The organism is Balneolaceae bacterium (assembly GCA_034521495.1).
In the GTDB taxonomy this organism is placed as follows: Bacteria; Bacteroidota; Rhodothermia; order Balneolales; family Balneolaceae; genus Rhodohalobacter.
In genome coordinates this window covers 1-102,930 of sequence record JAXHMK010000017.1, presented here as the reverse complement: position 1 = coordinate 102,930, position 102,930 = coordinate 1, and the positions used below count along the sequence as shown (strand labels likewise).

General features: G+C 41.3%; 96 protein-coding genes, 1 tRNA gene and 1 pseudogene. 68 read left to right on the top strand and 30 right to left on the bottom strand.

Going from position 1 to position 102,930, the window contains the following annotated elements; translation table 11 throughout:
* Positions 1–275: 275 nt before the first annotated feature.
* Positions 276–728, bottom strand: a complete 453-nt coding sequence (tnpA, locus tag U5K72_16410; GenBank protein MDZ7720400.1) for an IS200/IS605 family transposase — start codon at positions 726–728, stop codon at positions 276–278.
* Between the two features lie 724 nt (positions 729–1,452).
* On the opposite strand from tnpA, the gene U5K72_16405 reads away from it, so the two are divergent.
* From U5K72_16405 to U5K72_16390, 4 genes are all read left to right on the top strand, one after another.
* Positions 1,453–1,845, top strand: a complete 393-nt coding sequence (locus U5K72_16405) for a hypothetical protein (GenBank protein ID MDZ7720399.1) — start codon at positions 1,453–1,455, stop codon at positions 1,843–1,845.
* A gap of 151 nt (positions 1,846–1,996) precedes the next feature.
* Positions 1,997–2,695 carry a pyridoxamine 5'-phosphate oxidase gene (pdxH, locus tag U5K72_16400; protein ID MDZ7720398.1) on the top strand — a complete coding sequence of 233 codons (699 nt, stop codon included), beginning with the start codon at positions 1,997–1,999 and terminating at the stop codon, positions 2,693–2,695.
* 345 nt (positions 2,696–3,040) lie between these two features.
* Positions 3,041–3,286: a DUF433 domain-containing protein gene (locus U5K72_16395; GenBank protein ID MDZ7720397.1), complete on the top strand. Its 246-nt coding sequence runs from the start codon at positions 3,041–3,043 to the stop codon at positions 3,284–3,286.
* Positions 3,286–3,654: a DUF5615 family PIN-like protein gene (locus U5K72_16390; protein ID MDZ7720396.1), complete on the top strand. Its 369-nt coding sequence runs from the start codon at positions 3,286–3,288 to the stop codon at positions 3,652–3,654. Before U5K72_16395 ends, U5K72_16390 begins: the two co-directional genes overlap by 1 nt.
* A gap of 73 nt (positions 3,655–3,727) precedes the next feature.
* Here U5K72_16390 and U5K72_16385 read toward each other — a convergent pair whose 3' ends face one another.
* Positions 3,728–3,982, bottom strand: coding sequence for a type II toxin-antitoxin system VapB family antitoxin (locus tag U5K72_16385; protein MDZ7720395.1), 255 nt, complete (start codon positions 3,980–3,982; stop codon positions 3,728–3,730).
* 154 nt (positions 3,983–4,136) lie between these two features.
* Here U5K72_16385 and mnmE point away from each other — a divergent pair, with 154 nt between their 5' ends.
* Entirely contained in the window at positions 4,137–5,588 is a 1,452-nt protein-coding gene (gene mnmE, locus U5K72_16380) for a tRNA uridine-5-carboxymethylaminomethyl(34) synthesis GTPase MnmE (GenBank protein MDZ7720394.1), read from the top strand.
* Between the two features lie 632 nt (positions 5,589–6,220).
* On the top strand, positions 6,221–8,704 hold the full coding sequence (locus U5K72_16375) for a T9SS type A sorting domain-containing protein (protein MDZ7720393.1): 2,484 nt from the start codon (positions 6,221–6,223) through the stop codon (positions 8,702–8,704).
* Positions 8,705–9,094: 390 nt separating this feature from the next.
* Here the strand turns inward: U5K72_16375 and U5K72_16370 are convergent, their stop codons facing one another.
* The 3 genes from U5K72_16370 to U5K72_16360 all read right to left on the bottom strand — a co-directional run bounded on the left by U5K72_16370 (position 9,095) and on the right by U5K72_16360 (position 13,028).
* The gene (locus U5K72_16370; protein ID MDZ7720392.1) at positions 9,095–10,339 is read right to left on the bottom strand and encodes an ABC transporter permease; all 1,245 of its coding nucleotides are present in this window, start codon (positions 10,337–10,339) and stop codon (positions 9,095–9,097) included.
* A gap of 173 nt (positions 10,340–10,512) precedes the next feature.
* A complete protein-coding gene (locus tag U5K72_16365; GenBank protein ID MDZ7720391.1) occupies positions 10,513–11,742 on the bottom strand; it encodes an ABC transporter permease in 1,230 nt (409 codons plus the stop codon).
* A 179-nt stretch (positions 11,743–11,921) separates the two neighbouring features.
* Positions 11,922–13,028, bottom strand: a complete 1,107-nt coding sequence (locus tag U5K72_16360) for an efflux RND transporter periplasmic adaptor subunit (GenBank protein ID MDZ7720390.1) — start codon at positions 13,026–13,028, stop codon at positions 11,922–11,924.
* Between the two features lie 150 nt (positions 13,029–13,178).
* On the opposite strand from U5K72_16360, the gene U5K72_16355 reads away from it, so the two are divergent.
* Complete coding sequence (locus U5K72_16355; protein ID MDZ7720389.1) at positions 13,179–14,060, top strand: phosphodiester glycosidase family protein; 882 nt, start codon at positions 13,179–13,181, stop codon at positions 14,058–14,060.
* 190 nt (positions 14,061–14,250) lie between these two features.
* Positions 14,251–14,685, top strand: coding sequence for an OsmC family protein (locus U5K72_16350; GenBank protein ID MDZ7720388.1), 435 nt, complete (start codon positions 14,251–14,253; stop codon positions 14,683–14,685).
* A gap of 18 nt (positions 14,686–14,703) precedes the next feature.
* Here the strand turns inward: U5K72_16350 and U5K72_16345 are convergent, their stop codons facing one another.
* Both U5K72_16345 and U5K72_16340 read right to left on the bottom strand, forming a co-directional pair.
* Entirely contained in the window at positions 14,704–15,084 is a 381-nt protein-coding gene (locus tag U5K72_16345) for a PIN domain-containing protein (GenBank protein ID MDZ7720387.1), read from the bottom strand.
* On the bottom strand, positions 15,081–15,278 hold the full coding sequence (locus U5K72_16340; GenBank protein ID MDZ7720386.1) for a type II toxin-antitoxin system VapB family antitoxin: 198 nt from the start codon (positions 15,276–15,278) through the stop codon (positions 15,081–15,083). Before U5K72_16340 ends, U5K72_16345 begins: the two co-directional genes overlap by 4 nt.
* 137 nt (positions 15,279–15,415) lie before the next feature.
* Between U5K72_16340 and U5K72_16335 the strand changes: the two genes are divergently transcribed.
* Together U5K72_16335 and U5K72_16330 are read left to right on the top strand one after the other, a co-directional pair.
* A complete protein-coding gene (locus U5K72_16335) occupies positions 15,416–17,944 on the top strand; it encodes a M14 family metallopeptidase (GenBank protein MDZ7720385.1) in 2,529 nt (842 codons plus the stop codon).
* Between the two features lie 393 nt (positions 17,945–18,337).
* Complete coding sequence (locus tag U5K72_16330; protein MDZ7720384.1) at positions 18,338–19,588, top strand: 4-hydroxy-3-methylbut-2-enyl diphosphate reductase; 1,251 nt, start codon at positions 18,338–18,340, stop codon at positions 19,586–19,588.
* Positions 19,589–19,862: 274 nt separating this feature from the next.
* Here the strand turns inward: U5K72_16330 and U5K72_16325 are convergent, their stop codons facing one another.
* The 5 genes from U5K72_16325 to U5K72_16305 form a co-directional block, all read right to left on the bottom strand.
* A complete protein-coding gene (locus U5K72_16325; protein ID MDZ7720383.1) occupies positions 19,863–20,870 on the bottom strand; it encodes a hypothetical protein in 1,008 nt (335 codons plus the stop codon).
* Between the two features lie 26 nt (positions 20,871–20,896).
* Positions 20,897–21,193 (bottom strand): DUF721 domain-containing protein, encoded by a 297-nt coding sequence (locus U5K72_16320; protein ID MDZ7720382.1) that lies wholly within the window; start codon positions 21,191–21,193, stop codon positions 20,897–20,899.
* A 1-nt stretch (position 21,194) separates the two neighbouring features.
* Positions 21,195–22,325 carry a DNA replication/repair protein RecF gene (locus U5K72_16315; protein ID MDZ7720381.1) on the bottom strand — a complete coding sequence of 377 codons (1,131 nt, stop codon included), beginning with the start codon at positions 22,323–22,325 and terminating at the stop codon, positions 21,195–21,197.
* Positions 22,326–22,504: 179 nt separating this feature from the next.
* Positions 22,505–23,791, bottom strand: a complete 1,287-nt coding sequence (gene eno / locus U5K72_16310; protein MDZ7720380.1) for a phosphopyruvate hydratase — start codon at positions 23,789–23,791, stop codon at positions 22,505–22,507.
* Positions 23,792–24,023: 232 nt separating this feature from the next.
* Complete coding sequence (locus U5K72_16305; protein MDZ7720379.1) at positions 24,024–24,881, bottom strand: hypothetical protein; 858 nt, start codon at positions 24,879–24,881, stop codon at positions 24,024–24,026.
* Positions 24,882–25,059: 178 nt separating this feature from the next.
* Between U5K72_16305 and U5K72_16300 the strand changes: the two genes are divergently transcribed.
* From U5K72_16300 to dnaA, 3 genes are all read left to right on the top strand, one after another.
* Positions 25,060–25,458, top strand: coding sequence for a hypothetical protein (locus U5K72_16300; GenBank protein ID MDZ7720378.1), 399 nt, complete (start codon positions 25,060–25,062; stop codon positions 25,456–25,458).
* An 11-nt stretch (positions 25,459–25,469) separates the two neighbouring features.
* Entirely contained in the window at positions 25,470–26,333 is an 864-nt protein-coding gene (gene prmC, locus U5K72_16295; protein MDZ7720377.1) for a peptide chain release factor N(5)-glutamine methyltransferase, read from the top strand.
* Positions 26,334–26,726: 393 nt separating this feature from the next.
* On the top strand, positions 26,727–28,172 hold the full coding sequence (gene dnaA / locus U5K72_16290) for a chromosomal replication initiator protein DnaA (protein MDZ7720376.1): 1,446 nt from the start codon (positions 26,727–26,729) through the stop codon (positions 28,170–28,172).
* Positions 28,173–28,382: 210 nt separating this feature from the next.
* Here the strand turns inward: dnaA and metH are convergent, their stop codons facing one another.
* Positions 28,383–32,081 carry a methionine synthase gene (gene metH / locus U5K72_16285; GenBank protein MDZ7720375.1) on the bottom strand — a complete coding sequence of 1,233 codons (3,699 nt, stop codon included), beginning with the start codon at positions 32,079–32,081 and terminating at the stop codon, positions 28,383–28,385.
* 213 nt (positions 32,082–32,294) lie between these two features.
* On the opposite strand from metH, the gene U5K72_16280 reads away from it, so the two are divergent.
* The 3 genes from U5K72_16280 to U5K72_16270 all read left to right on the top strand — a co-directional run bounded on the left by U5K72_16280 (position 32,295) and on the right by U5K72_16270 (position 35,713).
* Positions 32,295–33,248: a methylenetetrahydrofolate reductase gene (locus tag U5K72_16280; GenBank protein MDZ7720374.1), complete on the top strand. Its 954-nt coding sequence runs from the start codon at positions 32,295–32,297 to the stop codon at positions 33,246–33,248.
* A 333-nt stretch (positions 33,249–33,581) separates the two neighbouring features.
* A complete protein-coding gene (locus U5K72_16275; GenBank protein ID MDZ7720373.1) occupies positions 33,582–34,430 on the top strand; it encodes a hypothetical protein in 849 nt (282 codons plus the stop codon).
* Between the two features lie 515 nt (positions 34,431–34,945).
* Positions 34,946–35,713, top strand: coding sequence for a TatD family hydrolase (locus tag U5K72_16270; protein MDZ7720372.1), 768 nt, complete (start codon positions 34,946–34,948; stop codon positions 35,711–35,713).
* An 88-nt stretch (positions 35,714–35,801) separates the two neighbouring features.
* On the opposite strand, the gene U5K72_16265 is transcribed toward U5K72_16270, so the two are convergent.
* On the bottom strand, positions 35,802–36,905 hold the full coding sequence (locus U5K72_16265) for a 4-phosphoerythronate dehydrogenase (GenBank protein ID MDZ7720371.1): 1,104 nt from the start codon (positions 36,903–36,905) through the stop codon (positions 35,802–35,804).
* Positions 36,906–37,000: 95 nt separating this feature from the next.
* Here U5K72_16265 and U5K72_16260 point away from each other — a divergent pair, with 95 nt between their 5' ends.
* The 20 genes from U5K72_16260 (at position 37,001) to U5K72_16165 (ending at position 56,445) form a co-directional block, all read left to right on the top strand.
* Positions 37,001–37,432 (top strand): hypothetical protein, encoded by a 432-nt coding sequence (locus U5K72_16260; GenBank protein MDZ7720370.1) that lies wholly within the window; start codon positions 37,001–37,003, stop codon positions 37,430–37,432.
* Positions 37,335–38,345 carry a thymidine phosphorylase gene (locus tag U5K72_16255; GenBank protein MDZ7720369.1) on the top strand — a complete coding sequence of 337 codons (1,011 nt, stop codon included), beginning with the start codon at positions 37,335–37,337 and terminating at the stop codon, positions 38,343–38,345. The genes U5K72_16260 and U5K72_16255 overlap by 98 nt, the downstream gene beginning before the upstream one ends.
* Before the next feature lie 82 nt (positions 38,346–38,427).
* Complete coding sequence (locus U5K72_16250; protein ID MDZ7720368.1) at positions 38,428–39,195, top strand: PspA/IM30 family protein; 768 nt, start codon at positions 38,428–38,430, stop codon at positions 39,193–39,195.
* Positions 39,196–39,201: 6 nt separating this feature from the next.
* On the top strand, positions 39,202–39,654 hold the full coding sequence (locus U5K72_16245) for a hypothetical protein (GenBank protein ID MDZ7720367.1): 453 nt from the start codon (positions 39,202–39,204) through the stop codon (positions 39,652–39,654).
* A 4-nt stretch (positions 39,655–39,658) separates the two neighbouring features.
* Positions 39,659–40,543, top strand: a complete 885-nt coding sequence (locus U5K72_16240; GenBank protein MDZ7720366.1) for a hypothetical protein — start codon at positions 39,659–39,661, stop codon at positions 40,541–40,543.
* Positions 40,540–41,070, top strand: a complete 531-nt coding sequence (locus U5K72_16235) for an enoyl-CoA hydratase-related protein (protein ID MDZ7720365.1) — start codon at positions 40,540–40,542, stop codon at positions 41,068–41,070. Before U5K72_16240 ends, U5K72_16235 begins: the two co-directional genes overlap by 4 nt.
* Positions 41,033–41,335 (top strand): enoyl-CoA hydratase-related protein, encoded by a 303-nt coding sequence (locus U5K72_16230; GenBank protein MDZ7720364.1) that lies wholly within the window; start codon positions 41,033–41,035, stop codon positions 41,333–41,335. Before U5K72_16235 ends, U5K72_16230 begins: the two co-directional genes overlap by 38 nt.
* A 275-nt stretch (positions 41,336–41,610) precedes the next feature.
* Positions 41,611–42,894: a hemolysin family protein gene (locus tag U5K72_16225; protein MDZ7720363.1), complete on the top strand. Its 1,284-nt coding sequence runs from the start codon at positions 41,611–41,613 to the stop codon at positions 42,892–42,894.
* A 167-nt stretch (positions 42,895–43,061) separates the two neighbouring features.
* Positions 43,062–44,774 carry an AAA family ATPase gene (locus U5K72_16220; GenBank protein MDZ7720362.1) on the top strand — a complete coding sequence of 571 codons (1,713 nt, stop codon included), beginning with the start codon at positions 43,062–43,064 and terminating at the stop codon, positions 44,772–44,774.
* A gap of 3 nt (positions 44,775–44,777) precedes the next feature.
* On the top strand, positions 44,778–45,926 hold the full coding sequence (gene pheA, locus U5K72_16215) for a prephenate dehydratase (protein MDZ7720361.1): 1,149 nt from the start codon (positions 44,778–44,780) through the stop codon (positions 45,924–45,926).
* Between the two features lie 206 nt (positions 45,927–46,132).
* On the top strand, positions 46,133–48,859 hold the full coding sequence (locus tag U5K72_16210; GenBank protein MDZ7720360.1) for a PAS domain-containing protein: 2,727 nt from the start codon (positions 46,133–46,135) through the stop codon (positions 48,857–48,859).
* A 424-nt stretch (positions 48,860–49,283) separates the two neighbouring features.
* Positions 49,284–49,943 (top strand): response regulator transcription factor, encoded by a 660-nt coding sequence (locus U5K72_16205; GenBank protein MDZ7720359.1) that lies wholly within the window; start codon positions 49,284–49,286, stop codon positions 49,941–49,943.
* A gap of 142 nt (positions 49,944–50,085) precedes the next feature.
* Positions 50,086–50,496 carry a hypothetical protein gene (locus U5K72_16200; protein MDZ7720358.1) on the top strand — a complete coding sequence of 137 codons (411 nt, stop codon included), beginning with the start codon at positions 50,086–50,088 and terminating at the stop codon, positions 50,494–50,496.
* 161 nt (positions 50,497–50,657) lie between these two features.
* On the top strand, positions 50,658–51,458 hold the full coding sequence (locus tag U5K72_16195) for a PAS domain S-box protein (protein MDZ7720357.1): 801 nt from the start codon (positions 50,658–50,660) through the stop codon (positions 51,456–51,458).
* A 100-nt stretch (positions 51,459–51,558) separates the two neighbouring features.
* Entirely contained in the window at positions 51,559–51,924 is a 366-nt protein-coding gene (locus U5K72_16190; protein MDZ7720356.1) for a response regulator, read from the top strand.
* Between the two features lie 14 nt (positions 51,925–51,938).
* Positions 51,939–53,138 carry a GAF domain-containing sensor histidine kinase gene (locus tag U5K72_16185; GenBank protein MDZ7720355.1) on the top strand — a complete coding sequence of 400 codons (1,200 nt, stop codon included), beginning with the start codon at positions 51,939–51,941 and terminating at the stop codon, positions 53,136–53,138.
* A 112-nt stretch (positions 53,139–53,250) separates the two neighbouring features.
* A complete protein-coding gene (locus tag U5K72_16180; GenBank protein MDZ7720354.1) occupies positions 53,251–53,763 on the top strand; it encodes a phosphoheptose isomerase in 513 nt (170 codons plus the stop codon).
* Between the two features lie 18 nt (positions 53,764–53,781).
* Positions 53,782–54,882, top strand: a complete 1,101-nt coding sequence (locus tag U5K72_16175; GenBank protein ID MDZ7720353.1) for a glycoside hydrolase family 3 N-terminal domain-containing protein — start codon at positions 53,782–53,784, stop codon at positions 54,880–54,882.
* A 46-nt stretch (positions 54,883–54,928) separates the two neighbouring features.
* Positions 54,929–55,501: a DinB family protein gene (locus U5K72_16170; GenBank protein MDZ7720352.1), complete on the top strand. Its 573-nt coding sequence runs from the start codon at positions 54,929–54,931 to the stop codon at positions 55,499–55,501.
* Between the two features lie 26 nt (positions 55,502–55,527).
* Positions 55,528–56,445, top strand: a complete 918-nt coding sequence (locus tag U5K72_16165) for a glyoxylate/hydroxypyruvate reductase A (GenBank protein MDZ7720351.1) — start codon at positions 55,528–55,530, stop codon at positions 56,443–56,445.
* Positions 56,446–57,467: 1,022 nt separating this feature from the next.
* Here U5K72_16165 and U5K72_16160 read toward each other — a convergent pair.
* The 4 genes from U5K72_16160 to U5K72_16145 form a co-directional block, all read right to left on the bottom strand.
* Positions 57,468–57,980: an N-acetyltransferase gene (locus U5K72_16160; protein ID MDZ7720350.1), complete on the bottom strand. Its 513-nt coding sequence runs from the start codon at positions 57,978–57,980 to the stop codon at positions 57,468–57,470.
* A gap of 104 nt (positions 57,981–58,084) precedes the next feature.
* A complete protein-coding gene (gene rlmN / locus U5K72_16155) occupies positions 58,085–59,203 on the bottom strand; it encodes a 23S rRNA (adenine(2503)-C(2))-methyltransferase RlmN (protein MDZ7720349.1) in 1,119 nt (372 codons plus the stop codon).
* Between the two features lie 748 nt (positions 59,204–59,951).
* On the bottom strand, positions 59,952–60,575 hold the full coding sequence (locus tag U5K72_16150) for a peroxiredoxin-like family protein (GenBank protein ID MDZ7720348.1): 624 nt from the start codon (positions 60,573–60,575) through the stop codon (positions 59,952–59,954).
* A 60-nt stretch (positions 60,576–60,635) separates the two neighbouring features.
* The gene (locus tag U5K72_16145; GenBank protein ID MDZ7720347.1) at positions 60,636–61,886 is read right to left on the bottom strand and encodes a hypothetical protein; all 1,251 of its coding nucleotides are present in this window, start codon (positions 61,884–61,886) and stop codon (positions 60,636–60,638) included.
* A gap of 605 nt (positions 61,887–62,491) precedes the next feature.
* On the opposite strand from U5K72_16145, the gene U5K72_16140 reads away from it, so the two are divergent.
* Positions 62,492–64,117 (top strand): NAD-binding protein, encoded by a 1,626-nt coding sequence (locus U5K72_16140; protein ID MDZ7720346.1) that lies wholly within the window; start codon positions 62,492–62,494, stop codon positions 64,115–64,117.
* Between the two features lie 8 nt (positions 64,118–64,125).
* Here the strand turns inward: U5K72_16140 and U5K72_16135 are convergent, their stop codons facing one another.
* The 7 genes from U5K72_16135 to U5K72_16105 form a co-directional block, all read right to left on the bottom strand.
* Complete coding sequence (locus U5K72_16135; GenBank protein MDZ7720345.1) at positions 64,126–65,640, bottom strand: potassium transporter TrkG; 1,515 nt, start codon at positions 65,638–65,640, stop codon at positions 64,126–64,128.
* Positions 65,640–66,986 (bottom strand): Trk system potassium transporter TrkA, encoded by a 1,347-nt coding sequence (gene trkA, locus U5K72_16130; protein ID MDZ7720344.1) that lies wholly within the window; start codon positions 66,984–66,986, stop codon positions 65,640–65,642. The genes U5K72_16135 and trkA overlap by 1 nt, the downstream gene beginning before the upstream one ends.
* Before the next feature lie 506 nt (positions 66,987–67,492).
* Positions 67,493–67,933, bottom strand: a complete 441-nt coding sequence (locus tag U5K72_16125) for a nucleoside deaminase (protein MDZ7720343.1) — start codon at positions 67,931–67,933, stop codon at positions 67,493–67,495.
* A gap of 2 nt (positions 67,934–67,935) precedes the next feature.
* Positions 67,936–69,507, bottom strand: a complete 1,572-nt coding sequence (locus tag U5K72_16120; protein ID MDZ7720342.1) for a prolyl oligopeptidase family serine peptidase — start codon at positions 69,505–69,507, stop codon at positions 67,936–67,938.
* On the bottom strand, positions 69,407–70,213 hold the full coding sequence (locus U5K72_16115) for a DPP IV N-terminal domain-containing protein (GenBank protein MDZ7720341.1): 807 nt from the start codon (positions 70,211–70,213) through the stop codon (positions 69,407–69,409). The genes U5K72_16120 and U5K72_16115 overlap by 101 nt, the downstream gene beginning before the upstream one ends.
* Before the next feature lie 110 nt (positions 70,214–70,323).
* Positions 70,324–71,745 (bottom strand): phosphoglucomutase/phosphomannomutase family protein, encoded by a 1,422-nt coding sequence (locus U5K72_16110; GenBank protein MDZ7720340.1) that lies wholly within the window; start codon positions 71,743–71,745, stop codon positions 70,324–70,326.
* 229 nt (positions 71,746–71,974) lie between these two features.
* Complete coding sequence (locus U5K72_16105; protein MDZ7720339.1) at positions 71,975–73,072, bottom strand: IS110 family transposase; 1,098 nt, start codon at positions 73,070–73,072, stop codon at positions 71,975–71,977.
* A gap of 508 nt (positions 73,073–73,580) precedes the next feature.
* Here U5K72_16105 and U5K72_16100 point away from each other — a divergent pair.
* From U5K72_16100 to U5K72_16080, 5 genes are all read left to right on the top strand, one after another.
* Positions 73,581–74,582, top strand: coding sequence for a porin (locus U5K72_16100; GenBank protein MDZ7720338.1), 1,002 nt, complete (start codon positions 73,581–73,583; stop codon positions 74,580–74,582).
* Between the two features lie 207 nt (positions 74,583–74,789).
* Positions 74,790–74,863: transfer RNA gene (locus tag U5K72_16095), tRNA-Ile, on the top strand.
* A gap of 521 nt (positions 74,864–75,384) precedes the next feature.
* Entirely contained in the window at positions 75,385–76,560 is a 1,176-nt protein-coding gene (locus U5K72_16090) for a tyrosine-type recombinase/integrase (GenBank protein MDZ7720337.1), read from the top strand.
* Complete coding sequence (locus tag U5K72_16085) at positions 76,561–76,992, top strand: hypothetical protein (protein ID MDZ7720336.1); 432 nt, start codon at positions 76,561–76,563, stop codon at positions 76,990–76,992.
* Positions 76,993–77,036: 44 nt separating this feature from the next.
* Positions 77,037–77,315 (top strand): hypothetical protein, encoded by a 279-nt coding sequence (locus U5K72_16080; GenBank protein MDZ7720335.1) that lies wholly within the window; start codon positions 77,037–77,039, stop codon positions 77,313–77,315.
* Positions 77,316–77,484: 169 nt separating this feature from the next.
* On the opposite strand, the gene U5K72_16075 is transcribed toward U5K72_16080, so the two are convergent.
* Entirely contained in the window at positions 77,485–77,748 is a 264-nt protein-coding gene (locus U5K72_16075) for a hypothetical protein (protein ID MDZ7720334.1), read from the bottom strand.
* Between the two features lie 94 nt (positions 77,749–77,842).
* Here U5K72_16075 and U5K72_16070 point away from each other — a divergent pair, with 94 nt between their 5' ends.
* Together U5K72_16070 and U5K72_16065 are read left to right on the top strand one after the other, a co-directional pair.
* Complete coding sequence (locus U5K72_16070; protein ID MDZ7720333.1) at positions 77,843–78,580, top strand: replication protein; 738 nt, start codon at positions 77,843–77,845, stop codon at positions 78,578–78,580.
* Positions 78,562–78,933: a hypothetical protein gene (locus U5K72_16065; protein ID MDZ7720332.1), complete on the top strand. Its 372-nt coding sequence runs from the start codon at positions 78,562–78,564 to the stop codon at positions 78,931–78,933. The genes U5K72_16070 and U5K72_16065 overlap by 19 nt, the downstream gene beginning before the upstream one ends.
* A 687-nt stretch (positions 78,934–79,620) precedes the next feature.
* Here U5K72_16065 and U5K72_16060 read toward each other — a convergent pair.
* Positions 79,621–79,869, bottom strand: coding sequence for a hypothetical protein (locus U5K72_16060; GenBank protein ID MDZ7720331.1), 249 nt, complete (start codon positions 79,867–79,869; stop codon positions 79,621–79,623).
* A gap of 667 nt (positions 79,870–80,536) precedes the next feature.
* On the opposite strand from U5K72_16060, the gene U5K72_16055 reads away from it, so the two are divergent.
* From U5K72_16055 to U5K72_16005, 11 genes are all read left to right on the top strand, one after another.
* Positions 80,537–81,103 (top strand): reverse transcriptase domain-containing protein, encoded by a 567-nt coding sequence (locus U5K72_16055; GenBank protein MDZ7720330.1) that lies wholly within the window; start codon positions 80,537–80,539, stop codon positions 81,101–81,103.
* Between the two features lie 265 nt (positions 81,104–81,368).
* Positions 81,369–81,731: a hypothetical protein gene (locus U5K72_16050; protein ID MDZ7720329.1), complete on the top strand. Its 363-nt coding sequence runs from the start codon at positions 81,369–81,371 to the stop codon at positions 81,729–81,731.
* Positions 81,732–81,751: 20 nt separating this feature from the next.
* Complete coding sequence (locus tag U5K72_16045; protein ID MDZ7720328.1) at positions 81,752–82,330, top strand: hypothetical protein; 579 nt, start codon at positions 81,752–81,754, stop codon at positions 82,328–82,330.
* A 72-nt stretch (positions 82,331–82,402) separates the two neighbouring features.
* Positions 82,403–83,044, top strand: a complete 642-nt coding sequence (locus U5K72_16040) for a hypothetical protein (GenBank protein MDZ7720327.1) — start codon at positions 82,403–82,405, stop codon at positions 83,042–83,044.
* Positions 83,041–83,319, top strand: coding sequence for a hypothetical protein (locus U5K72_16035; GenBank protein MDZ7720326.1), 279 nt, complete (start codon positions 83,041–83,043; stop codon positions 83,317–83,319). The genes U5K72_16040 and U5K72_16035 overlap by 4 nt, the downstream gene beginning before the upstream one ends.
* Before the next feature lie 136 nt (positions 83,320–83,455).
* Complete coding sequence (locus U5K72_16030) at positions 83,456–83,710, top strand: hypothetical protein (GenBank protein ID MDZ7720325.1); 255 nt, start codon at positions 83,456–83,458, stop codon at positions 83,708–83,710.
* A 9-nt stretch (positions 83,711–83,719) separates the two neighbouring features.
* Positions 83,720–84,361, top strand: coding sequence for a hypothetical protein (locus tag U5K72_16025; protein ID MDZ7720324.1), 642 nt, complete (start codon positions 83,720–83,722; stop codon positions 84,359–84,361).
* Positions 84,362–84,425: 64 nt separating this feature from the next.
* Positions 84,426–84,788 carry a hypothetical protein gene (locus tag U5K72_16020; GenBank protein MDZ7720323.1) on the top strand — a complete coding sequence of 121 codons (363 nt, stop codon included), beginning with the start codon at positions 84,426–84,428 and terminating at the stop codon, positions 84,786–84,788.
* A gap of 279 nt (positions 84,789–85,067) precedes the next feature.
* Positions 85,068–85,394 (top strand): hypothetical protein, encoded by a 327-nt coding sequence (locus U5K72_16015; protein MDZ7720322.1) that lies wholly within the window; start codon positions 85,068–85,070, stop codon positions 85,392–85,394.
* 569 nt (positions 85,395–85,963) lie between these two features.
* Entirely contained in the window at positions 85,964–86,260 is a 297-nt protein-coding gene (locus U5K72_16010; protein MDZ7720321.1) for a hypothetical protein, read from the top strand.
* A 293-nt stretch (positions 86,261–86,553) separates the two neighbouring features.
* Positions 86,554–86,775 (top strand): hypothetical protein, encoded by a 222-nt coding sequence (locus U5K72_16005; GenBank protein MDZ7720320.1) that lies wholly within the window; start codon positions 86,554–86,556, stop codon positions 86,773–86,775.
* Between the two features lie 1,915 nt (positions 86,776–88,690).
* Here the strand turns inward: U5K72_16005 and U5K72_16000 are convergent.
* Entirely contained in the window at positions 88,691–89,179 is a 489-nt protein-coding gene (locus U5K72_16000) for a hypothetical protein (protein ID MDZ7720319.1), read from the bottom strand.
* Between the two features lie 1,391 nt (positions 89,180–90,570).
* On the opposite strand from U5K72_16000, the gene U5K72_15995 reads away from it, so the two are divergent.
* The 12 genes and pseudogenes from U5K72_15995 to U5K72_15940 all read left to right on the top strand — a co-directional run bounded on the left by U5K72_15995 (position 90,571) and on the right by U5K72_15940 (position 98,207).
* Complete coding sequence (locus U5K72_15995) at positions 90,571–90,831, top strand: hypothetical protein (GenBank protein MDZ7720318.1); 261 nt, start codon at positions 90,571–90,573, stop codon at positions 90,829–90,831.
* Between the two features lie 40 nt (positions 90,832–90,871).
* The gene (locus U5K72_15990) at positions 90,872–91,753 is read left to right on the top strand and encodes an AAA family ATPase (GenBank protein MDZ7720317.1); all 882 of its coding nucleotides are present in this window, start codon (positions 90,872–90,874) and stop codon (positions 91,751–91,753) included.
* Positions 91,754–92,015: 262 nt separating this feature from the next.
* A pseudogene (locus U5K72_15985) lies at positions 92,016–92,546 on the top strand (AAA family ATPase).
* A 226-nt stretch (positions 92,547–92,772) separates the two neighbouring features.
* On the top strand, positions 92,773–93,018 hold the full coding sequence (locus U5K72_15980) for an AAA family ATPase (protein MDZ7720316.1): 246 nt from the start codon (positions 92,773–92,775) through the stop codon (positions 93,016–93,018).
* Positions 93,019–93,179: 161 nt separating this feature from the next.
* Positions 93,180–94,697: a putative DNA binding domain-containing protein gene (locus tag U5K72_15975; protein MDZ7720315.1), complete on the top strand. Its 1,518-nt coding sequence runs from the start codon at positions 93,180–93,182 to the stop codon at positions 94,695–94,697.
* Complete coding sequence (locus tag U5K72_15970; protein ID MDZ7720314.1) at positions 94,694–94,924, top strand: metallophosphoesterase; 231 nt, start codon at positions 94,694–94,696, stop codon at positions 94,922–94,924. Before U5K72_15975 ends, U5K72_15970 begins: the two co-directional genes overlap by 4 nt.
* A 16-nt stretch (positions 94,925–94,940) precedes the next feature.
* On the top strand, positions 94,941–95,573 hold the full coding sequence (locus U5K72_15965; GenBank protein MDZ7720313.1) for a hypothetical protein: 633 nt from the start codon (positions 94,941–94,943) through the stop codon (positions 95,571–95,573).
* Positions 95,574–95,824: 251 nt separating this feature from the next.
* Positions 95,825–96,070 (top strand): hypothetical protein, encoded by a 246-nt coding sequence (locus tag U5K72_15960; GenBank protein MDZ7720312.1) that lies wholly within the window; start codon positions 95,825–95,827, stop codon positions 96,068–96,070.
* Positions 96,067–96,522 (top strand): hypothetical protein, encoded by a 456-nt coding sequence (locus U5K72_15955; GenBank protein ID MDZ7720311.1) that lies wholly within the window; start codon positions 96,067–96,069, stop codon positions 96,520–96,522. Before U5K72_15960 ends, U5K72_15955 begins: the two co-directional genes overlap by 4 nt.
* Positions 96,523–96,588: 66 nt before the next feature.
* Positions 96,589–96,906 (top strand): hypothetical protein, encoded by a 318-nt coding sequence (locus U5K72_15950; GenBank protein ID MDZ7720310.1) that lies wholly within the window; start codon positions 96,589–96,591, stop codon positions 96,904–96,906.
* Between the two features lie 336 nt (positions 96,907–97,242).
* Entirely contained in the window at positions 97,243–97,629 is a 387-nt protein-coding gene (locus U5K72_15945) for a hypothetical protein (protein MDZ7720309.1), read from the top strand.
* A gap of 77 nt (positions 97,630–97,706) precedes the next feature.
* A complete protein-coding gene (locus tag U5K72_15940; protein ID MDZ7720308.1) occupies positions 97,707–98,207 on the top strand; it encodes a hypothetical protein in 501 nt (166 codons plus the stop codon).
* A gap of 3,190 nt (positions 98,208–101,397) precedes the next feature.
* Here U5K72_15940 and U5K72_15935 read toward each other — a convergent pair.
* Positions 101,398–101,610 (bottom strand): hypothetical protein, encoded by a 213-nt coding sequence (locus U5K72_15935; protein MDZ7720307.1) that lies wholly within the window; start codon positions 101,608–101,610, stop codon positions 101,398–101,400.
* 136 nt (positions 101,611–101,746) lie between these two features.
* Positions 101,747–101,884 carry a hypothetical protein gene (locus U5K72_15930; protein ID MDZ7720306.1) on the bottom strand — a complete coding sequence of 46 codons (138 nt, stop codon included), beginning with the start codon at positions 101,882–101,884 and terminating at the stop codon, positions 101,747–101,749.
* Between the two features lie 700 nt (positions 101,885–102,584).
* Between U5K72_15930 and U5K72_15925 the strand changes: the two genes are divergently transcribed.
* A partial coding sequence (locus tag U5K72_15925; protein MDZ7720305.1) for an AlpA family phage regulatory protein occupies positions 102,585–102,930 on the top strand: 346 nt, incomplete at its 3' end.

Genomic DNA, 102,930 nt, shown 5'->3' with positions numbered 1-102,930 from the left:
CGTTCCTTCGGAACTTTCTTTTCTGCTTTGATTCCATCATTAATTGTGTTGAAATGTTCTTCATACATTAGTGACACTATTAACTGTTTTGTTTGCCTCTTATTTGTATGAACCGATATCTCTCTATTCCTTACAATTTTCAGAAATCCAGTCCCATTAATTTGCTCGAACATTGCTCCAACGGAGCAAGATCAACAGCATAGTGCGAAGCGCTATGGAATAATGGCAGACCAGATCCCATCAGCCCTGAAAGGGCGTAAGCCAGCCCTTTAATTTTAGTCCCACACATAACGTTCATCATAATCCATCCCATATTTGTCCAAAAACATCCTGAACTCATCTTTGAATGAAAGATGTTTGTGATGCGATTCCTGATCTCGAATATAATCACTCACCTTATCTACATTTTTCGGTGATACGGAGAAAATTCCATATCCTTCCTGCCAATAAAAATCCTTGTATTTCTCCCCTTTTGATTTGATCCACTTTGATGAATTTTGCTTCAATTCCTGAACCAATTTCATTTGGGATATCTTCCTTGATAACAGACATAAAAGATGAACGTGATTCTTATGTCCTCCAATTTGAACCGGATTGCATTCAAAATTCTTGCAAATTCCACCGAGATAGTTGTACAGATGGGGTTCGATCTGTTTATCGATCAATTTTACTCTGTGTTTGGTGCTGAAAATAATATGCGTATATACCTTGGATAATGATTGTGGCATTGCTTGTTGAATTATGGATTGCGCCCACTTCGGGGCTTTTGTTTTTAATTCGTTCTATTCTATTCATAGCGCTTCGCACTATGCTGTTGATGTCGTCCCTTTTGGGACTCTTCTTATATCTGTATGAACCAGGATTTTTCAATTCCTTACAGTTTTAATGAACTTCCTCGGTCAGAGTCCACGAAGTATCAACACGTCCAAAAAATTTAAGGTTACCTATACGTCTTTCTTGAAGTGGCCTCTTTTCTTTTTTAAACCGAATACCAATCCATAATATCCAACACTGATGAAGAATTACTCCAACTCCAAAAGAGCTCAAGTAAAAAAATCCCTGTCCCTGAGACTAGCCACCGAAGCATTTTACGGGATTAAATATATTCTAAGAGGGAAGTGAACAACCCGGACATTACCACAATCCCAAAAGAGCTGAATTAATTACTTATAAGCTGAAAATTCTAAAAACATTCATTCTTTAAAATTACAATATCGAAAATATGGGCATATAGCTTAATTTCAACGTTGCTCCAACGGAGCAAAATCAGCAGCATAGTGCGAAGCGCTATGGATTATGCAAGCACCAAATTCCATCAGCCCTGAAAGGGCGTAAGCCTTCTACAAAAAACCTTTATTGTTCCCTCAATTTTGTCAATATCCATTCTCTTAATTAACCAAAAATCATCCTATCTTTCGTAATGAAATTATATTGGCCATAAAATCTGTACCGATGAACAAAAAGGTTCGCAAAGAAGCGGAAAAACTCCACATTCCCACCATCAAACGGCACATTTTTTTGTGTGCGGATCAAACCAAACCGAAATGCTGCAAAAAAGAGATTGGTTTAAAATCGTGGAAATTCCTCAAGAAACGGTTGAAGAAGTTGAACCTTGACGGACAAGGCGGTGTTTATCGAACCAAAGCGAACTGTCTGCGTATTTGCAAACGCGGACCGATTGCCGTTGTCTACCCTGAGGGGGTGTGGTATCACTCCTGTTCGCCGGATGTTTTGGAGCGAATTATCCAGGAACATTTGATAGGCGGTACACCGGTTCAGGATTACCAGTTTGCAGAAAATCCATTACTTTTTGAAGATATTAACATTAAATCATCGGATGAGTGAACCCGTCAGACCGCACCCTCCATCGGCCAAGCCTGCTCTACGAAGTTTTAACGTAGTTGAGGCTATGGAGGGCAAGTCAAGCGGTCAGACGGGTAGTTCTTTTTCGGTCATCTCACTCATCAGGTAACCGGCCTAATTTAAAAATTATACCATGGTAAATATTTCGAGATTTATAAAACGATGGATGCCTGCGAAAGATGAAATTCAGGATCCCAAAAAGGCCATTGCCATGATTCGGCGTGAATATGAAGGTATCCCCCTGGATAAAGAGTCCGTCGATTTCAATCCATTTAATCAATTTACAAAATGGTTTAAGGATGCTGTTAAGCAAGTCTCTGCAGATGCCAATGCGATGACATTAACAACAGTCGGCGAAAAGGGTCAGCCATCCTCAAGAACTGTTCTACTGAAAGAGTTTGATAAGAGCGGATTCGTATTTTATACAAACTATCAGAGCCGAAAAGGCCGCCACATCCAAAACAATTCGCAAGTCTCGATTACGTTTTACTGGGCTGAATTGATGAGGCAGATTCATATTGAAGGAAATGCTCAAAAAGTACCGGATACGCAATCAGATGAATATTTCAAATCCCGGCCGGTAGCCAGTCAGTTGGGAGCCTGGGCCTCCAGCCAAAGTGAGGAGGTTGAATCACGATCTGTTCTCAAAGAAAAAATGAAAGAGTTTGAACAGAAGTTTGGTGATGAGATTCCGCGTCCGCCGCACTGGGGCGGATTTCTGGTAGTGCCGCACCGCATCGAGTTTTGGCAGGGACGATTAAACCGGCTTCACGACCGGATTTGTTATACGCTTGAGGAGGAAGACTGGGTGATTAAGAGGCTTTCGCCATGATCGTTGAGTAGCCACAGAAACACAGAGACGAATATTATCGTTGACACTCAGTTTTTCCCAATTCGAATACGTATTCTAATATAGTGTTATGCCAAGTATGAAATTTCGGTTTACTGAATGGAGTTATAATTTTGAGGCTGTCCAAAAAGAAAATGTGAGGGAAATCAATTTTTGATTTTTGTCATACTGGACCCCGATCCGGTATCTCCAAACATAGTTAAAGATTGGAGATTCTGAATCGAGTTCAGAATGACATCCTTTTGGACAGCCTCAATTTTTAACCGACATTTGATTCTTGACTCGACAATAGTTTCAATTTGATTGAAAATTAGCTTACTTATAAACATGGAAATCAGACACCCCGACTATAACCGAATCAGCATTAATCCTGAAATATGTTTTGGAAAACCCAGGATTGATGGTACCAGAATGCCTGTTTCAAGCATTTTAGAATATCTTTCTGCAGGTATGTCGGTTGAGGAACTTTTAAAAGAATTTCCATTTCTTTCTAAAGAGGATATCATGGAAGCATTGGCATTTTCAGCCAGGATGATGCAAGATAAATTCTTTCCTTTTGAACAAGCTTCTTAATGACATTTTTTCTGGACATCAATATTCCCTTGTCATTTGCCAATTTTTTAGAAGGTGAGGGTCATAAAACTATTATCGGGGCCAAATCAGGTTTTCATGGTTCCACTGACTGGGAAATATGTGAACATGCCATTAAAAATAAATCGGTAATTGTTACACACGATCTTGATTTTGGTGAATTGTTAGCTGTTAGCGGATCTTCAAAACCTTCTGTCATTATTTTTAGAATTCAGCCTCTTACGGTAGAGAATATCAAAGAATCATTCTCGCAAATCATCAAAGAAACAAAGAATGAATTGAATGAAGGCGCTATTGTTGTTATTGAAAAGAGTAGTTACAGGTTGAGAAAACTACCAATTCGCAAATAGATCGATATTTAAAATATTCTCATTTAAAGCTAAAATTTGAATTTAATCCAACAATTATCTTTAGATACTCTCCTTACCCAAACAAATCTTTTTCATTATAGTCCAGGATTTCTTCATCAGAACGTTCATCTAAACGAGTCAACCGAGCAACACGATTCTGAATTCGTTTGATCTCTTCCTGGATTTGCTTCCCTTTTGGCCTTCCGGTCTTCCTCTCCAATCGTTCTTTCAAAGCCTTCGAAATAGCTTCTGTAATAGTTTCCCCTGTCACTTCAGAAAGCTCCCTGGCTAACCGGTCCACTTCAGCATTTTTTATACTCAGTGCCATAATCATATTGTATTGATTATATATTTATATATAGAATATATAAAACGAAGTGATTTAAAACATATTCTGGCTTTTTTATCATTGATGGTATTTCAAACATTATTCATCCTCTCTATTTACAGTTATATTTAGGCAGATTAAAAAAAGACTACAAATGACTGACGAAATCTCACAAGAACATCCTATCGCCGCCATCGCCACTCCTGTTGGAGAGGGTGGAATTGCTGTGATTCGGGTATCCGGGAAGAATGCGATGGAGAAAGTGAGCCAGTGTTTTCAAGGAAAAAATCTTGCAGAGGTCGAATCCCACACCGTCCACTTCGGAAAAATTATCAATAAAGAAAACCATGTGGTTGATGAAGTTCTGGCCACGATTTTTCGAAGCCCGAGATCGTACACCGGGGAAGATACATTGGAGATCTCCTGCCACGGTGGGGTTTTGGTCACACAGGCTGTTTTGGAGACGGTGCTGGCGCAAGGTGTTCGATCCGCCAAACCAGGAGAGTTTACCCAGCGAGCTTTTTTGAACGGTAAACTGGAATTGAGTCAGGCTGAAGCGGTGGCCGATCTGATTCACGCCAAAAGCATCAAAGCGGTGGATGCGGCTCATCAACAATTGGAGGGACGGCTGGGCGAGCACATCAAAAAGTTTCGTCAGCAGATTATCGATGCCACGGCGATGGTGGAGCTGGAACTCGATTTCAGCGAAGAGGATGTGGAGTTTGCCAACAAAGAGCAGCTTCGGGAACTGTTGGTTGAGGTGGATGAGGAGATCGGCAGCCTGCTGGATACGTATGAAACCGGACGGCTTGTAAAAGACGGCGTGAAAACCGTATTCATCGGCCGGCCGAATGCGGGAAAATCCACGCTTCTGAACACGCTTATTGGAAGCGAACGGGCCATCGTCACAGAGATCGCCGGAACCACCCGCGATACCATTGATGCCGACTGGAGCTACGACGGACTCCTGTTCAAACTGATCGACACCGCCGGCCTTCGCGAAACCGAAGATATCATTGAAGCCGAAGGCGTAAAACGCTCCCAAAAAGCGTTCGAACAGGCCGACCTCGTCGTGTACCTGAAAGACCTCTCCCAACCGATCGATCCCGACGAACGGGAAGAGATCGCCTCCTTCCAAAAACGGGCCTCCAAAACACCCTTCCTGCTGGTAGGCAACAAACTCGACAAAAGTACGCCGGACAGCCCCGAGGGGTCGGGGCAGGCTCTGTCCGGCACCTCGGAAAGTATAAAAGGCGATGAACGCGGAACCCCAAAAGACGAACGCCTCCACTATGATCTGAAAATCTCCGCCCTCGAAGGCGAAAACATCGAACCGCTCAAAAAAAGAATGAAACAGCGCGCCCTCGAAAACAAAGACTACGATACCTCCAGCCTGCTCGTCACCTCCTCCCGCCACCGCGATGGGCTCCAAAAAGCCAGGGAAAACGTTCAGCGTGCCATCCAGGCACTCGACAGCGGCATGACCGGTGACCTGCTGGCCATCGACCTGCGTGCCGCGCTAAAAGAGCTGGGGACGATTACAGGTGAGATTACAACGGAGGATTTGCTGGACTCGATTTTCTCGCGATTTTGTATCGGTAAGTGAAGTAATACATTCAAAAAGCCACTCATTCATAGAATACTTTTCCCTTCCGTCAGGAAGGGTTGGTGGGTAACTAATCGAGAGGCACAACCACCCGCTTTCGTTCCATCGGAACGATTGGTAACCGTGCCGGTACCAGGCGTATCCCGAAAGCATTCAGGGACGCTTCTTCATCCACATTTTCGGCATGTTACCCACCAGTTGTTCTGTTCAAGTACCTGATCGGATGAATACAAATGATCTCGTTATCTTTAAAACCTCCAAGGTTTCCAAAACCTTGGAGGTTTCTTGTAACTAATCACTCTTTCGGCGGCTTCAGTATCTTCTCAATCATATCAGCGATCTCTTCGGGTGTTTTGTTTGCAATATCTTCAGCTGAAATCTATCAAGACAGCGGAGGCTATATCTGGTTCACCATGTACGATGGCAGCGTTCGTTACAACGGGCTCAATTTTAAAACATGCAGAAGCGCAAAGACACCCGTAATACCGCAATAAAAATCATCGACTTTAGCTCTTTGTATAAGATTGTTTTAGATTTACTTAATAGTTGTTTCGTATTTTTCTATAGCAGGAAGACAGTTTTAATAGCAGTATTTAGACAGAGGATCGTTATTTGAACGGAGAGTAAAGCATATGATTGAGTACTCTAAAATATTCGGGCATTTCTTAACATCTCTCTTTTTGGTGACATTTTTGATCATACCGGTATATGCTCAGCACGACTCCTCCGTTTTAAAATCCAATGGAGACCGACTTACCTACTACACAGACCATGAAGGAAACAGGATTCCCGATTTCAGTCATGCAGGATACCGAAACGGCGAAGCTGAACTCCCCTACTACCCGGTTAAAATTTCAGTGGAACCTCAACCCGGAGATGATACCAACAGGATTAAAGGAGCCATCTCTTCCGTTGAGGGATTACCCCCTGATAAAAATGGTGTTCGCGGTGCCGTTCTGTTAAAACCGGGAGTCTATCAAATTTCAGATCAACTGAGAATCGAAGCCTCCGGTGTGGTTTTACGCGGGTCTGGCAGTGGTCCCGATCCTGAAAACGCAACTATTTTGGAGGTTTCAAAATCATTTCGGGGAACGGTTATCCAAATCGGGTCGGGGAAATATGATTGGTTTAAACATTACAGAGATCCGGAAACATTTATAACTACCGAGTTTGTACCGGTTGGTTCGCGAAATTTTTCAGTTGCAGACATCAGTATTTTTGAAGTTGGCGATAATATCATACTGCGTCACAGGAGTTTACAAAAATGGCTCGATTCTATAAACGGGGGCGACACGGCTACCGATCCACCCTGGGAAGAGGGTTATATTGAAATCTACTACAACCGAACAATAACGGGAATTCAAGACAGCACTATTTCTATTGATGCCCCTGTTTTCAACCATCTTGACCGTTCCCTTTCCAAAACCTGGGTCTATCCGCTGGGTTGCGAAAATCTTGTTGAAGAATCCGGGATTGAGTACCTGAGGATTGAAATTCAAACCTCCGGACAAACTTCAGAAAATCATGCTGAAAATGGAGTGTTATTTAATGGCGTTGAAAACGGCTGGGCCCGTTATGTGAATGTTCTTCATTTTAGGTACACAGGTTTTGGTACTACAAATTCAAACAATATAACCATTGCAAACTCCGGGGCACTCGAACCGCATTCGTCTCAAAACAGTGGAAGGAGATACAATTTTAACACTCTGGAATTTTCAAATAATATTCTTTTTGAGAATATAAACTCCAGCAATGGCCGCCTGTCTTTTGTTTCGAACGGTGCAAGTGTGGCATCCGGCATTGTATTTTTGAACGCTCACTCCAATGGTGCCTTGAATTCTTCAGAAGGACACCAGAGATGGAGCCAGGGCCTTCTTTACGACAATGTTATCTTCGAAAATCCGCAGACCTATTTTGTGCTTGGCCTGTACAACCGCGGCGATTTTGGGTCCTCGCACGGATGGGGAGCCGTACACTCCGTAGCCTGGAATGTAGATGCGGGCGGACAGTATATTTTCATTCAAAAACCGCCTACAGCCCAAAATTATGGAATCGGGAATAAGGGAAAGGTGAACGGTGATGGAGTCTACGACCATCCCGCCGGATATATTGAAGGAACGAATACCGACCCCATTCCGCAATCACTCTACAGGGCACAGCTAAATGAACGTTTGACGTATGGAGTTCCCCCGGATGCACCTGCGAGGGTAACCGTATCCAGTACAGTGGAAAATCAATTGGATGTAAGCTGGAACCACTCCTCCGTTAAAGAAACTGAATTTATTATTGAGCGATCTTCAGATGATGGTCAAACTTTTCAAAGAATCGATACCGTTCAGGACAGCGATTCTTCATACTCCGATACCACTATTGGTGAAAAACTGTATCACTACCGGGTTCAGGCCAAAGATGCGAACGGGTTATCGGCATACTCAAACGTGGCATCCGGGCAAGCTGAATTGACGAATGATTATCTAAGCAACTTTCATCTTAAAAAGCCCTTTGATGAGACGGCCATTCAAATTGACAGCGATCCCGACAGCACGTTGAATTTTGAATGGAATATTCGTGAAACGGACCTCGATATTGATTTTACTTTACTGCTGGACAAACCGGTTAATGATTTTTCTGATCCATTGGCTGAGATAGATGTTGGCAGAGAGATAGAACATACAATGACTTACCGGGAATTGACGAACATTCTGCAGCAGGCTGACATCACTTTTGAAAGTGAATATGCTTTAAAATGGAGTGTTTTGGCGAGAACGAAAACACTCGAAAAAAGGGCTGATGAGCAGTTTTTTATCACACTTTTAAAGAATTCTGAGTCAGATATATTGGATGAAATCAACAAAGATACCGACCTGGACCAAAACTATCCCAATCCTTTTAACCCCGTTACTACAATTCGTTATTACCTGGCCAGGGAATCTGTTGTGACTCTTGATGTCTTTGATCTTTCCGGCACCCGTATCGCAACTATACAGAGTGGAAACAAGGAGCCCGGATATCACGATGTTGAATTTGACGGAAGAAATCTTGCCAGCGGCGTTTATATGTATCGCCTGAAAACCCATGATTTTGTTCAGATCCGCAAGATGGTTTTGATTAAATAACGTACCTGGAATTTTAGATTACAGAATCCCCGACTGGTGCAAGCGTTAAGCCCCAACTGGCGCAAGTGTTCAGCGAAGCGTCACTTGTGCCAGTTGGATCTTCAATGACACTTATTTTGATAACTGGTAAACGGGTTCTTTATAGTATGAGCCGAATCTGTTACAGCCCTTACAAAAAATTTATAATGGGATAAGTTTACCCGTCTGACCGCTTGGAGCGGTCTGACGGGTTTGTTTGAGAGCGCAAAGGTCTCGCTTGTGCCGGACCCATTCCCAGCCTCCTGACCCCCCTACCCCGCGACTGGCGTAAGTGTTAAGGGTAGCGTCACTTGCGACAGTTGGGGAAGTCTTTGCTTGACAGCTCGTCAATGACTTTTCGCATCCCTTCCCCTACTCATACCGCAAAGACTCCACCGGATCAACTTTTGCGGCTTTTATGGCGGGAAAAATGCCCGCAATCAACCCGATAAGTACCAGCACACCCACTGTGACAATAACGGCAAGTTGTGAGATTTCCGGTTTGCCAAGAAATTGACCGGCGCCTTCTGTCATATTCATGGCCAACACTCCATAGACAATTGCTGAGGAGACTGCCATCCCCAGCATTCCACCCAAGAAGGATATGAAGAGTGATTCAAAAACAAACTGAATGATGATGTGTATTTTTCTGGCTCCCACCGCAAGTTTTATACCGATCTCTTGTGTACGCTCTTTCACGATGACAAACATGATGTTTGCCACACCCACACCGGCAATCATCAGCGTAAAAAATCCGACTGTGAAGAGAAAAATTTCCAGGCCGGTTGCAACATTCTGGTTCATCTCTTCCATTTCGATGAAATCCCGCATCGGCATGGCCTGCTCGTCTGCCGGATCAAACTTGTACTTGTTTGAAAAAATATTCGTAACGGCTGATTTGATCTCTTCCTGTTTATTCGGATCGTTGGGCCGGATCAAAATTGAGCCAACATTTCGGTCGCCGTAAATATTTCGATAAGTCGTGTGTGGAATAATGGCGCGGTCAGCATCCGGACCGTTGTTCATAGAGGTCTGCATTTTGGATTGCATGATCCCAATAACTGTGAAAGGCACATCATTTAACATCACTTCTTTTCCGACGGGATTCTCATCCTGGAATATTCGTTGCGCGATCTCATCTCCTAAAAAGAGAACTCGCCGCATCTCATCCACATCTTTCTCATTAATAAAGCGCCCCCCTGCCGCAGGATACATTGTCCGCATAATCTCAAAATCCGGATCTACGCCTTCCATATAGGTGTTGGTGCGAATATCACCGTATTCAATGGTAGCTCCCCATCGTCCATACTGTGGACTTGAGTATTGCACATCCGGTACGGCGCGTTCAATCAAATCAACGTCATCTTCGGTAAATCGAATGGCCCGTCCAATTCCAAGGCCTTCGTAGTTCATGCTCGTTTGCCCGCCATAAATCACAATGACCTGATTACCCGCACCCAGCATTCCCTCCATCATACTGGTTCCCAATCCGCGACCAAACGCCAGCAGAAGTATCACTGAAAGTGTACCCCAGGCGATTGCTGAAAGCGTTAAAAAAGATCTCAGTTTTTGTTTTCCAAGATCAGAAAAGAATTCTCTGAATAAATTTCGCCACATGTTTCAAATATATCTGGTTTTCAAATCTTCCATTGAGGGAAGACAGGTTTATCAGGCTTTTCCTGATAAAGCAGATGGGTGTCAGGAATTGAGAATCTCGCTTAAAAACTCGTTCAACCGACACCCCTCGCCTTCGTTTCACTTCGGCACTCCCCTCAAGGGGAGATCTCTTTTTACCTCCTCAAACATTCTACAATATCCAGCCGCGATGCCCGCCATGCCGGAAGCATTCCGGCTGCAAATCCTACAAATCCTAAAACGGCAAATGCAATCAACCCAACCTCCGGCGAGAAGTAAGGAGCACCTACAAATTCCTTAATCGGAATATTTTGCGTGGCCTGAACCAAAAGCCATCCGATAACATAGCCCGCCCCGGCTCCCAATCCTATAATCAAAAACGTTTCCAGGAAAAACTGACCCATAATATGATGGCGCCGGGCACCAACTGAACGCCGAATACCGATCTCCTTCATTCGCTCCTGCACTACCACAAACATGATATTAGCGACTCCAATCCCTCCTACGGCAAGCGTAAAAAATCCAATCAACCCAAGGAAACCATTAATTCCCAAAAACATGATATCGATGAATGACCAAAACTCATTGGTATCCCAAAGTCCGATGGCATCTGTATCCGATGGATCAAACCGATGTTTTCGGCCCATCACTTCATATACTTGCGTTCGAATATCTTCAGCTAATTCCGGGTCTTGCGGAGTATAAATGATGTTATTGACGATATCGGTTCCCATCATGGTTGAAAACGTGGTGGCCGGAATAAACGCCCGATCCTGGTCTTGCTGAGAATACGATGAGTTTTGAATCTTCTCGGCAAGTACCCCAATTACAGTAAACGGAGTATCCTGCATCAACACTTTCTTTCCGATGGGATCTTCATTTTCAAACAGGTTTTGAGCCAGGCGGTTTCCCAGGAAAATTACACGTCGTTGATCTTCAATATCATCCTCATTCAGCCAACGACCGCCTTGCTGCTCGTACATATTCCGAACATCTTGATACTCCGGAAATACGCCACCCACGGATGAATTCCGACGTTTCTCTCCATACGATATTTGCAGATTCTGCATGTACTCGGGCAGCACAACATCCATCGCCGGAATTTGCTGTTTTAGCATCCAGGCGTCGGCTTCACGAAATCGAATGGGGCGGCCTACTCCATATCCTTCAAATGCTTTCGTGGTCTGCCCCGGAAACATAATGGCAAGCTGATCTCCCATCCCGCGCATATTCAATACCGTTTGATCACGGAACCCAACGCCAAAGGCCAGGAGCAGAATCAGTGTAGCCGTTCCCCACATAATCCCAAAAATGGTGAGAAAACTCCGCAGCCGCTGTTGGTTCAGATTTCGAAAAAGGTCTGTAAATAGACTTAGGATGGACATGGATGATTAAAACTCAGCATTCAAATTTGATTTACAATAAATCTCCCTTTCAGGGGAGACAGAGTTTTTCAAAAAGTTCTTGAAAAACTCAGAGGGGTGTTCGCTTTGCGTAGTGGGACATCCCCCGAGTTCATTCGCTAAACGCTCACTTCACTTTCCCCTTCAAAGGGGGATTCTCATTATCTAACAGTCAGAGTTCGGACAGGCCGTTCAAAAACCTTATCGCCTTCGGAAAGTCCCCCGGTTACAGCAACGGTGATGGCATCACTCAGGCCGAGTTCAATCTCTTTCTCAACGCGGCTGCCGGGTTCATCGCCGGGAATCTCAATGATGTTCTTCCCGTCTTTCATAGTAATAACTCGCTCAGGAATCGTAATCACATTTTCCACCTGTTCGATAATGATATCAGCATTGGCAGAATACCCGGCACGTAGCGTTACACCATTTGTATTGGTTATTGTAATTTCAACCGGAAAGACGGTGGCATTATCTTCCTGTGTAGCTTTCAGTGAAATCCGGGATACTTCTCCATACACAACTGCATCCGGCAATGCACCAATTTTAATTTCGGCGGTCATGCCTTCCTGCATCTTACCGACGTCAATTTCATCAACGGTTCCTTTAAAGAGCAATTTGTCCATTCCCGCAAGACTCATGAGTGCTGTACCGGCCTGGTAGGATGTTAGCGGAACAACCGGCTCACCGATATCTACCATTTTTTCCAGTATGTAACCGTCAACCGGAGCGCGAATCACCGATTCAATAACTGTATCACCAATGGAAATTTTACCCGATTCAAGAAGGTCGAGACGTTCCTGGCTGATTTGAAGACGAATTTTTACATCCTCATATTGTTGCTCCAGTTGTTCATATTCCTGGGCAGAAACGAGTTGTTGATCCATCAGTTTCTGCATACGCTGCATTTCGCTCTCGAGGCTTTTCTTCTCAATCTGCGTTCGTTCCAGGTTCCGTTTTGCTTCGGCAAGTTCAAGCGGTGTTGGGTCCGGCTTTACTTCAATCAGTGGTTGTCCTTGTGTAACATAGTCTCCCGGTTCAGCAAAAATTCTATTAACTACCCCCGATATTTTTGATTTAATTTCGATTTCATTTTCCGGCTCAATTGTACCCACCGCCAATGCTTTCTCCACAACTGTTCCGATCTCGGCGACTACAAATGGCTCCTGCTCTCCCTCTTTCGATGATGAATCACCCTGCAAAAAGTAGAAGGCACCGCTGCCCAATACCATCAGAAAGAGAAGAGTTATCCATAGTTTTTTTCCTTTCATCTGTACATCCTTTTTTTGATTCAAAACTCAATTATCAATATTGATAACCATCATTACGGAAGTTTTTTTTCAAGGTTGCTGAAATTTCAATCCCAATCTCATTCTTTTTTGTTTACTTTATTCGTAGTCTTATTAAATCAGAAAAAAGATTTGAAGAGAACTCTACATACATATCTTCTGAGAGGGTGCTTACTTGTATTCTCGATTTCATTCATTTTCTCACTCGATGTAGTTAAGGCTCAGGATTCATCAGACAATTCTGCTGCGAATATTACATGGACTACAGAAAGACTTGATAAAGGCATTTACTGGAAAAACTACAAAGGAGATGATCTCTTTGACTCCAAACAGAGTATCAATTTGGTGGAACTATTTTTAGACAGCATAGAAACGGAATTCGAGCTGGCTTTTCTTGAAGATAGTTTGATCAAAACGAGTGAGTTTGCATCTAAGAATAATGCGTTGGTTGCGGTAAATGGCTCTTTTTTTAATCGGGAATCAGGTGGATCTGTTGTTTTCTTAAAAGTGGACGAAACAGTCATTCATGAAGGACATGTAAATCGTAATCCATTTAATGAGCGCGGGGCTTTGGGTTGGTCAGAGAATCAACCCATTCAAATTTTAAAGAAACCGGCAGAAGGATGGATAAGCGCCGACTTTGAAAATATTTTGACTTCCGGGCCTCTTTTAATTTTTGAATCCGAAATTCAATCATTCAATAATAATTCGTTTCATCAAAACAGGCATCCGAGAACTGCGGTCGCCATAACAAACGACAGGCGCTTGTTTTTGGTTACTATTGATGGACGGTCGTTCCAGGCGTATGGAATGACAATCCATGAATTAACAAATTTTTTAGCGAACCTTGGAGCGAAAGACGCCTTGAATTTAGATGGCGGCGGATCTACCGCGATGTGGATCAAAAACAAAACAGAAAATGGAATTGTAAATTACCCGAGTGATAACTTGAGATTCGATCATAATGGTGAAAGAAATATTGCAAACGCCCTTTTGATATTATCTTCTAAATGAATGAATCTAAATCATGCTTGTAAGAAAATTCATAGTGTCCTAAGAAAACGTCAAGGTCAAGGCGCGCGAAGCCTCAAAAAGCGCAATGTACTACGTGTACATGAGCATTTTTGAGGCAAGTGGAACGCAGAGATTGACGTTTTCTTAGAGACACTAAATCATAACATAAATCAATAACTAACCTACAATTATGAAACGTATAGCAGAAGCAATTTGGAATGGTTCAGGAACTGAAGGATCGGGAACGTTAACCACACCCAGAAGTGGCGCTTTTACCGATCTGCCCTATTCAGTAAAACTAAGATTTGAAAATGAAGACGGAACAAAAGGAACAAATCCTGAAGAGCTGATTGGAGCCGCACATGCCGGATGCTACGCCATGGCTTTGAGTGTTGCTTTGGAAAAAGAAGGCTACACAGCCGATTCTATTGAGACGAAAGCGACCATTAGCCTGGATCAAAAAGATGGCGGATGGGCGATTACTAAAAGCGCCCTGCAACTTCAGGCTAAAGTGCCCGATATTGCCGAGGAGAAATTCGATGAAATTGCGAAAGGTGCTAAAGAAGGTTGTCCCGTATCAAAGTTGTTAGATGCGGAAATTACTCTTGAGTATACACTTAATTAAAAGATACGTCACTTATCATTAGTCAAATAGATCTACATCTACAACTTCATTAAGTAGTCGGAAATGTTTGTCTAATGAATATAACTTACATTGATGGTGTTTGGAGTTCTGGGCAATTATAAGATCCGGAATTCCAACACCATTAATACCTTTCCGAATGCATTTTACCTGGAATTCAATAATCTCATCCCAGTCAGTTTTTAAAGGTAACTTTCTGATTTTATAAAGTAGTCTGATAAGTTTTTTTTGCTTTTTTACTCTCAAGAAGGGAACTAATTCAGCAAGAATTATATCATTTGTTGTGATTAGATTTTCGTCAATAAGTACATCAACGATTGATGTTTGCTCACCCTGTTTAAAATAATCTATCCAGACAGATGTGTCTATAATAACGTTCACTTCTGGCGGTCTCTTAATTTGTCTATATCAATATCAAGATCAACCTTTCCTTTAAAATCTTTTATATCGGAAAGGGTCGATTTTCGAACAAGTTCTTCGAGTGCCAAAATGATTGTAGATGTCTTTGTTTTTTGGTTGGATAACCTCATCGCTTTTTGCAGCAGATCTTCCGGTAAATCAAGTGTGGTTCTCATCTCAGTTGATTGTTGATTTATATTTATGCATAAATTAAATAAATCATGCATAAGTATAAAACATTTTTATTTTTTGGTTAAGTTTGCTCACTTTTAACTTTCATAAATAAATCGACTTGCGCATCAGGCACTCCAAAATGAAAACAAAGGTTTTACTTTTAAGTAGTTTATTCCTCTCCTTTTTATATATCACACCAGCATTCGCTCAACTCCAATCGCCTGATGAATTTTTGGGTTATGAAATCGGAGATCGATGGACTCCCCATCACAAGGTCCTGGATTATGTAACCCACGTTGCTGAGGAGTCGGGGTACGCCACCATTCAAAAATATGGAGAGACATATGAGCATCGTGACTTGGTATACCTGGTGATTACAACTCCCGAAAATCATAAAAACCTGGAGGAGATCCGGCTGAATAATCTTCGAATGACCGGATTGGAGGGTGGAGAAACTACATCAAACAAAAAAGCCATTGTATGGCTGAGTTATAACGTTCACGGAAATGAAACATCCAGCAGTGAAGCGGCTATGAAAACGCTCTATGAACTGGTTCAGCCCCGGAATTACGAATCAAAATCCTGGCTTGAAAATACGGTTGTCATCATGGACCCGATGGTTAACCCCGACGGTCGTGACCGGTATGTGCACTGGTATAAACAGATAGCTGGAGAAGAACCGGATGCCAAATTCGTAGCCCGTGAACACCATGAACCATGGCCCGGCGGACGTTCGAACCACTACCTGTTTGACCTGAATCGTGACTGGGCCTGGCAGGTTCAGAAAGAAACTCAGCAGCGATTTAAAATCTACAAACAGTGGTACCCGCACATTCATGTGGATTACCATGAACAGGGGTACAATGATCCCTACTATTTTGCGCCGGCGGCCGAGCCGTTTCACCAAGTGATTACCGATTGGCAACGCGAATTTCAAACTACCATCGGCGAGAATCACATCAAATATTTTGACGAAGAAGGCTGGTTCTACTTTACCAAAGAACAGTTTGATCTGTTTTACCCCGGCTATGGTGACACTTGGCCGACCTTTCATGGTGCAATTGGCATGACGTATGAGCAGGCCGGTGGCGGCAGAGCAGGACTTAAAATTCACAAAGAAGAGGGAGATACACTTACACTCAAAGACCGGCTTCTGCACCATTATACCACGGGAATGTCAACGGTGGAGATCGCTTCTGAGAATGCTGACCGGTTGATTGATGAGTTCCAGAATTATTTTACTGAAGCCAGGGAAAATCCGGGCGGTCAATACAAAACATTCGTAATTAAAGCGGACAATAACCCGGACAAAATCTATCATCTGCTCTCTGAATTGGATCGGAATCAGATCACATACGGCACTGCCGGTGAAGATCGAACAGTGGATGGATACGATTATTCAACCGGCGAAACGGAACGAGTTTCTATTTCTGAAAATGATATTATTGTTAGTGCCTATCAGCCGCAGGGAAACTTTGTGCGTGTATTGTTTGAGCCGAATCCTGAGCTTTCCGATTCGCTTACCTATGACATTACCGCCTGGGAAGCGCATTACCGTTTTGGCCTGGAGGGATATGCCCTGGAAAACCGAATCAACCCGGAAATGAAGATCTCTGCCGATAACTTCAGATCGGCCGAAATTACCGGTACTGAAAATCCATACGCATATATCCTGGAGTGGAACTCATTGAATGATGCCCGGTTTCTGGCTGATATCACTAAAAAAGGTGTGAAAAGTCGCTTTTCGAAAGTGGATTTTGTGATTGATGGAAACTCCTATAAAAAAGGTTCATTGATCATCACAAGAAATAACAACCGGCAGCTTGGAGGTTCATTTGATGAAATTGTTGTTGATGCTGCTGAAAAATATCAGCGAACCATATACGGTTCACCGACAGGCTATGTATCGAGTGGATCTGATATTGGCTCAGATAATGTTGAATTCATTGAGAAACCACAAGTGGCACTTTTGATCGGTGAAGGTACATCCTCTTTGAATGCAGGCGAAATCTGGCACTTTTTTGATCAGCAGATCGACTATCCTGCCACTCTGATTCATACCGATCATCTGATGAGGGCAGACCTCAACTCATTCAACGTTCTGATTCTCCCATCTGGTTATTACACAGATGTTTTAACGGATCAGGCAATTGAAAAAATCAGTTCCTGGACCAGCAATGGCGGTACGCTAATCAGCTTTGGACAAACCAATCGAATATTAGCAGGAAGAGACGGGTTTCAGCTTCAGCGGAAAGTCATTAATGAAGATGCACCCACCCATGAAGATAATCTTCAGCCGTATGAAAACCGTGACCGAAACCGGGTCAGCTCAAATGTACCCGGGTCTATCTTTAAAGTTTCCGTTGACAATACCCATCCGCTGGCATACGGCTATAGTGATACCTACTACTCTTTAAAAACAGGTGAAGACACGTTTGAATATCTGGATTCCGGATGGAACGTAGGAGCTGTTCAATCGCGTGATGCAAACATGAGTGGATTTGCGGGTTACAAGGCACAACAGGATCTTGAAAACACGCTCTCTTTTGGAGTTCAGCCACACGGTTCAGGACAGGTGGTCTATTTTATCGACAATCCGCTCTATCGTGGTTTTTGGGAAAATGGAAAACTGTTGATTGCTAATGCCGTGTTCTTTGTGGGAAAGTAGAACGGAGTCTTGAATCTTAAGATTTCAATAGGACTCAAATTGAATTCATTCATCGCTGAATCTTTCCCCGCTCAGCTATGTTACTTCCAAACATTCCTTATCTTTACTCGTTAATCTGACAAAGAATGAACTACCTCGGGGCAGAGCCTACGAGGTATCAACTTATAATCCAAATTTTTTTAACAATTTATGCACTTATTGTGAAGTGTCCCCCTTCGAAGGGGGCAATGGGGGATGATCATTTATGCTTCAGAACCAAGACTTGGTCAATTCAAAACTCAGAACATCATCCCCCAGCTCACTCCGTTCGCTTCCCCCTTCGAAGGGGGACTTTTATCTTTTTTCCGACCCAGAGGGTCGGGGAATTAAACCACCTTTGATTAAATTCATTTCATGGCACGCAAAAAATTCGACATCCCTGTAATGTACCAATCTCCTGTGATCCGAAAGGTGAAGGAGGCTAACAAAATTACCGACCCCCGGAAAAAAGATCTCACTCCAACAACTCTTAATTTTGGCCCGGTTTCTTTTTTGATCCCCAGGCATTTTGGGTTTTGCTACGGTGTGGAAAATGCTATCGATATCGCCTATAAAACGGTTGAACAAAATCCTGATCAGGAGATCTATCTTCTAAGTGAAATGATTCACAATCCCACCGTAAATGAAGACCTTCAGGAAAAAGGTGTAAAGTTTCTTTTTGAAACAGACGGATCAGAAAATATCCCAATAGAGTCACTCGACTCGGATGATATTGTAATCGTGCCGGCTTTTGGAACCACACTCGAAATCCAGGAGAAGCTAAAAAAGCAAGGTATTGATCCGTATGAATACAACACCACCTGCCCGTTTGTAGAAAAAGTTTGGAATCGGGGAAGCCAGCTTGGTAAAAAAGGTTACAGCCTGGTAGTTCACGGAAAACATCGGCACGAAGAGACACGGGCAACATTTTCTCACAGTGCAAATCACTCCCCCGTGGTGATTGTTTTAAATCCGGAAGAAGCCCAAATCCTTGCAGATATCATGACAGAAAAGAGGCCTCTTGAAGATTTTGAAACTCATTTCGGGCATAAGAGCACCGATGGATTCAATCCGCTGGTAGATCTTGAGTACTTTGGCGTCATCAATCAAACTACCATGCTTGCTACAGAAACACAGGAAGTGATGGAGATCCTGAAAGAGGCTGCCGCCAAACGCTTTGGCGAAAGTAATGTTCTCGATCATTTTGCAGATACTTCCGATACACTCTGTTATGCTACAAACGAAAATCAGTCGGCTACCTATGCATTGGCAAAGGCAGAACCGGATTTAGCAATTGTAGTGGGGGGATATAACTCGTCCAACACCATGCATCTTGTTGAAATTCTTGAGGATCATTGCCCCACATACCATATTCGGGATGCAAGTGAGTTTGAATCACCTGAACGAATTCGCCATTTCAATCAGTGGAAAAAGGAGATGCTTGTCACAAATAACTGGCTGCCCGTAGATCAGCCTACTCTTCGTATTGCACTTACATCGGGGGCCTCCTGCCCGGATGTATTGGTAGATGAGGTGCTATTGGAACTGCTTGAGTTTTTCCCGAATGCCCGATCCATTGAGGACGTTCTCAGCCCGTTTGATGAAACTGTTGAAGCTGAGAATTAAATTTCAGGAGACAATTTTTGTATGTATTTACCTTGGCAGTGCGATAGCTCCTGTCAGAGTCGCGTTGGCCGGTTTTCGAGGGGAATGCCTTATCCCACAACTGACAGGAACCGAAAAGCACGGCGTTCTGTCAGGTTGTTTGACTCAAACCGCTAAACACGTACCCATATTTTGCATCGGGAAGTGCGGAAAGGAGAGATTATAGAAGTCATCCGATGAGTGAGATAGCTTGATCAGTACAATTTCCGATTATAATCATCGGATGACTCAGCTTCTATTCAGGCACAATTCTAAAGTAGGAAACTCTTTCCGGTTGAAAGCTTCGAATTCGGATGTTGAAATCTTCATTTACAATCTCAATTTCCGGTTCCACACGGCCCGAATCATCCTGCTCAATCACTGAATAATCAACATACGCCCGAAAAGGCCGTGAATCCCGGATTTGTGAATATTGATTGAGGGGAACATCAAACCGAACCGTTATAGCGGATGGATTATAGGTAACGGCCCGCCCGGCAGGGAGATTAACGGTACGTATGGGTACACGAACTTCTGCCTCCGTAAATTCAGCTACCTGAACCTGGAAATTCACTGCTTCTATTTCCAGGCTTAAGCCTGAACCCGGTTCTTCAAGTTCTACATCTCGCTGAATATCACCATTAAGAGCATCCAGTTGAACCTTTTTCGTTTGCCATTCAGTAACAGAATCAATTGCGGAAGCAGTGCCGGAAATGGTTACACTATCTGGTGTAATTTCCGGGTCATGTAAAAGTCTGAATTGCTCTCTTAAATTCAATTGAACATTACTTACAATCGGTACCTTTTTAGTTGCCTTTTCTTCGGTTTCAATAGAAATTTGTGCAGGCTGCACCTGGATAATATTCAGGTCGGAAAAAGCATTGATTTGATTTCTTAACTGTTCAGACAGGTTTACATCTTCGGTTTGAGCTGTAACCAACAGGCGAGGAGGATTGTTATAAACGGGGATAATATTCCACCCTTCGCCAGATATATTTACCGTTGCAGCTTCAGGAATTTCACTGCTTACAATCTCATTTTCGGGCACATTCGCCACCTGGATCGGCACCTGGATGGTTACATTAAAATCCCGGCTTAAATTCACAATAAACCAAAGGCAGACGGATATAAAAAACGCAATGCTAAAGGCTATAATCTTCTCGCGTTTTTCAGATTGATCAATATCGGAACCCTCCCCTCCTATACCTCCTTCATCTGAGAATAAACCACGAACCCACTCTGTTATGGAATTAAAGTAACTCATCTTACCTGCAAATATGTGCAATTATTTCATGTTCGAACAACGATATCTTTTACCACTTTTGCATTCACTTTATCATTCAACCGTTTTGCAATTGAGTAACGGTTAGAATGAATCTCGTATCTCCATGCTTCATTTTTTACAATTACAATAAGTTTTGAACCCTCAAATTTAACCTTTTCTGTAACAGAATTGATATTTTCTCCTACCACTTCCGGCCAGTAATGAAGAACAAGACCGCGCTTCAGCTCTGTTTTCTGCGGAATCTTATCCATAAACTCGCGCAGAAGTTTTTCCAGTGATTTGGGTTTTCTTCCGAATGCCATATCAGAATTTACTGCTTACTGTTCCATTTTCTACCGTAAACCACGCATTTTGTTCAATACTTTCAAACATTTTTTTATCAAAAGGGCGCTCCGACGCTGATGTTATAAACGTCTGTCCCGAGTGTTTCGTCAGTGCTTCGGTAATTACATCAATTTTTTGTTGATCCAAATTTCCAAATACATCGTCAAGCAACATAATGGGCAGATCATCTAACTCATCAGAATAATAAAATAGTTGTGCCATCTTCAGCGCCATAGAAAACAGCCGGTGCTGCCCTTGTGATCCGTAATTACGAAGTTCAATATCGCCCAGGTAAAAAACAACTTCATCTCGGTGCGGCCCGATAATAGTTTGTTCGCGTTCCGCTTCTTTTTCGAAATTGCTTTCAATCTGATTTTCATATACACCACGAATCTGCTCATATGATTCGTACTCCTCGCAGATCGATTCATATCGCAGTGATGGTTTTAAATTCAGCCCGGTAATGCTCACATACTGTATGGCCAGGTACTCCCTGAACTTCTCCAGCACTTCAGCCCGTTTTAGGATGATAGCAGCACCCGTTTCTGCAAGCTGAACATCCCAGGGCTCCAAATATGATTTGAGCATTGAAAGCGGTCCGTGATATTCCTGCAGAAGTTTATTTCTCTGCTTTCTGATTTTCCTGAACTTAATCAGATCCCGCAAATACTTCGGTGATATCTGGCTGATCATACTATCGAGAAACGTTCGCCGCTCGGCAGGGCCCTCACTGGTCAACTTACGATCTTCCGGGCTTAACACCACTACCGGTATCATACCGATCAGATCAGAGAGGCGATCCAACGGACTGTCGTTTACAAAAATCTTTTTTCCCTCTCCCCGCGAATAGCTGCAACTTACTTTGAATGATGAACGAATTTCACCTTCAAAATCCCCATCAATCATAAAATATTTTTCGTCTTGATGGGCTACATACCGATCACTCGAAGCCACAAAACTTCGGGTCATACAGAGATAATGAATGGCGTCAATCAAGTTCGTTTTGCCTGCGCCATTTGGACCCGTAAACAGGTTCAGATGGGGTGCAAATTCAACTTCAGTCTCTTCGTGATTTCGAAAATATTGAAGTTTTAATCGATTGATGCGCATTCATGATGAGGTTTGAGAAGTGAGTCTTGAGTACAAGTACAACGGACAGCCTGTCCGTTACCCAACAAATAGAATTCAAAGAATGAATTAATTTGAAATATAGGAAATAATAGGCCGGGCAAGCTGACCGGCCTACTTAAAATTCCTCACGACTCGAATCTCAAGACTCACGACTGTTTTTAAAATCCAAATACGTCTTTACCGAGAAAAATGGCACTTTCGCCCAACTCCTCCTCAATTCGCAGAAGTTGATTGTATTTGGCAATTCGATCGGTACGACTCATGGATCCGGTTTTAATCTGTCCGGCGTTCGTAGCCACAGCAATATCGGCAATGGTGGTATCTTCTGTTTCACCGGACCGGTGTGAAATTACGGCTGTATAATCATTTTTGTGAGCCATCTCAATGGCATCCAGCGTCTCAGTAAGTGTTCCAATCTGGTTCACTTTGATGAGAATAGAGTTCCCAACTCCCTTGCTAATACCATCTGCAAGCCTGTTTGTATTGGTAACGAACAGGTCATCTCCCACAAGCTGAATTTTATCACCAATGGAGTCGGTCAGTTTTTTCCAGCCATCCCAGTCATCTTCATCCATTCCGTCTTCAATAGAGATGATCGGATATTTTTCAGCCCATTCGGTCCAGTAACTAACCATCTCGTCGGAATCTCGTTTGGAACCATCGCTCCATTTAAATTCATACACTCCATCTTCCTTATTGTAAAATTCAGATGCAGCCGGATCGAGTGCAATCAATACTTCATCGCCGGGTGTGTAGCCTGCTTTTTCAATGGCTGTGAGAATCACTTCAACGGCCTCTTCATTTGATTTGAGATCCGGAGCGAATCCACCTTCATCCCCTACGGATGTATTGTATCCTTTCGATGAGAGAACCTTTTTGAGATTATGGAAAATTTCTGCTCCCATCTGTACAGCTTTACTATAAGTATCCGCGCCGGATGGCATAATCATAAATTCCTGTGGATCTACATTATTATCTGCGTGCGAACCACCATTGATAATATTCATCATAGGCAGGGGAAGCACTTTCGCATTTACACCTCCAAGATATCTCCAGAGCGGCAATCCGGTTGACTGAGCTGCTGCTTTTGCAACCGCCATCGACACGCCCAGAATGGCATTTGCCCCCAGTTTCGATTTATTGGGAGTACCATCCAACTGAAGCATAATCTGATCGATCTCGGTCTGCAGGTAAGCCGGGTATCCTACAAGCTCATCGGCAATACTGCCATTTACGTTCTCAACAGCTTTTTTTACACTTTTACCGAGAAAATAGTCTTCATCATTATCTCTCAATTCAACAGCCTCATAAACGCCTGTCGAGGCCCCGGAGGGAACCGCCGCTCGTCCCAAAATTCCATTGCTCAGGGATACATCTACTTCTACAGTTGGATTTCCCCGTGAATCCAAAATTTGCCTTGCATGAATATCTTCTATCAAACTCATAATCTTAATTTAGTTAGTTAAATTTGCATCACTGTAATGTACTGTTAAATACAGTTAGCATAAAGTGGGAAAGATGAATAGTTTTCGGCTCAGAGTCTGTCGCGGCTACTGAATTCCTGAAATAAATTATAGTATAAAGAGAATGGGATTCGCCAGCCGAAAAATGCAATCGGCAGGCGAGCTACTCTATCAGAAATCATCAAAAATTACGACCTATAGAAAGGCAATATCTCTACCACAACCAGCCGAACGTAAAGGTGATCTGGGGTGATCCGAAAAATTTCTGAGCATCAAAGAATGGCTCCAGCTCAAGCGTTTGTTCGCCGGTTTCCGGATCGGTTATTACAACAAAATCTTGCCTGCCGGTTTCCCTGTTGAATTGTGTGACAGGTTGGTTCGGCATCATTATCTGTATCCCATCAGGGTAATAGTAGAAATAGTAACCAAACTCTATGGAATTTAATCTTGCAAAATTTCCACCGATATCCAGTCCGATTTTCATTTCGCCGGTTCCGCCTAAATGCCAATCTCCCTGATTCCACCCGGAAAGTATATCATTAACAGGCTCAAAATAGTTGCTAAACTGCTCGCGGTATCCATTATTGTTATTATCCTCAAAATAAGGATAGGAAAATGAAGCCACCGGACCTATAGAAGCGCTGAGGAAAAACCTATAATCTTCCTGAATAATATTTGAGAATAACCGGTGCCTGATTCCCAGTAATAATGGAAAAGCAAATGCCCGCTGGTATTTGTTCGGTATAATCTGCTGGCCAAAGAAATAATCGGTAAAGGTTTGTTCACTCGCATCTCTCAATCCCCCCACTCGCAAGCTGGCCATTATTTCGGTACTGGGAGCTACAACTTTGCGGAACTCTCCTCCCAAACCAAAACCAAAATTGTTCATGACTACATTAAAACCAAAACCAGAATCGTATTCACTCTGAATGTTAGATAGGTTTCGAACAACCTCTTGAACTTCTGGCTCTGTGGTTTGAGCATTTAAGTAAGCCGGTGTAGAAATAATAAATGCAAGACTAAAAAATAGCAGGTATAAAAACGATTTTTTCATATGAAGAAATTTATCCATTTGTTTTCATAACGTAAATACTAACTTCGGCATTGCATCAAAAAAGTATAAAATAATTAAAGTACACTTGCTTGTTGCAATATTCTTTCCAATACAAATTTGACAATTGTTAAATTAAGGCTTTTATTCCTGCTGAAATTTTGCCTTTTTTTTCAATTCAACAGGGATTTCTATAAATATGAGTACAGTTACTAAATATCTTGTCTACGGTCCCAAAGAGACCCTTCGTAGATTACCGTTAAAATTGTTTGAAGACCAGGAACCAAAATACCTGTATAAGTATGATGCTACCGAAGGCAGCGACCAGGTTTTTGTGGCCGTTTACGAACAGTTCGAAAAACAAATTAATGCAACAATCACCGTTACCTGCATTATAGAATGCACAAACGAACATAACCGCATAGAGATGAAGAAAGCGGGTGGACGTATGGGCTTTCGCGGCAGTTCTCTTACCGAAGAAAAAAATGTGGAATCGGATCTTGTTGATTTTATCATGGACTTCTCCAAACGATTTGGACTTTCTTTACAGGAAGAAGTTGACGAAGACGAACCCGCTGAAAGCGAAGACGAAAGTTAAGAATACTTTTTATGAATGGATCTGACCGGGTATGGACGGTGTTGTCCATGCTCGAATGGGCAACAGACTATTTTAAGAAAAAACACGTGCCCGATCCAAGATTAAGCATCGAATGGATTGTAGCTGAGGTTTTAGACTGTAAAAGGCTGGATCTTTATCTGCAATTTGAACGCCCTCTTTCCAGTGATGAGCTTGACAAAATTCGTCCGCTTGTAAAACGCCGGGCCGCATACGAACCTCTCCAATACATTACCGGTACTGCCCAGTTCATGGGGGCCACTATTTCTGTTGATCCGAATGTTTTGATTCCCCGGATTGAAACGGAGCAGCTTGTAGATCTGCTTTTCGAACATTTCCAGGATCAGAAAGAGGAAAAATTAAATCTTCTTGATATTGGAACAGGGAGTGGTTGCATTCCAATTGCCATCAAACAAAAATATCCTGCATGGTACTGCGCCGGTTTTGATCTATCCGAAAAAGCTGTAAAGCAAGCTCAGAAAAATGCAGAGTTGAACGATGTGAATGTCGATTTTTTCCAGGCAAATATCTTAGAATTGAACAGGCTGCCTGACGCTTATCAGAAATCCTGGGATATTATCATTTCCAATCCGCCCTACATTACCGAAAGCGAAAAAGATGAGATGCACAAACAGGTGACGGATCATGAACCGCCACTTGCCCTCTTTCATGAAAAACCTCTTGAACTTTATTCTGCTATCGTAAACTTTGCATCTTCACATAAAGCAAAACTTTACCTGGAGTGCAATGATAAAACAGCTAAAACTGTACGTGAAATAGCCAGCCAAAAATTTACCAGTGCCCGCCTCTTTAAAGACCTGGATCAAAATCCCCGATTTGTGGTTGCATCCTTCTAAAATATTAGGATAATACTATTTGCTTTTCATGTTTTATTTTGGGAGATCTGCCCGGCTGTACAAGCTAAATTTTATTTGTGGATAACTTGTGGAAAAGTTTTTTAAAAAATTTTATTTAGTTAGAATTAATGTTATATCAGTGTTATGTAAATGTTACGTGTTGTCAAGTGATATTTTACAATTCTAATACAAAGGTTATAAAACACTGTCTGCCATATATTTATCTCGTTTATAGAAATGTGGATAACTTTTTCAAAACTAACCAACATTTTTTTGATTTGTGAGGCAGAAATTCACATTTTGGTTCGTGCTTCAAAAAAGAGGCACATTTGCCGTGTGGATAACTAACAGAATCAAGTAATACCTTTATAACGCTTTTGGGAGGCATGTACGTTGAACAAATTGAACGCTGAAGCTGCTTGGAATGAATGCTTGGAGATCATTCAGGACAACATCAGCCATCAAAAATTTAAATCCTGGTTTGAACCTATAAAACCAGTAAAACTTGAAGGTGACACACTTACCATTCAAGTACCCAGCCAGTTTTGGTATGAATGGCTGGAAGAGCACTACTATAATATGTTGCGATCAACAATTGCCAAGGTTTTGGGGAAAGAGGGAAAGCTGGAATATTCCGTTTTGGTTGAACGATCTGAGCGCCTGGAAGACAACCGGTCCATCCGCCTGCCCCAGCGCCCGATGCCTCCGCAAAAACCCCAGGAGATGAACACCTTTACGGAGTATCATCCCGGGAAAATTGACAATCCTTTTGTGATTCCGGGAATTCGTAAAACGAACATCGATCCCAACCTGAACGGCAACTATGTTTTTGAGCGCTATATTGAAGGGGACTGCAACCGCCTGGCTCGTTCTGCCGCAATGGCCATTGCCGATAATCCCGGTAAAAATTCTTTCAATCCACTTTTTGTTTATGGCGGAACCGGACTTGGAAAAACTCATCTGATTCAGAGCATCGGGAATAAAATTAAACAGCAGTTTGGCGATGATCAGGCAGTGCTTTATGCATCATCTGAAAGTTTTACAAATGAATTTGTACAGGCGATTCGAAATAACCGAGCCAGTGAATTTTCTATTTTTTACCGGAATATTGATGTACTGATTGTAGACGATATTCAATTCTTCAGCGGTAAGGAAAAAACACAGGAAGAGTTCTTTCATATTTTTAATGCACTTCACCAAGATGGCAAACAGATTATCCTAAGCAGCGACCGCCCTCCTAAAGATATTCCTGATATTGAAGAGCGGCTGATTTCACGTTTTAGCTGGGGACTCAGTGCCGACCTGCAAATTCCGGAATACGAAACCCGCTACGCCATTCTTGAACGAAAAGCGGCAGACAACGGTATTACAATTCATCCTGATATCATCGAGTTTATCGCCTACAATTTTAAATCGAATGTTCGGGACCTGGAGGGGGCCATTATCAAACTTCTGGCAACAGCTTCTCTGAAACATGTGGATGAGATCGACCTGCCGATGGCGAAAAATGTACTGAAAGATATGGTGAAGAGTTCCAACTCTCAGATCTCTATCGAGTTTATACAGAATTATGTGTGCGAATATTTTGAAATCGACACCAACAAAGTTCGGGAAAAAACGCGTAAGCAGGAGATTGTGGAGGCCCGGCAGATTGCGATGTACCTGGCTAAGAAGTTCACAAAATCCAGCTTGAAAACCATTGGCCTTCAATTCGGTGGACGTGACCACTCAACGGTAATTCACGCCATCTCAACGGTTGAAGAGCGAATGTCAACAAGTCCCAAACACAAGCGGATTTTGAAAGAGCTTGAACAGAAGATTGAGGTTGCTACGCTTTAGAGTTGCTTTCTAATTAACGTGAAATCGGAATAAGAGTATTAAGAATTGGCATGGAAAAGTCCCCTCCTTTTCCTTTTCCAAGGAGGGGATTTGGGGGTGGTTAGTTAATCCCCCTTTGAAGGGGGAAAGTGAGCACGACGAATGTCGTGTGAACTCGGGGGATGTACACCCCACCACCGGTAAACCGGAGACTTCCCTCAAGGGGAGATTTTAGTCTTTCTCGTAAGCCAAATTCGGCCCCAGCCATTTCTCGATCTCTTCAACACTCATGCCTTTTCGTTGGGCATAATCTTCTGCCTGGTCTTTTTGGATGTTGCCGAGGTTGAAGTATTGGGAATCGGGGTGGGCGAAGTAGAGTCCGCTGACGGATGATGCCGGCGACATTGCCAGGTGCTCGGTGAGCGTGATTTGTGCTGACTCTTCCACATCCAGCAGATCGAACAAAATTCGTTTTTCGGTGTGATCAGGCTGGGCGGGATAGCCGGGCGCGGGACGAATGCCGTCGTACTTTTCTCGAATCAGTTGATCGTTATCTAAATCTTCATCCGGTGAATATCCCCAGAGATCGGTTCGCACTTCGCGGTGGAGGTATTCGGCAAATGCTTCGGCAAGACGATCTGCCAGTGCTTTCACAAGAATGGCGTTATAATCGTCGTGATCTTTCTCAAATTTGGCGACTAATTCATTGACACCGTGGCCGGTGGTTACCGCAAAGGCTCCCATGTAATCCCGGATTCCGGTCTCTTTCGGGGCTACAAAATCAGACAGCGCCTTGTTGGGCTGGCCGCTTCGTTTCTTCGACTGCTGACGAAGTGCATGGAAAACAGTCTGCACTTCTTCCCGGGATTCATCGGTGTAAATTTCGATATCATCGCCCACGCTGTTTGCAGGGAAAAGTCCAATCACACCATTCGCTGTCAACAGATTATTATTGATGATTTTATCCAGAAGCTGATTGGCTTCATCAAACAGTTTCCGGGCTTCTTTTCCCGCTTTTTCATCCTCAAGAATATCCGGGAATTTTCCTTTCATCTCCCAGGCGATAAAAAACGGTCCCCAGTCAATAAACCGGCGCAATTTTGCCAGTGGAAAATTCTTAAACGTGGTGATGCCTAAATTCTTCGGTGTTTTGATTGTCGATTCATCCCAATCAATTTCCGTCTTGTTTTCACGGGCTTCCTCAATGGGCAGATAAGTTTTGCGCTTACTGCGACTGCTGTACTGATCTCTCAGGCCTTCATACTCTTCGCGAATTTCATCGAGAAATCCTTTCTTCAGTGTTTTGGATACCAGCCGGTTCACAACCGTAACACTCCGGGAAGCATCTAACACGTGAATCACAGGGTTTTCATACGATGGCGCAATTCTCACGGCCGTATGCATTCTGGACGTTGTAGCTCCTCCAATCAGCAGCGGCGTATTAAATCCTTCGCGTGTCATCTCTTTCGCCACGTGTACCATTTCGTCGAGTGATGGCGTAATCAAACCACTCAATCCAACAACATCCACTTTATGTTCTTTGGCGGCAGCCAGGATTTTATCGGCAGGTGTCATCACGCCGAGATCAATCACATCATAATTATTGCAGCGCAGAACCACGGCCACGATATTTTTGCCAATATCATGCACATCTCCTTTTACCGTGGCAAGCAGCACCTTTGCCTTAGGCTCGGAGTTTTTATTCTTTTCCTTCTCTTTTTCGATGAAGGGAATTAAAATTGCCACGCCTTTTTTCATGACACGGGCACTTTTTACGACTTGCGGCAGAAACATTTTTCCGGCTCCAAACAGGTCCCCCACTACGTTCATCCCGGCCATCATAGGCCCTTCAATCACTTCAATCGGCTGAGGATATTTTTGGCGGGCTTCCTCAACATCCTCTTCAATATAATCGGTAATTCCTTTTACCAGGGCATGCTTGATGCGTTCTTCAACTGGCTCTTCACGCCAGGCATCCTGTTTCGCTTGAACCTCACCACTATCCTGGTCTTTGATCTTGTCGGCATGCTCAACCAACCGCTCTGTAGCATCATCGCGCCGGTTTAAAAGCACATCTTCAACGAGTTCTTTCAGCTTCGGCTCAATCTCTTCATACACTTCAAGCTGACCTGCATTCACAATCGCCATGTCCAATCCGGCATCAATCGCGTGATAGAGAAATGCCGAGTGCATCGCCTCCCGAACTATATTATTCCCTCTGAATGAGAATGAAATATTGCTCAAGCCACCGCTCGTTTTAGCCAGCGGCAGGTTTTCTTTGATCCACCGGACCGTCTCGATAAAATCGACAGCATAATTATTGTGCTCTTCAATTCCGGTTCCAACGGTGAGAATATTGGGATCGAGAATAATATCCTGCGGAGCAAATCCCACTTCTTTTGTTAAAATATCATAGGCTCTTTTACAGATCTCTTTTCTTCGTTCAAAGGAATCGGCCTGGCCTTTTTCGTCGAATGCCATCACAACAACGGCCGCTCCAAAATCCAGAATCTTCCGAGCCTGTTTTTTGAAAGCGTCCTCGCCCTCCTTCAGACTGATGGAATTCACCACACTTTTTCCCTGCGTGGTTTTCAAACCGGATAAAATTACACTCCACTTGGAGCTATCCACCATAAACGGAACCCGTGCAATATCCGGCTCAGCCGCCATCAGGTTGATAAAGTCTTTCATCACCTGTTCGGAATCCAACAGGCCCTCATCCATATTGATATCGATAATCTGAGCTCCGCCCTCTACCTGGTGACGTGCTACGGAAAGAGCTTCTTCATACTCCTCGTTCTTGATAAGCCGCTTGAATTTCGCGGAACCAGTTACATTGGTCCTTTCACCAATATTCACAAAATTTGTATCCGGCCGCACAACCAGCGGTTCGAGTCCGCTTAAACGCAAGTATGGTTTGGGATTCGGCCGTTTTCGGGGCTTGTGCCGTTTGGCTTCTTCTGCCATCGCACGAATATGATCCGGCGTTGTACCACAACAGCCACCCACAATATTTACGAAACCATTCTCAGCATAATCCCGCATCTGTTTCGTCATGAAATCCGGAGTTTCGTCATAGTCACCCATCTCATCCGGCAGCCCGGCATTGGGATAGAGACTTGTAAAGCACGTAGCGTGGTTCGACAACTCCTGGATGTACGGCCGCATCTGCTTCGATCCGAGTGCGCAGTTTAACCCTACACTCAGCAGTGGAGTTGCATGCTGAACGGAAATCCAGAATGCTTCTGTGGTTTGGCCTGATAATGTTCGTCCGCTTTGATCCACAATGGTACCCGAAATCATAATTGGGATCTGCTTACCTACTTCTCGGCAGTAATTATGAACGGCATAAATGGCTGCCTTACAATTCAGCGTATCAAAAACAGTCTCAATAAGAAGGGTATCTACACCGCCATCAATCAAACCGCGAATCTGTTCGGTATATGCATCCACCAATGTATCAAATGTAATTGCCCGGTAACCAGGATCTTCCACATCCGGAGAAAGTGAAAGCGTTTTATTGGTCGGCCCGATTGCGCCTGCTACAAATCGTGGTTTTTCAGGATTTTTTTGAGTGAATTCATCGGCGGCATTTCGTGCTACTTTTGCCGATGCGAGATTCAATTCATAGGATTCATCCTGCAGGTTATAATCTGCCTGGGAAATTGGGTTTGCATTAAATGTATTTGTTTCTATAATATCCGCCCCGGCAGAGAGGAAATTGGAATGAATTTCCCGTATAATATCGGGTTGAGTGATGCTGAGGAGATCATTGTTTCCTTTTTGATCATCCGAAGTGTCCTTAAATTGAGAGCCCCGGTAATCTTTTTCCGATAGTTTGTACTCTTGAATCATGGTACCCATGGCACCGTCGAGTACTAAAATTCGTTCTTGCAATAGATCAAACAACGGGTGTTTGGAACGACTCATAAACTGATATCTTTATTATTCTATATTCTTAAACACTGATACAGATACATCTTCTTGCTCCAAAGAATGAAAACGATAGCTTCGACTAATTGCTTATCTTTAACTCTTAACTTCTATACAATTAGTTAAGTTTATTATGAGAACTTAACATTTTCATTTTGGGAAACAGTCTTATAAAATCTACATTTTACGCATCAATTACAGCATTTTTTTATGAAAGTTATTGAACATTACGAAAAGGCATCTGAACCTTTGATCTCTTTCGAAATCATCCCCCCAAAACGAGGAGGATCGGTTCAAACCGTCTTTGAATCATTGGATAAGGTTGTTGAAGCAATTAAACCACCTTTTATTGATGTAACTTACCATGCAGCAGAATCTTATGTGGAAGAGCAGCCGGACGGTTCTTTAAAACGCATTGTGAGAAGAAAGCGCCCCGGCACCATTGGATTGTGCGCAGCTATTCTTCATCGCTATGGAATTGACCCCGTCCCTCACCTGATCTGCGAAGGATTTACAAAAGAGGAGAGTGAAGACGCCCTGATCGAATTAAACTATCTGGGAATCCACAACGTGCTGGCCATCCGGGGTGATAATACCGGGTCACAAGTGTCCCTGAATATGAACGGTACAGAAAACAAATTCGCAATTGATCTTGTAAAGCAGATCCAGGATATGAATCAAGGTCAATACCTGGAGGATATCGTAAACGCCGAACCAACTGATTTCTGTGTAGGCGTAGCCGGATATCCTGAAAAACATTTTGAAGCTCCCAACCTGGATTGGGATATCAAAAAGCTGAAGGATAAAGTGGATGCCGGAGGTGAATACATTGTTACCCAGATGTTTTTTGATAATAGTGCCTATTTCCGATTTGTAGACAAATGCAGAGCTGCAGGTATCGAGGTTCCAATCATTCCCGGGTTGAAAATTTTGACGACCACAAATCATCTGAAATCATTGCCGAAATTTTTTCATTTAACGATTCCTGATGAACTTACGGCCGAAGTGGATGCCGACCCGGATAATGTAAAAAACATCGGCATTGAATGGGCACGTCAGCAGTCTCTTGAACTGATGGAAAATGGAGCTCCGGGAATTCACTACTATATTATGGGAAATCCTCAGCCTGCTTTGGATGTCATTGATTTTTTGAAGGCGAAGTGAGTTTTGAGTGAGAAGGCAAAACGCAAAAGTGAAAAGTAATTGACCGAGCATCAATAAAGGGCTGGCGCAAGTCTCCAGACTTGTGCCCTTCGATACAGATCACAAGCGAGTCTACTACGCCAAAGGCTTCGTTGACCATGGACCAATAAGGGCACAAGTTACAAACTTGCGCCAGCCTGCGAACTTACTTTCGGAATAGCGCAAGCGTCTCGCTTGTGCTCTTACTACAAGACACAAGCCTTGGTCACAAGCGAGACGCTTGCGCCATCACTTTTAACGCTTTTCACTTTTGCCTTCTCACTTTTTGATCTACCATAAACATAATCCCATACTATGAAGTACCTGATTGCCGACTCCGGAGCTACCAAAACCGACTGGCTGTATGTGGACGGTGATGATACCACTCAAATCCAGACCCAGGGGCTGCATCCCTCCAACATCCAGATGATGAACGACAGCGTTGACCTGAAACACCAGATCGGCAGCCTTGAACCCGACATTGTCTATTTTTTCGGTGCCGGTTGTGGAAATCCGGTCTCCGATGAGATTGTAATGCGTTTCCTTCAGCCTATTTTCCCCCGAGCCAGCTTGAAAATTAAAAGCGACCTGGATGGATCAGGCAAAGCATTTTTCGGAAAAGGTGATGGAGTAGTTGTTGTGTTCGGAACCGGGTCTATCAGTGCAAAGATTGAAAATGGAAGCCTTGTGCGAAAATCTGCCGCTCTTGGATTTGCTATTGGTGACGAAGGTAGTGCGGCCGATCTGGGACGTCGTATTTTAAAAATGTATTTCAGGAAAACCGGAAATCCCGAAACGCTTCATTTCCTGGAAGAAAAACTTGAATCGGTTGGCTACTCCGAGATGATGAACCGAATCTATCGTGCCGGAAAACCTAATCGAGAACTCGCTGCCGTAGCTGGACAAGTATTGATTCAGCCCATTCCGCCAGAATTAGAATCGCTCATTCGGGATGGGTTTACAGATTTCATCAACAACCAGTTATCCACTTTACAATTAACTGGAAAAGAGCAGATTGTCTGCACCGGAAAAGTTGCCAAAGTCCACGAATCAATTTTAATTCCGCTCTTCAATCAGCTTGGATACAAAAATACAGAAGTTCGTTATCCGGTTATTGCCTCCTATCGCAAGCGAATAAAGTCCGGCGAACGGCTTTTTGATTAATTTGCTTGAGCTCTCCTCTCGAGAGGAGACAGATAAAATTGCGTTCAGCAATTTTATCAGAGGTGTGTTTTCTTGGTGCGATTTTGAACATTTCCAAAGTCTCGTCCCCCGATCGTTTTTAATGATCTTTCCCCGGTACCCCAAACTGGCGCAAGTGTTAAATCCGGTATTTGAAATCAGACAATTGGAATAATGCAGGGTTTGTCTTGCTGGAAGAATTATTCTACCATCCGTAAATCAAGGATGTCACTTGAGCCCATGTTTATTTTGCAAAAGGAAAGAGGCACAAGTGACGCTTCGCTTAACACTTGCGCCAGTCGGGAGGAGAAAATCTCCACTTGAGGGGAGTCCGACTTTAGTCGGGAGGGGTGTCTGAGTCTCCGTCAAGTTCTGCCGATTATTCGATAAATCGGATTCGGCCTTCACCAAATTCCCTCCTTCGAAAGGAGGGGATTTTTTTGCCCCATCTCAATAATCCTTATCTTTGATTTTTCATCTAAAAAGATATCACACAATTGACACTCACAGACACCCACTGCCACCTCTACCTCGATCAGTTCAAAGATGACCTTGATGAGGTTTTAGAACGCTCATTAAACGAAAAAATCACACACATTTTCCTGCCGGCCATTGACTGGAAATCCATTGAACAGATGGAACACCTGCAACATCCTGATATCACCTTTTACAAAATGGCGGGAATCCATCCATGCAATGTTGAGGAAAACCTCCCTGTTGATGAAGAGAAACTCTTTAAATATTGTCAATCTGATGAATTTGTGGCTGTCGGGGAAACCGGACTTGATTACTATTGGAGTACCGATTTTGTAGATGAGCAAAAAGAGAGTCTTCGACTGCACTGCCGGGTTGCCAAAAAAACCGGTAAACCGATTGTTCTCCACAACCGGGAAAGCACAACCGACCTGCTGGATTTGATTGAAGAGGAGCAAGATGGATCTCTTTCCGGTGTCTGGCACTGTTTTACGGGTACGGAAGAGGAAGGCAAACGTGCTCTTGACCTGGGGCTTTATCTTGGCGTTGGCGGCGTATCTACGTTCAAAAATGCAGGGGTTGATAAAACCGTCTCAAAAATGCCAATGGATAAACTGATCCTGGAAACCGATGCCCCCTATCTCGCACCAACTCCCCATCGCGGAAAACGAAATGAACCGGCCTTCATCAAAAACATTGCGGAGAATTTGGCGGCGTTGAAAAATCTATCTGTAGAAGAAATTGCGGAAAAAACCACACGAAATGCGTTTAAATTATTCAGTATAAAATAATATACAGACCAATGCTTGGCGTTCCTCTGCGTCCTTTGCGGTTAAAATTAATAAACCGCGGTGGTCGCTGAGAGACGCGGAGAAAATCTTAAAAAATCATTACCTCTTCCGGTAATTTTTCAGGATTTAAATACTGTCCGATAATAGTCCTGAACTCAAATCGTGTTGGCGTGTTCGATCTCAAATCGGCAAATTTTTGCCCCTTCTCCTCTTCAGTTAAACCAGTCAATTTCCTCAATTCCTGATCATAAAAATCGATCTTATGATTTTTCCAGAGAAAGTCGGCAAAAGATAGATCTTCAGGTTCCGCCAAATTTGATCTCTTTGGCTTTTCATCCTGGTTTGGCGACGTGAATTGATCTCCAAAAAACTCAATCATCTTTCGAATAACAATTTCGCTGGCTTTCCATTTCGCTTCTCTTGAATAACCGGCAATATGCGGTGTGGCAATCAACGCTTCTTTTGCGATCTGATCTGAAAATACCGGCTCATTTTCCCAGACATCCAAAATAAAATCTCGAATAAGCCCCATTCTCTTGGCTTCGAAAAGAGCTTTTTCATCTACAACTCCACCACGGCTGGCGTTAATAATTAGCTTAAAACCATGTTTTAACCAAGCACCATCACACATATGATAGGTTGGATGGGGACCATTTTTAGTCAGGGGGGTATGAAAGGAAAGAACATCGCACGAGAGCAATTCATCTAAGTCAGCGGAAGTAAAATTTTCTTCCCTTTCTTCTTTTGGTGGGTCGTAGGGAACGTATTCTATTCCCAGTTTCTTCAGATATCCGATCAGCGCTCCGCCTGTATTCCCGCAACCAACCACTCCAATTCTCAGATCTTCAACCTTTTCGCCCCGAAGCTGTCCCCACCGATACAGTACAGTAAGAACATATTCTGCAACCGCATTGGCGTTACATCCTTCAGATCGGGCGAATTCAATTCCAAGTGTATGCAGGTGATCGATATCCACATGGTCAAATCCGGCAGTTGCCGATCCCACAAATTTTAAATTCCCGGCTTCCGGAAGTGTATCTGAATTTAGTTTAGTGACCGTTCGAATCAGCAGTGCATCATATTGCGTTGCATGATCCGGAAAACCATCTTCCGGATCATATCTATTCAGTTCAAAATCTCCAGGAATAAGTTTGTCCAGCGCATACAGGTATTTATCAGCAAAAATTTTCATAGATGAATGATAGGAAAATGCACAGAGAATGTTTGAATTGTATATTCCTTTATATTTAAAGAAACAGTATTTCAAGATTTTAAAATAAAATAGCGATGCCTGAATCATTCAACATAGTCTCCCTCATCAGAAAAAAGAGAGACAATGATGCTCTCTCGGATCGGGAAATGAAATTTATCATTCAATCTTACACCGACGGAGAGATACCCGATTACCAAATGAGCGCTTTTTTAATGGCTTCATTTCTGAATGGTTTGAATACAGAGGAGGCCTCCGCCCTGACCGACTCTATGCTGCATAGTGGACTTGTAGTAGATTTGGATGAGATAACCGGCTTCAAAGTGGATAAACATTCTACTGGTGGTGTGGGTGATAAACTCTCGTTGATTTTAGCACCCATTGTGGCTTCCTGTGGCGTTCCGGTGCCCGATGATTTCCGGGCGCGGACTGGGGCATACCGGCGGTACACTGGACAAACTGGAATCGATCCCCGGCTTTTCTGTGGATATGGATTTGGACCGATATAAGGAGATCATCAAAAAGCACGCTTTGGTGTTGGCAGGTCAAACCGAAGAGATCGCACCTGCTGATAAACTGCTTTATGCTTTGCGGGATGTGACCGCTACGGTTGAATCGATCCCGTTGATTGCCGGAAGTATTATGAGCAAAAAACTGGCCGAGGGAATTGATGCACTTGTGCTGGATGTGAAATTTGGATCCGGTGCGTTCATGAAAACAAGTGATGAGGCAATTGAACTTGCGCAAACACTGGTTGAAATTGGCGAACAATTTGGAAAACGAACCATCGCCTATCTCACAAATATGGAACAGCCGTTGGGAAATGCGGTCGGCAACTGGCTGGAAGTTAAAGAAAGTATTGATTCACTGAACGGAAAGGGCCCCGATGATGTCATGGAGATTACTCACCTGCTGGCCGGAACGATGATCTATCTTGGAAAAAAAGCAGACTCGGTAGATAAAGGAATTGAGTTAAGCAAAAAATCGGTGGCGGATGGCTCCGCTTTCCAAAAATGGATCGATATTGTAGAAGAACAAGGAGGAGATACATCCGTTATAAAAAATCCCGATTTATATGATCGCGCTGAATTTAGTGAACCGGTGACCTCGGAAACATCCGGTTATATCACTGAGATGGATGCATTTGCGATGGGAATGGTTTCGGTTGAACTCGGTGCCGGCCGCAGAGAAAAAGAGGATGATGTTGATCCCGATGCGGGGTTTATTCTTCATAAAAAAATAGGTGACAGAATTGAGGCCGGTGAAACATTTGCCACGCTCTATACGAACAAGAAGGATACCATTCATACTGCGAAAGCCGGTATGAAAGATGCCATCTCTGTTAAGAAGAAGGCACCGAAGCCTTTAAATCTCATCACACATCGTGTTGATAAAAACGGGGTTCACGATTTTAGGGCGTAAAGAATTGCGAATAAAAAGAAAACCATTAACTTTATATGATGCATTATGCATCAGGGCATTAATTTCAATAAGCTAAAAAACCATGTTTAAACGATTTATAAGAGCGATTAAGTCAATGTTTGGCGGATTTGTTAGTTCAATGGAAGATCCAAAACTCATCCTTGAGCAAAACATTCGGGAATTGAATGATCAAATTCCGCAGATGAACGAAAATATTACCACCGTAAAGGCGAATGCAATGATGCTTCGAAAGGAGGTTGAGAAGTACGAAAAATCTATTTCGGAGATCACTGCCAAAATCAAATCAGCCATTGAGGCCGACCGCGACGATCTTGCCGAAGGCTATGCGCTTCAACTCGAAAAAGCCAAAGAAAATTTGCAGCATTCCAAGCAACAGCTCAAATATGCTGACCAAGCCTACGAAAAAGCACTGAAGGTAAAACAGGCTTTTATGCGTGAGAAAGATCGAAAGATTAAGGAAGCGCGAGAAGCTCTCCGTGCCAGCGAACGGGCCGAATGGCAGGCAAAAGTAGCTGATGCTCTTGAATCCTTCGAAATGGGCGGGTTAGATCAGACTCACTCCGAAATGGTGAATCGTGTGAATGAAGAAACCGCACGAAACGAAGCCAGAATGGAAATCGCTCTTGAAAGCGTTGACACAGAAACAATGGAGATTGAAGCTAACGCTGAAAAATTGCGTGCTAAAGAGCTGGTAAACCAGTTTAAGCTCGATATGGGGAAAGAGTCAGCTTCTAAAGAGGACGAAACTATTGATATTGAGGAGCCAACGAAATCAGAAAAAGAATCCCCTCAAAAAACGGTTGGCAAAGAACGATCCAAGTCTAAGTAAACAACCATGAGCAGCAACAGCGAACAGGAACGGGAACGCCTCAAAGAGGAATACAAAGATCATTACCGGAAAATCCGGGAGACGAAAGAGAAGTTACGTCGATCGAAGTATGTGAGAAATGTAAATGAGGCGCTGCATCAAATGAATGCAGATGAACTTCTGGCAAATGTGGATGAATTTCTCGGGAAAGTTCGCACAAAAATGTCGCTTATTGAAGCCAGGCTTGATGTTGCCATGGAACATATATTGGATCAGCCTGATGATATATCGGAACTTGACGAAGAGCTAAAAAAAGAGAAAGCCCGCGAAAGCCTGAAAAAAATTAAGTCTGATATGGGCCTTCTTTACAGGGAAATTGAAAAACAGGCGCAAGAACTGCACGCAGAGAAAACAATCGGTCCCGGCACACAACCAGAGTCTGACCCGGACGAAAATAAAAATGACAGCGATTTAGCTTAAGGAAATGGCAAAAGACGAAGAATCATCCATCAATTTTACGAAAGAAGCCTTTCTCCACCCGGTTAACCTGGTTTGCCTGCTTGTAGGAACAATTACGGCGTTAGTGTTAAGTGATATTGGCTTGATATCGAATGCCATTCTTGCATTTACATTTGGCGTTGAGTTGATGTACCTGGGAATTGTGCCGAAACTGCCAGCTTTTCAAAAAAGTGTGAAGCTTAAAAAACGGAAGGAGCAGACGGATGAATCCAACGATAAAGTTATTTTTTACCAGCTTGATGCACGATCGCAAAAACGATTTTTGGTTCTGAAGCATATCACAAAAGAAGTAAAGCAGAACTTTGACACGCTTCCATACACATCTAAAGGAATGTTGGAACATATTGAAAACAAAGTAGATGATCTATTGTCCACATATCTGACGCTTTTGGATATGAATCGCCGATTCCAGATTTACATGAATTCTGAAGTGGAAGAGGAGATTCGGCGTGAAGTGGAAGAGCAGGAGAATGATCTCGAAACAATCGATTCGGAAAAACTGAAGAAGACCCGCCAACGAAGGCTATCTATCTTGAACAAACGCTTGAATAAGTTTGATGTAGCCAAAGAGAAATACCTGATATGTGAAACTCATCTCGAAACGATTGAAGATGCCGTCCGGTATATTTACGAACAGTCGATGACCATGCCGAATGCAGAAGATGTAGGAACACAGCTCGATTATCTTCTTTCTGAAATGGAAGAAACCACGAATATTATCGAAGAGATGGATTCAAACCTGCTTCCGGGTTTTGAGGATATGGACCGGGAGCTTGAACTGGCTCAGCTTAAAAAGGAAGCTAAAGAACTTCGAAAAGAGACCGGAGAAAAAGTTAAAAAATCGATATGAATACAGCTTCACTCGAACGCGAAACCGTTTTACTTGAAACTGACGATGATGGAATTTCGATTCTTACCATCAACAGGCCTGATAAGCTTAATGCTTTAAACAAACAGGTTTTAAATGATCTGGGCGATGCTTTTGATTTCATCGAAAAATCAGACCACATTCGTTCGATCATTATCACCGGGTCTGGCGAAAAAGCCTTTGTAGCGGGAGCCGATATCAAAGAACTCAGCACTCTTGACAGGCAGAGCGGTGAGAAAACTTCATCAGAAGGTCAGGGGCTCTTTAACAGGATTGAGCAGTTCTCAAAACCTGTGATAGCACTCGTCAATGGCTATGCACTTGGCGGAGGTGCGGAACTGGCAATGGCTTGCCACATCCGAATTGGCACCAAAAACGCTGTATTTGGTCTGCCGGAAGTTTCTCTTGGGTTGATTCCGGGTTACGGCGGTACTCAACGACTTGCCTCAATTGGCAGGAAAAGGAAAGGCGATGGAGATGATCTTGACCGGCAAACAGATTCAAGCTGATGAAGCCCATTCTATTGGATTACTGAATCATGTTTTTGATTCGGACAGTGCCCTCAAGAAAGTGAAAGAGATTGCTTTGAAAATCATGAAAAATGGTCCCGTTGCAATCACCGCAGCTATCGCAGCGATAAATGCCGGTTCCGGAGCCAACCAAGGGTATGCCAAGGAAGCAACTTTATTTGGGCAGCTCTGCGAAACCGATGATTTTAAAGAGGGAACTTCAGCTTTCCTTGAGAAACGAAAAGCTAATTTTACCGGCAACTAAGCACATCTCTGATTGAAGAACCCTCAAGAAGATTCTGAAACTATTGACGTGTCAACAATAAAGTATCGGGGGATTAGAAAAGTCCCCTCTTTCAGTATCTGTTTAGCGCGAAAAGATGATTCATGATTTTTTATTTACCAGATCGCTAAACAGGTCCCTCCTTCATAAGAAGGGGAGAAACTTTACCTCAACATACGACCTAACAACTTAAACTTGACAGGTACTCTTCTGTACGATTTTTCTTTCATAAGTTCATTGTATCTTTACTGACCCATATGACTGAATTCCTCTACATATTTACAGCCATTTTACTAAGTGGATTTTTCTCGGGATCGGAGATGGCCTTTGTAACGGCTAACAAACTTAAGCTCGAAATTGAATCGAGAAAAGATACGTTTCGGGGAAAATCGCTGGCATTTTTCAGTGATAATCCGGAAAACTTTTTGACCACAACATTGGTTGGAAACAACATTGTAAATGTTATATATGCCACTTTAATGGCCGTTTTCCTTGTTGAACCGATACAGGCTATTTACCAGCAGTTTACGGGTGTGATGCCTACAACAGCAATGATTCTTTTCATACAAACAATGATAGCGTCTATCGTTATTTTGCTGTTTGGTGAAATTATTGCAAAAGCGATCTTCAGAGTACAGGCCGATTTTCTTATCACTATCATTGCCGCACCCCTCAGGTTAATAAACTACCTCTTATCTCCGCTGATCTATATAACAAATTATTCATCAGGGATACTTATCAACCTGCTTAATATTGGCAGTGAACCAAGTGAGAAAGTATTTCGCCGCCAGGATGTTGAGATGATATTCAGGGAACTGAAAGACAGTGGCGGCAGCAAGGAGATCGATCATGATGATTCTGAAATTCTCCACAACGTACTTGAACTCTCCAACAAAAGAGTACGCGAAACGATGGTACCGCGTACCGAAATTGTGGCGATTGACAGAAATGCCACCATCGAGGAGTTGAAGAAAGCATTTATAGAATCGGGTTTTTCCAAGATTCCCGTATACCAGGATACCATTGACGACATCATCGGGGTAGTATTTGCTTATGATCTGTTCAGTAATCCAAAAAGCATCAGCCAGATTACGCGGCCGGTAAACCTGATTCCATCCAGTAAAAAATCAAAAAATCTGCTTACTGAATTCAGGCAAAGCAATATTTCTGTGGCCATTGTGATTGATGAATATGGAGGTACCGCCGGAATGGTAACCATTGAAGACCTGATTGAAGAGGTGGTCGGTGATATCCAGGATGAGTACGATAAGGAAGATGATCAGATCAAAAAATTATCAAATAACACATTCTTGCTTTCCGGTTCAGTAGAGTTAGATGAACTGATTGAACTTCATCCCGAAATTGAACTGAATTTTGAAGAGGGCGACTTTGAGACCGTTGCCGGGTATATCATTCACCATACCGGACGAATCCCTAAAGTGAATGAGGAGCTTCAAATACACGGAAACACCTTTATAATCACCAAAGCAACACAGAGTAAGCTCGAAAACGTTAAATTAATCATACTCACCGGCGACTAATCCATTCGGTTTGGGTTCTCCCTTGCCAGCGCAAGTTTGTAACTTGTGCGATGAATGGTCCAAGTTGCCTCAAAGAGATCCCTACGGGGCAAACTTGAACCAGTAAGAATGAAACAATACTTAAACATACCGTTGAAATTTCAACAACAATCCAGGAACAACATCCGATGATTGAAAAATATCCATATTGGGCACAACAGCTTGCCAAAAAATACCTGAGCCGCACGCTCAACCAATTTATCATTCATGGAAATGTAAATGACCTGGTTTCAATCAAAGATGAGGATAAACACCGATACCTGCGGTTAAAATCGTTCATGGCAGAGGAGTTTTTTGGGGCACGGGATATTGTTCTGTTTTACGACCGGGCATCCGGAATATATTTCAGAGATCAGAATTCGCAACGGGATTTTAACCGTGCTCTTGCCGGACGGGATTCCCTGATAGGCACGGAATACGCAAAAAAACTGCCGAAAGATCCCGTGGGTGCATTTAATGTACTGGAACAATATATCCGATCGCGTCTCGATCAAAAGAAAAGCATCGCCCTGATTGTTGATTTTGCAGAAACAATTGTACCGGCCAATGAGGCTGGCAGCACTGGTTCAGAAGATCGTAATGCACTTGTTTATCTACTAAAATGGGCTCATGATCCGCTTTTTCTTGCGGCCGATTTTACCACGATTTTGTTCACTGAAAACCTGTCCGACCTCAATCGAACCTTGATTCAAAATCCGTACTCATCAGAGATAAAAATTCCACTGCCGGAAGAAAACGACCGCCTCTCCTACATCACACAGGCTTGTGATCCGGATACATTTGAAGAGATATCGGACGTTCCTAAGCCGGTGATGGCACAAATGACAGCTGGTCTTGGATTTTTGAAACTGAAGAGTATCCTCTCAAATGCGATACAAAATTCAGAAAAAATTACATTCGATTCGCTTACCGCAATCAAAAAAGATATGATTGAAGCGGAAGCATATGGCCTTCTTGAATTTGTAACGACGGATACCACACTTGATAATGTAGCCGGGCATAAAAAAGTAAAAGAACATCTGCGTCATGCTGTCAAAGCTTTAAAATCGGGACGACATGATGTAATTCCTATGGGATATCTTGTATGCGGCCCGGTTGGAACCGGTAAAACTTATCTTGTAACCTGTTTTTCGGGTGAGGTTGGCATTCCGATGGTAAAACTGAAAAACTTCCGAAGCCAGTGGCAGGGAGTAACAGAGGGAAATCTGGAAAAAATATTAAGCCTGCTGAAAGCAATGTCGCCCGTAGCCGTAATGATTGACGAAGCTGACGCCTATCTTGGCGACCGCTCTGCATCGGGAGACAGCGGTGTATCGAGCCGGGTTTTTTCACAGATTGCCACCTTTATGAGTGATACACGTAACCGCGGAAAAATTCTGTGGTTCCTGATGACCGCCCGCCCCGACCTGATGCCTATAGACTTAAAACGCCAGGGACGTGCCGAAGAACATATCGCACTCTTTCCCCCTGAAACGGAAGAGGAGCGAATTGAACTTTTTGATGCCATGAAGAAAAAAACCGGGATCAGGGTATCCGAAAACCACATCCCGAAAACCGTTCTTAAAGGGGATGTTCATTATTCCGGGGCTGATATGGAAGCAGCTCTTACACGGGCAAAATTCCGAACGGCATCCGATAACCTCGATGAAGCCACACCTCAGATACTGGACCGGGTTTTTGAAGATTTTTTACCTCCCACCTATCCCGAAGAGATTGAACTACAGACACTGACCGCCGTTTCGGAATGTACTTCGAAGGCGCTATTGCCCGAACGATTCCGTAAATTAGACCGGAATAAAATGTTGAACAGAATCCAGGAATTGAAACAAACGATACGTTAAAAAATGTCTAAAGACAGGCTGCAAGAAATACGTGAATCGATCGACAAGCTTGACGAAACCATTGTAAAAGCGCTTGGTGAACGACAAAAAATTGTTCGTGAGATCCTGATAGATAAACTCGAGCGTGAAGATGAAATTCGTGATCCCGAACGCGAGGAAAAACTTCTTTCTAAAATTCGGCATAAAGCCCCGGAAGTTGGCATGGATCCCTACTTCCTCGAGCAACTTTTCAGGGAGATTATCCATCATTCCGTGCGTTATCAAACGCATGCACTGATCGACCATCAGAATGATAAATCAAAAGAGGAGACAATCAAGGTTTCGTACCAGGGAACGGATGGTGCTTTTAGTCACCAGGCCGCCATGCGTCATTTTGAACAGCGTTACAACAATGTTGAATGCATTGGCTACACCCGGTTTGATGAAGCCGCTGATGCCGTTGAAGAGGGAGAAGTAGATGTTGGTTTTCTGCCGATTGAAAATACCACGGCCGGTTCCATCAACGATACCTACGATCTTTTGAATGAAAAAGAGCTGTACATTATTGGCGAGGAGGTCCTGAAGATTAATCACTGTTTGATGGGACCTGAGGAGGTTCAAATTGGCAATATTCGCCGGATTTTATCTCACCCGCAAGCCATCGCCCAATGCAGTAAATTTCTCACCTCACTGCCCCGATGCCATGTAGAATCGTATTTCGATACCGCTATGGCGGCACGAAAAGTCCGCGATGATGCTGATCTTTCCCAGGCTGCTATTGCCAGTGCATTTGCAGCTGAAATTTATGGATTAAAAATCCTGGAAAGAGATCTTGCCAATCAAAAAGAGAACTACACCCGTTTTGTTGTGGTAAGCCCCGAATCGGTTACCTGCGACCCACAACTGAACTGTAAGACCTCCCTCATATTTGCAACGGTTGATGAAAAGGGAGCTCTCCTGAAATGCCTGAACCTTTTGGGAAATAATGGGATAAACATGACAAAACTGGAATCTCGTCCCCGAATGGGACATCCCTGGCAGTCTCTCTTCTATCTGGATATTGAGGGAAATAAAGAGGAACCGCGTGTTGAAGATGCGTTGAAAAAACTTCAGAAAAAAGCCCAATACTTTAAAAATTTAGGCAGCTATCCTGTTCGCGAAGGGAAGTGGTAAATTTGTTTCTTAAACTACCGTAACACAAAGTTTTTATTTATTATATAGAGCGATTCAACGAGAGGAGTTTTTAAATTTGCATGTAGTGCGGCTTTTATATTGTTGAATAAATAAAACTACCCGTTTACCGGTAGACCAAAAAAAGGCACACCGTTGGAGCAACTGTCACAAACCGATAAATGGGTTAACACTATAAGTTGGTAGTTATGAAGTTTACACCAATCCGAATAGCTCTGATCTACCTGGCATTTGCCCTTCTCTGGATAACAACGACCGACTGGCTCGTTGAATATTTTGTTCAGGATGATGCACTCATCACACAAATTCAACTCATAAAGGGAATATTCTATGTAACAGTTACAGCTGTAATTCTCTACTTGATGGTGAAAAGCTACGAAAAAAACCTGAAGAGAGAGCAGGAGTTACAAACCAGAATACTTGAAACCATTCCGGTAATGATAACCGTTTATCGTCCCGATCTCTCGGAAGTTTCTGTGAATCCAGAATTTGAAAAAGTAACCGGTTGGACAAACAGGGAAACAAAGTCCGTCAATATTATGGATAAAGTCTATCCTGACAGGGACTATCAAGAGAACGTGCTGGAGTTCATGAATAAATCGAATGCCGGCTGGAAAGATTTTGAAATGGTAACGAAGAGCGGCGAAAAGGTTTATACAACGTGGACAAATATCCACCTGTCTGATGAAACTCAGATCGGTATTGGGCTGGATATTACCGAGCGTAAAGAGATAGAAGAACAGTTGAAAAAAAACCAGGAATGGCTGCAGCTAACCACTACCAGTTCAAATGTTGGATTGTGGGAATGGCATCCACAAACCGGAAAAACTGTTTTTGATGAAGTATGGGCAAATCTTGTAGGATACACTCTCGACGAACTGCAACCGATCAGTATTGAAACCTGGAACAACCTGGTTCACCCGGATGACCTGCAGAAATTCAAAGAAGAGGTTGAGCGTTATATCTCCGGCGAAACAACACTCTATGAGTGCGAAGTGCGAATGAAACATAAACAGGGACATTGGGTCTGGATTTTAGACCGGGGCCGTGCTGTAGAGTGGGATGCAGATGGCAACCCAACCCGGCTTGTGGGAACTCATGTTGATATCACCTCTCAAAAAAATATTGAGCAACGCATCAATGCTGAACGTCAGCGGTTTGAAATTGCATCGAACCTAACAAGTGATGTGATCTGGGAATGGAAACCGTACATCAATGAACTTTGGTGGGGCGATGGAATTGAATCTGTTTTGGGCTACAAAGAGGAAGACTATAAGGGAGCCCCCGATTTTTGGGAAAATCATGTTTCTAAAAAAGACCGGAAGAGAGTTGTTAAAAGCATGAAAGATGCAGAAGATTCGGGTGCTATACATTGGAGTGATGAATATGAGTTTATTGCTGCCGATGGCAGCCTGCGAAAAATTGAAGATAATGCGGTTATTATTAGAAATGATGACGGCAGCATCCGAAGAATTATCGGGGCAATGGTAGACCAAACAAAAGAGATTGAATACCAGGAGGCATTGCGCCACCAAAGCCATCGGTTTGAGATGATTGCAAAAAGCACAAACGATGTGCTTTACGAATGGAATATGAATACGGATAATGTTTGGTGGAGCGAAGGCTGGCAATCGCGCTTTAATTATAAGGATGAAGATGTTTCTCGCTCATTTGATTGGTGGGCTGATAAAATTCACGCCAACGACAAAGAAAAGGTGTTAAACAGTCTCAATGAATCGATGAAGTCTAACAGCGAATACTGGACTGCTTATTATCGATTTAAAAATGGCGATGGCAGCTATTCGCATGTTGTTGACCGCGGTTATTTTATGAAAAACAGCAAGGGTGAAAATGAATATATGGTGGGCACTATATCTGATATTACCGCAGATGTAGTTGCAAAAGAAGAATTAAAAGCCTCTGAACAGCAATACAAGTTACTGTTTAAGCAGAATCCAATCCCGATGTTCATTTACGATCCTAACACATTCAAATTCACAACCGTAAATGAAGCCGCCGTAAAAAAATATGGATATTCGAAAGAGGAGTTTTCTAATCTTACAATTTATGATATCCGTCCAAAATCTGAGATTAATGAACTGGAAAAAGTATTGAATAGTTACTCTGAAAAAGAACGATCTCGTTTCCACGAAACCATTCATCAAACAAAAAACAATGAACAGTTAACTGTTGAAATTTCATCCTCAACTATTGTTTATAAAGAAAAAAAACAACGGCTTGTGATTGCAAACGACATTACAGAACAGCGAAGAGCCGAGAAGCGCGCCATCAGTGCAATTATTGAAGGGGAAGAGAGAGAAAGGCAACGAATTGCCAAAGAACTTCACGACGGACTCGGACAGTACCTTTCGGCATCGAATATGAATTTACGATCTGTGTATGAAGATATTGAGGAGATTCCGGATAAACTGCGATCAACATTTAAAGCTGGCTTGCGATTTCTGAGTCATGCTATTTCAGAAACAAGAAGTATCTCACAAAACCTTCTGCCGAAAGCAATTCAGGATTACGGGCTGGAACTCGCAGCAGAATCGTTGACAAATCAACTACGAAAAACTCATAATATTAATGTGTATTTCTATTCGAACCTCGATAATATTGACCTATCGGATAAAGTGCAGATTAACCTCTACAGGATTTTACAGGAGTCATTAAACAATGCTACAAGACACGCTGATCCCACAAAAATTGAGGTGCAACTGGTCTACTCGGAAGGTGAAATACTGATGACTATTGAAGATAACGGGAAAGGATTCGATGTAAATGAAATTAGTGGAGAAGGTCTTGGAATTCGCAGTATGAAAACCAGGGTTGGTGCAATGTCTGCAAATTTAGATATTGTTAGCAGAAAAGGTCGGGGCACAATTATATCGGTAGTTGTTCCTATTCAATGAACTACCTCGGGGCAGAGCCCACGAGGTATCAACTTATAATCCAAATTTTTTAAACAATCTATGCACTTATTGTGAAGTGTCCCCCTTTGAAGGGGGCAATGGGGGATGATCAATCTCCCCTTGAGGGGAGTACGGCTTTAGCCGGGAGGGGTGTAATGCATCAAAACCACGAATTGGGCATTCCAGAACTTCGAAAGTCATCCCCCAGATCTCTCAGCCTTCCCCTTTCAAAGGGGGACTTTAGTCTTTTTGAGACTGTCCAAAAAGGATGTCATTCTGAACTCGATTCAGAATCTCCAATTGTTAATCATGCTTGGAGATACCGGATCGGGGTCCGGTATGACAAAAATGAGAATATTGATTTTTCTTACATCCTTTTTGGACAGCCTCGGAATTAAACCACTTAGGATTAAATAACATTCTCATGGCAAACGTAAAAATAGCATTAGCAGACGATCATAAAATTGTTCGAGACGGAATTAAAACTATGCTCGAATCTCAGCCCGAAATTGATGTAGTAGCTGAAGCTTCTGATGGAGAGGAGATCCAGAAAAAATTGGAAGACACTTTGGTTGATTTGGTTATTATGGATATCAGTATGCCGGTAAAAGATGGTATTCAGGCTACAAAAGAACTAAAAGAGAATCATCCGGATGTAAAAGTGCTGGCTCTTACTATGAGTAACGACGATCTGCATATCCGGCAGATGATTCAGGCCGGTGCATCGGGTTACATAATGAAAAGCGCCGGAAGGCAGGATCTGAAAGACGCTATTGAAACCATTATGAGCGGTCAACACTATTTTAGTGATGAAGCCACCCAAAGCATCATGATGGATTTGGTGAAGGGAAAAGGCACGTCCACAAAATTGGATGCTGTACATATAACCGACCGAGAACTCGAAATTCTTGAACTGATTGTTCAGGAATACACAAACCAGGAAATTGCAGAAAAACTGTACATAAGCCCCCGAACAGTAGATGCCCATCGCCGCAATTTACTCCAAAAAACCGGGGCCCGAAACACAGCTGGTCTTGTAAAGTATGCTTTTCAGCACAATCTGATTTCACCAAAAGATGAGTAGAAGAAGAAAATTAGTGATTCGAACATGCAGAACACAAATGCCCCCCAAGGCATTTTATTAGGTTTTTTTACGTAGTTATTCAGGAAAAAAATACGCTCTTCAACCGATACACTTTGGCACCTCCCATTAATACTTTGATTATATGGAAGGCTCTGAATATCAAATAGCTATCATCTCTGATAAAAAACCCCGGACAGAAGTCCTTTCTAAGGTGGTTAAAAGTTTTTTCAAACAAATTACCAAAGTCCCGATTATTGATACAGACAGCCTGGAGTCCTTAAAAAATATCAATGAACCACAAGTGTTACTCATTGATTTAATGGGAACAAACAAAAATTCAAAAGAAATTATTGTTCCGCTGAGAGAGATGAATTCCGATTTTAAAATGATTGCACTTCATATATATCAATCCCCAAAATTGATTGAACCACTCTATAAAATGGGGATTAACGGGTATGTATTTTATGAACCATCCCGCAAAGAATTGGTTCATGCCATTCAAGAAGTAACAGCCGGAGAGACCTATAAACCGGAGTATCTGCGGTCTGCGTAAAAAAACCTACGGCCTAAACGACCTCTCAGTAGGTAGTTGATGAAATAAATAAATACGCTTTTCACGTCAACTACTTCTCCTATAAAAAAGATAAATTTGTATGAAATAGAGACGAGACGACAATAATAGTCAACGGGAATTGAATTCATGCAATTTATTTTATGAAAACGAATGAAGTTGCGATTCTAAATGCATTACAAAGTGCAGCCATTATTCTTGATGAAAATGGTGATATCGCTTTTGCAAACAGGAGATGGAACAGAAATACAGGTTCTTTTAGCTTGTCCGGGGATAAGTTTCAACCCAGCAACTTTATTGAGCACTGCAAGGTGGCTATAAATGAAGGCAACGATTATGCCCTTCGATTACTCTTTGGAATCAGAGAGGTTTTAAACGGAACCAAAGAAGAATTTAAGATTACAATAAAATTTGCTTCAGCCCGCGCAAACAGATGGTATAAAACAGAAGTCTCTCCTATTCAGCTAAATTCTCAAAAACATCTGTTGCTTGTTTTTAATCCCGCCTCTGAAAATATCAAAACCATCCACCGTTTAAGAGAATCGGAAGCCCTGTACAGGCAAAATTTTAAGTACTCCACAGCAGGTATCATTTTCGGTAAAAGCAGCGGTGAAATTCTGGATGTAAATCCTGCCGCCTGCAAAATGCTTGGGTACACTGAATCGGAATTAATGGAGGGAGGCCGAAGCATGATTGTAGATGTAGATGATCCCGCCCATAAAGAGGTCGTGCGTATTCGAAACGAAAAGTCCGTTTTCCGGGGAGAGAAAGAGTACAAACATAAAGACGGACACTACATTCCCGTTCAGTTAACCTCTGTGAAATACAGTTCCGATGATAATGAACAGCATATCATCAATACCTTTCGGAGTCTCCAACATGAAAAAACAAGCCAATATACCCTTGAAGAGGAACGCAGATTCACAAAAACAAATTTGTCATAACATTCCAGAAATCAAATTCAGTAAAAGGATCAAGTAATTCTATTACTAATCACAAAAATTTTATTTTTAAAAAAAGCGTGGCCTGACCACACAAAAGATTATGCGTATTTTAATTGTTGAAGATAATGCAATTCAAGCCTTAACCCTTGAAATGATTGTAAAACGATTAGGTTTTACAGAGGTGGAAAAAGCTTATTCACCAGAACAAGCACACGAAGTTTTAGAAAATTATGAACCTGATATAATGTTTGTGGATATCAATCTCGGTACTGAAGTAACCGGTGTTGATATTGTAAAAAGAGTACAACAAAAACACCCGGTTCGTGTTCTCTATATAACCGGTAATTCTGATTCTCATCATAAAAACCTGGCAGACGAAACCGATTATTTTGGTTATGTAGTAAAACCAATTGATCCAGTGCAGATTAAAGATATTCTTTCCAAGGAAGAATTGCTCATTTCATAAAATTTACAATGTATATGTCAACTGCAATTGAAGAAGAAAAGCGGGTTGAAGCTCTTCGTGTTTATGATATTATCCACAGCAATTCGAAAGAGGAATTTGACAAGATTACCGAATTGGCAGCAGCTATTTGCGAGGCACCCATTGCAAAAATCAATCTTCTTGACAAAGATACCCAATGGACAATATCCAATTATGGGTCTGAGCAATACGAACGCTCTATAGCCAGGGAAAAAACGGTTTGCCAATACACCATCAAGCAGAAATCAATCCTCGAAATACCTAATCTCAGCAAAGATTCGCGGTTTAAAGATGCACCTTATGTAAAAGGCGAACCGTATTTCGAATACTATCTGGGGGCTCAATTAAAAAATCCGGATGGATATACAATTGGAGCTCTCTGCGTTCTTGACTTTAAAGAACGCCACCTTTCAGATCGCAAAAAAAGAGAATTAGAGATGCTGGCCGAGCAGGTCATGACCTCCCTGGAGTTGCGAAAACAGAACCAACAGCTTACTGAATTGAATGAGCAAAAAAACAACCTCATGAAGATTCTAAGCCACGATTTAAGATCTCCTCTAAGCGGAATTATCGGTATGAGCGATCTTCTCGGTGAACTTGTTGACGAGGATAATAAGGAGGCGATGGAGATGACCTCACTTATCAATCAAAGTGCAAAACAGCTTAACCAGTTAATTGATGATATACTCAACTATACAATCATCGAGTCAAAAGGATTTACACTGAATCGTAAAGAGACTGATTTACACTCCATTGTTGAGAATATGAGGCGGCTGTATATGCCATCTGCCAAACTTAAAAATATAGATATGGCATTCGATGTGGATATAGGCAAAAAGGTATGGATTGATGATGAAAAATTTGAACAGATTTTTGGCAATCTCCTGTCCAATGCTATTAAATTCACCACGAAAAATGGAAAAATAAGGAGCAAAATTTTAGAACAGAATGACAACCTCATTCTGCAAGTTTCTGATACGGGTGTAGGAATGAAGGACGAGAAGATTCAAAATCTGTTTACCAATGAGAATGCCAAAGGACAAGAGGGAACCTCCGGGGAAAAAAGCACCGGTTTAGGGCTAAATATCATCAAACATTTTACGGATCTTCACGGCGGCTCAGTAGATGTAGAGAGTACAATTGGCGAAGGAACAACCTTCACCGTTCGGCTTCCGCTGTCGGATGAAAATGCCTGATCTCTTATAGTACCTTTATAAAACTCCGCTCCTCTTTTTCTATTTTAAGGAACCAATGTTTTGCCGTACATTTCTCAAAACTAAAAACTATTCACGGCAACAAGAACACTGAATGATTAACTTTAAAGAAAACATTGATAAAGAATCAGCTTTTCGATCTGTTCAGGAATATCTAACGTCGAAAAATTTATCAATCCAGGCTAAAGATAAAGAACGTCCCTGGGGTGGTTTTTTTGTGATTGATGAAACCTCTCTCGAGACCTTTATTGATCAATTTTTTCCATCTTCTGATCCGAGAAATAACAGCTTAGACCAGGTGCTCAGCCCGAAAATTCTGCTTGTTCAGCCTGATAAACGTCTGTCCTGGCAATATCATTACCGGCGTGCGGAACTTTGGAAAATCATAAACGGACCGGTTGGCATAATTCTGAGTGATGATGACAATCAAACAGAACTTCAGAAGTTCAACTCAGATGAGTTGATTAAAATTGATTGCGGAGAGCGCCATCGCTTGGTCGGTTTAGAGGAATGGGGTGTAGTTGCTGAAATCTGGCAGCATACCGATCCATCCAACCCGTCTGACGAAAACGACATTGTACGCCTTGAAGACGATTATGGCCGATAAATATTGGAATCTTTTCCTATGAAAAACCTGATTTTACTTTTCTTAACTGTTCTTTTTACTGCTCCTTTCTGCTTTGCTCAATCAGAAGAACCCACACTTGATGAGAAAATCGGCGAGATGCTGATGATCGGTTTTAAAGGATATGAGGTCAGTGATACATCTCATATTGTACGGGATATCAAGAAGTATCATTTAGGGGGTGTTATTCTCTTTGATTATGATGTGCCGACCGACAGACCCGTGCGAAATATTGATAGCCCAAAACAGGTTCAGCGTCTCATTTCTCAACTCAATGATCTTTCGGATCAGAAACTGTTTATAGCCGTTGACCAGGAAGGCGGCCGGGTAGCACGGTTGAAGGAATCACGTGGGTTTGTGCCGAATGTCTCAGCCGAATATTTGGGAGAAATTAATAATGCTGACTCCACTCGCCGCTATGCAGAATCGATGGCTGACCAACTCCATCAACTGGGTTTTAATCTGAATTTTGCCCCTGTGGTTGATCTGAACATAAACCCGGATAACCCTGTCATCGGCCGAATTGAACGGAGTTTTAGTGCCAATCCGGAGATTGTAGAGAAGCACGCTTCCATCTTTCTCGAAGAGTTTAACAAGCGCAACATTCTCGGAGTTTTAAAACACTATCCGGGACATGGCAGCGCCTGGAATGATTCGCATGTTGGCATGGCCGATGTTACGGAAACCTGGCAAGAGACTGAGTTAGAGCCGTATCGCGATCTGATTCAAACGGATTACCAATTTGCTATTATGACCGCTCACGTTCTCAATAAAAACCTTGATGAAGAATGGCCGGCTACATTGTCGAAAGAAGTTCAAACAGAGCTTCTCAGAAATGAACTTGGATACAATGGCGTCCTCTTTTCGGATGATATGCAGATGGAAGCAATCCGTTCATTTTACGGGATTGAAACAGCCATCACCAGAGCGATCAATGCTGGTATTGATGTATTGGTTTTTGGGAATAATTCAGTGTATTGGCCGGATATTGTGCCGCGGGCTGTGGAGATTATCAAACAAAAAATCGACTCAGGAGAAATTTCGGAACGTCGAATTGATGAGTCGTATCATCGAATTATGGAAGCAAAGAACTCTTTGTAGATCGAGTAAAAGCCATTTTTATTATACAATCTAAGAAATGCGTAACATGGCAAAAACATACTCTTACGATGAAATGTCGGATCTTATCAAAAAAGATATTGACCGAATTAGCGATTTCTATGAGATCCCCGAAGATCTGATTTCGCTGAAGCCTGAACCGAAAAGTTGGAGTGCCTGCGAAATTATTCAACATATCAACAAGTTCAACGGGCTTTACATGAAAGAGTTAAACAAAGCGATTGAATCCGGAGAACCTGTTAAAGCGAATAGCCAGGAGTTCAAACCCCGATTCATATTCAGGCAGTTTATTCATTTCCTTGAACCGCCTTATAGATTAAAGTTAAAAACCATTGCCCCGATGTACCCAAATAATTCTGGCAATACAGATCCTGAAAAGCCGATCAATGAATTAAAAGAGAGCAATATTGAGATCAGGAACCGGATTGATAGCTTTCGCGAAAAGCAATTGGATTTGAATAAAATCAAAGGAAATAACCCGGTATTACAATGGGTGTCTATGAGCCTTACTGAATTCATTTTAATTCTTGAGGCGCATCAGCGGCGACATTTCTGGCAATTGCAGCAAACCCTTCTGAAACTCTCGGGTGATAAATACTGATTTTGAATTAAAAACCAACGGTATCCATGTCGATTTTACTGGTTGCGAAAAACAGAAATTTAGAACCATTTAAAGAAGCGCTGCTCAAGGCCGATAAAAACCTGGATGTAGAGATCTGGCCGAATATTGAACAGCCGGATCGGGTGCAGTTTGCCGTCGCCTGGAATCAGCCTGAAAATCTGTTTGATTCCTTTCCAAACCTGAAAGTTATTTCATCACTGGGAGCCGGAGCAGATCATCTGTTAAAAGATTCAACGATCCCCGATCATATCATTTTTACAAAAATCACCGAGCCGTCTTTAATCTCACAGATGATTGATTATGTTTATGCCTGTGTACTTACCATTCTGCTGCGGCTTGATACTTACCAGAACTCAAAAAGTTGGAAACCTCAGCAAAAATTTACCCGCGAGGAGCTGAATATCGGTGTGATGGGACTTGGAAATATTGGAAAAGAGGTGGCTGTATATCTGGCTGATCAAAAGTTCAACGTACTGGGACTATCTAATTCCAAAAAAAGCATACCTAATGTAGAAACATTTACACCCGAACAGCACAAACTATTCCTGAGCCGGGTGAATATTCTTGTAAACCTTCTGCCTCTTACCAAAGAAACTGAGGGTATTTTGGATCTTGATCTTTTTAAATCGCTCAGCAGTCCCTCCTTTTTGATTAATGCAGCACGAGGAGATCATTTAGTGGATGAAGACCTGATCTACGCATTGGATACGGATACAATCGAAGCGGCATACCTGGATGTGTTTTCTGAGGAGCCTCTGCCGGAATCGCACCCGTTCTGGAACCGAAAGAAAATTCATATCACTCCACATGTGGCCGGGGGAAGTGATCCCGATAATGTTGCAGCGGAAATAGTTGATAACTATAAACGGCTGCTTTCGGGGATGAAGTTGCAGAATGTTGTAGATCGGGAGAAGGGATATTAAATACCATTTAAAGAGGGCTTTGCAAAACCGTGGTTACTGGTCAATCTGAACTCGATTCAGATTCTCCATTCGTCTTTATAGCCTGTATCTGGAGATCCTGAATCAAGTTCAGGATGACGGTCAGAGTTTTGCAAAGCCTTCTTAAAAACTCTGAATGTGGCTAAAGCCACTTATGTTTATTCACTTTTATTACCCGTCAGTTGAAACTGAGTACGTGTTTAGCGCGTGAAAGAATTCTTGCTCCAGGCCATTCATTCATCGTTTCGCCCTCTCCCCCAACCCCTGACATTACCCATAAAATCTCAATTTTTGAGATGATATCTTTATCAAGGTTTATTGGAAAGGTTGAATATCATTCATAATAATAGGCTATCAACCGTAACGTTCACCTTGTTCATCCCGACGCTTCGGGACAAAAGAACCAAAAATTCAAGGCGGTGAAAGAATTGGCGGCGGTCACTGAATCTCTGCTACCTTTTATCAATGGTCCACCGCGTTTATAGCTTGTTAACATCGTTAAGAGCCGGTATGATAAAAGGTCTCCGCAGATCTTCAGGCTCCCTCAATCCGCCAATTCTTTCGAGGCCGGAGTTGTTCTGACCCTAAAATAAATCAACTCTAAAACAGCAATGAATAGATGTTGAAGCACCTATTATTCATCTTTCAAAAAGCGTATTGCAAATCTATTTTTAAAATGATAAACAGATATTTTTCGAAAATATACCTAACAGCTTTACGTCAATCATTACCAATACTTTACATAGACTAAATTAGTCATATTTGAAATTACATGGGTAATGTCAGCTCCCAACCCCTCTCCCCGCGGGAGAGGGGCGAAGGGGTGAGGGCGAAAAAACGGTCTGTGCCAAGAGATTGGCTTTTTTCGTCTGTCAGATCGGTAAACAGGTACGAAACTGACGGTAATAGATAAAATCCAGCTACAATTTGATCTTAATGATGGCGCGAGCGTCTCGATCGTAACCATTCCGTAAGCAGAAGAGAGATGGTTGCGTTATCCTTATTCAACTAAATTCTTTGAAAAGCGGATGATATTCTACCAATCCTTCGGGAATATAATCTGTAAAAGATTTAATCAAAAAATACTCCGGCGGAACACCTTGTAGCATCAATTGCTCATTCTGTTGAAACCCAAAACGATTATAGTATTCCGGCTCACCAAGCAATACGCAACCTTTTGCTCCTGATTTTTTGATTTTATCTAAGCCTTCTAAAATCAATTTTGAACCAATTCCCTTGTTTTGATATCCCGAGTGAACCGAGACCGGAGCCAGACCAAACCATGAACAATTTTCTTCATTGATGGTAATCTCAGAGAAGGCAATATGTCCTACAATTTTTCCATTTATCTCGGCAAGCAATGATAAATCCAAGGCTCCGGCCTTTCTCAATGCATCAACTAAAAGATGCTCTTTTTGGTTGCTGTAGGAGAGGTTTTCAAATGCGGATTTGACGACACTACGAATCTGGGATATATCGCTCTCTTTTTCGGGCCTGATATTTATCTTGAAATTCATCCTGGAAGCCTTTGAAAGTTTAACGATGGAGCGTTTAGCTGGTGCTCAACCCAAAGCACAAGCGAGACGTTTGCGCTATCTTTCTCCAATTCCAATAACGATTATCAGTTCTCCTTCGCCATGCTCTTTCCTCTCTCCTGCCCCTCTTTTACAGCAAGCTGGCCACATCCGGCATCAATATCATCTCCACGGCTGCGGCGGACGGTCGCTGTCACATCCTTGCCTATCAATGCTTGCATAAACCGATCAAGTCGATTTTCCCGCACTCGTTTCAGTTCAACCCCGGCTACATTATTGTACATGATAATATTCACTTTCGATGGTACCCAACGGGTTATTTTTGCCAGATTGTGAGCATCCTCAACCGAATCGTTAAACTGATCGAACAGAAGATATTCATAGGTAACCGGCTGCTGTGTCTTTTGAAAATAGTAGGTTACAGCTTCTTGCAGCTGTTCGAGATTCAGGGACTCATTGATCGGCATAATTTTATCCCGCTTTTCATCATCGGCGGCATGCAGTGAAATAGCGAGATTTACTCCCAGATCTTCATCGGCAAGCTGTTTGATCTGCTTGGAAAGACCTACCGTGGAGACCGTAATTCTGCGGGGTGACATCTCCAGGCCCAGCGGATCAGACAAAATTTTGGCGGATTCCACAACCGCTTTGTAGTTGTGCAGCGGCTCACCCATTCCCATATACACAATATTGTTGATTTTTTTACCAAACTTCTCCTCAGCAACTTCATTGATAATTTGTACCTGGTCTACAATCTCACCATGTGTGAGATTTCGAAAATATCCCATCTTGCCGGTGGCACAAAATGAACACCCGAACATGCAACCCACTTGCGAGGAGACGCAAACCGTAAGCCTGTTAATCGATCCATCAGAATAGAAATCGGGAATCAGTACAGCCTCTACCTTATACTGATTGGGATCGTCTAACTGGAACAGAAATTTGATCGTACCGTCCTTAGACTCCTGTTTATTAAATACCTCAATTCGTTTGATATCAACCAGATCAGAAAGTGTAGCCCGAAGATCTTTCGAGAGATTGGTCATCTCCTCAAATGAACTGACACCTTTCTGGTAGAGCCATTGAAACACTTGGTCAGAGCGATAACTCTGCAGGCCCAAATCTTCAAGGGTTTCGGAAAGCTGGTCTTTCGTAAGGCTTTTTAAATCTGTTTTTTTCGTCTCTGTTATCTCTTCATTTTCCATGGGCTAAAGATACAAACATACAGGCGGAATCAACAGAGGGTGTGAATATCGAACACTGAATATCTAATGTTGAATTTCGAAGGGTTCTATCCCCAAACTGGCGCAAGTGTTAAATCCGGTATTCGAAAGCAAAAATTGGAATAATACAGGGTTTGAGAAGTTACCCCGAAATTTTTACTTCTTGAACTGTAAGTTCAATAAAATCAGAAGGATACTTTTTTAAACAAGTGGAAATGCTCTTTGTTTGAAAGAAGACTACATAATAAGCCCCAAAGGGGCGTCATCAATAGCATGGGGTGAAACCCTATGAAAAATAACGCATTTCATTCGATCAGCCCTGAAAGGGCGTAAGCCCAAGAGATTGTCAGAGGAAAGCTTACGCCCTTTCAGGGCTACACAATTCCTATGATTCCCAATACATAGGACTCCGTCCTATGCTATTGATGACGCCCCTTCGGGGCTTTTGATCGCAAAAACTCCTTGGTCCCGACGGTTGGGGACGTTTCAAAAACCGAGACAAATTTCATCGTCATTGCTAATTATTTGCTTAAAAAAATGTGGTAACTCCTCAATACAGGGTTTGTCTTGCTGGAAGAATAATTCTGCCATCCGTAAGTCAAGGATGTCACTTGTGCCTATGTTTATTTGCAAAGGGAAAGGGGCACAAGTGACGCTTCGCTTAACACTTGCGCCAGTCGGTGGATTCTATCACTTCGACATTCGATGTTCATTATTGGTTATTCGATATTCATTCCAGAATCTTCCCGACTGCTGATAAAATCTCATCATTCTCAATCCGTACGGTATAATCAGGGTTGAAATAACGGTAACGGATTACAGCCGTGGTATCTACCAAAAAAGCAGCCGGTACCGGTAACATGTAATGATCGTATCCCGACCGTTTGGCCAGATCAAGTCCATTTTTCTTATAGCGGTTCACAGTAACCGTATCGACTTTGAAAGCCAACCCAAACTTTTTCGTTGCATTCATATCGCTGTCTGAGAGCAGCCGGTAGTTCAATTCGTGCTCCATTGTTGATTCTTTTAGATAGGATGGTTTATCGGGACTCACTGCCAAAACCTGTATCCCCCTGTCATAAAGCTGCTCCTCTATTTCTGCAAGCTGGCTTAGGTGCTTGTTGCAGTACGGACACCATCCGCCACGATAAAAAATAAGGAGCGTTGGTTTTTCTGAAACCAGTTCACGAAGGTTAGCATCGTGATTAAACACAGTTTTTAGTGTAACATCCGGAATGATTTCCCCGGTTTCTACAGGGGATACATCTTCAGCTCGTTCGGGAACCGGAGAATTCATACAGTTGGTGAGCAACAGAGCCAGGCATATTACAGAAATAAGACTATAATATTTCATCTTCTTTTTCTTAATAATAGAAGCCTGAAACCTAAATAGATTCACAAAATGGTAACAATCTCAGAAACGTGGGTTCACCACATTATTATAAATTGAGCCAAAAGTATAGGAAAGGCCAAATGAAAGACTATAATCATAAGCCGTTGGGCGTTGAACCCCTTCAATAATACTAATGGGATCGTTCGGGTCTACTTCGGAGGGAAGTTCCAGGGATAACTGATCGTTGATGAGCCTGTAACGGCCGGAAAAACTTACGGAGAGCCCGCGCACAATTCGCACATTCAAAGACGGATTTATCACCAATCGGTTGATGGAAAGATCATGAAAGTAGTTAGCTCCTGCTAACCGAATATCCACCCTGCCCCATCGCTGATCATATCGCAGCCGGGTACTCAGTTCCTGGTTCATCACAAACTCAGAGTCTTTCAGAAAAATTGTAGTGTTAAAATATTTCCGGTAGGCTGGAGAAAGGCTGTACTGAATAATAAAGCGGCGTTCCTCGTACTCCGTATAGGGGAAAAAGTTGTATTCAAATGCAGGTGAGAGTTCAGCATTTAAAGCAATATTACCGGTTCTCGAGAAGTTCATGCGGTTGAACAAGCCTACAGACGCATGGTCGTTTATGGTGTAGGCTACCATCGTTCTGTATTCACCCCAATCGCGATTTACATTAATCGTTTGATCGGTCAGCTCTACATTCCTCCGGCGAATCTCTCCGCGAACTCTTGAACGAATTTTCCAGATCGGGGTGATTCTCTCTGCCTCAATCCCATTATAAAGACCAAAATTAAACTCAGAAGACTCCCCCCACATGTTTGAACGAACATCAAGGTCAAACACCCAATTGTTCCAGGGGTCCTCAACAGCTTCTTCTTCTATGTCCTCTTCATCCGGTTCTTCGTAAAAAACATCGAGTGACTCCATCGCCCGTGTATTACTCACGAAAGGAACGAGACCTATCTTTATGTATCTCGTAAGGCCTCTTCGGCGTTCATCACCCGAATCAGTACTTGGAGATACATATTTGAGCGTATCCGAGCGATTCATCTCCATATTGATGTCCGAAAAGATAAGTGTAAATTCGCGTCCCCCACCTGCCGTGCCCAAAGAGTTAACCAAAAGATAGATGTTGGCGTCACTCTGATCTCTCACATAATTTACAAACGTTACATTGGTTCGAATGTATGAAAAATCGCAGGAACCGCAGTCGAGATAAACATTTGGAACAGAATTCTGAGAACCATTTCCCTGAGCCATAACTGCCTGGGATGCAATAATAAAGAGAAAAATAAATGTTAAATGGCGATACACGAATGCCTGTTGCCTTGTAGATTGATCTTTCAAAGAATCTTAAAAGTAATCAATTCAACCCGTGAATTTCCAATCAATCCGTAAGTTCTTTGTAAAAGGTTTAAATTTTTTAAAAAAGCCTCGTGACACCCTTCTGTCCAACTGCTTTCTTTTTTGCAAAAGATCTATCTTTGGATGACCGGAAAAGTTAATCGGTTAAAAATGAACACACATCAAACGCCGAAACCAGCCTCCTGATCTATTTTCAAAGCTCTTTTCAATTATATTTTATCGATCTGATTGTCTCTGTAAGCAATTTCAAGTAATTTTCTGTTTCTTGATGGTATTTAAAATTGCTTCACAAACTTTCAATGTTTTTCTTTTGAATAAGTCTACAAAACCTCTGTTGAACTTGAAATCGAGATAGTGTAACAGTTCTGAATCATTCTGAGTCCCGTACTATCGGGATTAGATGACGTAACTAAAGTCCTAATATTTCTGTTAGGAAAGTATCTTGAACCCATGTTCTGTATAGATTTTAACTACACCCAAACAACTTGAAATTTCTCGGCTCTCAATTATCCTATTTTTTCGCTAATCGGCGGACAAAAACCAATGTTCGAAAATTGTTGAAATTTATCGGGGTTTTGTTCGCGATGTATATAACCTATTCTATTCTTTTTCATTACATAGCTATTTACGAGGAGGTTGAAGGGGGTTACTCCTGGATAACCGGGTTTTACTGGACATTGGTAACCATGTCTACCCTTGGATTTGGTGATATCGTATTTCATAGTGATATAGGACGTCTCTTCTCTATGGTGGTGCTTTTTTCCGGGGTTCTATTTTTGCTGATTCTTTTGCCGTTCACCTTTATTGAATTCTTCTATGCTCCCTGGCTGAAGGCACAAAACCAGGCCCGTGCACCAAATAAGGTAGATGATGATATTAAAGATCACATCATCATTTCAAAGCTCGACTCCATTACCGAAGCTTTAATAAAAAAGCTGGAGGCATATAAAATTGATTACGTCATACTGGAACCGGACCTGCAAAAAGCCCTCGATCTGTCTGATTTAGATTATAACGTTGTTAACCTTGATCCCACAGATCTTGAGACATACAATCATCTTCAAATTGAGAAGGCATCCATGTTTATTGCCTCAGGAACCGACACCGAAAATACCAATGCAGTTTTTACAGTAGAGGAGGTTCAGCCGGACCTTATGATTGTAGCAACAGCTACGTCCCCTGATTCTATTGATGTACTTCAACTTGCCGGAGCTAATCATGTTTTAAAAATGGGAGAGATTTTAGGGCGCGCACTGGCCAGGAGAACCCTGGGCGGAGATGCAAGAGTTCATGTTATAGGCCATATAGACCGAATGGTAATTGCAGAAACCACGGTAAAGGGAACACCCTTAATTGGCAAAACCATAAAAGAGAGTAACATACGCGAAAAAGCCGGTGTAAATATTGTGGGTATTTGGGAGCGCGGATTGTTTAAGATTCCATATCCCGATACAATCATCCGTGATGAGAGTGTACTTGTTCTTGCCGGAACCGTTGCACAATTACGTGCATACGATGAACTATTAAGCATCTACCATGTATCCGATCATCCGGTTATCATTATTGGTGGCGGAAGAGTTGGACGTGCTGCCGCAAAAAGCCTGGAAGAGAGAGGGATAAATTATCGGGTAATTGAAAAAAAACCGGATCTCATTATGGACGATGACAATTATATTTTGGGCGATGCAGCTGATATTGATGTACTCCACAAAGCCGGAATTGATCAGGCTCATACCGCTCTTATTACAACTCATGACGACGATATTAATATTTACCTCACTATTTATTGCCGGCAGCTTTCACCTGAAATGCAGATAATCAGCCGTACAACTTACGAAAGAAATATTAATACCATGCATCGTGCGGGAGCCGACTTTGTTATGTCGTACGCCTCCATGGGAGCCAACTCTATTTTCAATATTTTAGAGGGACAGGATGCAATGGTTTTGGCTGAAGGGTTAAATGTTTTTAATCACCGAATCAATAAAAAATTAGCCGGAAAAACATTGATTGAATCGAACATCCGGCAGGAGACTGGCTGTACAGTTATAGCTATCGACTGCGAAGATGAGAATATGGATATCAATCCCTCCCCCGATACTGTTTTAGAGCTCGATAAAGAGATAGTACTGATCGGCTCATTCGAAGCTGAAAATGCCTTCAACAAAAAATATGAGTAACTTCTCCGTCAGTTTTTCCAGTACCAGGGTGTAAACAAGACTAAAACTGTAAACAGCTCCAGGCGGCCAATCAACATCAAAATCAAGAGAACCCATTTTCCGAATGCCGGCACTGCTGCGTAATTCTCGACAGGTCCGAACTGCCCCCATGCCGGGCCGATATTTCCCAAACTGGCAATACTTGCTCCCATGGCAGACATCATGTCAAACCCCATGAGACTCATAAAAATGGCGCCGACTGCAAAGATGATAAAGTACATCACAAAAAAACCAAGAATTGTTTTCAAAATTTTAGATTCCACCACGCGCTCCCCGATTCGGATGGGCAACACCGCCTGCGGATGTATAATCTGACGAAATTCCCGGCTGATATTTTTCATGATAATCATAAGGCGCATCATCTTAATTCCGCCACCGGTTGAACCGGCACAGCCGCCGGTAAAAAACAACAAAAACAGCAGGAAGGAGGTAAATGGCAGCCATAACAGATAATCATCCGTGCCGAAGCCGGTTGTTGTGAGAATGGAAACCACCTGGAAGGCGCCATACTGAAGGGCTTCACCGAATGAATAATCTTGTGCAATATATAATCCGGCTGTTATAGCTGTGGTAAAAATTAGTGTGAGAAGAATGTAAAAACGGAGCTCCCGATTTTGAAAAAACGAACTGATATTACCCGTAAACAGCCGGTAATGCAGTGCAAAATTGATCCCTGCGAGAAACATAAACACCGTGATAATTACATCTATATAAACAGAATCGAAAGCAGCAATGGATGCATTCTTTGTTGAAAATCCACCGGTTGCCAGGGTAGCAAATGCATGATTGATCGCCTCAAACCAATCCATGGATGGATGCAGCCAAAGCAGTATAAACTCTCCGGCTGTTAGCCCCACGTAGATCGTCCAGAGCAGCATCGCCGTTTCCTGGATTCTTGGAGTGATTTTATCGGCCGTATTCCCTGAATATTCGGCTTGATAGAGCTGCATGCCTCCAATTCCCAAAAGCGGAAGCAAGGCCAGAGTTAATACAATAATTCCCATTCCGCCCAGCCAATGAGAAAGAGATCGCCAGAAGAGAATGCTTTTATCGAGAGATTCAATATCCGGGTTTTGAATGCCCGCTGCCGTGATTCCCCCGAAAATGGTAGCCCCGGTTGTAGTCAGTCCGCTCATCGCCTCAAAAACGGCATCTGTGTACGATGCAAGTGAACCGGAAAGGGTAAATGGGAATGCCCCGAATATGGATCCCAAAAACCAGATTAGGGTCACAATCATAAAAGCTTCGCGCATTCGCAGTTCCTCTTCCGGTTTGTAGAGGTAGAAAAGTGTTCCTCCTATCAGCATGGTCCCGCCTGCTGTTATCAGAAATGCACTCCATGATGCTTCCTGGTAGATCAGTGCTATCAAAAAAGGAAGTAACATAGCCACTCCCAGGAAAAACAGAAGTCCGCCGGTAATTCCCCCAATTAACCGGAAATCAATTCGCGGGCGGTTCGCACTTTGAGACATGAATTCAACCATCAGAAAAGTTTTTCTACTTGATGGATAGCATTGGGAAGAGCCAGTACAATCACCCGATCTCCTTTTTTAATGACCGAATCGCCGGTGGCTACTTCGGCTGAATCTCCGCTTAAAATTCCACCTATTACAATACCATCGGGAATATGTATTGAATGGATTGGTGAGTTGGAAATATCGCAGTTTTTACCTGCCACAACTTCCATAATTTCTGCCTTAATTCCGTGTAATGCCTTTACGGTTAACAGTTGCCCTTGACGAATATGACGGTGAATTTCATCCGAAGCCGACGCTTTTACGTTAACCACAGCATCAATTCCAATCGTTTGACTGAGTGGAGTATATTGTGGTTTAGAAACGAGAGCGACCGCCTTTTTCACCTCAAGATGCTTCGCCATCAAACAGGATATTATATTTGATTCCTCATCGTCCGTGACGGAAACAAAAGCATCCATCTCCTGGATTCCCTCCACAACCAGCAGATTCGGATCGGTGGGATCGCCATTTAACACAAGTAGATCGCGCTGATTATTTGCAATGTCAGTCGCTTTATCGGGATTTGGCTCAATCAGTTTAATTTCCCATTTCTGTTTGTCTTGAGAGAGTTTTTTTGCAAGCATCCGGCCCACTTCATCTCCTCCCGCAATCATAATTCGGCGAAGGCTGACATCTTTATGGCCGGTCGCCTCAATGATATTCCGAACGTGTTCAATTTTAGTGATGATAAAAATATGATCCAGCGGCATGATCTTGTTATCTCCGCGCGGAATGATTGTACTTCCCCGACGAGAAATAGCCACCACTCTGAAAGGAATCTCCGAATACGATTCGGCCAGATCCTGAAGTGTTCTGTTGACCATATCAGAGTGTTTCTCCACGCGGAGTCCCACCATTTGCAGCTGACCATCGGCCAGGGAAACCACATCACTTGCAGAGGCCCTTTTTACCAACTGATGAATTTCGTTGGCCGCACTTTCTTCGGGGTGGATCAGTACTTCAATTCCCAATTCTGAGGGTGTAAGAGGAGAATCTTTACGGGAAAGTTCGTTGTTCCGAACCCGCGCAATAACGCGTTTAACACCCAGGCGTTTGGCCATCATAGACGCAATGATATTAACCTCATCCACACTGGTAACAGCAACCATCAGATCGGCTGATCGGGCTCCGGCCTCAACAAGTATTTTTGGAGAGGTAGCATTACCCTCAACAGTGAGTACATCAAGATTATCGAGCACCCGCTGCAGGCATTCTTTCCGTTGATCTATAACGGTAACGTCATGTTTTTCAATGGACAGAACTTTACTCAGTTCATATCCAACCTCACCGGCACCCGCAATTACTATTTTCAATGATTTCCTCGTTTTTGAAAAGAATCATTCAAAGTTATCCTTATTCCATAGAAATTGAAAGGCTGTATGAATATTGAACACCGAATCTACAATTTCGAATTTCGAAGAGTTCTATCACTTCAATATTCAGTATTTACTTGTTCCGAAGGTCCCTGATCATTGTAGCCCCGGCGTAGTTTACTCGTTCCGAAGGTCTTCCTTCGGAACGCTCCCGTGGAAGCTCTGCTTCCGGTAAAACGTTTTAGAATATATTTTTTATTGCCAGTTTAACAGATGAATCGAAGCGGAGCTTCGAATTGGCGTACCAAAGGAGACCTTTGTACCTGTTTAGCGATCTGACAGATGAAAAAAGCCAATCTCTTGGCACAGACCGTTTTTTCGCCCTCACCCCTTCGCCCCTCTCCCGCGGGAGAGGGGTTGGGGGAGAGGGCGAAACGATGAATGGAACAAGGAGTCTTTTCGCGCTAAACACATACAGACCTTTGGCACGAGGAAACATTTATTAATCAAGAGTACTTTTGCAATAGATCCTCACACTCCGAAGCCATAAAACCCGAATGCAATTCTATGTTTGCTGAACTTTTTTGGATCATCTCCTCCGCCCGAATCTCAATCTGTTTCATGTAGGAAGAGATCGTTGGGATATCACACCCATAAACCACGGTTTGAATACCGGACCAGATGATGGCACTCGTACACATGGGGCAGGGTTCACATGTGGTGTAAAGAATAAATCCGGAGAGATCCTTTTTTCGAAGCTGATCGGAGAGGTTTCGAATGACTTCTATTTCTGCGTGAGCTGTGGGGTCATTCTTTTGTTTGGTTTGATTGGCGGCAGTTGCGAATAACTCCTCTCCCATAGCCAAAGCAGCCCCAAATGGAGTGCTGTTTTTTTCGGCAACATCAATAGCTGCCTGCATGATATGTTTTGCGGGCTTCAGGCTCAAAATTACTTACTGCTGGTTTCAGAGCTGTTGGTTTTTCCGGGCTTCAGATGTCTGTTTAGATAATTTGTATAGGTTTTATAGAGCAAAATTTCACTCTGTAAGTTGTAAGATACGCTGTGATCGCCCGGCGGGTAGATCCTTAAATCAACATCCTTTCCGGCGGTTGTAAACGCCGTTACCATCTGCATGGTATTCTGGATGTGAACATTTTCATCCATCGAGGAGTGGGCGACCAACATATTTCCTTTCAGGTTTTTTGCGTGAGTCATTACGGCGCTTTTTTCATAGCCTTCCTCATTCTCATCCAATAATCCCATATATCGCTCTGTATAAATAGTATCGTATAGCCGCCAGTCGGTAACCGGTGCCGCTACAATTCCCGTTTTAAATATATCAGGGTGTAGAACCATCGTCAGGGCAGCCATGTAACCACCGTAACTGTGGCCCCGAATAGCCATTCGGTCCGCATCAATCCAATCATATTCTGATGAAAGATATGTAGCCGTCTCGGTAAAGTCTTCCGCCTCGAGCTCTCCAAGATTTTTATAAACGGAGTTCTCAAAATCCCAACTGTATCCGCCATTTCCGCGATTGTTTACATTCGCAATTACATATCCCTGCTGAGCTAAATATTGATACCAGGCTGTGGTTTCGAACTCATTTTGAACACCTTGTGAGCCGGGACCGCCATATACCATCAAGATCAAGGGGTATAATCGGTTCGGATCAAAATTGGTCGGTTTAATAATATAAGCGTCCAGCTCCCGGCCATCTGATGTAGTGATTGTCTCCATCTCTCTGGGTGAATATGCATATTGTTTGATATAATCTTTCACAGATGCATTGTCCACAAACGTTTCGATTTTCTCCCCGCCGTTTGCAGTAGTCCACAATTCAACCTGATTGGGCGTGGACACATTCGACCACGTATCGATATAGTGCCTTCCATCCGGCCCCATACTGAAGGAGTGCATACCCACCGTTTCGGTATATTTTTGTTTGTCCGATCCATCAAATCCAATGGAGTAGAGATGACGTTCCAGCGGGCTCTCTTCAGTAGAAACATAATAAATTTGTTCCTGGCTACTATTAACAGCAAGTATATTGGTCACCTCCCAATTTCCGTCTGTTACCTGGTTCATCAACTCCCCATCATAATTGTAGCGGTACAAATGCTTATATCCATCCCGGGTTGATAACCAGAGAAATTCCTGTCTGTCATCCGGAAACACAAAATAGCTCTCCAGGTCTGATCGATGATCATATACCTCAATCCAGCCATTTTCCGTTGATTCTTCCATGATAAGTTCTCCATTGCCGGAATTCACATCAAAAAAGGAGAGGGCCACATGATTTTGCTGTCGATTCATCTTTACAACCGCCAGTTCACCGGCATTGCTTGTCCACAAAATTCTTGGAATAAGTTCATCATCCTCCGCTTCCGTAAGCCAGGTGTTTTCGCCGGACTCAACATCAATCACACCAACCTTTACGCCGGGATTTTTCTCTCCAACTTTGGGATATGGGAATATCCGTGTATTCCGGATATTGGCCTTCGTACGAAGTAGATACAAATCGTTTTACGTCTCGTTCATCTGTCTGCCAATAAGCAATGTATCGACTGTCAGGCGACCATTTCCAGGCCTGCACTAAACTAAATTCTTCCTCATACACCCATCCGAACCGTCCGTTGAAAACATTCTCTTTTGAATCAAACGTAAGTTGTGTTTCCTCTCCACTGTTCAAATCAAACACGTACATCTCTCCATCACGATGGTACGCTACTTTCTCTCCATCCGGGGATAGTTCCGCAGTAAACGCATCTTCAGCAATCAGGTTCATCGTCTCATCTTCCAGCGAATAGTAATAGTAGTTGGCAATTCCCGAATTTCGATAAACAGGAGTAAAATCCGACTGAAAAACCAGGAATCGAAAATCGTTCGACCATTGAAATGATTTGTAGCTGAAAGGATCATCACTACCGGGAAACGTATGGTCAGAATCACGGAAAATCAGCTGATCTTCCCCGGTAGAGGGATCATACACGCGAATATCATTACTGTTTTCGGCTTGATTGTATTGCATATAGGAAAAGCGATCCCCACCCTCAATCCATTGCACATTTTTCGGGCCCTGTTCTCCGGTTAATTGACGGGTTGAAAAAAGTGCATGTTCAATATTTTGGTATTCCCGCTGAGCAAATAAATCTGTCGGTTGTAATAAAAACAACAGGCATATAGTAATGAGACCTGAATAAAGTTTTAAAAAGACGTATTTCATAAAAATGTTTGGTTTTTATCGACATGATAACAATTGAAGAACGCAGGTTTGGGCACAATCATACAATGAAGTTTATACTCCAAATTCTGCAGATGATTCGCTTAATTTTTTTATGACAGAATCTCAGGACGATCCACCCACGATGTTGCATCCTCAACGAAAGCAACGGCATCTTCTTTTGTGGCCGCTTCCGAGTAGATCCGCAACACCGGTTCAGTACCAGATTGACGCACCAGCAGCCATGACCCGTTTTCCAGGTAATGTTTGATGCCATCTTTCATATCCCAGCCCGTAACCTTCCGGCCGGCAATCTCTCGTAGTTTCTTCTCTTTGCAATAGTTGATCATACCCTTCTTTTTTTGATCATTCGTGTGAATGTCATTCCGGTAGTAACTATGCGGTCCATACTCATCAAAAAGATCCTGAACCAGTTCACTCAACGATTTACCGGATTTCACAACCATCTCCGTAATCAAAAGGCCAATGTAGATACCGTCCCGTTCCGGCAGATGCCCTTTCACGGCAATTCCTCCCGACTCCTCACCGCCGGCAAGAATATCCTCATTTACAATTTTTTCGGCGATATGTTTAAATCCAATAGGCGTAACATCTATCGGCAGATCATATTTTTCGGCCTGTTTGTTGAGCATATTTGTAGTAGAAAATGTCTTCACAATTTTTCCGCTCATTCCTTTTTCGTTATGAAGATATTCCACCAGTAAACTCAAAAGCTGATGAGAGGTTACAAATGTTCCGTTTTCATCCACCATCCCGATTCGGTCTGCATCTCCGTCATTCGCCAGTCCAACCGCACAATTGTTATTTACCACACATTTTGATAGTTCATCCAAATTTTTTTCCATCGGTTCGGGGGGTACTCCTCCAAAAGAGGGATTAATCTCACCGTGAATCTCCAACACCTGATCGGGTAACAACTGTTGTACAATCGTTCTGCCCGACCCATACATCGGATCGTGAGCAATCTTGATTCCGCTTTTCCGAATTTCATCAAGATCAATCGAGTCCCGAATAAGGTTTAAATATCCGTCACAAATATTCATTTCACGAATCAATCCTTCCCTCACACACTCTAAATAGGGTTTGATTTGAATCGATTCGTCATATAGATCCAGTCTTTGTTCCACGCCGGCAATTTGATCCGGATTGGCAGATCCCCCAAATGGGGCCTTGATTTTAAATCCATTATACTCCGGCGGATTATGACTTGCCGTTATGACAATTCCGATTGTATTGAAATGCTTTGCTGCCCAGCTAACGGCAGGCGTGGGTGTAATCCGGTCAGCCATTCGAACCGGGATCTGCATAGAAGCAAAAACAGCAGCCGCATGTTGGGCAAACCGTTCGCTTAGAAAACGTGCATCATACCCAATCACCACACCGTTTTCGGTTACCTCTTCATCCACAATCCATTTTGCAACCGCCTGGGTAACCACTTCAACATTTTTAAATGTGTAGTTTTCTGCGATTACCGCTCTCCAGCCGTCCGTCCCAAATTTAATCTGATCTGTCATTTCTTCTTGCCCGTCTTATCCAGTATTTTTATTCCTATCTCTGAAAAGTACGATACCATCAAGATTATATCTAATGTGATTGAAGACTATGATAAGATCCGCGAAGTCTTTTTCGTACGTATTTAGCGGTTTGAGTCAAACAACCTGACAGAGCGCCGTTCTTTTCGGTTCCTGTCAGGTACTGTGTTAAAAATCAATATATTTTTATAGTTTTTGAGTTCAAAGAACATCATGATGCTTTTGCATGTGATGTATCTACTGTAGCCTCTCCGTCAGCTGATGGAGGGGCTATCTTTGTTTGATGTTGGTTGCGTTGGTTTTGAATGACATCCGGATCAAATGTTTGTTGTTTATTCCACAATACATACATGTAGGTCAGTAGTTTTTTCTGAACAGCTACGTGGGCCTTCATCTTCACATTGTGGACCGAGAGCAGTCGCTGGTATAATTCATATACCGGACCCCGCTCACACCGCACAATGGTCGAGGCAGGCATATACATCGTCTTGCGGATATATTTGGAGCCTTTTTTGGAAATTTTCGGTTGTCCGGTCCATTTGCCGGATTGTTTGACCACCACATCATAACCGCTAAAGGAAATTAACTGAGAAATGCTGTGGAACTCAGCGAATCCGTTGGTCTCAGCCAGGATGCAGGCAATCGTCAGCATGCCGATCCCGGGAATACTTTTCAGACAAGCGACCGAGGTCTTCAGATCGTTGCGAGACTTCAGGTGTTTTTTGATAAGACGGGTCAGCTTGTCAATTTGCTCACTGAGTGTCTGAATACACTCCTGTAGAGCTCCGTCAACATAACGGGCTGGCTGCCCGCTGTGGGAAAGGGCGTGAAGTTGGTTACGCAACTGTGTGCGCTGCTCCAACAATTCCGAACGCGTACGGGTCATGGACCGCAATTCCCGCCAAAACGGATCGATTCCCTTCCACGCAGACAGCTTGCGTTCGGCTCCCATCAGCGAGAGTCCCTCAGCATCAATTTTATCGGTTTTACTGCGATATCCCTGAGATTCGATAAACTTTTTTGATTGACTGGGCAGGACCACGGCCAGATGAATCTCCGGGTGATGCTGGCCAATATGCAGGGCCAGTGGTTCATAATACACGCCGGTGGCTTCCATCGTCACACGAACCGGGGCTGGTTGTTTGTTGGTGTGTCTCCTCAACCAACGCATACAGGCTTTAAAACCAGAGAGTTTGTTTGCAAAAGTTTTGCGGGCAAGTAGATGGTAGGTTTGTTCGTAAAGATTGTAGCGTTGCAGACACGCACTGAACTCATCTTTGGACATATCGGTACCAAGGCTGTAAATCATGGGTATTATGAAGTTTTGGTTCACATTTAAACGCTAAACAGGATCCTGACGCACCCAGCATGTCTCATAAATTGGTGATATTGCTACGAGCCGACTCGAAAGCAATTACAATAGGTACTGTTGGAGGTCAACGACAGAAAAATGGGCCCGGATATACCTGACAGAGTACATCCAGCACAAGCGGTGCTCGAACTGGTGTTTAGAGTTGGGAAGGAAGTACCAGACCCATTCCTTGTTCAGCAATGTTCATAAAAACGTTTCAAATGGTTACATTTCCAAATCATATGGGAGATGTAACATATGAGAGTTGTGGGATAAGGGCATTTCCTTCGAAAACCGTCCCACGCGACTCTGGCAGGAGCTATCGCACTCTGACAGGACGCTAAACAAATACTCTTTTTCATACTTCGCGGATCTCTACTCCCTTTCTTATCTTAAAACTTCCATCAAAACCCTTGAAAATATATTATTGTTCAGACATTAGTCGTCAAAAAAATAACCTGCTTTCATGAAAAAGATCGTTATTACCGGGCTCTTTTTACTCATATTCACTACAGGCCTCCGGGCCCAGGAACCGGCTGCCGACCGGATGAGAGATCACCTGAAATCGGAAGAGTTCAGTGTCGGTATGTTATTGCAATCGATCGGTAATTTTTCTTTTACCGATGACGATTTTAACGGCGGGAACCTGTTTGATATCGGCGCTACCCGTTTGAGTTTTCAGGGAACGGTGGACAACAATTTTATCTACAAAATGCAGATCGATTTCCGGCGATCCGTGAGCATAATGGATGCACAGGTTGGATATGCATTTTCAGATAATTTCAGAATCATAACCGGGGCTTTTAAACCCTTTTTAAGTATCGATCTTGATCCTAATCCCGGTATTACGGATTTCATCAATCGTGCAAGACACGTAGGTGCGATGATGAATTCAAGGGAAATCGGCATCACTGCACTGGGAGAATCCGGCAACCTGAACTACCGGGTTGGCATGTACAACGGGAACGGACTTAATCGAACAAATGATGGCGGATTTCTATACACAGCTCGCCTCGGTTATTTATTTCCATCTGATAACAGTGATTTTGAGATTGGATTGAACACTGCCGTCAACCAAACCGAAATGGAGCGAGTCGGAAATTCCGGGTTGATATCTACCGGTGACCGGATACTCTATGGATTTTTTACTCAATATGACAGCGAGTCGCTTTTTGGAACGTTTGAATTCCTGCAAACCCAATTCGATACACCTCAACCGAATACTGAAGAAACCATCACCGGATTTTTTGCTACACTCGGAACCCATCTCTCCGACAAAACAGATCTGCTTGCACGATGGGACCATCTTGAATATGACGAGCTCGACAGAAAATCTGAACTTCTCACATTCGGTTTGAATCACCAGGCCACGCAACTGGTCAGCTTCCAGGTAAATCTGCTTACTTTAATCCCTGAAGCAGGTGATACGCAGGTTGGCCTGTCCGGGAATTTTCAATTTCAGTTTTGACCCATCTCCTCCCTTCGCCAAGGCTACGGAAGGCTGGCCTCTCCCTTTACCGCCGGTAGTCGGTCAGGCTCCTATTCCCAAAAAATAGAGCAAGGAAGAAAAAGATGATTACTGTTTACTGTCAACTGACCTTGTATCTCGCCGTGAAAGCTCGTAATTTTAGAGTCTTTCGATTGATCGAATATCAATCGTTGCCCATCCACAAACGGGCCCGTAGCTCAGCCGGTTAGAGCAGTCGACTCATAATCGATTGGTCGGGGGTTCAAGTCCCTCCGGGCCCACTTTTTTCTTCCCTCCTGAAATTACCAAAAAATCGCCCTTTAATCCGTTTAAACGTACATTTTTTGAACTTTTCCAGATTCAATCAAAAAAAGACTGCGTGAATCATTTTCATTTTTAAACACGAATTACGTAATTAGTGGGTACACCAGTGGGTACAAAAATGGAGGTAGTTAACACTTTTCATCCAAGATTTTGTGCTTTATTTGGGACTATTTAGAAGCCAATAAATGGGTACAAATTGTACCCGCTCATGTACCCATTCAGAATTTTGAACTTCATCCAGGGTAAGCTTGAAAAAATCTGAATTTGGATGAGGAAAAGTCCCTCCTTTCCAAGTCTCTTTTGATCACGAGACTTCGGGGGAGGCAATTTAGGGATGGTTGAAGATTGTAACGAGCCAGTTATTGAACTTGTAGCCTTGAATAAAGAACAAGAACACCCCTCCCGCCTAAAGGCGGACTCTCCTCAAGGGGAGACTCTTTTAAAAATGTAATTCGAACTCAAATGAACTACGTTATTTATGGCCAGTCTTAAGAAAAGAGGTGATATCTATTACATCCGTTTCTTTAGAAAAATAAATGGAAAAAGAGAACGAAAGGCGTTCAGTTTAGGAACTACACTCAAAAGGGAAGCCGAAAAGCTGCGGATAGAATTTGAAGACAAATATATTCGGGGCGAGATCGATCCCTTTAATGGCTGGACTCCTCAGAAAGAAGCAGAAAAGAAACGGGAGAAATTAAAAGGCCGCTATATTTCACTTCATAAAGCTGCAAAAAAATTCGTTGCACAACGAAGCCAGGCAAACGCGACTACCAAGGAAAATTACCGCAAACATTTGGATATGTTGAAGAAGAAACTGGGAAAAACCATGCCGGTAACTCAGATTTATGAATCGGATATCCGCGAGTTTTGTTTTCGGTCTGATCTGGCCCCTGCTACCCAGGCCAGTTACCTCCGGCATCTCAAAGTCTTTTTTAACTGGCTCTATGAACGCGACATCATAAAAGAAAACATCGTCAAAAACATCAAAGCTCCCCGAATTCCGCAGAAAATTACACAAAAAACGATCTCAAGAAAGCAACTGAATAAAGTGTTTAAGGCGTTTGATAAATTCTATAAAATCCAGGAGAAAGAAGGAGCCGTCACCAAACCTCATCAAAAACGGTTGTGGTTTAAGCCGATGATCAATACGATCTACTATTGCGGACTCAGGGCAAAGGAGGCGGTTAATCTAAAATGGACTGACGTTGATTTGACTGGGAATCCAAACGATCCAAAGGATTACGGGCGTATTTACATTACAAATACAGATGATAACACCACAAAATCCGGTAAAGAACGCGTCATACCGATCCGCAAGCCTCTAAAACCTTGGTTAGAGCAATGGCATAAAGACCAGGGCGAACCGAGTGACGGATATGTATTTCCCAGTTCGACAGGACTGAATCGATATCATGGAATGGACCCCGGAGCACTGTCGAAATCCTTTAAGAAATTTGTGAAGAAGGCCTCCAAGGTTCCAAACACCGTAACTCTGCATGGATTACGCCATTCTTGCGCAACGGACCTGCTGAGAAAAGGAGTTCCCATCCATATTGTTCAAAAAATTATGGGACACTCATCGGTCCATGTAACTCAAATTTATGAACATCTGGATCAGAACGATATTACGAATGCGATAAAGGGGATTGAATAAATGGATAAGGATTACTTAAAAAAACTGATTCTTGACTTAATTTGCTCAAGCAAAGTTGAAAGCGGCTTTGTGAACGGTCGGCCATCCTATAAGGAAGCTGCGATTATTTATGTTGAGCTTGATGACGACATTGAGGATCTCAAATATCAATATTTATCGGAGTACGATGGTTATGATAAAGAGCAGATATCAAATATAGAAAGGGATAGAAAACGACTCTCCAATATCATTGAAAAGAAAATTGAGTGGTTGGATTGCTATAAACCTCAGGTTGAAAATTATAAACGCTACGAAGTTCAACTTGAAGCATTACCGACTGAAAGGTTAAAAGATTTCTGCATTTCATTTAATCGGTCTACGGCAAGAAGGACTTTAGACAGTAGCTTCGATTTCATTAAACGTAACTCGACCGAATTCAGTTCAACCATTTAAAATCTCTCGCTCAAAGAAGATTAGGAACGCGCTTCATATACAAATTGGAATCAATCAGAACGACGTACTGTGAAGAAATTGAACTGGAAGGTGTCTTTAATTTAAAGCAGCCATTCGAGAGTGTTCCTGATGCCTGTCATTATTACGAGAATGAGTTAGGTGATCAACTGACCAGAAAAATTCTCAAAGACCGCATCAAAAAATATTCAACTATTCACGAAAATGGTGAAAAACTTGATTGGGAAGTTATCAATAAAAGAATCAATTCCTGGGTCGACCATGAAAGCAGCAAACCCAATAGACAGAAAATCCCGCACAAGTAAATTTCAGCTTTTTTTCGATTCTGTAGTTTTATCCTCTTTTTCTGTAAAAAACAGGTTATTTCTGTAGAGATTTTCAGCTTTTCTGTAGTTGACCTACAGATTTTTCTGTTTTTGGGCATACGCCAAAAATTCATTTTCGGGATATCATGAAGTGAAACATTTTCATCAATTAAACCCCGTAATAATGAGTGAAAAAATATTGAACAGAATCGAAAACAAGTTGGATCTCCTTCTCAACTCCAACAAGCATCGTATTAACGAGAAAAAGTATATCACAGCCAGAGAGGTAGAAGACCTCACCGGGCTGAACCATCGTACGATCCTGAATCGCTCCAACCTGGACGATCAAAATCCCCGCTACATCCCTTCCATTCAATTTGGCGGAAGCCGACGGAAGTACTTTGAGCGGAAGGTGATCGAACGAATTTTTCATTTACGTTAATTATTTGGAGGTATTATAACTATGAATGGCTTAGACGAAGGAATACCGTTTACAAAAGTTCCGAACAGAATCCTTGATGACGTGAATCAGCGATCTGTCGGGCAGTGAGTTTAAAGTTTTAATGACGATCTGCAGGTCAACCTATGGATTTCATAAAAAACGGGATAAAATCTCGATCAGCCAGATGGTCGATGCCACCGGGTTAGCTAAGAGCACGGTCATCAATGCGCTACAAAAACTGATCCGGAAGAAAATCATAAAAAAGAATGAGAACGTGGTGCCCCATGAGTACCTGGTAGTAGAATCGGACCCACAAGATTTGGACGGTCCGAAAAAACAACCCGATTCGGTCCAAAAATCAAACCAAAAGCTGGTTCGAAAACCGGACACACAAAAGAAAGCTTCCAAAGAAAAGAAAGATACTACTATTAGTAGTAGTGAATTTTCTGAAAAATTGATTCGTATCGCAGAGTACTGGAACAACTTGTTCTATTTTCAAATTTTAAAGCATCATTCCGATCTGCTCAACGACATTGAACAATCTTTACATGAATTTTCAGAAAAAGAGCTTAAAAAAGCGATGACCAACCGTTCAGGTGCCAAATTTTATGAAAATCGCTATGGACTCAAGCATAATCCAAAGTGTTTCTTTCCCTATCCGGACACGATCAGAGCCGATCTGCACCGAACTCCGGCAGATCTGTTTGAATATGAACAGATGATAGACAGAGTTACCAGCGGCCAAAATGAACAATCAGATTTTGAGAGGCTTCCTGGTATAAAAGACGACCGCGACAGGGCGATGTGGAGGCTGAAATCGTAGCGGATGAGTTCAATTTTCAGAAAATTCAGTTATTAGTCATCAATTTTATGATTATTGAAACACTTCCACCCCATTTTTCAGAAAATTCACTGGGATATCTACAGTTTATGAATCCATCTCGAAATCGTGGTTATTATGAAAATTCAGATAATGGCACTCTTTTGATGCAGATTTTCAGAAAAATTTCGATGGAAATAGCTGATTATCCGTCATTTTCGATGAACAACTGTAGGAAAAGTGTCAAAAAGCAGAAAATTCACGATCAATCATCTATTTACAGCTTTTCAATTATTGAAAAAATGTTGATAAATGGTCAGCATCATTATCTATTTAATAAATTTTCTGAGATTTGAAGCGATTACCTAAAAAACCCAAGAACATTTGCCAGGTATTCTGCATACAGATTTTTTCGAAAACCTGTTTTTCTATAGCATTTAAAATCCTAATCCTGCCAATGGTTTAAAAATCGGACCATCCCTCCTACCGATTCAATATCAAAGTAACTTAGATTATACCGGATCAGGTTTATTTTTCTGAAAAACATGATTTTTCTCTAGTAAGGATTTGTATAATTGCCTCTTCCCTCCTTAAATCGATCTTCAATTTTCTTTTTCAACTTTTCAGGGTCAAGTACTTTAACATTCTCCCCAAATGACAAAATTAAAAACTCCAGTTCATAGTTGGGGATCACTTCAATTCGTGACGATCAGCTTACAATCTCTTTCTTCTGATTTTTTGAGTAGGATGGAGCGGTTTCGTTTGAACATAAGGTGCCGACTTTTCAGAGAATTCAAGTACAATTTTTTGTACATCCTCACCAGCTTTCTTTGTCACCCCGATGATATCGTAAAAGTATTCATTCCAATCAATGCCTGTCGACCTGTATGCTCCCTTGTATTTGCTTAATGGATACAATCCGATCAAGAGCCATATTCCAGGTTTCAATATCCAATTCTTCGTTTAAGCCAAATACAAACCAGCGGTTGTTGTATTGTTTCAGGTAGTAGGGATGAAATATTACTGGAAACGGCTTTTCTGATTTAAAATCTTGGTACTCTACTTTTAAGACCTGTTCGCTTGATGATTGCTTCGTAAAGTGTGGATAGGTGGTCTAACCCTTTAAGATCAATATTGGATTCAATGGAGATGACTTCTTTTTCCGTCTCTTTTAAACCAAGGCGGTCTTTCAATACCGGGATCAGCTCCTGTACCCACTCAAACTGAGGTGCACCTGCAAACCTGGATAGAACAGATAACAGCAGCCTCAATCTGGTTGATCTCGCTTTCATTCAGAGGTTCGATTTGAAATTGAAAAGTTGGGATCGGAATACCGGTAGTATATTTTTCTCCTATCGAGTTCGTCGTTATGCCTTTTCAAAGGTATAGACCATCCTTGGTCACTCTCCATAAATCGTATATCGTCAAAAAGTTGCCGTCTTTTGATTTTACTTTCTGGACCATTATACTCTTCAAGAGCTTTATTAACTTCATTAAGAAGATCTTGCCAAAAGTATTTCCTTCCAGGATTTCTAAAGCACCGGTCAAGGACTTGATACCTTATAATTGCATTTTTATTTGTTGGCATATTGAATTTTAATGCAGATTAAGTGCATCGTTTATGCCTACTTTATCACTTATCATTAACGAATACAATAAAATTCTTCAATTTTAACCAACTACAATCAAATAAGTTCTTTGAAAATACCTGCTATGATATTGAACCTACACGCTGTATTCGGCGTGTCTGCCCAAAGTAAGATGTTGCAACATCCTTTGGGTTGAATGTAAGCACTTGATTTGCAGCATAAATCAAGGTTGCTGATCATGTACAACTGCACAAGCAGTAACATGGAAGTGATTATCTATGGCTGCTATTATGACTGATTATTCTCTCGAATGATTGGACATATATAATTGAGTATCAGCAGGTATTTTCAAAGGGTTTTAAAGAGTCTAATGGATATAACAGAATCACATATTAACATCATTAAAGAGCAATTCAATGAAATGCACTCTTTAGAAGATTTACTCTCTCTATTAAATTTGATAAATAGTTTCCTGTACGGAAATAAGGCTCGCCCTATACAAATCAAATCACTTACATACTACTCAAGTCCCAGAAAGGTTACCGATTCATCTAAAGAGTTTAAAATACCTAAGAAATCAGGAGGCTTTCGGACAATACATGCTCCTAAAGGAGGTTTGAAAAGTATTCAAAGATCGATTGCAATACTTCTTCAATCTCTTTTTGAACCACATCCAGCTGCTACCGGATTTGTTGATAATAAATCGATAGTTGATAACGCCAGAGCTCATGTTGACAAAGAATTTGTTTTCAATATCGATTTAAAGGATTTCTTTCCTTCAATAGATAAACCTCGCTTCTGGAAACGAATACAATATTCTCCATTTAATTTGAATAAAAGAAACAGACAGAATCGAATTGGCAAATCGTATTGCAGGTATCTGTTTTACAAATTTAGAAGTGGAACGAAAACAAAATGGGCAGTGGATAAAGGTTAACAAAGACGTACTCCCGCAAGGGCTCCATCTTCACCGGTAATTATTACATTATTGTTTGCCAGACTTGATAAGAACTCAAAAAACTTAGCAGTATTTATGGATGTACCTACACACGATATGCAGATGATATTACATTCTCTTCAAATCATAACATATATCAGAAAAAAGGGAGTTTTAGAACTGAGTTAGCACAGATTATTAATTCTCAAAATTTTCACCTAAAGCAAAAAAGACACGGTTAAATACAAGCTCCCAAAGCCAGGAAGTGACAGGTTTAATTGTTAATGAAAAAGTTAATGTCCGAAGACGATATGTAAAGCAGCTAAGACATTGGATCTATTTTTGGGAGAGATATGGCTATGAGAAAGCCGAAGAGTTGATTTCAAATGCTTATGTAAAAGATAAAGGCCATATTAAAAATGGAACGCCAAAAATAGAAAACTTAATACATGGCAAATTACAATATTTGAAAATGGTGAAAGGCCACTCGGATACTACTTATAAAAAATTAAAGCATAGGTTTGATGTTTTAATTGGAGAGTCTAGAGATTTTGATCCAGATAAGTTAATAAGTATATGGAGAACGAATGGTATTTGGGAAGCCATGAATTATTTTTATAAAAGCTAGAATTAGTTAAAAAAATTATCATGACTAATACAGATCCGATTAAAATTTTAAGAAGTTTTAACGATGAATCAACTTCTGAATCTATTAGAATATCAACAAACACTGATAAGATCCTAACAAAAAAATCAGTTCCATCAAAAATTGCTTTTATTCAAGAGTTATTAAAAAGCAAAATATTAGATTTGAAGCATAAGGAGAAGATTCTCGATTTAGTATCCGAAGAAGTAAAGAATCTAGAAAATGACCAAAATTCGGTTAAAGAGGACGTAGAGATTATAAAACGGAAGATTCAAGAATTTGAAAAACGGATAGATAACAACAAAAATATTTCAAATGAAATATCAACTTCTTCGGCTAAAACTGAAAAAGAAAAAAATAAAATTAATCTCAAAACTCATAAGCCAAAGGAGTTTGCAGATTTTATGCAGTTGTTTAATGCTCGTGATGGTTTCAAATATTTAACACATGATTTTGATAAAGTTGAGATATTTGATATTGAAAATTTTTTAAACAAGACTGAGAAATTATTTAATTCAAAAACGAAAAAACTTAAAATTCCCAAAAACTATTTGGATAGTAATGCAACGGTTTGCATTTGAAAAAAATCTTGGTAAAAAAATAATAAAGGGAATCTGATACATTGGAGGGATGCAGATGAAGAAGTACTAACGATGGGTTGGTCAAGTCCAGAAATAAAACAATGGTCTTCAATGACTAAACGCAGTCCATATGGGAATGATGATTTTAAAGAAAAGTATATAAACGCATTTAGAAAACTAATTAGAATAGATAAAAAGAAAAATGATTTAGCGCAGATATTTGATGAATTAATCAAAGATAATTTTAAAGATAGTGATTGGGAAATAACGACTAATTCAAGTCTGAAAAGGTTAGATTTTTATTGTCATGTCCCTTCAGTAGTTGGAGCATTTGATTTAATTCTTAAAGAAATGCTTAATCACTCCAGTCACAAAAAAATCAATATTAAAACAAATAAAGAAGCAGCTGAAAATTATCGTGTGAACAACATATTTATAGAGCAATTAGGATCGTATCCAGAAATAGATATTTCTGACATAAAGGATAATTGGATCAAATCTATTGAAAAAGGAGAAATGGGAGAAATAAGGAAAAATTTGTTCAGGCAAGCTAATTGGTCAATTGAAACAAAAGCATTTAATAATGACGATAAACTAGTCCCAGTAAAAGTAAATATGTTATTAGATGATAATGAACCTAATATTGAATATTTAAAAACTGACAAAGGTGTAAATGGATTTAAGCATACTATTACATTTTTTTATAGACCATGATTTATTTAATTGATGATAATCAATATTCTCAAAGAGAGAGATTTTTATCGAATATAAAGACTGAAAAATATTCCCTTAAAATTATTCCAAAAATCCCAAAAACTAAGGATATAGCATTTATTGAGCATTTAAATTTTTTAAATGATGCTGAATGTATCCTATTACATAAATCCATTGAAGATGTTGATGAAGATGGCAACTATATCAGTGGTTCAACCACTAACGCTGATAAAATAATTGAGGATATTTCTCAATTGGTGAAAAAATTCCTTTAGTAATTTTTTCAGGTGGTGCAAATAATGATATCGTTTTCGATAAAAATAATCCCGCGATTATAGAAGAATATTAAAGAAATCTACATTCTATAAAAGACTTATTCCCTTTCTTAATAACTTTCAAAAAACGAGAAATGTGGATTTATCCATATTTGCTTTTGGCCAAAAAGCTGACAAAGAGAGACTAAAAAAATTAGCAGATCAAATATTAGCTAAATTGATATATCGAAAAGATGATGAATTGGTAAAACTTAGTTACTTACCAAAGGAACAATTTCGAGAGTTTATCCGAAACGCTCAAACTCAAATAGATTATTCTGAAGTAGTTAAAAACTGGGATAATAAACCAATTAGAGTTAAACAATTCAAAAAAGAATTACGGAACTTTTAAAAGAGAAGGATGGAAACTAATAAAGAGTGGCTGATTTTAGATTCAAATGCAAATATTGAAAATTTTATTTCAGTTGGTTTTCCTGATGAACTTGGGATTTCACCATCAGAATGGATAGAACATGAGTTGGGTAAGTATGCAGATTTAGGTGGTCTAATAGTTCCATTCCCAACTTCGTCTGCTGAAAGGATTAAAAGAATTGAACTAAGTTTACATGTTAGGCTATCTCCACACAATTTAAATGATCGATCACTTGTACCTATAGTTTTTTTAACAGATGACGAAAGTAATTTGAATGATATAGCAAAATCCATAGGTCCTCACACTAATTTTTTGTTGACTGAAGGAGTATATTTTTTTTCTGATTTTGAAGAATTGCAAAAAAACTATGAAAAACTTGACGGATTAGAATTTAAAGCCAAGACTTACAATGACTTTTTAGACTCAATTTATATTGATAGAAGTGACTACATTGGAAATCATTCCATCGCTAATAAATGGGGTGCTTATAGAATGGCTGAAGCAGCGAATATTAATTATTCTAATTTACCAAATGCTACTCTAGAATCTCTTGATTCACTCTACTTTAATTTTTTACGTGCACGAAATTACGATCTGTTTCGAAAAAAATACGTTAATAGAAGTCAATAAAGATGATTCCTTCTAAACGAAGAGATTAGAATCAATTTAGGTGATAAACGTATTCTTTTGATTGATGATGAAGCTAATAAAGGTTGGAGCGAAGTACTATCTACTGATATTTGAGGAGAATATTGATGGGCAATTTCAAATAATAGATGAATCTGTTTATGATTATTCAGAATTGACTGATTCAAGCAAAAAAATGATTGAATCAGGGGATTTTGATCTGTTTTTAGTCGATTTAAGATTAAAGGGTGATCTTGAAGAAAACTTAAATACAACTAAACTGTCTGGGTCAAAAATTGCTAAGAAAATAAAGACTAAAAATAAAGGAAACCAAGTTGTTGTTTTCACAGCTTCAAACAAAGCTTGGAATATGAAAGCATTACTTGAAATGTACGAAGATGGCTATGATATTGGTGTCGATGGCTACTGACATTAAAGAATCACCTTTAGATGGCTTTAATAGAAAAGAATCAAAAGAAAATCTAAAAAATTTTAAGGATACAATTCTCGAATGCATCAATGCTTCGTATTTGAGAGAAATATTTGAAATACACGTAGATTTAATAAAAAATGTATTCACCTAAAAAAAGAAACAAATAAAAGTGGATTAGAAAACTTTTATTCCAGGGCTATTAACCATTTAAAAATTGCATTCTCATTATTAAGTAAGTCAAAAAGTGAACAAGTAAATCTTAATTTTGCTTATTTGATGTATTTCCAAATATTGGAAGATTATTCCTCTAATGTAGAAGATGTATACAAATCGATTGACCGTAATGATTATGTGTATAAGAAAGATGGTAGCTATGTGTGCGTTGTATCAGGTACTAGTGGAAATGATAGAGGAGAAAAACTTTGGAAGTTAGAACATATCGAAGGAGATAATGAACATTACCCTTACTTTGAAATACGTGATAATTACAATCGATATAAACCAAATAGTTTAGCGAAAATCAGTTTTGTATTGGCATTTAGACATAATTGCGACAATTCTATTTTAGAAGATTTTGGATATCACAATGATCTTCGAGAATAAAATTGCACATGGAGATAATGTAATCATCAAAAACTATATAAAGCCATCTGAGATTATAGAATTCATGGAATATTTGAAAATTTGTTTAAGCTGATTTTTAATTGCTCATAATCAATAAAATTGAATTCTAATAGTGCACAAACACTGCACTAATCCTTTCTATCGATTAAGTCAACACTTGAATAGGAGTTGATTTGATGAAGTTTGGAGACATATCTGAACTTTAAACCCAATTCTGAGCAAAGCTCAGTGCTTGAAGACTTGGTTAGATTCATTAATCCTGAAGATGATCGGAAAATTATGGTGGTTAAGGGAGCGGCCGGTACAGGGAAGACATCCATAATGAAGGCGATTTCAGATATCATCGAAAGAAAAATATAAAAAGCAGACTTGCGGCTCCAACGGGTAAAGCGGCTAAGGTTTATACGATAAAACCAACTCGAAGTAGTGTTCAAACTATCCATTCAATGATATATATACCTGAACAATTGGATGACGGTCGTGTTCAGTTTAATCTCAAGAAGTCAAAATGAAGATGGGCATTGCATATAGTTGTTGATGAATCTTCAATGATTTCAGATTATAAAGATACCGGTGGGCGATTTGTTTCGGAAGCACCTCTATTAACAGACTTGATTCGATATATTACTATGGGTGATGAGAGAAATAAAATCATTTTTGTAGGTGACCACTATCAACTACCACCTGTTGTACCAAACTTTGAGAAATCCATCTCATACGCTCTGGCCCCTTCCTATTTACAAAATAAATTTAAAACTAAAGTTGGGGAGAGTGCTCTCACAAAGGTAATGCGGCAAGATGAAAAGAGCGATGTTTTTAAAACTTGCAACCGATATAAGAGATAAAATTAGACATGGGAATACGATGTACACTATTTATCCAGATTCAAATAGAAATTGGTGGCATGTGAGGGATGTGTCTACAGAGTTTCACACCAAACAATCTTGATAAAGTTGTGATCATCTGTCATACTAATAAAGATGTAAACTGGTGGAACCAGGAAATCCGAAAAGAACGATTTCCTTATAGTAAGAATATCTGAAGAAGGAGATGTGGTGTCTCTGCATAAAAATAACTGGACAAATGAAGGAATTATTTTTAATGGCGATTCCGGTATAGTGAAAAATGTTGATTTGAAATGGTCAAGAAATTTGGAGGACTGCACTTTTCAGAATGTACTATTGAGTTCGGTTCTGGAGTCAATAAAAAAGAAGTGACAAAACTTTTTTGTTGGGAAGTTTTACTAACTAAAAAAGGAGAATTGCATCCAGAACAAGAATCCAAATTGTATGCAGCAGTAATGCAATCAAACCCTGTATTTCAAGAAGTTCAAAGAATATTCAAGATGACAAATATTTAAATGCTCTACGACTGCGATATGGTTAAACGCTCTTAACCTGCCATAAAGCACAAGGTGGGCGAGTGAACAAAGTATTTGTTCATCCATATCTCGATCTGTGATCAGAAGAGACAAAGCAAGATGGCTTTTATACTGCTTATACAAGGGCAAGTGAAACGGTATTAAGCTGGCAACATCTTTCTAGACGTATGGCTTCTTAGATATAGAGTGTAAGTTTTCAATTTTATAAAATTCAAACGGCAGACTGAGAGTGTACGTGCCGCTCCCTTTCCGCTTGCACAATTAATTTTTGTGAATTTAGTCTATGACTTATTCGACCATATCTTCCAACTTCTTTGCGGGAGGTCACCTTTTACTATTTGTAGATTCGATTCGATCACCTCCTAACCCTCCGGCACTAGCTTGTTTAACTGCCAGGCGGGCTACGACCACAGGATTGGTTACATTCAAATGTATACTTTCCGTTAGCTGAGCGAGATAAATTTGCACCGAGCTTTACATCTCCAAAAGCCTTTGATTTTCTGAGCCGTCCAATTTTGTTAATCTAACTTGGTTGCTGTTTCGGCTATCAACCTCAATTTCAACACTGAAATTTTCTACCACGATCTCTGCTAGTACATACAAGATTCTAAGAGCCTTCTGCCCATGCGTCTCTCATCACATTGCTCCCATCATTACTCATCCAATAGAGCTACTGTCTGTCTCAGCGTTTCTGGTTCTGGGGTAAGCTCGGCCAATTGACAGCGTTACACTGCTTACACTTTTTTCTTCGAAGCCACCATCGACATTAATTACCTCGAATGCTTTTGGAATAATAAAATTGATGCCCTAGGATCTTTTTGTTGTCTCTCTGAGAGGGTTCCCGCTACCACCGTCACCTCCGAAATCCGCGAACCCTACTAAACTCATCCATTTTTTCAGGATCAGTGGGTATATCATTGGTGTCATTGTCATCTCCAAGCAATGTATCCCAAACAGCTCCAGGTAGCACATATTATTTCATCTACAGAAAATTTTCCATCTTGATTCCGATCCCGATAGGATGTCAAAACTCCAAAATTGTTAGTTGGATAACTAAAATACTGGTATCCCTTATCTTCAGAAATAGTCGTGGTCCTAGTGCTCGTTTCACTGCATCCTGCATTATCACTGTATATTTCGGTCCGGAACAGGCAGTAAAAAGGATGACTATAAAGAGAGTTATCGTCAGGCAGTTAATTTTTTTCATGGCATTACTAGTTGTTTATATGTTGTGAAGAATTCAGTAGGGTTATCAAAATTTTTACGCACTCCATCAACTTCCATTACCAATCGGAATGTATCCACTCCTACCCCTCCCCATTTGCGTCCATTAGCTCTAAAGCAGTTGCAGATTCCTGATCTACAGAAGCGAAACCGATTAACCCACCGCACATTGAAGAATAACATATTTCTATGTCGAGAACTTTGGGATAACTTACACTATCGTCATGATGAATTAGTACAGGGCTATCGGCTAGAAGTATTTCAATTCGGGCGATACCTGGCACAAGCAAATCTGCCCTGAATTGTATTGCCACTGCGTTTCCGCCAGAGTGATAGCTTCGTACAAAATTATTGTCAAGAGGTGTTCCCTTTGCTTATCCAATAAGCTTTTTGTAAGCATTAAGCATATGCCGCTACCGCTGCAGTCGAATGGCTCGCACCTTAGATGCATTTCCATTTCCCCTGTGCAGTCGTCCCACGTTACTCCGTCTGCAACTACAACTACATTCTCGCCAGTAGCTGAATAGGGACCAAATGGAGCTCCTTTTTCATCTTGAGCGCCAGTAAGCATAACCCCCTGATAATAATTCTTGTACTCGTAGATATTCACTTTGAGGGAATCGGGTACGTCTATCTTGCTCAATCGCATAGGAGTATTTCCCTGTAGCACTTATAAGTGCAATTTTACTGCCATATCGATAATTATGAGGCCATACTCCACCTGCATCAAAATTAAGAGTAAAAAAAGATGAGGATATAATCTTCGAGTTTTGGGATCACTTACCTTACTCCACAGAACTGCCTCCAGGCATAGAAGAGTTGGTACATCCGTGCGTGATTTTGAAACAAATCCAAGTCGAGAGTCGTAGTCTCGTAAGATCTTTTCCTTGACCTTGTCAAGCTTTATAGATGCAAATTTTTCAATTTCTTGTTTCGTTTGATCTGGTGCATATAAAGCACTCAACTCTACCCGCTTGATATTCTGGATTAGTTTATCTGCACCGTAAAAAGTTAGAATTTTTTTTACCACTTGTTCTACTCTTTCACCGTGAGAGCAAGGACTTTCATAAAAATCTAAAAGATACAAGTAACCAATAGAGTTTGTCCCTAAGGCTTCAAGTTCCTTGCCAACGCTTTCAGGGAAGTAATCTCCACACACACCTATTCTTTCTTCTCGATACTATCAGTGCCTAAATTCGATGGTGGGGTCTCTGGTAATTCCATTTGCAATAATGGAATATTAGGATCTGGTCGCCTATAGAACGATTCTTGGGTTACTAAACTGATTCGTGTCTCTTCTGATAAATCCTCAAGAAATAAATCTACAGTACGAGCCGAAGCTTTAAAAACTCCAAAAACTGCCCTATGTGGATTAATTGTCAGAAAGGTATATCAAGATATGATTGAGAACCTTCTAGCAAATCGTCCGTTTCAACCACTCCAAGAAGCTTGACCGCTCGCTAAGATCCCAAAACTGCGGATAACTCCGATCTGCGTCCTTTTGAGGGTGGACATGGAAGTGTGGGGATGCTTACGTTGATCGCCAGTAACACGTATTTGTACCTTCAATTATATCTCGCGTACGGGGTTATTTTCCTGTAAAGTACTCGAGTAGAGCATATGCACTGATTTCCATAATTCCCATCAGGCGAAGCGAAAACGCTTGTTGATTATTTCATAAGGATTTTCCCCATCTTCCACTGGAATTGTATTCCAAAGGCAGGTCATTATTAGATTTTTTACTTAGATTTTGAGAAGTGAAGTAATTCAGCTCAGCTCGTGCCTTATATCATTTTGAATATCATTTATATTAAAAAGTACTGTCTCTTGAGAGTCTACTTGTCCATAAACACTTGTGGATAAGGTTCGTAAAGTGACCTCCATTAAAGAGTAATGCGAAGCGAATATTTTAGTCCAACTCTTATACATTGGTTGTACTATGTCGGTTAGAACGTCAGTTGCTTAAACTCAAATCATCTCAAAGACTTGCACTCTCCCCGAACAAATCTCTTTTAACCCCTCTCCTTCAGCAATTCTTTTGTAGAGGTATGGTAAAGTGATGGCAAGTCACAAAATCAAATGTAAATCATTCCATTCAACTGAACAAATGAAATTTATCACTTTAGAATAAATCAATCCTGTAGCGCTTTTAACTGAACAATCCTTCAAATCCGGGTAAAACTGGATATCAATTTTTGTAACCATTTCATCTGATAGTTCATTCAGTTGTATTCTTGCATTTAATGCAATAAGTAGTCTACTGGCACCGTATTTTCACAAATCATTGATTTTTCCAACCATGAACTTTTTAGCATACATCTCGTTTTAAAAAGTCAAGCTCACGTTTTTTAAAAACATTGCGCTATCCCCTAAATTTCCTGCATATTGCTTCCCGTTAGTACTTTTAAAAGTCAACAATACAACTATTCCAGGGTACAGTTTTAGGGATGAGTAAGGAACAGAATCCAATTTTAAATAATCCATACGAAGAACCGAAAAAACACTATGCTACTCAGGCGGACCACTCATTGTATTATGAAGAGATTAAAGATGAGTAGACAGATCTTCTTCAGCGGAGGGGACGGAGACGAATTCAAAGACATCCAAAAGGACCTGAATAAACTTGAAAAACGAAGCAGCACCAAAAAGAAAGTAGAACACACCCTGCGCATCGAAATTGACGATGAAGCCTTTGACCGCCTGTACGGGTTAAAATCCCATCCGTTCGAATTGCAAAAGGGTGGTAAGGTTGCTGTCCGGGTAGTAAGTCAGTTTGGAGAGCAGGCTACGAAGGTTTTGGAGGTAAATTAAGTTTCTTATTTAAAAGGTTAACTAATCCATCAATTGAGAAATGATAAAAAAAATAGAATTAGCTAACGTCGCTACTTTTAAAGATTTAGAAACGTTTGAGCCGAACATTATTAACTATCTATTCGGGGGAAATGGTACAGGAAAAACTACAATAGGTAAAGTAATCTATAATTGTGATTCTCATTCAGAATGTAGTATTAATTGGTCATTAAACCCAACTGAAACAATAATTTATAATAAAGACTTTGTTGAAAAAAATTTTAGCCAAAGTGAATCTATCAAAGGCATTTTTACACTTGGGAAAAACTCAACTGAAGTAAAACAAAAGTTAGAAGATGCAAGGGGAAAAGTTGATGAACTTACTGAAAAGATTCAAAGTATTAAGGAGCATATTGAAAAAAATGAAATAGAGTTCAAAGAGAAAGAAGAGAATTATATTGAGAGGGCATGGAGTGTTAAGGATAAATACATGGAGCATTTCAAGCCTGCCTACCGAGGATATTTAGGCAGCAAAAAATCATTCTTTGAAAAATGTTTGAATGAGTCTACAAATGAATCAGATTTACTAGAAGAACAAAAAATTATTGAAAAATGTGACCAGGTGTTTTCAGAATCATTATCAAGGTACAATGAAATCAAAAATTCAGACTTCTCTAAGCTTATAGATTTACAACAAAGCAAAGTTCTTCGTGAAAAAATTATTGGCAAAGAAGATTTAGAAATTGGGAAATTAATAAGAAAGTTAAATAATAGTGATTGGGTAAAGGAGGGTTTAGGCTATTTGGATCATTCTAATGAAGTGTGTCCATTCTGTCAGCAGAGTGTTGCTGATAATCTAAGATCTGAAATTGAAAGTTTTTTTGACGAGTCTTATCGTAGGAAGATTGATACTTTAGAAAAATCAGGAATGAGTATCACTTAGAAAGGAATAAATTACTTGAAGAAATTGACCAAATAATAAAGCAAGAAGTTCCTTTTTTGGATTTTTCTGAACTCTTGAAAAAAAAGTCTTTTCGAAGAAAAAACCACAATAATCTTAGAATTATTGCAGATAAAACTAAGAATCCTAGTGTCCCCGCTAAGATTGATTCTATTGATGATATTTCGTTGGAAATAACTAAAATCATTGATCAATTTAATAACAGAATAAGAGAAAATAATGAGACTGTAATCAACATCGATCGAGAAAAAAGATTCTAAAATCACAAATTTGGAGATTTCTCATTGATAAACTTGAGCTTGATCTAAAGTCATACAGTCAGGAGAAGTCAAATCATGAAAAAGCTTTAAAAGGATTGAAAAGTAGCTTAAAGAATCATGAGAGTGAATTATCTAATCTAAAAATTAAAATTGAAAAATTAGAGTCTAACATAACAAGTGTTCAACATAGTGTAAATGAAATTAATAAACTTCTAAGAAGTTTTGGGTTTACGAATTTTCAACTTAGAAAGGCTAATAAAAAAGGTTTTTATGAATTAGTAAGAAATGATGGTCGAAAAGTTGGACAGACATTAAGCGAGGGTGAATATACCTTTATAACTTTCCTTTATTTTTATCAACTCTTAAAAGGTAGTACAGATGAAACAGGCATTACAAAAAACAAAATTGTAGTAATAGATGATCCAATATCAAGTTTAGACAGCAGCGTTCTTTTTGTGGTAAGCAATTTAATTAAAACAATTGTACGTGATGCTAAAGAGGGAAAAATGGAATAAAACAAATCTTTATACTTACACACAATGTATACTTCTTCAAGGAAGTAACATTTAGGGGTAGTAGGTATAATAAATGGAAAGAGGAGTCTTATTGGTTAGTCCAAAAAAATGACAATCAATCAAGAATAACAGAACATAAAGAAAATCCAATAAAAACTACCTATGAATTATTGTGGAGAGAGTTGGATGACCCTGATCATATTAATACTGCTACCATTTTAATACTATGCGTAGAATTTTGGAGTACTACTTCAACATCCTTGGTAATTTAGATTATGGTGTGGAAGCCATTGATAAATTTGAAGGTGATGAAAAGTTGATATGTAAATCCCTGATTGGTTGGATAAATGATGGTTCTCACTTTATAAATGATGATTTAGCAGTTACTGTGGATTCAAGTGATATAGAAAAATACATGAAGGTTTTTAAAGATATCTTTTACAAATGGATCACGGCAGTCACTATGAAATGATGATGAAAAAACCGCAGTAACTTCTTAGAAACTAAAATATGTCTATTAAATTATTTCACATAGCAGATCTACATCTCGGCCGTAGCTTTTGTGACCTTCCAGAAACCTTAGAACCAGTTTTTAACAATTTAGTGGATTCTACAATATAGAAACCTGAAACAATGCCCCTCCCCATCAACATAGAAAAACTCATCAAAGGCCAGGTAGTGGAAACCGAGCGCATTGAATATAAAACAGGATGGAATCCGGAGGATGTAATCCACACCATGTGTGCCTTTGCGAATGACATCCATAACCTGGGTGGGGGTTACATTGTCATCGGTGTGGAGGAAAAAGACGGGGTTCCACAATTGCCGCCGGTTGGACTTCAGGAAAAGCAGTTGGATGCCATTCAAAAGAAATTGGTGGAACTGAGCAATCTCATTCAACCGGCCTATTTTGGGGTATCCGATGTCGCTGAAATACAGGGGAAGAATGTTTTTGTTTTATATTGCCCCGGTGGGGACAATCGCCCCTATTCGGCTCCGGTTTCACTTTCCAAAAAACGGAAAGATCACAGCTATTGGATCAGGCGGTACAACTCGACCGTACAGGCCAATCAGCAGGAGAAGAAAACGTTGTTTGAGCTGGCCGCAAAAATTCCGTTTGATGACCGGATCAATCATCAGGCTACGGTTCAGGATCTGAAATTGTCTTTGATCAAAGAGTTTTTGCAAGATGTGGGAAGTCCGCTTTTTGAGCAAGCAGATTCTATTCCGTTCCCGGAGTTATGCAGACAAATGCAGATCGTAAAAGGTTCGGACGAGCAGTTGAAACCGATCAATGCCGGTCTCCTGTTGTTTAACGAGCACCCCGAACAGTTTTTTCCAGTCACACAGATTGATGTGGTGATCTACAAAGACGAAGTGGGTGATCGATTCTCCGAAAAAATTTTCAAGGGGCCCATTCACAAACAACTGTTGGATGCACTTGAGTATATCAACACCAATGTGATCCACGAAGAGGTGAGAAAAGTACAGGGGCGTGCCGAAGCCAACCGGTTTTACAACTATCCCTATGCGGCCATTGAAGAAGTGCTGGCGAATGCAGTTTATCATAAAAGTTACGAATTGCGCAACCCGATTGAGGTGAATATTCGGCCAAACCAGATCGAAGTACTCAGCTTCCCCGGTCCGCTGCCTCCGGTGAATAATGAGATGCTAAAGAAGAAACGCATTGTCTCCCGTGAATATCGCAACAGGCGGATTGGAGACTTTTTGAAAGAGCTTCAACTCACCGAAGGCCGTGCCACCGGATTCCCCAAGATCTATGATGCCATGAAGCGAAACGGTTCCCCGGAACCTACATTCGAAACCGATGATGATCGCACCTATTTCCTGGCGGTTTTACCGGTTCATCCGGAAGTAAAAATGAGGGGCGAAGCTGGGGGCGAAGTTAGGGGCGAAGCTGGGGGCCAAGCTCATGAAATAAGCCTTAATGATACGGAAAAGGCTATTTTAAAGCATTTAGAGCAGGGGCCAAGCTCAGCAGAAGAATTGGCAAATGAATTAGGATTAAAAAGCAGAAGCGGATTCTTTACAAGAACACTAAGAGGGTTGATGAAGGACGGATTTATTGAATATATATACCCGGAAAGCCCCAGACACCCCGACCAAAAGTATAGATTAAAAAAATCATGATAACCATCTTTCACATCGCCGACCTGCACCTGGGCCGAACCTTCCGCAATCATCCGGAAGCCCAGGATACTCTATCCAGTGCGAGATATGAGACGCTTCAAAAAACAGTCAAGCAAGCGAATAAGATAAAAGCCGATATCTTCGTCATAGCCGGTGATCTGTTTGACAGAACGTCCATAAATGTTGGGGATATCCGAACGGCCGTCCAGGCGATCAATCAAGTTTGAGGGAGAAGCTGTCGTGGTGTCTGCTGGAAACCACGACTATATCACACCCGACAGTCAGCTTTGGGACCGGTTCAAAAAAGAGTCAGATGAACATGTGCTGGTACTGGATAAAAAAGAACCGCTTGAGCTGTCCGCTTTTGAATCAAAGATTGTTGTCTATCCGGCTCCCTGCCATGCCAAGCACTCCGCCGAACATGCAACCGGTTGGGTCAAAGACGTGGAGAAAGAACCGGATGCCATTCACATTGGAATTGCACACGGAAGTATCGAGGGAGTCTCGCCGGACTTTGACCAACGCTATTACCCCCACGACGATTCGCTGAACTGGAACGATTCGCGCGTTGACCTGTGGCCACCGCGCCATACCGCATCATCACCTGGCCGGAGACAGCCCGACAAACGAGATATCATCTTCAATCCTGGCACTCCCGAACCGGACCGGCATTTTCCCGTGCACATGAAGGCCGCGCATTCTTCTACACCATTGGTGGCCAAAAGAATATCAAACCCAGAAACACCATCCGTACCGGTTCTTACCGTTTTGTCCAACAAACAGAACGGCTTTCAACCGCAGAAGATGTTTCCAAAACTCATCGCCAGAATACACAGACTGATTCCCTGGAAGATCCTTGTGTCGTTGAAGTCTTGACGTAAGCGGAAAGCTTGAAGACAAGGTGCGCGCAAGAAACATGGCAGGACGGCCGGTCAACCATCCCGCGGATTCCGTATTGGAATTGCAAGCGCACTGATTCAGAAGGTCGCCCGAAAAGTCACCACCGAACAGATCCAAAAAGAGTTCACCGAAGGCTCATTCCCGGAACAACTGCTTTCTTCGTTTTCAGATAAAGAGGAGGAAGAGGAACTGCAACTGGCCTACGAACTGATCAAGGAGGTTCAGCAATGAAACTCACGTCGGTCTATCTCCATCCCTTTGCCGGAATCCGGGATAAACGATTTGATCTGCCAGACGGATTGAATGTCATTCTCTGGGACCGAAACGAAGCGGGCAGTATCTACTCTTTTTCAGGCTATTTTACACGGACTACTGACGACAACCCTTCTGACGACCGCAAAACTGGAAGATACGATGGGGATTTATTTTCCAGCCTCCGGTGGCGATGTAGGCACGCGTGGGTATCCAGTTGATCCGATTCGCACTGGAGAAGAGCATACTCCGATCAAAAAACCTGGAAAAAGGAAGCAGCAGAGGACAGGCCAGCCTTCATTTAGCGGATGATACCGCAACCACAAATGAAGAGAGCGTTCAGCAACAGCATCGAGGAGCATCTTACCGCTACTCCCCTGTCTACGCTCCGGAAACCATTCCGCTGGCCGACCAGTCCGGCTTGCACTCATACCATGCATCAGATGAGACAGGACTGTGCCGGGTTCGAAAAGAGTTGGCAGAACATCCTCCGAAAAAATCAATTGATGCAAACAGGCGGCGTGTCTGTAGACCGTTTAAAGAGAATTTGGATCACAGGTATGAAGAGTATTCCAACCGCTGCGATCGAGAGCAACAATACCCTGAGAATAACCGGGGGATTAAAAATCCATATAAAGTCGGTACCGGAAAAAGTAGTCGAAGCTTTCGATAAAAAAGAGCGAGCTACAAATCGATCTCGAGGAAGCTCTTGCCGTTCCGAAGATGAATTGGTATCTTCGTGAATGAAGAGTTGACGAAGCTTATCAGCCAACAGGAGAAAAACAGGGAGAAATTCGACCGCCTCAATCCTCTTGAAAGAGGGAATCCAACAAATGGCAGTCAAAAGAGCAGAAGTTACAAGCAGACAAAAATGAGCGGAAAACCCGGTACCTGGAGGTCAGTAAAAAGTGGCCGGTTTTTGAAGATAAGATTGCGAACCGTCAACCTGAACTGCGATTCCTTAAATAAGCAAATCCAGAAGCTGGAGGAAGAACAAAAACAGGCTCTAGAACAAGCACAAAGCGCAACAGCTAAAGCAGCAGATCAAACGAATTGAAGATCTTTCAAATGCCGTTGATCAGACAAAAAAAGATGTTAAAGAAGCACTAAAAGTTGAAGAGAAGGATTTAAAAGCCCTTAGAGAACTGAAATCCCACATCTCCCGGAACCGCACAAAAATTGAAGCGGCCAAACTGACGATACGCCTTGAGAGTGACACCGATCAAACGAGTTCGGACACGGAAGCAGGGAAAAAGAAGAAAACGAAAATCAAAACCGCAGAAGCGGAAAGCCTGTTGAGAAAAAGGCATCCGGCGGGTTTACGTTAAAAACCGGTGACCTGAACATAACGGTATTTGCCGGTGAAGGAGATCTCGAAGAAACGATCCGGGAATTGGATACCAAAGAGAAAGAACTTTCTGAATACCTGGAAAACCTTGGAGTGGATTCCATACAAGACGCAGAATCGTACGCTGAACTGTACAGACAGAAACAAAATACTCTGGAACAGGCTCAAAAAAGCTTAAAAAGTGAATTGGAAGGCCAAAATTTAAGCGAACTCAAGGAACAACTTGCTGAATATGGAGACCTGTCAAACATACGTTCTGAAAAAGAGATCACAGATGATCTTGTTGAAGCCAAAACAGAGCGTAACGATTTAAGCAAGGAAGCCGGGGAAGCCCAGACCAAATTGGATGAGTGGAAGGAGAAATATGGCTCATCCGATGAAGTCTTATTGGCAGTCTGGCAGATAAACATCTACGAACCATTAAAGAATTAAACCAGGAGCTTGACGATCTCCCCTCCCTGCCCGAAGGATATGAGTCTTCCGACGAGTTTATACAGGAGGTCAATCAGTTGGACCAGGCAATTCAGAACCTGAAAGATCACATCTTTGAAAAGAAACAGGAGAGAACTGAATTAGAAGCGAAAAGCGCCGGAAACCTCCTCAGAGGAATTGCAGAAACTCTTAGGATGCATGCTACGCGATTGTCTGAACGCATTGATAAACAAGCCGAGACATTAGCAAAAGTTCGCGACAAGGCGCTTGAATTGATAGAATCCATGGACAGCGACACCTACAAAGGCCTGGAAACAAGCTTCATTAAATGGCTCGAAAAGATGGCCGGTCAGCGTTTCTCTTCAATAGAGATGGATAATGACCTGCCGACCGCTTTTAAATCGCAAGATACTCCATCACTCACCTATGAACTCCTCTCCCACGGTACCAAAGACACTGTAGCGTTGGCCTGGCGGTTTGCTCTTACGGAGAAATTTCTTGATAACAGTACTCAGGTTTTATTATCCTGGACGATCCGATGGTGGATATCGACCCGGAAAGAAGAAAAAATGTTGTGAAGGCGATTAATGAGTTTTCAGAAATACGATGATAGTGATGACTTGCCATCCGGATCATGCGGGGGAGTTGGCTGATAGAGAAAACGTTTTTGAATTCTGACCTTATTTATTCTTCTTTCAAATTTCGCTTCTAAGAGCCTAAAATTTAGAAAAGATCGGTCTTCCTCTACTAATCATTCAAATGGGTAGAAATATCAGAGAATTCAAATTGGCTAACCATTTACCTGTATTAACAACTTGTCGGTTATGCATTCTAATGTTAAGAATCGTGGATCAACATCGTTTTCATAAGCTAAAACCAACCTATATGAGACTTCAAATGTCCCAACCATCAATAATTTGTCTGATAACATAGTCTTTCCATCCAAAACCTGAGACTATTAACACGTCAGAATTATTAAGTTCATCAATAAACTTACCCATCAGAAATGGATATAACCCATGATGATCTCAAAGATCTACTGGATGTCCAGCTATCATTCAGGCTAACTTTCGCAAATACGCAATACCAGGGGATAGAAAAGAGAAGTCTTCTCGAATAAATTTTCACTATAATCATCAATGCAAGCAGCATCACAAAGCTCATTGCTCACTTCCTGCGTTCTACCTATTTATCCATGGAACCATAATAAAAATCGAAACCATCCAATATACCGACATCATCAATTGAAAATTTTCTTAATGATTTTTCTGAGTCTCTGAAAAAATCATTGTAATCAATTTCTTTTGACTGAAAATATTTTTCTATCAACAAATCATGGTTAAGTGTAAAAATATGCCCTTTTATCTCCCTCTCTTTGAGTTGATCAAACAGATTTATATACGGAAACTCTTCCTCATCAAATACTAAATGATCAAATACAACAGAGTCGATATATTCACAGACTCGTTTTGCAAAATCTTGGTATTCCAGTTCTTCTTGCTAGTTATTTCAATAATTCTCCAGCCTTTTCTTGGATTTCATTGATGTGCTTTAATGCCAAAGGATTTGACTTATCGTATTCATTAATATTTTTAATTTGATCACATACAAAATAAAGTTGTTCGTAATTTAAATTGCTTTCCTCCCCAATACTCCTATAGTAGTCTTCTAATTCACTTCGCACTACATTTAAAAAGCCCTTATAATTTTTGACAATGGCTTGTTCATCTTCTGGTCTTTCTGTTCTATAATAAATTGCATTTTGAAAAGAGTTCTTTTTAATGGTCGTTAAATATACTCTGACTTATTGTATCTAGATTAATATCTAATACTGGTTGTGAGATACCAGCTCCTAATAAAAAACAAACACTCATTGATTCACTCCCAGAAGAAAATATTTTACGATCCAATTATCGTTTAGATCATAATTGCCCTAAAATAACGAATGCATCAAATAGGATTAACAGTTTTTGTTAAACTTCAGTCCCAAGCTTACCCTTCTTTAAATCAAAGTGCTGATAATGGATAGGTAGATGAAATCTGTCTCTTAAGAGTCTAAATAATCAATCGTTACGTCATTGCTTCTGCTTTTTTCATACCAACAATAACTAATTCTGAGTCTATAGTTATCGTAAGGATTATCCCAAAATGCATATTCCAAAAGTTGTCCCAAACCTTCTCGAATCGTATTTCTCAAATTTGGATATGTTTTAATTTCATAAAGTAAGGCCTCTTTATTTTTCTTTACATATACCACACCCATGATGCTTATTTTTTGGCTGCTTTAGTAGGTAATTAATTCATTTTCTCCTTTAAGTTGTTGTTAAGATAAGCTTCGAGTTTTTCACTAATATCATCGTGTTTACGATGCATTTCATAGGACCCGGCAGAGCGCTTTACTATGGATTTACGGTTTTTTGATCTCCGAAATGAAACCTCACCTAAATCATACTCATCCTGAACTTTCTTGATCACTAAAAGTCTAAAATAATCAATTCTTATCCCATAAACTTCCTTTATATAATCACAATAGGCTTTATCTCTACTTAATCAAAATCAATTTCTGTTTTATTTCCATCGGTGGGGAAAACAACTTCTGAAAGTTTAAATTTAAAATATCACAGACCACCTGTATAGGATTGTATTTTTTCTTCAATTTCAGCATCAACATCTAGTTCTTTAATGTCGATCGAAGAGTTTTTTGACTTCCAGTCTATTAACAATTTCCTCTATTTTTCACTTTCTTTCAAAGCTTGCACATTCTTTAAGCTTGCTACCCAATGTGGAATGCTTGTGTTTCCAGTCCTTTCAATGGATTAGAATTGACGTTCTTTGAAGGATTGTCCTGATTAATACCTGCAAGAAACCGTATTGGTAACCATTATGATTCATGTTTTCATTGAATAACCATTTCAAAACCAAATCCCATCAGGTTTTCAAAAGATTCTGGAGAATTGCTCTTACCCTCTCCTCTTCACTGGTGCAATCATCCGTTCGTATTCCAGCATACCCGTGTTCCAACTTGTACTTGCTTGCTCATTTAAAGTGCTTAGCAAGTCCTCATATATCTTACGAATTCTTTCAATAAAATTAACAGAGAAGTCTATAAGCTTATCCAGTTATAAGGTAATCTATATCATCCGTGAAAATTTTTGTCTCATACAAGAGAGCCATTGTTCTCATCTACTAATTTAGATGTTGCAATCTTAAGTTGCTTTTTATTGAGTTCGTTTGGGGATTCAAACTGGCGATCAAGTTTTAAATGTAAATAATCTTGTTCTCCAACAACTATGCCAACAGTGAAATATATTTCATTCGTAATTGCCCCCTTTTCAAATAATCTTGCCCAGGCGTAAGGCCTGAATTCAAGTTTCCCTCGACCAGCTTGCTCGCGCCAGGAACGGAAGAAGCCTTGTAATCCATGTTTGTTCTTTTTGCTACTTCTTCACACCGATGTTTTGTCTTTTTCCAAGGGTCTTTTTTTAAATTTTCTTTGGCTTTCTGATGAATTTCATTTTCTGAGTCGTACTCTTTTCCAGCCCATTTTTTAAGAATTGAAAAATCATCTGCATTAAAAAACTGAATATCCTTTTCGATTTGAATGGATTCATAGTCCTATATTCTATTTATTCTCTATTAATGTTTTTCCTCTTTCACCTTCTCAATAAACCACTCAATCACTCCCATAAGCTCTGCCACTTCAGCTCTCTTCCTTTCAGCAGCTCAAATTTAATACTTGGCCTCTTGCTTATATCTTCCTTTCTAAGATTATGCCTTTATTTCGTTGAACTTTTCAAGCGTTATAAGCCTCATTTCATCAGAATCGAATGGTATTTTAAGTGCATACCACTGAAACAGAGCACTCAGCATACCCGGTAGTCCAGATAGCGAATGGATAGATATAGTGTCATCATTATGATAAATATTGGGCCCATCGGATCCCATCGTTCGTAAGTCGACCAAATCCAAGTTTGAAATCATCACATATTTTTCTTTTAGCCCAATCGAAAATTTTCTCTCCTACTTTAACTTGTTCCTTAGCACATTTTTATTCAGCTCATGAAAAATTCTTCTGTTGATTGTCACCTTTGGCTATAACTTCTTCCTTTTATCGGCTTCAGAGGTATTCCCATACAAGTGTGGAATAAGGGTTGAATACCATGTGCGTTTCTAATTGTCGAATTTCAAGTGCCAAAACTACGGCTGGATCCATCTGTTCATTCAGAAACTCTACAATCCGTTGATCTGTTGGCACTTCATTTTGCGTAAAAGATCATACGGATTTTTCCAGCTTTCAGATTGGTTTTAACCTGATTCCAAAAATACGAATGTCATCCGTCGTAAAATTCTGAATAACTTCTTCAGGTATTCTGCCCCTTTCTCTTCACATGTTTCTCTAATGGATATAATTTCTCTATTGGCCAATAAACAATTGCATTAGCAGCACAAACGAATACCATTTGACCAATTACTTCTCTTCGTATTCGGTATCATTACTTCTTTAACTTCAACTAATGTTGGTATACCGTCCTGATTAAAAAAAAAGACGACTGACAGACCATCTGTCACCTGTAGTATCCGTATTTGTAATCCATCTCCTGGTAGCAAGAATCGATTCTGGGATGTTTATCAATCAAGTTTCCGGCTAATAGATTAGGATACTTACCCAAGAGTTCTTGAATATTTTGTTTTTAAAACGTGTTCAGATAGTTATTAGTTCGTCATTATTGATAGAATCCGATGTACATAGGATCAACTTTATTGCTCTTTACATGGAAAGAATATAAAAACTTAGCTAAAGTTTTTCATTAATGCATATAACAAATGAAATTGACATCTAATGTCATCCTCTCGCAAATTTCGCTTCTAAGAGCCTGAAATTTAGAATAGAATGGTCTCCCCTGCTTTATTTTAGGGTTATTCTCGTCACTTAAACCTTTATGGAGATCCATATTATGAACTTTGAAACCTACCTCACCCAAACCATCCAGAATGCAGTTAAAGAAGCTGTGGCCAGGGAGTTCGATGATTTAAAGAAAACTTTAATGCATCTCGAAAACTTACAGAGTCGGTCTACTCAAACACAAACTTCTACTTCAAAGGGAGAAATTATACGGCCAAAAGAGTTGGCTGAGATGCTTTCCTTAAGCATTTCAACGATTTATAAAATGTATAGTGAAGGCCAATTACCAACCAAGGTGAAGATTTCCAGTCAGGCAGTGGGTTGGCTTAGGTCGGATATTGAGGAGTGGATTTTGCAGAGGAAGGAAGGGCATGTGCTGACGAAATTTGCTGTTCGTT

Bases quoted from the DNA above. Each gene is read 5' to 3' on its own strand.
- tnpA (MDZ7720400.1), bottom strand. From the start codon at position 728: ATGCCACAATCATTATCCAAGGTATATACGCATATTATTTTCAGCACC.
- U5K72_16405 (MDZ7720399.1), top strand. From the start codon at position 1,453: ATGAACAAAAAGGTTCGCAAAGAAGCGGAAAAACTCCACATTCCCACC.
- pdxH (MDZ7720398.1), top strand. From the start codon at position 1,997: ATGGTAAATATTTCGAGATTTATAAAACGATGGATGCCTGCGAAAGAT.
- U5K72_16395 (MDZ7720397.1), top strand. From the start codon at position 3,041: ATGGAAATCAGACACCCCGACTATAACCGAATCAGCATTAATCCTGAA.
- U5K72_16390 (MDZ7720396.1), top strand. From the start codon at position 3,286: ATGACATTTTTTCTGGACATCAATATTCCCTTGTCATTTGCCAATTTT.
- U5K72_16385 (MDZ7720395.1), bottom strand. From the start codon at position 3,982: ATGGCACTGAGTATAAAAAATGCTGAAGTGGACCGGTTAGCCAGGGAG.
- mnmE (MDZ7720394.1), top strand. From the start codon at position 4,137: ATGACTGACGAAATCTCACAAGAACATCCTATCGCCGCCATCGCCACT.
- U5K72_16375 (MDZ7720393.1), top strand. From the start codon at position 6,221: ATGATTGAGTACTCTAAAATATTCGGGCATTTCTTAACATCTCTCTTT.
- U5K72_16370 (MDZ7720392.1), bottom strand. From the start codon at position 10,339: ATGTGGCGAAATTTATTCAGAGAATTCTTTTCTGATCTTGGAAAACAA.
- U5K72_16365 (MDZ7720391.1), bottom strand. From the start codon at position 11,742: ATGTCCATCCTAAGTCTATTTACAGACCTTTTTCGAAATCTGAACCAA.
- U5K72_16360 (MDZ7720390.1), bottom strand. From the start codon at position 13,028: ATGAAAGGAAAAAAACTATGGATAACTCTTCTCTTTCTGATGGTATTG.
- U5K72_16350 (MDZ7720388.1), top strand. From the start codon at position 14,251: ATGAAACGTATAGCAGAAGCAATTTGGAATGGTTCAGGAACTGAAGGA.
- U5K72_16340 (MDZ7720386.1), bottom strand. From the start codon at position 15,278: ATGAGAACCACACTTGATTTACCGGAAGATCTGCTGCAAAAAGCGATG.
- U5K72_16335 (MDZ7720385.1), top strand. From the start codon at position 15,416: ATGAAAACAAAGGTTTTACTTTTAAGTAGTTTATTCCTCTCCTTTTTA.
- U5K72_16330 (MDZ7720384.1), top strand. From the start codon at position 18,338: ATGGCACGCAAAAAATTCGACATCCCTGTAATGTACCAATCTCCTGTG.
- U5K72_16325 (MDZ7720383.1), bottom strand. From the start codon at position 20,870: ATGAGTTACTTTAATTCCATAACAGAGTGGGTTCGTGGTTTATTCTCA.
- U5K72_16320 (MDZ7720382.1), bottom strand. From the start codon at position 21,193: ATGGCATTCGGAAGAAAACCCAAATCACTGGAAAAACTTCTGCGCGAG.
- U5K72_16315 (MDZ7720381.1), bottom strand. From the start codon at position 22,325: ATGCGCATCAATCGATTAAAACTTCAATATTTTCGAAATCACGAAGAG.
- eno (MDZ7720380.1), bottom strand. From the start codon at position 23,791: ATGAGTTTGATAGAAGATATTCATGCAAGGCAAATTTTGGATTCACGG.
- U5K72_16305 (MDZ7720379.1), bottom strand. From the start codon at position 24,881: ATGGATAAATTTCTTCATATGAAAAAATCGTTTTTATACCTGCTATTT.
- U5K72_16300 (MDZ7720378.1), top strand. From the start codon at position 25,060: ATGAGTACAGTTACTAAATATCTTGTCTACGGTCCCAAAGAGACCCTT.
- prmC (MDZ7720377.1), top strand. From the start codon at position 25,470: ATGAATGGATCTGACCGGGTATGGACGGTGTTGTCCATGCTCGAATGG.
- metH (MDZ7720375.1), bottom strand. From the start codon at position 32,081: ATGAGTCGTTCCAAACACCCGTTGTTTGATCTATTGCAAGAACGAATT.
- U5K72_16280 (MDZ7720374.1), top strand. From the start codon at position 32,295: ATGAAAGTTATTGAACATTACGAAAAGGCATCTGAACCTTTGATCTCT.
- U5K72_16275 (MDZ7720373.1), top strand. From the start codon at position 33,582: ATGAAGTACCTGATTGCCGACTCCGGAGCTACCAAAACCGACTGGCTG.
- U5K72_16265 (MDZ7720371.1), bottom strand. From the start codon at position 36,905: ATGAAAATTTTTGCTGATAAATACCTGTATGCGCTGGACAAACTTATT.
- U5K72_16260 (MDZ7720370.1), top strand. From the start codon at position 37,001: ATGCCTGAATCATTCAACATAGTCTCCCTCATCAGAAAAAAGAGAGAC.
- U5K72_16255 (MDZ7720369.1), top strand. From the start codon at position 37,335: ATGATTTCCGGGCGCGGACTGGGGCATACCGGCGGTACACTGGACAAA.
- U5K72_16250 (MDZ7720368.1), top strand. From the start codon at position 38,428: ATGTTTAAACGATTTATAAGAGCGATTAAGTCAATGTTTGGCGGATTT.
- U5K72_16245 (MDZ7720367.1), top strand. From the start codon at position 39,202: ATGAGCAGCAACAGCGAACAGGAACGGGAACGCCTCAAAGAGGAATAC.
- U5K72_16240 (MDZ7720366.1), top strand. From the start codon at position 39,659: ATGGCAAAAGACGAAGAATCATCCATCAATTTTACGAAAGAAGCCTTT.
- U5K72_16235 (MDZ7720365.1), top strand. From the start codon at position 40,540: ATGAATACAGCTTCACTCGAACGCGAAACCGTTTTACTTGAAACTGAC.
- U5K72_16230 (MDZ7720364.1), top strand. From the start codon at position 41,033: ATGGAGATGATCTTGACCGGCAAACAGATTCAAGCTGATGAAGCCCAT.
- U5K72_16225 (MDZ7720363.1), top strand. From the start codon at position 41,611: ATGACTGAATTCCTCTACATATTTACAGCCATTTTACTAAGTGGATTT.
- U5K72_16220 (MDZ7720362.1), top strand. From the start codon at position 43,062: ATGATTGAAAAATATCCATATTGGGCACAACAGCTTGCCAAAAAATAC.
- pheA (MDZ7720361.1), top strand. From the start codon at position 44,778: ATGTCTAAAGACAGGCTGCAAGAAATACGTGAATCGATCGACAAGCTT.
- U5K72_16210 (MDZ7720360.1), top strand. From the start codon at position 46,133: ATGAAGTTTACACCAATCCGAATAGCTCTGATCTACCTGGCATTTGCC.
- U5K72_16205 (MDZ7720359.1), top strand. From the start codon at position 49,284: ATGGCAAACGTAAAAATAGCATTAGCAGACGATCATAAAATTGTTCGA.
- U5K72_16200 (MDZ7720358.1), top strand. From the start codon at position 50,086: ATGGAAGGCTCTGAATATCAAATAGCTATCATCTCTGATAAAAAACCC.
- U5K72_16195 (MDZ7720357.1), top strand. From the start codon at position 50,658: ATGAAAACGAATGAAGTTGCGATTCTAAATGCATTACAAAGTGCAGCC.
- U5K72_16190 (MDZ7720356.1), top strand. From the start codon at position 51,559: ATGCGTATTTTAATTGTTGAAGATAATGCAATTCAAGCCTTAACCCTT.
- U5K72_16185 (MDZ7720355.1), top strand. From the start codon at position 51,939: ATGTCAACTGCAATTGAAGAAGAAAAGCGGGTTGAAGCTCTTCGTGTT.
- U5K72_16180 (MDZ7720354.1), top strand. From the start codon at position 53,251: ATGATTAACTTTAAAGAAAACATTGATAAAGAATCAGCTTTTCGATCT.
- U5K72_16175 (MDZ7720353.1), top strand. From the start codon at position 53,782: ATGAAAAACCTGATTTTACTTTTCTTAACTGTTCTTTTTACTGCTCCT.
- U5K72_16170 (MDZ7720352.1), top strand. From the start codon at position 54,929: ATGGCAAAAACATACTCTTACGATGAAATGTCGGATCTTATCAAAAAA.
- U5K72_16165 (MDZ7720351.1), top strand. From the start codon at position 55,528: ATGTCGATTTTACTGGTTGCGAAAAACAGAAATTTAGAACCATTTAAA.
- U5K72_16160 (MDZ7720350.1), bottom strand. From the start codon at position 57,980: ATGAATTTCAAGATAAATATCAGGCCCGAAAAAGAGAGCGATATATCC.
- rlmN (MDZ7720349.1), bottom strand. From the start codon at position 59,203: ATGGAAAATGAAGAGATAACAGAGACGAAAAAAACAGATTTAAAAAGC.
- U5K72_16150 (MDZ7720348.1), bottom strand. From the start codon at position 60,575: ATGAAATATTATAGTCTTATTTCTGTAATATGCCTGGCTCTGTTGCTC.
- U5K72_16135 (MDZ7720345.1), bottom strand. From the start codon at position 65,640: ATGGTTGAATTCATGTCTCAAAGTGCGAACCGCCCGCGAATTGATTTC.
- U5K72_16115 (MDZ7720341.1), bottom strand. From the start codon at position 70,213: ATGAAATACGTCTTTTTAAAACTTTATTCAGGTCTCATTACTATATGC.
- U5K72_16110 (MDZ7720340.1), bottom strand. From the start codon at position 71,745: ATGACAGATCAGATTAAATTTGGGACGGACGGCTGGAGAGCGGTAATC.
- U5K72_16105 (MDZ7720339.1), bottom strand. From the start codon at position 73,072: ATGATTTACAGCCTTGGTACCGATATGTCCAAAGATGAGTTCAGTGCG.
- U5K72_16100 (MDZ7720338.1), top strand. From the start codon at position 73,581: ATGAAAAAGATCGTTATTACCGGGCTCTTTTTACTCATATTCACTACA.
- U5K72_16090 (MDZ7720337.1), top strand. From the start codon at position 75,385: ATGGCCAGTCTTAAGAAAAGAGGTGATATCTATTACATCCGTTTCTTT.
- U5K72_16085 (MDZ7720336.1), top strand. From the start codon at position 76,561: ATGGATAAGGATTACTTAAAAAAACTGATTCTTGACTTAATTTGCTCA.
- U5K72_16075 (MDZ7720334.1), bottom strand. From the start codon at position 77,748: ATGAAAAATTCGTTCGATCACCTTCCGCTCAAAGTACTTCCGTCGGCT.
- U5K72_16060 (MDZ7720331.1), bottom strand. From the start codon at position 79,869: ATGAAAGCGAGATCAACCAGATTGAGGCTGCTGTTATCTGTTCTATCC.
- U5K72_16055 (MDZ7720330.1), top strand. From the start codon at position 80,537: ATGGATATAACAGAATCACATATTAACATCATTAAAGAGCAATTCAAT.
- U5K72_16045 (MDZ7720328.1), top strand. From the start codon at position 81,752: ATGACTAATACAGATCCGATTAAAATTTTAAGAAGTTTTAACGATGAA.
- U5K72_16040 (MDZ7720327.1), top strand. From the start codon at position 82,403: ATGGGTTGGTCAAGTCCAGAAATAAAACAATGGTCTTCAATGACTAAA.
- U5K72_16035 (MDZ7720326.1), top strand. From the start codon at position 83,041: ATGATTTATTTAATTGATGATAATCAATATTCTCAAAGAGAGAGATTT.
- U5K72_16025 (MDZ7720324.1), top strand. From the start codon at position 83,720: ATGGAAACTAATAAAGAGTGGCTGATTTTAGATTCAAATGCAAATATT.
- U5K72_16020 (MDZ7720323.1), top strand. From the start codon at position 84,426: ATGATGAAGCTAATAAAGGTTGGAGCGAAGTACTATCTACTGATATTT.
- U5K72_16015 (MDZ7720322.1), top strand. From the start codon at position 85,068: ATGTATTTCCAAATATTGGAAGATTATTCCTCTAATGTAGAAGATGTA.
- U5K72_16010 (MDZ7720321.1), top strand. From the start codon at position 85,964: ATGATTTCAGATTATAAAGATACCGGTGGGCGATTTGTTTCGGAAGCA.
- U5K72_16005 (MDZ7720320.1), top strand. From the start codon at position 86,554: ATGGTCAAGAAATTTGGAGGACTGCACTTTTCAGAATGTACTATTGAG.
- U5K72_15995 (MDZ7720318.1), top strand. From the start codon at position 90,571: ATGAGTAGACAGATCTTCTTCAGCGGAGGGGACGGAGACGAATTCAAA.
- U5K72_15990 (MDZ7720317.1), top strand. From the start codon at position 90,872: ATGATAAAAAAAATAGAATTAGCTAACGTCGCTACTTTTAAAGATTTA.
- U5K72_15980 (MDZ7720316.1), top strand. From the start codon at position 92,773: ATGCGTAGAATTTTGGAGTACTACTTCAACATCCTTGGTAATTTAGAT.
- U5K72_15975 (MDZ7720315.1), top strand. From the start codon at position 93,180: ATGCCCCTCCCCATCAACATAGAAAAACTCATCAAAGGCCAGGTAGTG.
- U5K72_15970 (MDZ7720314.1), top strand. From the start codon at position 94,694: ATGATAACCATCTTTCACATCGCCGACCTGCACCTGGGCCGAACCTTC.
- U5K72_15960 (MDZ7720312.1), top strand. From the start codon at position 95,825: ATGAAACTCACGTCGGTCTATCTCCATCCCTTTGCCGGAATCCGGGAT.
- U5K72_15935 (MDZ7720307.1), bottom strand. From the start codon at position 101,610: ATGATTTCAAACTTGGATTTGGTCGACTTACGAACGATGGGATCCGAT.